At 50.3% G+C, this 105,979-nt stretch carries 87 protein-coding genes and 9 tRNA genes; 61 read left to right on the top strand and 35 right to left on the bottom strand.

Features of this window, described 5'->3' with window-relative positions; genetic code table 11:
• Positions 1–68: 68 nt before the first annotated feature.
• Positions 69–145, bottom strand: a tRNA-Arg gene (locus tag COV06_04080).
• A gap of 107 nt (positions 146–252) precedes the next feature.
• On the opposite strand from COV06_04080, the gene COV06_04085 reads away from it, so the two are divergent.
• The gene (locus COV06_04085) at positions 253–1,824 is read left to right on the top strand and encodes a hypothetical protein (protein PIR47241.1); all 1,572 of its coding nucleotides are present in this window, start codon (positions 253–255) and stop codon (positions 1,822–1,824) included.
• A gap of 41 nt (positions 1,825–1,865) precedes the next feature.
• Here the strand turns inward: COV06_04085 and COV06_04090 are convergent, their stop codons facing one another.
• Positions 1,866–3,488 carry a CTP synthetase gene (locus tag COV06_04090; GenBank protein ID PIR47242.1) on the bottom strand — a complete coding sequence of 541 codons (1,623 nt, stop codon included), beginning with the start codon at positions 3,486–3,488 and terminating at the stop codon, positions 1,866–1,868.
• A 107-nt stretch (positions 3,489–3,595) separates the two neighbouring features.
• Between COV06_04090 and COV06_04095 the strand changes: the two genes are divergently transcribed.
• Positions 3,596–5,161: a hypothetical protein gene (locus COV06_04095; GenBank protein PIR47243.1), complete on the top strand. Its 1,566-nt coding sequence runs from the start codon at positions 3,596–3,598 to the stop codon at positions 5,159–5,161.
• A 102-nt stretch (positions 5,162–5,263) separates the two neighbouring features.
• A complete protein-coding gene (locus COV06_04100; GenBank protein ID PIR47244.1) occupies positions 5,264–5,845 on the top strand; it encodes a superoxide dismutase [Fe] in 582 nt (193 codons plus the stop codon).
• 97 nt (positions 5,846–5,942) lie between these two features.
• Here COV06_04100 and COV06_04105 read toward each other — a convergent pair whose 3' ends face one another.
• From COV06_04105 to COV06_04145, 9 genes are all read right to left on the bottom strand, one after another.
• Positions 5,943–7,043, bottom strand: coding sequence for a hypothetical protein (locus tag COV06_04105; GenBank protein ID PIR47245.1), 1,101 nt, complete (start codon positions 7,041–7,043; stop codon positions 5,943–5,945).
• Position 7,044: 1 nt separating this feature from the next.
• Positions 7,045–7,920 (bottom strand): hypothetical protein, encoded by an 876-nt coding sequence (locus COV06_04110; GenBank protein ID PIR47246.1) that lies wholly within the window; start codon positions 7,918–7,920, stop codon positions 7,045–7,047.
• The gene (locus tag COV06_04115) at positions 7,856–8,605 is read right to left on the bottom strand and encodes an ABC transporter ATP-binding protein (GenBank protein ID PIR47247.1); all 750 of its coding nucleotides are present in this window, start codon (positions 8,603–8,605) and stop codon (positions 7,856–7,858) included. The genes COV06_04110 and COV06_04115 overlap by 65 nt, the downstream gene beginning before the upstream one ends.
• Positions 8,577–9,518, bottom strand: coding sequence for a hypothetical protein (locus tag COV06_04120; GenBank protein ID PIR47248.1), 942 nt, complete (start codon positions 9,516–9,518; stop codon positions 8,577–8,579). Before COV06_04120 ends, COV06_04115 begins: the two co-directional genes overlap by 29 nt.
• Before the next feature lie 204 nt (positions 9,519–9,722).
• Entirely contained in the window at positions 9,723–11,642 is a 1,920-nt protein-coding gene (locus tag COV06_04125; protein ID PIR47249.1) for a ribonuclease J, read from the bottom strand.
• A gap of 162 nt (positions 11,643–11,804) precedes the next feature.
• Positions 11,805–11,890: transfer RNA gene (locus tag COV06_04130), tRNA-Leu, on the bottom strand.
• A 15-nt stretch (positions 11,891–11,905) separates the two neighbouring features.
• Entirely contained in the window at positions 11,906–13,690 is a 1,785-nt protein-coding gene (locus COV06_04135) for a hypothetical protein (protein PIR47250.1), read from the bottom strand.
• Positions 13,691–13,694: 4 nt separating this feature from the next.
• A complete protein-coding gene (secG, locus tag COV06_04140; protein PIR47325.1) occupies positions 13,695–13,913 on the bottom strand; it encodes a preprotein translocase subunit SecG in 219 nt (72 codons plus the stop codon).
• A 59-nt stretch (positions 13,914–13,972) separates the two neighbouring features.
• Positions 13,973–14,776, bottom strand: a complete 804-nt coding sequence (locus COV06_04145) for a hypothetical protein (GenBank protein ID PIR47251.1) — start codon at positions 14,774–14,776, stop codon at positions 13,973–13,975.
• A 169-nt stretch (positions 14,777–14,945) separates the two neighbouring features.
• Between COV06_04145 and COV06_04150 the strand changes: the two genes are divergently transcribed.
• From COV06_04150 to COV06_04160, 3 genes are all read left to right on the top strand, one after another.
• Positions 14,946–15,434 (top strand): hypothetical protein, encoded by a 489-nt coding sequence (locus COV06_04150; protein ID PIR47252.1) that lies wholly within the window; start codon positions 14,946–14,948, stop codon positions 15,432–15,434.
• A 209-nt stretch (positions 15,435–15,643) separates the two neighbouring features.
• Entirely contained in the window at positions 15,644–18,577 is a 2,934-nt protein-coding gene (locus tag COV06_04155; protein ID PIR47326.1) for an excinuclease ABC subunit A, read from the top strand.
• Positions 18,578–18,669: 92 nt separating this feature from the next.
• On the top strand, positions 18,670–20,469 hold the full coding sequence (locus tag COV06_04160) for a hypothetical protein (GenBank protein ID PIR47253.1): 1,800 nt from the start codon (positions 18,670–18,672) through the stop codon (positions 20,467–20,469).
• 473 nt (positions 20,470–20,942) lie between these two features.
• Here the strand turns inward: COV06_04160 and COV06_04165 are convergent, their stop codons facing one another.
• The 4 genes from COV06_04165 to COV06_04180 form a co-directional block, all read right to left on the bottom strand.
• Complete coding sequence (locus tag COV06_04165; GenBank protein ID PIR47327.1) at positions 20,943–21,257, bottom strand: 50S ribosomal protein L19; 315 nt, start codon at positions 21,255–21,257, stop codon at positions 20,943–20,945.
• 175 nt (positions 21,258–21,432) lie between these two features.
• Complete coding sequence (locus tag COV06_04170) at positions 21,433–21,984, bottom strand: hypothetical protein (protein PIR47254.1); 552 nt, start codon at positions 21,982–21,984, stop codon at positions 21,433–21,435.
• Between the two features lie 6 nt (positions 21,985–21,990).
• Positions 21,991–22,956 carry a hypothetical protein gene (locus tag COV06_04175; protein ID PIR47255.1) on the bottom strand — a complete coding sequence of 322 codons (966 nt, stop codon included), beginning with the start codon at positions 22,954–22,956 and terminating at the stop codon, positions 21,991–21,993.
• A gap of 69 nt (positions 22,957–23,025) precedes the next feature.
• Positions 23,026–23,101 (bottom strand) — tRNA-Ile (locus COV06_04180).
• 93 nt (positions 23,102–23,194) lie between these two features.
• Between COV06_04180 and COV06_04185 the strand changes: the two genes are divergently transcribed.
• Together COV06_04185 and COV06_04190 are read left to right on the top strand one after the other, a co-directional pair.
• On the top strand, positions 23,195–23,596 hold the full coding sequence (locus COV06_04185) for a hypothetical protein (protein PIR47256.1): 402 nt from the start codon (positions 23,195–23,197) through the stop codon (positions 23,594–23,596).
• A gap of 73 nt (positions 23,597–23,669) precedes the next feature.
• A tRNA-Val gene (locus COV06_04190) sits at positions 23,670–23,746 on the top strand.
• Positions 23,747–23,879: 133 nt separating this feature from the next.
• On the opposite strand, the gene COV06_04195 is transcribed toward COV06_04190, so the two are convergent.
• On the bottom strand, positions 23,880–24,170 hold the full coding sequence (locus COV06_04195; GenBank protein ID PIR47257.1) for a hypothetical protein: 291 nt from the start codon (positions 24,168–24,170) through the stop codon (positions 23,880–23,882).
• A gap of 67 nt (positions 24,171–24,237) precedes the next feature.
• On the opposite strand from COV06_04195, the gene COV06_04200 reads away from it, so the two are divergent.
• The 7 genes from COV06_04200 (at position 24,238) to COV06_04230 (ending at position 32,805) form a co-directional block, all read left to right on the top strand.
• Positions 24,238–25,383, top strand: coding sequence for a hypothetical protein (locus tag COV06_04200; protein PIR47258.1), 1,146 nt, complete (start codon positions 24,238–24,240; stop codon positions 25,381–25,383).
• Between the two features lies 1 nt (position 25,384).
• On the top strand, positions 25,385–25,972 hold the full coding sequence (locus COV06_04205; GenBank protein ID PIR47259.1) for a hypothetical protein: 588 nt from the start codon (positions 25,385–25,387) through the stop codon (positions 25,970–25,972).
• Positions 25,973–26,047: 75 nt separating this feature from the next.
• Positions 26,048–28,723, top strand: a complete 2,676-nt coding sequence (locus tag COV06_04210; protein PIR47260.1) for a valine--tRNA ligase — start codon at positions 26,048–26,050, stop codon at positions 28,721–28,723.
• A gap of 16 nt (positions 28,724–28,739) precedes the next feature.
• Positions 28,740–29,936 (top strand): tyrosine--tRNA ligase, encoded by a 1,197-nt coding sequence (locus COV06_04215; protein PIR47261.1) that lies wholly within the window; start codon positions 28,740–28,742, stop codon positions 29,934–29,936.
• The gene (argS, locus tag COV06_04220) at positions 29,851–31,656 is read left to right on the top strand and encodes an arginine--tRNA ligase (GenBank protein PIR47262.1); all 1,806 of its coding nucleotides are present in this window, start codon (positions 29,851–29,853) and stop codon (positions 31,654–31,656) included. Before COV06_04215 ends, argS begins: the two co-directional genes overlap by 86 nt.
• A 28-nt stretch (positions 31,657–31,684) precedes the next feature.
• Positions 31,685–32,056: a hypothetical protein gene (locus COV06_04225; GenBank protein ID PIR47263.1), complete on the top strand. Its 372-nt coding sequence runs from the start codon at positions 31,685–31,687 to the stop codon at positions 32,054–32,056.
• Between the two features lie 5 nt (positions 32,057–32,061).
• A complete protein-coding gene (locus tag COV06_04230) occupies positions 32,062–32,805 on the top strand; it encodes a hypothetical protein (GenBank protein PIR47264.1) in 744 nt (247 codons plus the stop codon).
• Positions 32,806–33,363: 558 nt separating this feature from the next.
• Here the strand turns inward: COV06_04230 and COV06_04235 are convergent.
• A tRNA-Val gene (locus COV06_04235) sits at positions 33,364–33,440 on the bottom strand.
• A gap of 90 nt (positions 33,441–33,530) precedes the next feature.
• Here COV06_04235 and COV06_04240 point away from each other — a divergent pair.
• From COV06_04240 to COV06_04265, 6 genes are all read left to right on the top strand, one after another.
• Positions 33,531–33,617 (top strand) — tRNA-Leu (locus tag COV06_04240).
• 296 nt (positions 33,618–33,913) lie between these two features.
• Entirely contained in the window at positions 33,914–34,180 is a 267-nt protein-coding gene (locus COV06_04245; GenBank protein ID PIR47265.1) for a hypothetical protein, read from the top strand.
• A gap of 1 nt (position 34,181) precedes the next feature.
• Positions 34,182–34,736 carry a hypothetical protein gene (locus COV06_04250; GenBank protein ID PIR47266.1) on the top strand — a complete coding sequence of 185 codons (555 nt, stop codon included), beginning with the start codon at positions 34,182–34,184 and terminating at the stop codon, positions 34,734–34,736.
• A 6-nt stretch (positions 34,737–34,742) separates the two neighbouring features.
• Positions 34,743–35,147, top strand: coding sequence for a hypothetical protein (locus tag COV06_04255; GenBank protein ID PIR47267.1), 405 nt, complete (start codon positions 34,743–34,745; stop codon positions 35,145–35,147).
• On the top strand, positions 35,144–35,482 hold the full coding sequence (locus COV06_04260; GenBank protein ID PIR47268.1) for a YraN family protein: 339 nt from the start codon (positions 35,144–35,146) through the stop codon (positions 35,480–35,482). The genes COV06_04255 and COV06_04260 overlap by 4 nt, the downstream gene beginning before the upstream one ends.
• A 251-nt stretch (positions 35,483–35,733) precedes the next feature.
• The gene (locus tag COV06_04265; GenBank protein ID PIR47269.1) at positions 35,734–36,417 is read left to right on the top strand and encodes a hypothetical protein; all 684 of its coding nucleotides are present in this window, start codon (positions 35,734–35,736) and stop codon (positions 36,415–36,417) included.
• A gap of 156 nt (positions 36,418–36,573) precedes the next feature.
• Here COV06_04265 and COV06_04270 read toward each other — a convergent pair whose 3' ends face one another.
• Positions 36,574–37,284 (bottom strand): hypothetical protein, encoded by a 711-nt coding sequence (locus tag COV06_04270; protein ID PIR47270.1) that lies wholly within the window; start codon positions 37,282–37,284, stop codon positions 36,574–36,576.
• A gap of 425 nt (positions 37,285–37,709) precedes the next feature.
• Between COV06_04270 and nusA the strand changes: the two genes are divergently transcribed.
• From nusA to COV06_04330, 12 genes are all read left to right on the top strand, one after another.
• Positions 37,710–39,152, top strand: a complete 1,443-nt coding sequence (nusA, locus tag COV06_04275; protein PIR47271.1) for a transcription termination/antitermination protein NusA — start codon at positions 37,710–37,712, stop codon at positions 39,150–39,152.
• Between the two features lies 1 nt (position 39,153).
• On the top strand, positions 39,154–39,897 hold the full coding sequence (locus COV06_04280) for a hypothetical protein (protein ID PIR47272.1): 744 nt from the start codon (positions 39,154–39,156) through the stop codon (positions 39,895–39,897).
• Between the two features lies 1 nt (position 39,898).
• A complete protein-coding gene (locus COV06_04285) occupies positions 39,899–40,855 on the top strand; it encodes a hypothetical protein (GenBank protein ID PIR47273.1) in 957 nt (318 codons plus the stop codon).
• A complete protein-coding gene (locus COV06_04290) occupies positions 40,839–42,155 on the top strand; it encodes a hypothetical protein (GenBank protein ID PIR47274.1) in 1,317 nt (438 codons plus the stop codon). Before COV06_04285 ends, COV06_04290 begins: the two co-directional genes overlap by 17 nt.
• Before the next feature lie 50 nt (positions 42,156–42,205).
• Complete coding sequence (locus tag COV06_04295) at positions 42,206–42,499, top strand: co-chaperone GroES (protein PIR47275.1); 294 nt, start codon at positions 42,206–42,208, stop codon at positions 42,497–42,499.
• Between the two features lies 1 nt (position 42,500).
• A complete protein-coding gene (gene groL / locus COV06_04300; GenBank protein ID PIR47276.1) occupies positions 42,501–44,114 on the top strand; it encodes a chaperonin GroEL in 1,614 nt (537 codons plus the stop codon).
• 342 nt (positions 44,115–44,456) lie between these two features.
• Complete coding sequence (locus COV06_04305; protein ID PIR47277.1) at positions 44,457–45,464, top strand: peptide chain release factor 2; 1,008 nt, start codon at positions 44,457–44,459, stop codon at positions 45,462–45,464.
• 3 nt (positions 45,465–45,467) lie between these two features.
• Positions 45,468–46,388, top strand: coding sequence for a UDP-glucose 4-epimerase (locus COV06_04310; GenBank protein PIR47278.1), 921 nt, complete (start codon positions 45,468–45,470; stop codon positions 46,386–46,388).
• The gene (locus COV06_04315; protein PIR47279.1) at positions 46,370–46,981 is read left to right on the top strand and encodes a threonylcarbamoyl-AMP synthase; all 612 of its coding nucleotides are present in this window, start codon (positions 46,370–46,372) and stop codon (positions 46,979–46,981) included. The genes COV06_04310 and COV06_04315 overlap by 19 nt, the downstream gene beginning before the upstream one ends.
• 1 nt (position 46,982) lies before the next feature.
• On the top strand, positions 46,983–47,780 hold the full coding sequence (rsmA, locus tag COV06_04320) for a ribosomal RNA small subunit methyltransferase A (protein PIR47280.1): 798 nt from the start codon (positions 46,983–46,985) through the stop codon (positions 47,778–47,780).
• 77 nt (positions 47,781–47,857) lie between these two features.
• The gene (locus tag COV06_04325) at positions 47,858–48,532 is read left to right on the top strand and encodes a hypothetical protein (GenBank protein ID PIR47281.1); all 675 of its coding nucleotides are present in this window, start codon (positions 47,858–47,860) and stop codon (positions 48,530–48,532) included.
• Positions 48,529–58,005, top strand: a complete 9,477-nt coding sequence (locus tag COV06_04330) for a hypothetical protein (GenBank protein ID PIR47282.1) — start codon at positions 48,529–48,531, stop codon at positions 58,003–58,005. The genes COV06_04325 and COV06_04330 overlap by 4 nt, the downstream gene beginning before the upstream one ends.
• Before the next feature lie 127 nt (positions 58,006–58,132).
• Here COV06_04330 and COV06_04335 read toward each other — a convergent pair whose 3' ends face one another.
• Positions 58,133–58,852: a hypothetical protein gene (locus COV06_04335; GenBank protein ID PIR47283.1), complete on the bottom strand. Its 720-nt coding sequence runs from the start codon at positions 58,850–58,852 to the stop codon at positions 58,133–58,135.
• Positions 58,853–58,987: 135 nt separating this feature from the next.
• Here COV06_04335 and COV06_04340 point away from each other — a divergent pair, with 135 nt between their 5' ends.
• From COV06_04340 to COV06_04385, 10 genes are all read left to right on the top strand, one after another.
• A complete protein-coding gene (locus COV06_04340; GenBank protein PIR47284.1) occupies positions 58,988–59,302 on the top strand; it encodes a hypothetical protein in 315 nt (104 codons plus the stop codon).
• A gap of 183 nt (positions 59,303–59,485) precedes the next feature.
• The gene (locus COV06_04345) at positions 59,486–59,947 is read left to right on the top strand and encodes a hypothetical protein (protein PIR47285.1); all 462 of its coding nucleotides are present in this window, start codon (positions 59,486–59,488) and stop codon (positions 59,945–59,947) included.
• The gene (locus COV06_04350; protein PIR47286.1) at positions 59,844–61,085 is read left to right on the top strand and encodes a hypothetical protein; all 1,242 of its coding nucleotides are present in this window, start codon (positions 59,844–59,846) and stop codon (positions 61,083–61,085) included. The genes COV06_04345 and COV06_04350 overlap by 104 nt, the downstream gene beginning before the upstream one ends.
• 111 nt (positions 61,086–61,196) lie before the next feature.
• Complete coding sequence (locus tag COV06_04355; GenBank protein PIR47287.1) at positions 61,197–63,971, top strand: hypothetical protein; 2,775 nt, start codon at positions 61,197–61,199, stop codon at positions 63,969–63,971.
• Positions 63,972–63,973: 2 nt separating this feature from the next.
• Positions 63,974–65,923, top strand: a complete 1,950-nt coding sequence (locus COV06_04360; protein PIR47288.1) for a hypothetical protein — start codon at positions 63,974–63,976, stop codon at positions 65,921–65,923.
• A 65-nt stretch (positions 65,924–65,988) separates the two neighbouring features.
• Complete coding sequence (locus COV06_04365; protein PIR47289.1) at positions 65,989–66,441, top strand: hypothetical protein; 453 nt, start codon at positions 65,989–65,991, stop codon at positions 66,439–66,441.
• A gap of 2 nt (positions 66,442–66,443) precedes the next feature.
• On the top strand, positions 66,444–67,139 hold the full coding sequence (locus tag COV06_04370; protein PIR47290.1) for a hypothetical protein: 696 nt from the start codon (positions 66,444–66,446) through the stop codon (positions 67,137–67,139).
• Positions 67,129–69,186, top strand: a complete 2,058-nt coding sequence (locus COV06_04375) for a conjugal transfer protein TraC (GenBank protein ID PIR47291.1) — start codon at positions 67,129–67,131, stop codon at positions 69,184–69,186. Before COV06_04370 ends, COV06_04375 begins: the two co-directional genes overlap by 11 nt.
• Positions 69,187–69,204: 18 nt before the next feature.
• Positions 69,205–69,771 carry a hypothetical protein gene (locus COV06_04380; protein ID PIR47292.1) on the top strand — a complete coding sequence of 189 codons (567 nt, stop codon included), beginning with the start codon at positions 69,205–69,207 and terminating at the stop codon, positions 69,769–69,771.
• A complete protein-coding gene (locus COV06_04385; protein ID PIR47293.1) occupies positions 69,762–70,457 on the top strand; it encodes a hypothetical protein in 696 nt (231 codons plus the stop codon). Before COV06_04380 ends, COV06_04385 begins: the two co-directional genes overlap by 10 nt.
• Positions 70,458–70,824: 367 nt before the next feature.
• Here COV06_04385 and COV06_04390 read toward each other — a convergent pair.
• Together COV06_04390 and COV06_04395 are read right to left on the bottom strand one after the other, a co-directional pair.
• Positions 70,825–70,912: transfer RNA gene (locus COV06_04390), tRNA-Ser, on the bottom strand.
• Positions 70,913–71,158: 246 nt separating this feature from the next.
• Positions 71,159–71,249: transfer RNA gene (locus tag COV06_04395), tRNA-Ser, on the bottom strand.
• Positions 71,250–71,347: 98 nt separating this feature from the next.
• Between COV06_04395 and COV06_04400 the strand changes: the two genes are divergently transcribed.
• The 5 genes from COV06_04400 (at position 71,348) to COV06_04420 (ending at position 75,224) form a co-directional block, all read left to right on the top strand.
• Positions 71,348–71,869, top strand: a complete 522-nt coding sequence (locus COV06_04400) for a hypothetical protein (GenBank protein ID PIR47294.1) — start codon at positions 71,348–71,350, stop codon at positions 71,867–71,869.
• 9 nt (positions 71,870–71,878) lie between these two features.
• Positions 71,879–71,955 (top strand) — tRNA-Arg (locus tag COV06_04405).
• Positions 71,956–72,169: 214 nt separating this feature from the next.
• Positions 72,170–72,658 carry a hypothetical protein gene (locus COV06_04410; GenBank protein PIR47295.1) on the top strand — a complete coding sequence of 163 codons (489 nt, stop codon included), beginning with the start codon at positions 72,170–72,172 and terminating at the stop codon, positions 72,656–72,658.
• A gap of 175 nt (positions 72,659–72,833) precedes the next feature.
• The gene (locus COV06_04415; protein PIR47296.1) at positions 72,834–74,888 is read left to right on the top strand and encodes an ATP-dependent DNA helicase RecG; all 2,055 of its coding nucleotides are present in this window, start codon (positions 72,834–72,836) and stop codon (positions 74,886–74,888) included.
• 99 nt (positions 74,889–74,987) lie between these two features.
• Positions 74,988–75,224 (top strand): hypothetical protein, encoded by a 237-nt coding sequence (locus COV06_04420; protein PIR47297.1) that lies wholly within the window; start codon positions 74,988–74,990, stop codon positions 75,222–75,224.
• A gap of 68 nt (positions 75,225–75,292) precedes the next feature.
• On the opposite strand, the gene COV06_04425 is transcribed toward COV06_04420, so the two are convergent.
• The 9 genes from COV06_04425 to COV06_04465 all read right to left on the bottom strand — a co-directional run bounded on the left by COV06_04425 (position 75,293) and on the right by COV06_04465 (position 86,255).
• Positions 75,293–76,801, bottom strand: coding sequence for a hypothetical protein (locus COV06_04425; GenBank protein PIR47298.1), 1,509 nt, complete (start codon positions 76,799–76,801; stop codon positions 75,293–75,295).
• Between the two features lies 1 nt (position 76,802).
• Positions 76,803–78,089: a DNA repair protein RadA gene (locus COV06_04430; GenBank protein ID PIR47299.1), complete on the bottom strand. Its 1,287-nt coding sequence runs from the start codon at positions 78,087–78,089 to the stop codon at positions 76,803–76,805.
• Position 78,090: 1 nt separating this feature from the next.
• Positions 78,091–79,461 (bottom strand): hypothetical protein, encoded by a 1,371-nt coding sequence (locus tag COV06_04435; GenBank protein PIR47300.1) that lies wholly within the window; start codon positions 79,459–79,461, stop codon positions 78,091–78,093.
• Between the two features lie 3 nt (positions 79,462–79,464).
• Positions 79,465–80,106 (bottom strand): hypothetical protein, encoded by a 642-nt coding sequence (locus COV06_04440; GenBank protein PIR47301.1) that lies wholly within the window; start codon positions 80,104–80,106, stop codon positions 79,465–79,467.
• Between the two features lies 1 nt (position 80,107).
• Positions 80,108–81,346, bottom strand: a complete 1,239-nt coding sequence (locus COV06_04445) for a hypothetical protein (protein ID PIR47302.1) — start codon at positions 81,344–81,346, stop codon at positions 80,108–80,110.
• A 1-nt stretch (position 81,347) separates the two neighbouring features.
• A complete protein-coding gene (locus tag COV06_04450) occupies positions 81,348–81,845 on the bottom strand; it encodes a hypothetical protein (GenBank protein PIR47303.1) in 498 nt (165 codons plus the stop codon).
• A 26-nt stretch (positions 81,846–81,871) separates the two neighbouring features.
• The gene (locus tag COV06_04455) at positions 81,872–84,337 is read right to left on the bottom strand and encodes a hypothetical protein (protein ID PIR47304.1); all 2,466 of its coding nucleotides are present in this window, start codon (positions 84,335–84,337) and stop codon (positions 81,872–81,874) included.
• Between the two features lie 23 nt (positions 84,338–84,360).
• Positions 84,361–85,230, bottom strand: coding sequence for a zinc metalloprotease HtpX (locus COV06_04460; protein ID PIR47305.1), 870 nt, complete (start codon positions 85,228–85,230; stop codon positions 84,361–84,363).
• A gap of 464 nt (positions 85,231–85,694) precedes the next feature.
• Entirely contained in the window at positions 85,695–86,255 is a 561-nt protein-coding gene (locus tag COV06_04465; GenBank protein PIR47306.1) for a hypothetical protein, read from the bottom strand.
• A gap of 70 nt (positions 86,256–86,325) precedes the next feature.
• Here COV06_04465 and COV06_04470 point away from each other — a divergent pair, with 70 nt between their 5' ends.
• The 5 genes from COV06_04470 to COV06_04490 all read left to right on the top strand — a co-directional run bounded on the left by COV06_04470 (position 86,326) and on the right by COV06_04490 (position 92,239).
• A complete protein-coding gene (locus tag COV06_04470) occupies positions 86,326–87,105 on the top strand; it encodes an HAD family hydrolase (protein PIR47307.1) in 780 nt (259 codons plus the stop codon).
• Between the two features lie 192 nt (positions 87,106–87,297).
• Positions 87,298–88,377 (top strand): RIP metalloprotease RseP, encoded by a 1,080-nt coding sequence (gene rseP / locus COV06_04475; GenBank protein PIR47308.1) that lies wholly within the window; start codon positions 87,298–87,300, stop codon positions 88,375–88,377.
• 20 nt (positions 88,378–88,397) lie between these two features.
• The gene (locus tag COV06_04480) at positions 88,398–89,447 is read left to right on the top strand and encodes a phenylalanine--tRNA ligase subunit alpha (GenBank protein ID PIR47309.1); all 1,050 of its coding nucleotides are present in this window, start codon (positions 88,398–88,400) and stop codon (positions 89,445–89,447) included.
• A complete protein-coding gene (locus tag COV06_04485; GenBank protein PIR47310.1) occupies positions 89,422–91,860 on the top strand; it encodes a phenylalanine--tRNA ligase subunit beta in 2,439 nt (812 codons plus the stop codon). The genes COV06_04480 and COV06_04485 overlap by 26 nt, the downstream gene beginning before the upstream one ends.
• Position 91,861: 1 nt before the next feature.
• A complete protein-coding gene (locus COV06_04490) occupies positions 91,862–92,239 on the top strand; it encodes a hypothetical protein (GenBank protein ID PIR47311.1) in 378 nt (125 codons plus the stop codon).
• A gap of 99 nt (positions 92,240–92,338) precedes the next feature.
• Here the strand turns inward: COV06_04490 and COV06_04495 are convergent, their stop codons facing one another.
• Positions 92,339–92,770, bottom strand: coding sequence for a hypothetical protein (locus tag COV06_04495; GenBank protein PIR47312.1), 432 nt, complete (start codon positions 92,768–92,770; stop codon positions 92,339–92,341).
• 159 nt (positions 92,771–92,929) lie between these two features.
• Positions 92,930–93,700 carry a hypothetical protein gene (locus tag COV06_04500; protein PIR47313.1) on the bottom strand — a complete coding sequence of 257 codons (771 nt, stop codon included), beginning with the start codon at positions 93,698–93,700 and terminating at the stop codon, positions 92,930–92,932.
• A 248-nt stretch (positions 93,701–93,948) separates the two neighbouring features.
• On the opposite strand from COV06_04500, the gene COV06_04505 reads away from it, so the two are divergent.
• From COV06_04505 to COV06_04535, 7 genes are all read left to right on the top strand, one after another.
• The gene (locus tag COV06_04505; GenBank protein ID PIR47314.1) at positions 93,949–94,365 is read left to right on the top strand and encodes a hypothetical protein; all 417 of its coding nucleotides are present in this window, start codon (positions 93,949–93,951) and stop codon (positions 94,363–94,365) included.
• A gap of 119 nt (positions 94,366–94,484) precedes the next feature.
• On the top strand, positions 94,485–94,751 hold the full coding sequence (locus COV06_04510; GenBank protein ID PIR47315.1) for a hypothetical protein: 267 nt from the start codon (positions 94,485–94,487) through the stop codon (positions 94,749–94,751).
• Between the two features lies 1 nt (position 94,752).
• Positions 94,753–95,199, top strand: a complete 447-nt coding sequence (locus tag COV06_04515; GenBank protein ID PIR47316.1) for a hypothetical protein — start codon at positions 94,753–94,755, stop codon at positions 95,197–95,199.
• 124 nt (positions 95,200–95,323) lie between these two features.
• Entirely contained in the window at positions 95,324–98,863 is a 3,540-nt protein-coding gene (locus COV06_04520) for a DNA polymerase III subunit alpha (GenBank protein PIR47317.1), read from the top strand.
• Positions 98,864–99,075: 212 nt separating this feature from the next.
• On the top strand, positions 99,076–100,245 hold the full coding sequence (locus tag COV06_04525) for a hypothetical protein (GenBank protein PIR47318.1): 1,170 nt from the start codon (positions 99,076–99,078) through the stop codon (positions 100,243–100,245).
• 1 nt (position 100,246) lies between these two features.
• Positions 100,247–100,660: a hypothetical protein gene (locus COV06_04530; protein ID PIR47319.1), complete on the top strand. Its 414-nt coding sequence runs from the start codon at positions 100,247–100,249 to the stop codon at positions 100,658–100,660.
• A gap of 67 nt (positions 100,661–100,727) precedes the next feature.
• Positions 100,728–100,964 carry a hypothetical protein gene (locus COV06_04535; protein ID PIR47320.1) on the top strand — a complete coding sequence of 79 codons (237 nt, stop codon included), beginning with the start codon at positions 100,728–100,730 and terminating at the stop codon, positions 100,962–100,964.
• A gap of 240 nt (positions 100,965–101,204) precedes the next feature.
• Here COV06_04535 and COV06_04540 read toward each other — a convergent pair whose 3' ends face one another.
• Positions 101,205–102,197 (bottom strand): hypothetical protein, encoded by a 993-nt coding sequence (locus COV06_04540; protein ID PIR47321.1) that lies wholly within the window; start codon positions 102,195–102,197, stop codon positions 101,205–101,207.
• A gap of 578 nt (positions 102,198–102,775) precedes the next feature.
• Between COV06_04540 and COV06_04545 the strand changes: the two genes are divergently transcribed.
• A complete protein-coding gene (locus COV06_04545) occupies positions 102,776–104,527 on the top strand; it encodes a threonine--tRNA ligase (GenBank protein PIR47322.1) in 1,752 nt (583 codons plus the stop codon).
• A 106-nt stretch (positions 104,528–104,633) separates the two neighbouring features.
• On the opposite strand, the gene COV06_04550 is transcribed toward COV06_04545, so the two are convergent.
• Together COV06_04550 and COV06_04555 are read right to left on the bottom strand one after the other, a co-directional pair.
• Entirely contained in the window at positions 104,634–105,230 is a 597-nt protein-coding gene (locus COV06_04550) for a hypothetical protein (protein ID PIR47323.1), read from the bottom strand.
• Positions 105,231–105,443: 213 nt separating this feature from the next.
• On the bottom strand, positions 105,444–105,979 hold a 536-nt coding region (locus tag COV06_04555; GenBank protein PIR47324.1), incomplete at its 5' end, for a hypothetical protein.

The raw sequence follows: 105,979 nt of genomic DNA on the forward strand, positions 1-105,979 counted from the left end.
CTCCGGCCGTTCTCATCTGTCACAAACGCCTCAATGGCATTTGTTCGCTTCCTAGGACAAAATCATTCTGGTGCAGGATGAGGGATTCGAACCCCCGGCCTTCTGGTCCGAAGCCAGACGCTCTATCCAGCTGAGCTAATCCTGCATTTTTGGAGCGCCGCCACTATAGCAGGCACAGGGGGCTAGGTCAAGGTTATGCACATGAACCGTCTATTGGTCTTTGCTATACTCGCTCTATAAGATCAAAAGACTATGAAACATCAACACTCACTTACGCTCTTACCACTTGCGGCCCTTACCGTGCTTGCCTGGTTTGCCTTGTCCGTTTCTACGGCTCAGGCAGCGGCGATTGCGGGTGACAATATTAAATGTGAAGCATTTCCATCGGTGTATTTTTTGGGAGAAGACGGTGCACGACACGCGTACCCAAATGAGAAGATCTACTTTTCGCACTATGCGGATTTTGAAGGAGTAAAAACTGTTTCTTGTGCGACATTGGCTACGTTACCATTGGGGTCCAGCGTGCAATACGATGCAGGTAAACGACTTATTAAGGCACCGAGTGTTCCTGTCGTCTATGCGGTGACACCGGCTGGCGTTTTGCGCCCGCTCAAAAATGAGGAGCAGGCACGGGAAATTTATGGAGACGACTGGGCAAAGAAAGTCGATGATATTAGCGAAGTCTTTTTGTCACAGTACACGGTGGGGGCGGAACATCCAGAACACGAGCTTGTTGAGGGAACTGTTCTTGTGGGTGCGGATGGGAAGTTGCTACGTGCTGACGCGAGTGGATTCGCGGTGGAAGTTGAGGATTTAGTGGATGTGGTTGAGAAGGAAATGATGAAGAAGGATGCGCTGGATGTAACAGCGCTCGAGGCACGTCTTGGCAAAACAATTCTCAAAATTTCCGTGAGTGCACGATCGGCGGATCAGGTTGTCGAGTACCGACTCAAGTACAAGGTTGTACCCGTCGGCGATGAAGACAAGGAGACTGTAGAGGTTGATGAAGCAACGGAAGCAGAGAAGGAAGCGGATCATGCAGAGTTGGATCAAACCAGTACATCGGATAACGTGGCGGGTTCTGAACAAAAGAAAGAAGATTCTGCAGGCACAAAAGATGAAGGTACACAGGGGCACGCAGATGACACAACGGTAAATTCTAAAGATGACACCACAACAAAGGAAGACGGTGGCGTACATGAGGACGCGGCGGGAACAGGTGGTGCGGTTGGAGATACGGCTGGTGACGATTCCTCACAGGGAATGGAGGAACGTTCTGTAACACCGCTCACGCTTACTGCAAGCCTTCTGTCTACGAGTCCGTCGGGTCCTGCAGGTGGTCCACCGGGACCTATGGAAGTATTAGATTTCTCTTTATTGGCAAACGGTACCGGCGCTGGCATGAAACAGATCTCTTTTACGGTTATTACGACCGACACGGCGTCAACAAAATGGAATTACTGCGGCGACGGCGCTTCTGCTCTTTTTGCAGATCCTGCAAGGTTTGCTCTCTATAGTGGACTTACCGGTTATCAATACGACACGGCAATTTCCTGGACGTTCTATGACGTGACGGGCGCACCGTGTGGAGTAAATCCGGTACAACTCGGATTTGCTGTGGCTCAGGTATCGGGCTTATTTGCAATGAACGGAGACACATACGCACTTGGCGTAGACACAAGTGGTATCAGTGCCGTACAGGACGACACGATCCGTGTTGACATAGCGGTTCAACCCGATTTTATCTGGTTTGACGGCGTACAAGATCAAAATGGAACAAGTGTTTTGGGATTACCTCTTACGGGGGGCACAATCATCTATTAATAAAAAAGGCCCTTCGGGGTCTTTTTTATTAAAGGAGATGTTTATTTTTCTATCGCTGCCTGCACAAACGCTTTAAACAATGGATGCGGACGCAACGGGCGAGATTGAAATTCGGGATGAAACTGGACGCCTACAAAGAATGGATGATCCGTAAGCTCGATGATCTCCACTAGCTGACCGTCGGGAGACTCACCAGAGACAATCAGCCCAGCTCCCTCAAGTTGTTCGCGGTAGTCATTGTTATATTCGTAGCGATGTCGGTGACGTTCCTGAATCTGCTTTGCCCCGTAAGCTTTAGCGGTGATTGTTTTTGGCGTGAGATTACATGGGTAGGTTCCAAGACGCAGTGTTCCGCCAAGTGTTCCTTGATTCACGTTTTTGTGTTGATTCTCCATGAGGTGGATCACGGGATTGCTCGCATGTGGGTTCATCTCAACCGTGTTCGCCTCCGCAATTCCCAAAACATTGCGCGCGTATTCAATCACCGCGCATTGCATCCCATAGCAAATACCAAAGTAGGGGATCTTATGTTCACGTGCGTATTGAATTGCCAAAATCTTTCCTTCAATCCCACGTGTGCCAAATCCACCAGGGATAAGGATTCCATCGAGTTCCTTGAGTTCGTTAAGCTTTGATGGGTCGGTTTCGTAATCCTCCGAGTTAAGCCAAGAGATGACCGGTTTGCGGCCGAGCGCCCAAGATGCGTGCTTGATTGCCTCGAGCACGGACAAATACACATCAGGCAATACAAAATCACCCGTTGCAAAATATTTGCCAATCACTCCAATAGAGACGGTTTCCGTGGCGTGTTCGATGGTCTCGGCGAGTTCCCTCCACTCCTTGAGGTGTGACTTTGACACCTTCATCCCAAAGGATTTGAGTACGCTGTCTCCAAACCCTTGCTCGTCAAAGAGTTGAGGAATTTTATAGATTGACGAGACGTTGGCGGCGGCAATGATGTGATTGGCAGGTACACCACAGAATTGTGCAAGTTTTTCGCGACGCGGTAAATCGATCGTTTCCTCAGACCGACACACAAGAAAGTCTGGTGTGACGCCCGTACGACCGGCCTCGCGCACGGCGTGCTGTGTAGGTTTTGTCTTCATCTCACCGATGGATGGGGGGACGGGGAGGTAACTGACAAGAATCGTGCGAACAGAATTGAAATCGCGAGATTTCATCATGCGCAGCGCCTCCAAAAACAAAATATTTTCATACTCGCCAACCGTGCCACCGATTTCGATTAATACAAAATCTACGTTTTTTGTTTTTGCAACGTAATCAATACGTCGAATAACTTCCTCGGGAACATGCGGCACTACCTGCACACACTTACCCCCGTATTCCATGTTTCGCTCACGATTAATCACAGACTGATACACACGCCCTGTTGTCATGTAGTTTTCGCGCGTAATATCCTCATCCAAAAAACGCTCGTAATTCCCCATGTCCTGGTCTGTTTCATCGCCATCGATGGTGACGAACACCTCGCCGTGCTCTATTGGGTTCATGGTACCCGCATCTACGTTTACGTAGGGATCGATTTTCATCGCCGTGACGCTAAATCCTTTTGACTTTAAAACACGTCCTAGACTCGCTGTTGAGGCGCCTTTTCCTACTCCGGACATCACACCTCCAATAACAAAGATGAATTTTGTTGGCATAAATAAGTTTTAGATAGTATAGCAAAGATACATGTGGATATCTTCTGGGGTTTTATTGGAAAATAAGGGTATAATGATGACTATAAATTTGTCTCTTTATTTTATCTATGTCTCTACACAAATTAAGTCTTTATTTAGGGCTCCCCGTGTTCGCGCTTGTCGCGGTCATGTCGTTTGGCGTTCAATCGGCTGCGGCTGTGCCTGCTACTTATTACTTCGTTGGAACGGGTGATACATTTTCTACAGCCGGAAGCTGGCACTCAGCAGACAAAGCTTGTGACGACCTCGGCGACGGTTCCGTTCCGGGTGTAGAGGATACTGTAATTTTTAAAACGTGTGCGACGAGTGTTACAATCCCGGGCGCAACAGCTCTTACTACACTAACACTGGATACTGGTTATACTGGTACCGTTACGGCGGGTGCGGCTCTTGATTTGAGCGCAGACTTAAACATCGCAAGCGGCGCGACATTCGATCTTAATGGCGTCTCAATGACAATTGGGGGTGACTTTACCAATGCGGGTGGAACCTTCACCCATAACAATGGAACAGTCACACTAGATGGAACAACACAGGCGGTGGCTGGTGGTACGTTCTACAATCTCACCAAAAGTGTATCCTCTGCTGACACCCTTTCATTTAAGCAGGGTGGCACGAATACGATTACGAATGCCCTTACGCTCACGGGAGCAAGTGGTGCTCTTTTGACGGTGAACTCACAAGTATCTGGAACGGCAACAACTCTTGATGCTTCTTCGGCAACAAAAACGGTGAGCTTCTTGAGTGTAAAAGATGTTACATCCTCTGGTGGAACCATTAACTGTACAACAGGATGTATTAACATCGGTAATAATGCTGGTTGGATTTTTAACGCGAGCGATACGGGAACAACGGGACCTACGTCTGTTTCAACGGCTTCCGTGTCTTATCCTGGTGCAGGCGCACACCTCATGGGTGGATCTGTTGTAACGATTAGCTACAGCGCAGGAGCTCAGGATCTGGATTCCATCTTGCTCTCTATTTCTATAGATGGTGGAAAGAGCTTTACCGTGATTGAAAGCGGATTGGAGAACACCGGATCGTATGAATGGACCGTGCCAAATACAGATGCGTTGCGAACGATCGTTCGTGTATCAGGTATCGACGCAAATGGATATGAATTGATTAGCAACGATTCTCCCGTGTTTGTTCTCGAGGCGACGACGGCTGTCGTTGAGGAGCCTGTAGATCAGCCTGTCGATGAAACTCCATCTTCCTTTGATGGTGTGGATATGGTTAAGACCGATGGTCAGTCTGTTCGCTTGGTTGCGGGCGGTCTTTTCCGAGGACAGACTCTCTCTGGTGTCTATATGGTAAACGCAGATGGAACACGATCCGTGTTTCCTACAGAGAAGGTGTTTGCATCCTACGGATACAGCTTTGATGACGTTGTTACGGTGAACGACGACCAGTTGAGTGCATTGGCACTTGGTGCACGCGTTACAATGGCATCTGGCGAGCTTGTGAAGATTCAGTCCGATAACCGTGTTTTCCAGGTTGGTGAGGGTGGTGTGCTTCATCATGTTGCAAGCGAAGCTGCTGCCTTGAGCGCCTTCGGAGCAAACTGGGCTTCATTGATAACAGACATCAATGTCGTTTTCTGGGGTGATTACACCGTTGGAAGCGACCTGTAAAATTCGAAAAAAGAGACAAGCAAAACGGTCCGGATTTCCGGATCGTTTTGTTTTTGAAAATGCGGTAAACTAGAACCATCATTGATCAAACCCTAATAGATTATGGCCTTCCAACTACTAGAACTTCCCTTTGACTCCAGCGCCTTTGCCGACTTTACCTCTGCAAATACGTTCTCGTTTCATCATGGAAAACATCACGCAGGGTACGTTAACAAGCTCAACGCGGCTATTGAGGGGTCGGCGTATGAAGGGATGCCACTTAATGAGGTGATTCGTACGTCACGTGAATCATCTGACCTTGCTGTATTTAATAATGCTGCGCAGCATGCAAACCACTGCTTCTTTTGGAACTGTCTGTCCGCGGAGGTGCAAGTGTTGTCTGGTGAAATCAAGGAGATGATCGATCGCGATTTTGAATCTGTTGAGATATTTACAAAGCAATTTTCGGACGCTGCAATGAAGCTCTTTGGTTCAGGTTGGGTGTGGCTCGTAAAGACAGAGGATGAGACACTTGAAATTCGTTCCTATAAGGATGCAGAAACACCTATCGCATCAGACGCAACGCCATTGTTGACGCTTGATGTTTGGGAGCATGCGTATTACCTCGATTATCAAAACAATCGTGCAGGATTTATTGAAGGGTTCTGGAATCATGTGAATTGGGAGTTTGTTGCAAGGCAGTAATGTGGTAATCCTGTGCTAAGAGGACGTTGAGTTTGATGACGGTTTAATAAGTTGTTTGATGGATCGGCTTTTTGATTAAAATGTTTGTTTGCAATGGCTACTGGGGTAAGAGACTTCCTGTACGCTCAATTTTTGTTGCAAGTTTGTGCCAATGTTTTGCTGATCGCTGTGGATCTTCACATAGATCCTGTTTTGCACAATCACTCTGTAACGTGAGCTGGCGAACGACATCTGAGATAAGGGCTTGATCAATTTCTGACAGTGCGTGCTGTGCGATGCTGGAGTCGGGTAAGAAAGGGCGCAAGCGATTGTATTGCGTATACACATGCAGTAGGTGATCCTTGAGTTGATCAATATGTGAGGGGATCCCGAGGAGTTTGTCTGATTGATGCGCGGCATGACCTTTAAACGAAGTTGATGAGGTGAGAGAGGTGTGCAATTGGAAATGCGTTTTTCTCAGATCATAAAGTGCTTCTAGAAACAACATGAACGGTTGATTGCTCATCTGGTGGGGCTCTGTACGATCTAACATATGTTGGTGAAGTACGAGATGACTCCAAGCACAGACCTCGTTGTACAGCTGTTGTGACCAAAGACGCTGTTCTAGGTTTGAGTGATTGTTATGATCGAATGCGCCTGTGCGTTGCACGCTGTCAGAACGGATAAATGAAAAAATGCTGCGAATCGAATCGGACGGAAGAGGAGAAAGGATAGACAGAACCGAGGTAAGGTGGCTTTGACGCAGGGAGAGTTGGTCGCCAAAAAGGTGTATCGCCATTTGTGCATTAATGCTGGTCTGCGATTCGGACCGATATCCGCAATAATTCACGATCTGGTTTATGAGCGCCGGTGCGTGTAATTGAAGTGTTTGTGTGAAGGTATCGTCTGTCCAGATGCGCACGAGAGATCGATTGGCGGTAAATTGTCTATCAGATTGGATCGGCAACGTGAGAGGCTCCTGCTCCCATTCCTGAATAAATGCTGTAAGACAGGGTGGGAGAGAGTAGATGAAGTTATTTGGCTGATCCTGAGTAGACAGACGGCGAATGGGTGTCTGTGGAGAATCTGATGCAAAAGAGGGCGAACCGAGCGTCTCTGTAAGGTCTGGGAGCGTTGTGAGATGGATATACGACGCCTCTAAAACTGGACGAGGTGCTCGCCAGGTACTTGGTTGCACAGAATACCCGTTCACACGCATATTAGGTTTTGTGTAAAAGTCGTGTACCTATTGCGACGAGGAAGAAAACGCCGGCAGCTACGAGAATAATAGTCGCACCAGAGGGCGCGTTGATAAAGAAGGACAAAAGCAGACCGAGAACAACCACGATTGAGCTCATGATTGCGGATGAAAAAAAGAAGGATTTAAATGTTCCTGCAATGAGACTACCTGTGGCTGCGGGGATAATTAACAATGCCGAGATGAGTACGATGCCCAGGATTTTAACACCAAGAACCACGCTCACTGCAAGTGCGATGTATAGGAGAATCGTGTGCAGTTGTGTGTTGATTCCGGCGATCGTAGCACTATCGGGATCGAGTGTTGCATAGGTGAGATGTCGATGCCATCCAAGGAGCCACACCAAGATAATTGTGGCAAAAGAGCCGATCAGAACAATATCGGTAAGAGTAATGGTGAGGATGTTCCCAAAGAGAAAACTTACGAGTTCCGGTTGAAATCCTGGTGTTGCGGCAAGAAGCACGACCCCCAATGCCATGGAAGCCGTAAAAAGGATACCAATGATGGTGTCCGAGGAAAGTCGCGTGGACCTCTCCAATCCGTAGATAATTAACGCAACAATCACTGCATACGCCAGTGCAACAGGGAGGGGAGCGACGCCGGTCAAGACTCCGAGGGCAATTCCTGCAAGACTTGCGTGTGCGATCCCATCACCAAAAAACGCCATGTTGCGCATGAGAACAAAAATTCCCAGGGTGGCCAAGAGAATTGCGATCAAGACGCCCGCAATGAGGGCTCGTTGCATGAATGGAAAACTGAGAATCTCTAACATATTAAACGTGTTTGTGTGTATGCGACGCAGCGTAATCCTTCCCGTAGAGACGTGTGAGCGATTCATCGGTCAGTGCAACATGTGGCGGTCCGGAGCAGACGAGGGAAGTATTGAGACAAAGGACATGATTTACCGTAGTGGCAACCATATTTATTTCATGAGAAATCATAATGACCGTCATTCCGTGCTCTCTATTAAGCGTTGTAATCAATTCAAAAAGCGTTTGCTCGCCGGCGATGTCGATGCCCGTTGAAGGTTCATCCAGAAAGAGAAGATCTGGATGATGCATGATCGCGCGTGCAATAAGGACACGTTGCAATTGACCGCCAGAGAGCGTGGAGAGTTGTTTGCACGCGGATGTCACCGGATGAAGTCCAACTTCCTCAAGTGATTCTTTTATGCGATGGATAGGCGTACGCTTGTTCCGTGAGATCTCCAAAAACTCGCCAACCGTCATGGGTACACTTTTGTCCGGTTTGAATTGCTGCGGCACATATCCAATATTGCCGTAATGCGCCTGAACGGGTTGGTCAAATAGTTTAATAACTCCTTCCTGGTAGGGTTGTAATCCAAGAAGTGCACGCATAAGTGTCGTTTTTCCGGAGCCGTTTGGTCCGACAATTGCCACGAGGTCTCCTGGTTGAATCGTAAAACTAACATCCTTCAACACAGGCTGTTGATTGAAGGAAATGGTGAGATGCTCCACCGTTATGGCGTTTATCTCATGGGGTTTGTGTGAGTGTGTTGGCATTGTAGAGCATGAGTTTTGAGTATCCTTGGCGTCCTTCTACTCCACCAAGTGGATCGAGTGTTTGTATGCGGACGTTGAGGTCTTTAATGAATGACTGTAGAACGTTGTCGGACAATTGTGGCTCCTTGTAAAGCGTATCTATATTGTACACGTTTATGGCCTGCTGTAGAGCAGCTAGTTGCTGTGGTGAAGGTTCGCGGCCAGGCGAGGGCTCCACGGTCGCGCGAATAATAAATCCATATTCCTGGGCAAAATACGTAAAACTTTCGTGAAACGTTACCATGTCGTGCTGCGTGGCAGTGTCGGTCCGTGTACGGATATCTGCATCGAGTTGCGAGAGTTCTGCAAGGTAGAGATCTGCGTTTGATCGGTAAATCGCGCTGTTTAGAGGGTCTAGTGCGGAAAATTCCTCCACGAGCTGATTAACCATCGCACTCGCGTTTGGAACGCTCAACCAGTAATGCGGATCACAAGGTTGATCAGACTCGTCAGGTGCGTCGGAAGCGCGAATGGAAGGTGGCTCTTGACCGCATAAGAGCGAAACTTGCTTGTCGAGCGCAATAAAAGGGGCTCCAGAAATTGAGGCAACGCCGTCCGCCCACGAATCAAGCCCATGACCAATGCCAAAGATCGCCGAAATATTGGTGAGTTGAATCGCCTTTGCAGGCGTAAGGTCAAACGTGTGAGGGGAAGCACCGGGTGTGAGAATGAGCTGTACATCCACGAGATCCCCTCCGACGTACTGCGCAAAATCTGCTACGGGAGCAATCGTTGCGGCAACATGCAAACGACCTGTATCTGTTGGAGCTATACGCGCCGATAAAAACCCTGTCAAAATTAAGAAGAGGAGGGAGGAGAGGATGATAAGTAATAACGTGATGTTCTTCATATTCTTTCTGCGAATCATTTGCATTATAGCACATGAGGTTATTTCATGGGCTCTGCCTTTCAAAACACACGTGTTCTCGGGTTGCGAAAGATTAGATCAGATCAAGAGCAATGACGACGGGATGCTCAAAAACATCCTCAAAGGATTTATGTTTAACTATCTATGGTCGTGAGAAAATAACCCTAAACCAAAAACCCACGTGTGCGGGTTTTTGCAGAGGTACGTGTCTTACACGCGAATGACCACGGGTAAAATCATTGGACGTCGCTCTGTTTTCTTGAGAACAAATTGTCCAATCTGATTCCGAATACTTTCGCGAATGTAATCGTCATCGGCACCACCTGTAGTTGCCTTTTTCTGCAACGCGAGCTCGACGCCTTTCTTGATTCCCGTAATGAGCTCCTGATTATCCTTCATATGAACAAATCCACGTGAGATGACATCTGGTGATCCAACAAGGTTTCCCGTTTTTCCATCGACCTGCGTAACAATCACGATCATTCCGTCTGCGGCTAACTCGTTTCGGTCGCGCAGTACGACGTCGCTCACATCACCCACGCCAATACCATCCACAAACACATAGTCCGTTGGAGCTTTCTCTTTGCGTAAAAATCCTTGGTTTCCCTTAAACTCCATGATTTGTCCGTTGTCGCCAACGAACACATGCTCTTTGTCCCATCCAAGTGAATAGGCAATCTTGGCGTTTTCCTTGAGAAGGAAGTGGTTTCCCTCAATTGGAACGTAGTAGGCAGGCTTAAAGAGGGAGATCATGAGTTTGATGTCCTCCTGATGCCCATGTCCGCTTGCGTGCACATCCATCATTTTATAGCTGATGACGTCCGCACCTTGTCGATAAAGCGTGTCTGTAAGACGTTGAACGGATCCTTCGTTACCAGGCACAACGGAGGAGGAGAAGATAACAAGGTCACCCTCATGTAAACTCACAAATCGGTGTTCGCGATTGGCAATACGCATAAGCGCCGCGTTGGACTCACCTTGCGCGCCCGTACACATAATAATTACCTTGTTGTCCGGGTAACGATTAACCTGGTCTACTTTAATGATCGTGCTTGATTTACATTTGATGTACCCAAGCTCTCGTGCAATTTCCACGTTTGATTTCATGGAGAATCCGTCCACGGCTACGACGCGTCCGGTACGCTCGGCGATTTCGATCACCTGTCGTACGCGTGAGAGAAGGGAAGCAAACGTTCCAACGACAATGCGTCCTGGAGCCTTCTCGATGATATGCTCCAATTCTTCACCAACGACTTTTTCGGAAATGGTGTGACCGGGGGATTTTGCATTTGTAGAATCTCCCATCAACACATCAACGCCCTGGCTTCCAATGAGCGCCATACGTTGAAAGTCTGCAGGAGGTGTTCCCACGGGGTGAAAGTCAAACTTCCAGTCGCCCGTATGAATAAGACGCGTTGTTGGCGTCTCAACGAGGATACCAGCCGAATCAGGAATGTTGTGATTGATATGAAACAGAGAAACCTTGAACTTTCCAAGGGTCACGGAATCGTTCATCTTAAGATCCTGCATCTTGAGCGGAGCGGTTTTAAAATCCTCTTGTCGCTTGCGAATAATCGCGTTTGTAATTGGAAGGCCGTAGATAGGGGGGTTTCCAATTTTTGGAACGATATGAGGGATGCCACCGATGTGGTCGTAATGACCATGGGTAACAATCACGCCCTTTACGTGCTTTTCCTTTCCGCGAAGGTAGGAAATATTTGGAATGATGTAATCGATTCCAGGCATGTCTTCCTCGGGAAATTGTAAACCAAGGTCAATGAGAATAATGTCATTGCCGTATTCGAGAAGCGTACAGTTACGTCCTACTTCTTCAAGTCCTCCCAAAACCATCACACGCAATACGCCTTCGGCGGGTGGTTTGATGTCTTTTGGGTGCACAACAAATGTCTCGTTGGTACTTGAATGCATTTTTTTTGGCGCGCCTCGTTGTCCGCCTGAGCGAGCTGGAGGTCGTGCACTCTGTCCTCCGTGCCGAGCTGGAGGGCGATTTCCATGGTGTGGTCGATGTGCACTTTGAGGTGCTGACCGACGCACAGCAGGTGTTTGTCCCACGTCTGCCGTTTTAGGAACGGCAGGAGATGGACGGCGTGTTTGCCGCTTTTGTATCATAGGTATAACAGTTGTCTACACCAAAACGCATGTCTTGGTGTGAATTAGTAAGTGAATGTCGTGACGTCGTCACGGATCATTCCTCGTAGTTCGAGAGACTCGAACAACAGGGAATAATCCATCTGTAAATTTTGTGGTTTACCACGTCATTCGCGAACGACGTGGTGGGCAAGGGGAGATTCGAACTCCCACAAACTTGCGTTTACTACGCCCTGAACGTAGCGCGTCTACCATTCCGCCACTTGCCCGTACCGATCAATCAACTAAAATGCAAGAAAGGTAAACCGTTTCTTGGTCTTAATATACCAGGACTGCACACGACCAAAGCGATCCGATGGGACCACGATGGTTTCCAATTCAATACCATGAATCTTGTTGGCTGTCACGTAGGTATAGGTTGGCTGATAGAGGAAGATCGCTGGGATGACATCGTTCACCTGATCGGCGAAAGAGGCATAGGCCGTTCGTCGTTCGTCGATATCTGTCGTTGTTCGTGCGGCTTCAATAAATCCATCTGCGTCTCGATTTGCAAACTGAGACAAATTCAACCCTGGTGCTGCGATCTGTGAGCTATGCCAAAACGGATACGGATCGGGATCCCCGCCCATAAGAATTCCGGACAGAAGAATAGAGTAATCGCGGTTCTTTAAGGTGTTATCTCTAAAATCCGTTGGACTTTTTACCTCTACGTTTACCTCGACTTCAACCTCGCGCCACATGTCGGCTATTCGATTTGCAACACTCACGGTCTCTGGTTGATCAACTGTCGTGATAGTGAACGTAAGATTTTCTCCGTTCTTATCTGTACGAATAGTGTCACCTTCCTTTACGCTCCAGCCAAGATTATCGAGACTCGTACGTGCTACGGATTGGTCAAAAGGCGTTGGATTTCCATAAACGGTTGAATCGTTGTGATAGGAACTTAGAACAGGGGAGTGTGTGACTGCTGCTTGATTTTGTAAGATCTCTTTTACTAGAACATCCTTATTCACTGCAGATCCAAGAGCGAGACGCATATTCTTGTTGCTCACGTCGTCGTTCTTGAGGTTAAAGAAGAGCGCAGTAATTTGCGGCAAACTAGGTGTGACGACCTGGCCATTAAGCTTTGAAAGTTGGTCCTTGGGAGCAAAGGCGATTCCTTCCACGCGTTTGCTGTTGAGCGCCTCAATCGCGGCTGCAGTATCTGGGTAAAATTTAAAAGCGATTGTATCGATGTTTGGAACGCCCGCGTAATAACCGGTAAAGCGTTGCAATTGATAGCTCTTAATGACACCCAATTTATCTTTTTCCAGTTTGTCGAATTTATAGGGCCCACTTCCAATAGGAATGAGGTTACGTTCTGCAAGACGCATTGTGCCAGGGTCTAGCTCACCCCAATAATCGGCCGGTAAAATACCAACACCAAGCGTCGACAAAAAAGGCGCAAATGGTTCATCGAGTGTAAAGGAGACGGTGCGCTCATTCACTTGTTCAATAGAAACACCACGATACGTTCCGCTTAACGGGCTACCGTAGTTTGGGTTTTGGATGGTGTGAAATGTAAAGATAATGTCTCGTGGCGTAACGGACGTTCCGTCGTGCCACAGGGCGTCACTGCGCAGGGAAAACGTATAGACAAGTTCATCATCACTCACCGTATAGGACTCTGCGAGATCGGGGATGAGTCCTGCTTGCGGATCCCATTTCATGAGACCTGAGTACACAAAGCGCGCGATATCGGCATCGACATCGTTTGCGGGAGCGTAAATTGGGTTGATGAATTGCGGGGAACCAATAAGACCTTCCGTGTAACTTCCGCCATGTGCGGGAACAACTACGAGGTGTGTGTTATAACCCCACACAAAGAGAAATACAAAAGATAATACGGCGACAGCTACTGCGGTCCAAAATGTTGGACGTTCACGTTTGCTGATGAGTCGTGGAAGGTGGGCCAACTGGGCGAGAGTTGGGAAACGCGATCCCTTCTTGAGTGAGCGAAAGAATTGCTTTTGCTTTTCAGAATGACCAGAAGAAACCGGACCCGATTTTGGTGACCGGAACAGATTCATGTGTTTAGAAAACAATCACGCGAAGGAGTGAAAGACCAAAAAACAAGATTCCAAGGACAATTGTTGCATTATAGAGCACTTTTTCTGCACCGCGTTTTGTGGTGAAAACCGTGCTATCCCCTCCAAAACCTGCGCCTAATCCTGCTCCACGCTGCTGTAAGAGAACTGAGAGCATCAGGAGAACGGCGAGAACGATCTGTAGAACGTTTAAGGCTGTAGTCATATTCATACGTAGGGCAAGTCTGCCTTATTTGGGGTTTTTTGTCAACTTTTCTTCGTGCGTTATGACTGATTTACCGTGTGTGCCTCAATGAACCGATTGAGGAGCTGTAAAAAGACCGATTCAGGGATGGCTCCCTCAATGGGGGCGCCGTTAAGGAAAAACGTTGGCGTTCCACGGACACCAGCTTTGATTCCTGCCTGACGGTCTTCTTCGACCTCTGGGGAATAGCGGTGACTCTCGAGACACGTGTTAAAGAGGGTTGTATCGAGTCCAAGTTCCTGCGCATAGCGTTCAAGACTGTCCTGCGAGAGATCTGACTGGTTGATATAGACCTTGTCGTGATAATCAAAGAAGCGATTTTGTTCTTGTGCGCATTCTCCGGCCTCGGCAGCAAGATCCGCACCCGGGTGGAGGCTCACGATTGGAAAATCACGGTACACATAGCGCACAAGATTCGTGTGATTTGCAATCGCTCGTACAATATAACTTGCCTCTCGTGAGTAGGGGCACCCAAAATCGGCGAATTCTACTATGGTTAAGAGTGCTTTGTTTGCGGGTGCGCCAAGGTTGGGATCGTCTAAGGTGGCGAGGGTAAGTGCATCAACGGAGTCAATCCCAATCGGTGCCCCAAGTGAGGAATCCACGGTGAGTGATTGAACAAAACTCGTGGGAATATCAGCCGTGCCGCGCACGATGCCAACGTAAAAAAAGACGATGCGCCAGACAAAGATCAAAAAAACCACAAGCAACAGTCCACCTCCCACAAGTGCCGCCACGCTTCTTGGGCGTTGAGTGGGTTGTTGTACGACGGGTTCTTGAGCGTCGTTTAGAATGTTGTTTGGAACACCTCCTTCTAATCGCATAGTTCTTAGAGTATAGCAGATTTTGTATGAGTATGAAGGAGAATGTGCGTATTGAGCGCATAGAGGTAGTTTGATCTGATTTTTTCACTGCACATGATCGAGTATTGACAGAAAGGCACTTTTATGATTGAATGCGTACACTCACGCGGAGTGAGAGAAGGAGGCGAGGATGACTCGGAGAACAGCTGAGCAACTGGCGTTTCACGTCAAGTTGCTGCAGGATCACGGCTACACCGTGATCCCGCCGCGGGCCCAGGGTGAAGGTGAGTTCAGCCAGGAGGAACTAGAGGCGATGGCCATTGCGCTTCTCGTGGCGCGTCAGCCGGGTGAGGGGCTCATGCAGGACCTGCTTGGCTGGCAGAAGATGAACGGTTACCGCACGCGGATTCTCAAGCATCTGCCGGGACTGTTCTACCGAACTCAGGCAGAGAGGTATCGAACTCCAGGGCAGAGGGACAACTACGAGTACTTCTGGGAGGTGTTGGTGCATCGCACGCGAGAGGACGTGCTTGGACTGAAACAGGTGGGCATTGGATCGGCGAACGAGTTCTTCAGTACGCTCGCCAAGCTGGGCATGTCCATGCGCATGCCCGAGAACCATCCGCTTATCCGCGAGGCAAGAGCGAGACTGGCGGAGAGGGCGTGCGAGCGCTCCTGAGCCGCGATCTGGGCCCGAAGAACAACGCTTCGGTCTCCAGATCGCGGCGTTGTGTTTTTAAAACGTCTCCCAAAACCCTCATAACTTGACAACCGTCTTTTTTTCTGATTTTGACCTGAGAGCGAGACACTTGACCGTTGTCAAAATGCATGGTAGCCTCGCAGCACTTTCTGTCTGAACCATTTTTGTTGGGACATAACCGTATCGCTATGCAAGATGTTATCCGCGTTCGCGGCGCACGCGTACACAACCTTAAAAACGTGAATGTCGAGATTCCAAAGGGAAAATTCACGGTCATCACAGGACTTTCTGGTTCCGGTAAATCCTCGCTCGCATTTGACACGATTTATGCAGAGGGACAGCGCCGTTACATGGAAAGTCTTTCTTCGTACGCACGCCAGTTTTTGGAAATGCAGGATAAACCCGATGTGGATGAGATGAGCGGTTTGTCGCCGACGATTGCGATTGATCAAAAAACCGCCTCTACTAATCCACGTTCAACCGTTGGAACCGTGACGGAAATTTATGATTCCCTGCGTGTCTTGTACGCGCGTGCAGGCCAGGCGCATTGTCCTGAGACGGGAGAACCTGTCACGGAGCAGACGCCAGATCAAATGCTTGCAACAATCGTGGCAGCCGTTGCAGAGACGGATGCGTTTGTGTTGGCACCTGTGGTCAAGCAGCAACGGGGAGAGCATAAGCAGGCCATTGTCGCGGCGGAGGCAGCAGGTTATAAGAGTGCACGTTATGATGGGCTCCTGATGGATATCGAGGAGCTGACGGACATGCGCAAGGATAAAAAGAAGGTGCACGACATAGATGTGGTGGTAGAACGTTACTCGCAAGGCCAAGAGTTGGATCGCGCGACGGTTTTGGAAACAATTAAAAAGACCCTGGACCTTGGAAACGGTGTCATGCTCCTGATGCGAGACGATACCGGGGAAGATGTGACGTTGAGTGAAGGAATGTTCTGTGCGGCGTCCGGGATCTCTATCCCAACGTTGGAGCCAAATATGTTTAGCTTTAACTCACCCCACGGAGCCTGTCCTGAATGTATGGGTCTTGGGGTAAAACTTGTTTTGGAGTCAGATTTGGTGATTCCAAATAAGCGTTTAACGCTTGCAGAAGGTGCGGTAAAACCTTGGAGCCGTATTGCAGGAAACTCCACATCCTACTTAGCCCTGTTAGAAGCGGTTGGTGCCAAGTATAAGTTTGATGTACATACGCCCCTCAACAAATTGTCTGAATCAAAATTACGGTTGATTCTTAAGGGATCGGCTGGAGAAACCTACACGGTGCAAGGGAAAACCATGATATTCCCTGGTGTGCTGGGTATGTTGGAATCCAAATATCGCGAGACAGATTCTGAATACGTGCGCAAGGAATTGGAAACCTATATGCGTTCCATGATTTGCCCAGAGTGTGATGGAAAGCGATTGAATGCTATTAGTCTTGCGGTCACCGTTGCCGGAAAAACGATTGACGCGTTGGTGCGTATTCCTTTGGATGAGTTGTTGGAATGGTTTGTGCAGGTGGATGTGCAAACACGCGAGGGTGGCAGTGCGTTGACCGAGTTGGAGCAAAAAGTGATTACTAATGTTAAACGCGAGGTGCTTAAGCGCTTGGAGGATTTGATTAACGTGGGATTGTCGTACCTGACGCTTGATCGATCTGCAGTTACATTGTCTGGCGGAGAGAGCCAGCGCGTGCGATTAGCTACACAGCTTGGAACCGACCTCACCGGCGTAATTTATATTTTGGATGAGCCTTCCATTGGGCTCCATCAACGTGACAATGATAAGTTGATCGATACCATGAAGCGCTTGCGTGATGCCGGCAACACCGTGATTGTGGTGGAGCACGACGAGGCTATGATGCGCGCGGCGGATCATGTGATTGACATTGGACCAGGCGCGGGCGTCTATGGAGGAGAAGTAATTGCGGTGGGAACGGTGGGTGATTTAGAAAAATGTCCGGAGTCGTTAACGGGCCAGTACATGAGTGGCGCGCGTTGCATCACTATGCCCGCAAAACGTCGAGCTCTGAGTAAAAAGAATATTCGCATTCAAGGTGCAACGGCAAACAACCTGCAAGATGTGGATGTGTCCATTCCGCTTGGTGCGTTGGTGTGTGTGACGGGTGTGTCGGGATCGGGAAAATCCACGTTGATTTTGGATATCTTGGGACGTGCGTTGTCCAAACATTTTTATCGTGCCAAGGCGTATCCCGCTGAGCATAAATCGATTAAGGGTGTGGAAAATATTGACAAGGTGGTAACGGTAGATCAATCACCAATTGGTCGTACGCCACGCTCTAACCCTGCTACATATACGGGCGTATTTACCACGATTCGTGATGTCTATGCGAGCGTACCAGAGGCAAAGATGCGCGGATACGATGCCGGAAAATTTAGCTTTAACGTTAAGGGAGGTGGACGATGTGAGACGTGTGGCGGAGATGGTGTGAAACGCATTGAGATGCAGTTTATGCCAGACGTGTACATGGATTGTCCGGAGTGTCATGGAAAGCGTTATAATGCCGAGGCGCTGGAGATTCATTACAAAGGTGAGACGATCTCTGACGTGCTCAACATGACCGTGGAGGAGGCGCGTCGATTCTTTACGGCGATCCCTGCGATTTACGACAAGCTCACAGTCCTGCATGAGGTGGGTCTTGGATACGTCAAGCTCGGGCAAAGTGCCACAACACTCTCGGGAGGTGAGGCACAGCGCGTCAAGCTAGCCACGGAATTATCTCGTCGGGCGACCGGGAAGACGCTGTACATCTTGGATGAGCCAACGACGGGATTACACTTTGATGATATTAATCGACTGCTTGGTGTGTTGAATCAACTTGTTGATAAAGGAAACACGGTATTGATTATTGAGCATGACTTGGATGTGGTGCGTGCGGCCGATTATGTGATTGATATGGGACCGGAGGGCGGGACGCGTGGAGGTTTACTTGTGGCCGAGGGAACGCCGGAAGACATTATGAAGGTCAAAGAAAGTCTTACGGGAAAGTACCTTAAGGAACTCATTAAGACGCGAGGAGATCAAAAACCAATTGGTGTTGCAAAACCCAAGAGGGCCAAAGCGGCCGTTAAAAAATCTGTAGCGGCCAAGAAAAAGAAGGAGCTCTAAAGCTTCTTTTTTCTTGACAGACTTGGGTTTTGGTGACACTGTTTTATACACAAGGAGGCAATAAGTGGATACGAATTGTGAACATAACGAATATGACAAAGTGTCTCAAGGTTTTTACAGGTGTCGCCTTTATGAGTTTGTGTGCGTTATTACTCGTACCGTCTGTCATGCAGGGACGCGTTGCGGATGTCGTGTGGCAACCGTTTACCACAACGGTGGAGCAAAGCTCGCAAGCGTTGTCTGTAGCGCGCGTACAGTTGCCGCAGTCTCTGGACCGACTTCAGCGGATTCAGGGGGTTTTGGTTGCGATTATGTACCCAACAGGCTGTGCGAATATCGACTGCCCAACACGCGATGTCGCTGTAATGCGCGATGGCCAACTCAAAGTGGTGTCGGAGATTCCCGTGTCCGCATTGGAGTCGGAACGTGTATTGGATAGTCATGGACGCGTACTCTGGACCCAGAGGGGTAAGAGCAGTGCACGATTTAATGTGCAGGAGTTGAATCTGGAAACGGCATCGGTCTCTACGTTGGCGCGTGATGTGTTTTTGGGTGATACGTCTGAGGCGCGCGTGCGCGCAGCAAATGGGAAGCTGTATTTTGAAGTGTACGGATTGCAGGAGCTCGCACCCGGGATTGTGCCGGTGATGATTCGAGAAAGCCAATCGAACGAGAACTTTAGTGAGACGTTGGTGATGAATCAGCAGTGGCGTAAGTCGCTTGAGGAGATTCAGGATGTGGATGCGCAAGGCCGTATTTTAACGCGACTGACGTTTCCAAGCGGAGATCAGGAGCTTTGGTATCATCAACGTACGGTTGAACGAGGAACATTTCCGAAACCACAGAGTGTTGCCGTTGAGGGAAGCTACACGATCGATGGACACCTGGTGGGAGTCCATTTTGTGGATGCCGATACAATTGAATTTTTCCGCTATCAAACATTGATGCGCTATACCATTTCTACGGGTACACTTACAGATTTGGGAGAACGCCTCCATTGGGTAGAGGGGACGGGCTCGCAGGAGGCATTGGTGATTACGGCGGGGGAGATGCTGTATTTTGTGGGAGAAGATGCAACAGGTGGAACACAGATCAAGGTGCGACACGGAGGTGTTACGACAATCTTAGGTGCTGCAGATTCAACAGGACTGTGGATTGATGATGGATTGGTTACGGCGGCGACAACAACCACATACATGTCTCCTACAAGCGGATCAACCGTTTCTCGTTTCGTGAACGAGCTCGAGGCACAAACGGGTGCGTCCAAACATGCTTTTGCGGGTGCGATGGATTTGGAGGTCCTAGGTGCTTCATTCATCTATATCGATGGTGCTGGGACGATTCATTGGAACACGACCAACGCGCGTGATGAGACCGTGTCTGCCGTGGTAGGAACAGGATCGCGTGCGTATCTCGTTAGTGAAACAGAGGTGATGTGGGTAGGATTTGATGGTGTATTGCGACGTGCAATTGTGCGACCGGCGGCGATTGGATCTATCGCACAACCCACGTTTTATAAGACAGCGACAAGCTCCACTGTCTACCTGGTGCAGGACGGGAAGCGCTGGATTGTTCCAAATGAACAAACCTACTTTACTTGGGCGTCTACGTTTGACGGAGTCCAGACCATCGGTGCCGCGGTGTTGAATAGCAATACCAATGCCGGATACCTGCAGATGAAGCCAGGGACATTGATCAAGACGGCCACGAGCAAACATGTGATGGTGCTGTGGGATGATTGGCACAAACAACGGATTGCCAATGAAGCCGTGGCGTTAGCGATTTTTGGCGAGCGTTGGTGGCAGCAGATCGTGGTAGTGGATCCAACGGTTATGAATCAATATGTTGAGCGTCCGAGTGCCATTGAATCAGTGGAGCAGTACGTTCGATAGATCGTTACAAAAACACCCGCGCACGTGGGTGTTTTTTGATTCATTGACAACACACCGGGATCACGATAGAAAGAAGCGGAAGGAGGTGCACATGCACAAGCAACCACAGGGTGAGATGACCGCAGAAGAACGCCAGTCCTGGGAGAGCTTCCGTGAGTTGATGGAGGCCGCCGCATGGATGGTGGGCGGGCCAATTGTGGTGTTTCTGCTCGCGAGCGCGACTCTGATGACGATCGCTCGGCTGCTGGCGTGAGTGCTGCCATGTCGCACGATCGGCGATCCTGTGAACGCCCGACCGAGGCACTCCAGAGACAAGACGACGAGAGTACAACCGCCTGGGGGAGTATGGCGGTGCGACTAGGTCTTGTTGCCGTCTTGCTGCTCTTTGCCATCATCTTTGGCGCGTTGATCGTCCCCTTGATCTCGTAGTCGCCAACAAAAAACCCGCACCATCTCTGGCGCGGGCTCCATTTTTATTTGACTTCCTTCATGCGACGCTTGGTCTTGCCCTTGCGCAAGAACCAGAGCTTTGCACGGCGAACGCGAAGTGTTTTGACAATCTCGACTTTCTCCACGTGTGGGGAGGAAAGCGGGTAGATCTTCTCCACGCCGATCTCGCCTGTCACCTTACGCACGGTCATCGTACGAGTGATTCCGGATCCGTTTAATCCAAGGAGTGTTCCTTCAAACACCTGTACGCGCTGTCGCTCCTCTCCCTTTGCGTTGGTGTCCTTAATGATCTCGTGAACACGGATCACCATTCCTGGCTTAAGATCACGATGTGGCATGGTGACCACCTCTACCTCGGGTTCTACCGCTTCCTCAACGGGTGCCTTTGCAACTTCCTCTGCAGGTGTTGCTGCTTCCTCTGTTGGAGTTTCCTCTACCGCCTCCTCTGGGGCTACTTGATCCTCTGTCTTGTTTGATTCGTCGCTCATATAGATATTTCGATGTGGCGTTAATCTACGCTATCGTGCCCATTTTGTCAATAATCTGCTGTGCTACCTCCTCTGGCGCCGTGTGCGTAGTGTCGATAATCAGGTCAAAATTGGCCGGATTATCGTAGGTTACGTCATAATACTCTTTAAAACGCTTGTTTTCCGACGCTACCCGTAGGCGAGCAAGTTCCTGGGCTTCTTCTACGTTTTTGTAGGGAACCTCGTTTGGTCTGGCTCCCGTACTGGCGTGGGCAAAGATGCGTTTTGCTCCCTCAGCTGGGTCTACACCGAGGAACACTTTGAATGATTGTGGGATGGCATACCAGGAAAGTCGTCCGTCAACAATAAAGTTATCTTCCGTTTTTCCGAGGTTGGTTTGATACCCCTCTACCATGCGATCGTGCGCGTCCTCCTGCTCTTCCTCGGCGTTCCATTCGTTGAGTGTCATGCCATTCTGTTCCGCGAGTGTTCGTTGAAAATCTCCCATTGAGTAGCGCTTGTAGCCAAGCTTACCGCTCAAGAGTTTTCCGACGGTGGATTTTCCGGACCCTGGGTATCCGGAGAGAGTGATGATCATAGCGCGTTAGATTTTGTGAAGTCGATCCGTGAGTTCGGTAAGCTCGGGCGGGATGGGTGCGTCGAACGTGCGTGCCTCGGTCTCTCCGGGGAGTGCGAGCGTGAGTTGATATGCGTGGAGCCACAAACGTGGGAAGGGAATTTGTTTGACGCTCTTAATCACATAGAGCGGATCGCCGACCACAGGGTTTCCAAGCGCATGAAAGTGCGCGCGGATTTGGTGGGTACGCCCGGTGTGTAAATCGACATCGACCTCCGTTGCATTGGCGTAACGTTGAATTACCTCGTAGTCGGTGCTGGCATCTTTACCTTCTTGTGACTCAGGTCGTGCCACCATACGTCCGGCGGATTTGGAGCGTATGATTTTAAACAGCACGGTGTCGTAATCCTTTTGAAGTGATCCGGCAACAAGCGCACGATATTTTTTGTAAACAAACCGTTTTTGAAACTTGTGTTTGAGATCTAAGAACGCCTCTTGATTTTTTGCAGCGATCATAACGCCAGAGGTCATACGGTCCAATCGATGCACGATTCCTGCACGCTCCTCGGGTTTATCTCCCACTGTGGCCATTGCTGGCACATAGTCCACAAGCGCGTCCATAAGTGAGTACTCGTTGGAGGAAGGTGTAGGGTGAACCAGTACGCCGGCGGCCTTGTTGAGCACAATGACGTCGTCGTTTTCAAAGAGAATGTTAAGCGTTGGCAGGGTACCCTTTTTTTCCATTGGGTCCGCATCGGTAACGGTCTCATCTTTTTCGTATGGAAAGCGCATGTCGGCAACCTCCACCACATCGCCCACCTGTAAAAACTCGTGGGGAACGTAGGTGGTATCCTCATTGATTTCTACACCAGACTGTTTAATGTATTTTTGTACCTTTGCACGAGAGGTTTCGCCGACGCGTGCCAAAAAAACGTCCAAGCGGGCATCTTTGTCGATGGCGTCGATGGTAAATTGTCCAACATGTGATTCCATACCAGCGACAGATTATTGGGATTCTAAGTGGGTACTTGCCCCAAACAAGGCATAACGTGCCAAGTGGGGTGGTAGGCCCGGCAGGAATCGAACCTGCAACCACAGAGGTATAAGCTCTGTGCTCTAACCGTTGAGCTACGGGCCCATGGGCTTGAATCTAGCGCATATTGGACAATTTTTCAAGGTGTGGAGTAATTTTTGTCTTGTTTGATGGATTATCTGCTATACTTGTCTCCACATGACCGCCGAACTTGGAACATTCTTAGTGTCACTAACTGTCCTCTGGTTTTTGGTGTATTGGATTTTTGGGGGCGTGGTGTTTGCCATTATCAGTCTTGTGCGGCCGGGTAAAATGAAGCGCGTGCGGTTTAGTTGTCTCTATTCTATCTTCTCGGCGTTCATTGCCTACCAGGCAGCAAAATTGGGAATTTTGTGGGCATCGGCGGCAACAGGGAATATCCCACAATCGTCATCATTAAGTGAAGCGATTGTGGTTATGGGAGGGCTCGGCTTTGTTGGGATCTTGCTGGGGCTTATGGCCGGGTTTGTGGTGTTGTTTATCGGGGGTTGGATTATTATGTTGTTTTCCCGCAGTCAAGAAAAAACCTGGTACGACCGTGTAACAGATAAGGGAGAGTAATAAAGAGATTGACCGGAATAATTTTGCGTGATACCTTGCGGTCGATCCACGCGGATACAAGAGCAGAATACAGGGGCGTATAGCTCAGTTGGTTAGAGCGCCACATTGACATTGTGGAGGTCTCCGGTTCGAGTCCGGGTACGCCCACCACGTCGTTCGCGAACGATGTGGCCCACCATTTAGAAATACCGAGCAAGGCTCGTTATTTTTTTTGTTTAAAAAATGTACCTCCACGCCGGCAGATGGCCAGCGCAGGGAGAAGGGGACGGGAACTCGTTGTTAGTCAGGCCTGGTCGGAGTCGGACGTCTTGAGCTTGTTGAGCAGCAGTACGGCCTGCATCTGCAGGAACTCCGGAGTCACGTCCAACAGCGCGGCGCAGATCGCGAGGTCTTCTATCCGCATCCTATAGGTCATGTAGGTGAGCTCGCGCTCTCGGACTATGATCTGCGCCGCGCTGTTTGCCCCACTCTCACCATTGACGCTCGTCGGCGGGCAGGGTATAGTGCTCTCTTCGTCAAAAACGATCGATACAAAGGCATTTATGCCTGTAGAGAACGGATAGGCGTACCGCACGACGGCGAAGAATCCCAGAGTGCGATCTGGCGGGGAGAGAGATGGAAGCTAGTATCTATAGTGAAACATGGCACTTCCACGAAACGAACAAACCTTAGAACTCATGAAACGGGCTCAGCGGCCGGTGATTGTGTTAGCACAAGGATCGGGCGTGGATGGGTATGTCACGGGGTTTGCGTGTCAGCAGATTCTCAATCAACTCGGAAAGGTCTCGGACATTGTGGCGGCAGACGGTCCGGCGCCCAAAACGCTTGATTTTCTCCACATACTAGAACGCGTGCGTCCAACGTTTGGGCAGTTGCGCAAGTTTGTGGTGTCGGTGGATTTGTCCAAGGCTCCACTCGATGAATTATCCTACAACGTAGAAGATCACGAATTACAAATCTTCCTTACACCAAAAGACGGCATCTGGTCTGAGGCAGACATCAAGACGCACACAAGCACCTTCCGATACGATTTGATTTTAGTTGTCGGCGCTGCCTCGTTGGACGGACTAGGCGAGCTCTATACCAAACACAGTGAATTTTTTTATGAGACACCGATGATTAACATCGACCATGTCGCGGCGAATGAACATTTTGGTCAGGTGAACGTGGTAGATTTAACGGCAACCAGTTCGGCCGAGGTGCTGCTTACCCAAATTGACGAGTGGCCAAGTATCGCCATGACAGAGGATTTGGCGACGATGTTGCTCACGGGAATGATTGCCAAAACGCAGAGTTTTAAAACAGCCACGGTCACGCCAAAGACGCTCAAACGTGCAAGCGCCCTGTTGCGACAAGGAGCAAGACGCGAGGAGATTGTCGACAATCTTTACAGAACGCGATCAGTGGAGACCTTACGATTGTGGGGACGCGCGTTGGCGAGACTCAAAAACGACGAGCCGACGCGGCTTGTGTGGAGCGTGTTGTCGCAGCAAGATTTTATCCATGCCGGTGCGCGTGAAGAGGACTTGCCGGACGTGATTGAGGAGCTTATTAAGAATGCGCCTATGGCAGAAGTCGTTGTCTTGCTGTACGAGGATTATCAAAAACACATTTGTGGTCTTATCTCCACCCACCGTGGCATGGATAGCGTGGAGTTAGCGCTTCCGTTTAAGCCTACCGGTACCAGAGAACTCGCGCGTATTTGTTTTATGAACAAAACGATTGTTGAGGCGGAGAAGGTAGTGATAGAATCCATGAAGGAACGGATAAAAAAATTCCGCGTGTAATATGAAGATGGTGATTCGCTTTTTTTCAAAACCGGTGCTGCGTACATGGGCGTGGGTCTTTGGCCTTTTGGCTATTGTTTTGTCACACGCAAAGATTGCTTATTTTATTACGGAGGATAAGCGTGGACTCTTTATTTTGTCTACGATACTGGCGACGATTGGTGCGATCGTATGGTATGTCTATGTTCTCCGTTTTGTTTCAACGCGAACATGGAAATGGCTGCAATCAACGTTTTATACAAACGGGCACGTGTTTGCGCTCGTCGGATTGCTCTTGTTGTGGCTCAAAATTGGAAGTGATCTTCTATTTTTCTTTGGTGGAAGCACTCGCGGTTTTTTTGACGTTGTTTGGACGGTGATGTTCGTTGTTTTTTTGTGGCCGCTGGTTCCATTCGTGTGGTCGGCCGGCTATCTTGCTAATACGACGGAGATTGAATACAGCTGGCATGTTTTGGGTCACGATGAATGGTCTCTATTTATTGTTGTTGGTGCCTTTTTGGCGATCACCATTGTGCCGATCGTGTGGGGAATCATTTTTTCCTTTACCGGATATTCGATCAAAAAGATTCGTGCGCGGGAAAAAGAATGATTGTGTATCTCGGTCCTTGCGATTTTTGCCTGAGAAAGGTACATTTGGGAGGCTAAACCTAGAGAAATAGTGGATATGCCAGAGCTCCCAAAGGCCTACGAGCCATCAAAACAGGAAGATGAGATCGCCTTAAAAGAACGCGAAAGCGGTTTATATTCCCCAGAAAACCTCCCAGGTAATAGAACGGAGGTTTTTTCTATGGTCTTGCCACCGCCCAACGCCACAGGAACGCTCCACATGGGGCACGCCGTGATGTTGGCGATTCAAGATATTTTGGTGCGGTTTGCACGTATGCAGGGAAAGAAAACCTTGTGGGTGCCAGGGACAGATCACGCGGCGATCGCCACACAGGTAAAGGTGGAAAAATTGTTAATGAAGGAAGAAGGGAAGACACGTTTTGATTTGGGTCGCGAAGTATTTTTAGGTCGCGTGGATGCGTTTGTGGAGGAGAGTCGCGCAACCATCCAACACCAGGTTCGCAGCATGGGTTGCAGCATCGATTGGACGCGTGAGGCGTTTACGTTGGACGAGCCGCGGAACCTAGCCGTGCGAACCATGTTTAAAAAAATGTACGACGATGGGCTCATTTATCGCGGGTACCGTGTGATCAACTGGGACCCGGTGGGGCAGACGGTGATCTCAGACGACGAGTTGGTGTCCAAGGAACGTGCAGGAAAACTCTACACATTCAAGTACAGCAAAGATTTTCCGATTACGATTGCAACCACACGGCCCGAGACAAAAGTGGGAGACACGGCGGTGGCGGTGCATCCAAGTGATGAACGATACAAAACGTTTGTTGGAAAAACGTTCAATGTTTTGTTCGCCGGCGCGGAATTGAAGATCAAAATTATTGCAGACGAAGAAGTAGATCCAACATTTGGAACGGGAGCGCTTGGTGTGACGCCGGCACATAGTGTGATCGACGAGGGCATGGCAAAACGTCACAATCTGGAAATGATTCAGGTGATTGATGAGCAGGCGAACATGACCGAGGTGGCTGGCACGTTGGTTGCAGGTCTTCCTGTGTTAGAGGCGCGTGAGAATATTGTGGCGTGGTTAAAGGATGAAGGATTGTTGGAGGCTGAGGAGGAGACGACGCAGATGATTGCCACGGCAGAACGCACTGGTGCCGTTATTGAGCCTCTTCCAAAACTTCAATGGTTTGTGGATGTGGAGAAAGAGTTTGCGTTTAAACAGTCTAAACATCACCCAATCTCGGCGTTAAATGATGGGGAAAAGGTGACGCTTAAATCGCTCATGCAGCACGTGGTGGAGACGAAGGAGGTAAAGATTGTCCCAGAATCGTTTGAGAAAACGTATTTTCATTGGATTAACAATCTGCGCCCTTGGTGTATTTCACGCCAGCTTTGGTACGGACATCGTGTGCCGGCTTGGTATAGGGGAGAAGATGTTTTTGTGGGAGTTGACGCGCCAGAAGGCGAAGGTTGGATACAGGATGAGGACACGCTCGACACCTGGTTTTCCGCGGGCATGTGGACGTTCTCCACACTCGGCTGGCCCAATGCGGACGCGCCTGATGTACAGATGTATCACCCAACAACCCTGTTGGAGACGGGCCGAGATATTTTGTTCTTCTGGGTGGCGCGCATGATTCTTATGTCCACGTATGCGCTCGGCGAGGTTCCGTTTAGATATGCGTATCTACACGGGATGGTGCGAGACGATCAAGGCCGCAAGATGAGTAAGTCATTGGACAACATCATTGATCCGCTGACCATGAAGGAAACGTATGGTGCCGATGCCACACGGTTGAGTCTTGTGGTGGGGTCGACTCCGGGGAATGACGTAAAACTTTCCGAGGAGAAGATTGCCGGCTTCCGCAACTTTGTGAATAAGCTATGGAACATTGCACGTTTTGTGTTCATGTCGGTGAGCGATGTGCACAAAATTGATTCAGCGCCCGCGCCTGTTACAGATGCAGATGCGTGGATTCTTTGGGAACTCAATCGGTTGATCGCAGGTATCCCATTTATGATTGGTGAGCCAAACTTTCAATTGTCGCTTGCTGCGGAACGATTACGAGATGTTACCTGGAGCGATTTTGCCGACTGGTATGTGGAGGTGGCCAAGGTTCAACTGCAAGACCCGGCGCTTAAAGAGAGTACGGAGGATATGCTGCTCTATGTGTTGCAATGCCTCTTAAAAATGTGGCATCCCTACATGCCGTTTGTCACCACACGATTGTGGGAGGAATTTGGATCGGACAAGATGCTTCTTATTGAAGACTGGCCAGAGATTGTCTCGACAGATACCAAATCACCTGCCGTGGTGAATTTTGAGAATGCAAAAGAGATCGTGACGGCGATTCGTGCAACGCGTGCGAGTTACAAGATTGATCCTGTAAAGACCGTGGACGCGATTGTAACAGGTGAGACGGTGGACGCAATGACAGCGACGGTGGAGATCATTAAGCGACTGGGTCGCGTGGGTACGCTAACGTTGCGTGCAGGCGTGGAGCGGCCTGAGGGGTCTGTTTCTCTTGTCGCAGGCGGCCACACAATCTACATCCCACTCGCGGGCGTGATTGATCTTGCTGCCGAGAAAACGCGATTACAAGCGGAATTAGCCTCGGTTGAAGCCTATACCAAGAGCGTCGGTGCCAAACTCAACAATCAAGGATTCGTTGATAATGCACCCGCGGAAGCCGTGCAAAAAGAGCAAGAAAAACTTGCTGAGGCAACCGCGCGACGAGACGCTCTACAGCAGCAATTGGAAGCGTTCTCTTGATTATCACTCTCTTTTTATGTTTAAAAAACACAAAATAATAACAGACCCCGACAAGATTCACGAAGTGCTTTCGCGCGGCGTGGATTCTGTTTACCCAGACGCCGATTGGCTTAAGAAGCAACTTATGAGCGGTAAGCGTTTGCGTTTGTATTTGGGGTGGGATCCAACGACGACGGACGTGCATATTGGTCACACGGTGCAACTGTGGAAGATGCGCGAGTTTCAACGATTGGGGCACGAGGTGATTTTGCTCATGGGAACGTTTACGGCAACGCTTGGCGATCCAACAGGTAAGGCAGACGCGCGCAAGGCACTTACGCTCGAGGAGACAAAACGTAACGCAAAAGGCTTTGCCCAAAAGACAAAAGCCATTTTTGATTTCCCGGAGAATCCCATCACCATCAAATACAACCACGAGTGGCTGGCCAAGATGGATCTCTCCGATGTGATCAAATTATCATCCAACTTCACCGTTCAACAGATGTTGGAGCGGGATATGTTTGAGAAGCGGATGAAGGAAGGACTGCCAATCGGACTCCATGAATTTTTGTATCCACTGATGCAAGGGTATGACTCGGTGGCAATGGATGTGGATTTGGAGGTAGGCGGAACGGATCAAACATTCAATATGTTGGCAGGACGTACCTTGCAAAAACGCCTCAACGCCAAAGAGAAAGGTGTGCTCACACGTCCGTTGTTGGCAGATGCATCTGGTCGCAAGATCGGAAAATCAGAAGGTAACGCAATCAATATTGATCTGGCTCCCGAGGATTTGTTTGGTAAGGTGATGACGTTACCGGACGATGTCATCTGGCCAACGTTTACCATGTGCACGGATGTGGAACTCGCACGTATCAATGAAATCAAACGCGAGTTAGCAGACGATCCGCGTGCAGCCAAGGCACAGCTTGCGTGGGAGTTGGTGCGGATTTACAACGATGCGGAGGCGGCAGACAGAGCGCGCGCGCATTTTACAAGTGTGTTTACCAACAAAGCGATTCCAGAGGAGATGCCATCGTTTACATTGCGTGAGGGGATGACGTATGTGGATGTGTTGGAGGAGGCAAAGATCTGTCCATCTAAGTCTGACGCACGACGTCAGATTACGCAACGTGCAGTTAAGTTAGATGGTCAACTCGTGTTTGATGCGGACGCCATCGCACGCGTGGGAGTGTTACAAAAAGGGAAGCGTCATTTTGTTCGTCTCGTCTAATATGTCTGATCAATCGTACACATATATTGCCGCGCGTTTGGAGGTGCTTAAGGCTCTCAAGGGCGCCATCGGCAAAACGTACACACCAACGTTTGAAGAATTAGAACTCCCACCTCAGCGCACGCTGGGTGATGTTGCGTTTCCGTGTTTTAGCCTTGCGCAAGGGCTAAAGCGTAACCCATCGGAGATTGCCACGGAGCTTGCCGCAAAGATTGGATCCAAGGGCGTGATTCAAAAGGTGGAGGCGCGCGGGCCCTACGTCAACTTTACGTTCGACATGGCCAAGTACGGCGACCAGGTTGTGCAACAAGTTTTGAGGATGAAGGAAAACTACGGCACATGGACCATTGGGCACGGACGTCGCGTGATGATTGAGTATGCTAACTTTAACACGCATAAGGAGGTGCACATTGGGCATATTCGTAACATGGTCGTGGGACATGTGGCGATTAATCTCCTGCGCGCAACGGGCCATGACGTGGTTGCCTGCAGCTATATCAACGACCTTGGTAACAACGTGGCTAAGTGTTTGTGGGCGATGCAAAAATTTCATGAGCATGAGGTTCCAGCCAAGGGCGATGAGATCAACTTTTTAGGACGTGTGTATACGGAGGCTACGTATGCGGCGGAGGAAAACGAGGAGGCACGCGCAGAAATTTCCGAGATTCAACGTGAGTTGGAGGAGAAACGCGGAGACTGGACCAAGCTTTGGAAGACTACACGTCAGTGGTCGATCGATGCCATTTATGCGATTTTCAAGGAAATGGGGATTCCGATCGATGTGCAATATTACGAGAGTGATTTGTTAGAGGACACCAAACGTATTGTAAAACGGTTGCAGGCTGAGGGGATTGCGGTGGAGAGTCAGGGGGCAATTATTGTAGATTTGGAAGAGGAGGGGTTAGGCGCGAGTCTGCTTGTGAAGACCGATGGAACGCATTTGTACAACGCAAAAGATTTGGCGCTCGCCGAGCGAAAGTCTTCGGATTATGATTTGGACCGTAGCGCCATTGTGGTCGACAAACGTCAGTCGCTTGCTATGCAACAGTTGTTTGCCACGCTGAAGTTGATGGGACGTGATATCCCGTACGAGCACCTCTCGTATGATTTTGTGACGCTGCCAGAGGGTGCGATGTCCTCACGTAAGGGAAACATTATTCGTTTTGAGGAGTTGCGTGATTTATTGCGCGACGCGGCGCTCAAAGAAACTCGTGAGAGACACAATGAGTGGTCTGAGAAGCAGGTGCGCAACACGGCATCGGCTATTGGTTATGCCGCGATGATCTATGCAATGGCTAAGCAGGACCCAAACAAGGAGATTGTCTTTTCTATCGACGAGGCGGTCGCATTTGAAGGCGTGTCTGGTCCATACTTGCTCTACACGGCCTCACGTATTCAAAGTCTGATGAAAAAAGCGGGCGTGAAACCCGCGTTTGATGCGGCCGTGATTGATTCTCCTGAGGCTGAGGACGTGGTGGATCATTTGGCGCGTTTCCCGATTGTTTTGCGCGAAAGTGCAACGTATTTGGCGCTGGCGGATGTTCCGCAGTTTGCGTTTGATTTGGCTCAAAGCTTTTCTCGTTACTACGCATCGACGCGCATTTTGGATCCAGAGAATAATGTATCCACAGCCGGTAGGCTTGCTCTTTGTGAGGCGGTCTTGATAACGTTGACCAATACGTTGGCGATTATGCACATAACGCCTGTAGATCACATGTAGGTTGGAGGGGTATTTACACAAAACAATCATGAATATGAAAGGAAAAAGCGTCGGAGGGGAAACGATTATTGCAGAAGGTGTAAAAGTAGAGGGAGATTTTACCAGTAATGGAGACGTGACAATCGAGGGAATGGTACACGGAAACGTTTCGGCATCTGGGAACGTGATTGTGGGCGTGACGGCGGTGATTGACGCAGATCTCACAGCCAATAATTTGATGTTGTCAGGGAGAATTAAGGGAAATGTGCACGTGCAAGAAAAGGCAGAGCTAGCATCCTCTTCTGTGTTGGAAGGTGATTTAACAACGCATGTTCTAAGCGTGGCAGCGGGCGCAACGATCAACGGGAAAATCCTGATGCCAAACGGCGCGTCCGTGGCCGTTGAGGAAGACGGTGAATAAAGGGAATGTATTGCTACATTTACGATGCAGAAGTGCAGGATCGAAAATACGAACGCGAATTGATCGCCATTGAACATCGTATTACGGACCTGGGGTTGCAAGGAAAGATTGTTCGCCTTGCCTTGTTTAGAGACCCTGATGAGCAAATTCGCAAAGAGGTAGCGGCAGGTGCTAAAACTGTTGTGGTGATTGGAAACGATCAAACGGTGCATCGCGTGCTAACGACGATTGTAGATGCAGGGGCGACGCTCGCCATTATTCCGGTAGGAGAACCAAATGTGCTCGCCAGAATTTTAGGAGTTCCAAAAGGTGTTCAAGCCTGTGATACGCTCTCTCAACGTATTATTGAGTCACTCGATGTCGGTAATATCAACGGTCAACGGTTTTTAACAGGTGTGCGATTTCCAAAAGCTATTACGCGAGTTCGATACGGAAAGGCCTATGATCTTGTGTCTAATAAGACAGGCCAATTAGAGATTTTAAATCTGTCTGTGGAGGCACCGTCTGGTGAGGCCGACATTGCCAATCCGATAGATGGAAAATTACAGGTGACGATTACAACACAAAAACGCAAAGGGTTTCGGTCTATTCCGGCGGTTACGACCATCCCGTTTGAGGCATTTGAAGTGCTGTACGATACGTCTGTAAAAGCGGTGGCCGATGGGGTTGAGATAGAAGGGGATCGATTTAACGTCACTACGGAGCAAGGGGCATTGAACGTGGTTGTTTCTCGCGAGCGGATGTTTTAAAAGATCTTGGCGGTCCAGGGTCTTTTTTTTGTTTCACCTTCAAACACATGTATTTTGAGAATTGTGCTCGGTGCATTGCTTTAAATGATCCGCAAGGAGTCGTCGACATACTGGTACATTGCCTAAACATGCGAGAGATTGGGTCGACGCCCAACACGGATTATTTATAAGCAACACATCTCGCTCCTGTATTGTCTGAATCCTTCGCTGACACGGTCTCTAACGTGGTATTCCATGCGAAGTGGGAATTTATCTACTCCTGTGGATAAAAGGGACAGGCACCTTTATCCGCAGGTCCTGTTCTCTCCAACGCGCACACCAACAAAAACCTCCCAGACAAGCTGAGAGTTTTTTGCTGGTGCGCGCTGGGGGATTCGCCTTCACCTCTCATGTTCTTCCGAAAATTCGGGTTCAGGTCCGGGCCTCGCCGTTGCGCTTCTCACCATTGTCAGCGCAACATGGCTCCGGCCGTTCGAATCCGTCGAACAGGACGCAGGTCCTGTTCTCTCCAACGCGCACACCAACAAAAACCTCCCAGACAAGCTGAGAGTTTTTTGCTGGTGCGCGCTGGGGGATTCGAACCCTCGACCCCCTCGGTGTAAACGAGGTGCTCTAACCAACTGAGCTAAGCGCGCAAGTGAATTGCGGAGCAAACGTACCATACTCGGTTTGGCTGGTCAAGATCGTTGACAGGCAAGACAAGACCTGGCATACTCTCATCGCCTGCGGACGTGGCGGAATCGGTAGACGCGCCAGCTTGAGGGGCTGGTCTCTTTCGGGAGATGGAGGTTCAAGTCCTCTCGTCCGCACCAAAAAAAAATCTCAGCTTGCTGGGATTTTTTTTATAAGGACGATGAGGACTTGGACCCAGGGGATGGTAAGGGGAAACCCTTCCCCTTACTTGGTGGGGGTGACTGAGCATAGCGAAGACAAGAGGGGCGGAAGCCCCTATTGAGAGGAGCAAGGCGACGACGTGAAATGTCCTCTCGTCCGCACCATCTTGTGTGATTCCTGACCGGATTCACAGGGGTTCAATGAAAACCGAGTCGTGTACTCGGTTTTTGTGTTCACGGATTTAAAGAGGAAATCGTGCTATACTCTCCGTACTATGGCTTGGATATTACGCATTCTTTTGGGCGGCGCTGTGTCTGCATTGGGGTATTTTGCTATTTGGAAAGCGGAGGATGTTGTGGGATGGATTGGTGGTGAATCGTATTGGGCCGAGCAAAATTTTGGCGTGTGGGGTGGAACAAAGGGGCTGATTAAAATCGTCGGCATTGTGATTATGTTTGTAGGATTTGGGATTATGGTGCAGCTCCATACGGAAATCCTCTCATTTATTACGGGTCTTGTGATTCCGGCAACACGAAAATAATATGCAGGGTGCAATGCAACAACGTTTCTATTCGCCAATGACCGTTGCGCGTGCCGGGAATATTCGATCCGGACACACGGTTGTTGATTTTCTGGCAGGGCATCAGGGAACCATGACCTTTCCGGCGGCCTCCCTTGCGGGGTCTCGGGGAATTGTTTATGCGGTTGATTTACGTCCAACAGCCCTGCAGGCTATTAAAGGACGCTGTGAATTGGGTCATGCGGGCAACATTGAGGTCGTGCATGGTCACCTGGAACGTGTGGGTGGCGTGCCTCTTACGGATCAGATTGCTGATACTGTTTTTTTGGTAGATGCCCTTTCTTTATTGGAAAATCGACTAGAAGTTGTACGAGAAGCCATTCGTCTGCTAAAATCCGGTGGCATTTTAATGGTGGTCGATTGGCACCCCTTTGGTGACGCACGTCAGGGGCCCGATGTAGGCCGCCGATTAAGTGAGCAGGAGGCACGATCACTATGCTTGGTAAACGCTCTCCAGTACGAAGGGACGTTTGACGCGGGCGATTATCATTATGGATTTACCTGTCGAAGAATCTAGAGAACTATGGATGTCTACTCATTTGCTTGGTGGTTTGGAACAATACCTCTCTATAACGCAACAACGCTGCGTATCTACTTTATTGTTTTTCTTTCGTTAATTATTGTTGGATCGCTTGTGCGGATGGTGAGTAGGCGACAACTGCAAGATCGTTTTCAGGTGGAGATTGCTAAGAAGTTTGCATCGATGCTCGTGGTAATGGGAATCGTTGGTCTTTGGTATTGGTTTGTGGCAGGTCAGCAAATTCCTTTTCTTTCGGCACGGTTTTGGCTTCCGTTGATCGTGGTTGCAATACTCGTGTGGATTCTGGCGATTGTTCGCTATGTACGCAAAGACGTTCCGGCGGCACGCGCGCAGGTCCACAGTACAAAAGATGACAAAAAGTATTTTGAACCGAAGCATAAAAAATGAGACGGGAGGTTGGACAACGAGGTGAATTAATGGCGGCACGGTATCTCAAAAAAATGGGGTACCGTGTTTTGCAAACCAACGTTCGTTTAGCGGGCTGTGAGATTGATATTGTGGCAAAACAGGGCAAGGAGATTGTGTTTGTAGAGGTAAAAACGCGGCAATCCAATGTGGCAGGGTACCCGGAGGATTCGGTGACGCCGCAAAAGGTGCATCATATTGAGAGGGCGGCGCTGGCGTGGTTGTTGGAGAATGGCGAGCAACCCTGGCGCGTGGATGTGATTGCAGTGACTATGGGGGGAGAAAGCGAGGAAATTAAGCATTTTGTAGGTATTTAGCAAATGCCGCAATGAGGGTTTTGCAATCAAGAGATTCCGCGCTCTAACAAGCATTTATCATCTAGTAATGTAGGAGCGAAGGGTTGTGTTTAGAAAAAGTGACAATCGGATAGAGACGTACAAGACTTACTCCTGACCAGCTGTCTTCTGAGTGCGAAGGCACGAAGACGTGTCTCTACCTCCGAGTCACTTTTTTAAACATAACCCGAGCAACCCTTGACATAAAAGCCTTATTCTGCTATATTTTGGCGTTGTTCTTTACAAGAGATGACACGGGCGGGTGGTTCTTAGAGAGAACTGTTGCCCGGAGGAGAGAGATCATGAAGGTGTTTTTGTTGGCGTTCCTACTGCTGCCCTCGATGGCGACGGCCGCCGAGGATTCTTCCACCTCGTCGACGGTCGAGATCACCACCCCGGGAAACCCCCGGGGCGTTCTGGCGGACGCCTCCGGGCCCGCCAAGCCTAGCCTGCCCGGCTCCACCGAGCCGACCCCCACGGCTCATTCCGCCCCTCCGGTGGTGATCGAGTTTCGCCAGGTCGACGATGGGTCGACCATCCAGGTCGTCGACGACGCGAGCGGAATGCTTGCGGCGGCCTACGACCGGATCGAACTTTTGGAGGGCGCCCTTGAGGCGCGTGACCAGCAGGTCGAGAGCCTGCGCGAGGAGCTCACCGCCGCTCGACTCTCCGACAAGGAGACCGGGAACACGGCGGTTCTGGGTCGCGAGATGCTCCTGGACAAGATCCGGGAGCTCACGGCAGCCCTCGCCGAGGCCCTCAAGACTTCGGAGGCCAAGGTCGCCGCCGCCCCCTCCACCGGGCTGACCCCCACGGTCGCCCCGGAGCCGGCTCCCACCCCCAACACGAGCGCAGCGGAGGACATCCTCCGCCGCCTTGAGGAAGGAGATAGGAAGCTCAAGGCCGCAGGCCACTGAGCACGAGGGATGGGGAACTTATTCTCACACGTCTAAGGACCACATCCCGCCTGTGTCATCTCTGTAAAACAACACAATCAACTCCTACGGGAGTTTTTTGTTTTAAAAAAAGAGACCGCTCACAGAGAGTGAACGGCGTATGGGAAGGGTGTGGAGTCAGCTGAGTTGTGGCACAAACCCCGTGGGAACGCCCAGGTAGGCGTGATGGACACTGCCATGCATCACCTGGATTTCCGGCGCTTGATTCCTTCCTAGAATCATGAGCGTGGCCGGTTGCGACTTCAGAAGAGAGTTGTCGTTCCCTCCACAGATCATTCCCAGATCACCAAGCCTTGGCAACTGCGTTGGATGCGCAAGGAGCATGGCACCCACGCAAATGATGTCCAGAGGAAACTCGTCGGGTGCGCAGACCATCTTTGCACGCTGCGCAGAAGCGCCGGCAAACCGCTTTCCAAATTGGGCGGGGATGACCCAAATGCCACCGGCCTGTTGCTCTGCGATGTGCGCGAGACACTCCGCCGTGCGGTAGCTAATGGCAACGTCCAGCAGGACCCGGTTCGTACGCTTGTACCCAAAGGCGCAGAGAGCGCCAACCACGCGTCGCATACCGCGTAGGTAGCGTTCGGGTGCGTTGCCACGCGGACCTCCTGTGAGTCCGGCCAGACTGGGCACTGCAAACCATCCTTCGGCGCCTTCCGGCAGGGGTGCGCGACAGGTGCGTTCTACGTTGCTCATGGCAGGCTCCGGGCTTATGCCCAGACGTTCTGACAGGAGTGTGATCTGCACTCGAATTGGCTGAGGACCCGTGTAGAGACGGGGGTACCCTGCTTGTGACTGCACTGTCTCAAACGCGTACTGACTATCCATTGGGCGACAGGTATTTGCCCACGACATACTGCCTCCTATTCTCCTACATGTGTAAGGGAACAGCTTTAGCTTTTCACAATGGGGTACAGCCGTCAATGGTGTTTTGAAATACGAGTTTACGAGTATTCTCAAAACGACTGTGTTTAAAGATGAGTGTATTCGACGAAGGAGTCCAGGCAATGTAGGAAGCGAGGGATTGTGTTTACAGAAAGGGACAATCGGATAGAGACGTACAAGGCTTACTCCTGGCTAGCTGTCTTCTGAGTGCGAATGCACGCAGAGTGGCGTGGCCTGCCGAGTCACTTATTTTTGCACCACTCCGAGCGACCTCTTGACAACACGAATGAATTCCCTTAGTATAGCGATGTAGATGACTCGGCCGCGGCCGGGCTCATTTTTTAGACAATCTTAACCAAAACAATTTTATGGCTTCACCTATTGAACAAGCCATTCGACAAATCGTCGAAGAAAAAGGACTCTCCTATGAGAGTGTGATGGAAACAATCGAGGCAGCCCTTTCGGCGGCTTTCAGAAAAGACTTTGGTCACAAATTACAAAACATCGAAGCGCAATTTAACACGGAAGATGGAAGCGTGAAGGTTTGGGATGTCAAAACAGTTGTGGAAGATCAGGAGGTCCCAGAGCTCGTGGAGGAACCCGAGGTACCAGAGGGACGCCGCGAACCACGCGAGGTGGTAGAGGAAGTGGACGCAGATGCTGAGCCAAAGTTCAATCCAAAAACGGAGGTCATGATAACGGTTGCGCAGCAAAAAAATCCCGATGCACAAATTGGAGATGTGATTCGAGAACCGTTGGAGGTCCCTGGTGAATTTGGTCGCATGGCCGCCATGACCGCCAAGCAGGTGATTACGCAGAAGCTCCGAGAAGCCGAGCGCGAGGTACTCTACAACGAGTATAAAGATCAAGAAGGTGAGGTGTTGATTGGGACCGTACAGCGTCGTGAAGGACGTGTGATTTTGGTCGACATTGGTCGTGGGACCGCGGTGATGCGCCCAGACGATCAAATCCCCGGAGAGCGATACAACTCGGGTGAGCGCATCAAAGTCTTCTTGCGATCCGTAGATCTTGGAGTGCGTGGACCAGAAATTTTGGTATCGCGTACGGCGCCAGAACTTGTGTTGGAATTATTTAAAGTGGAAATCCCCGAGATTGCCGATGGAACCGTGAAGATTGAATCTATTGCTCGTGAGGCCGGGTCTCGTTCCAAGGTAGCTGTGTCATGTGAGGATGAAGGTGTGGATCCAATTGGTGCCTGCATTGGACAACGTGGCGCACGTATCCAGACCATTATCGCGGAACTTGGAAACGAGAAAGTAGACATTATTGAATTTGATACCGATCCCGGTGTGTTTGTCATGAATGCGCTCGCACCCGCAAAAGTTTCTGGTGTGACCTTGGATGAGTCCGAGAAAATGGCAACGGTGACGGTTGCAGCGGATCAATTGTCCTTGGCGATTGGTCGTGGAGGTCAAAACGTTCGCCTTGCTGCACGACTAACGGATTGGCGCATTAACGTTGCCGAGGAAGGTGGAGAGGTAAAGGGATCGAGTGAGGGAGCGGTGCGTACGCCGATCGCGGTTGTCAAACCTGCCGTTGTGGAAGCCGACGCGGAGGGAGCCTCCGAGGAAGTTGTGGATGCAGAAGCTGTTGAGGAAATAGAACAAGCAACCCTAACGGAAAGCCTGGATGAGCTTGCAGAAGCTGCGGATGATAACGACGATACAGCGGACCTAGAGGATGAATCAGACGACGAGGCCGAGGAGGCACAGGCGGGACTTGAGGCGGACGAGCTTCCAACGGTAGAGATGGAAGAGTCAGACGAAGCGCACGAGGAGATTACCGAGTAGTATGGGAAATCTTTTCTTTCTCATTCTTACACAACCGATATATAACGCACTCGTCTTTTTGTACGAGATGATTCCGGGGCAGGATCTTGGTGTCGCTATTGTTGTTCTTACTGTGTTGATTAAGTTGATTTTGTGGCCGTTTACAGGCAAATCACTTTCGTCGCAAAAGGCGATGCAGGAGTTACAGCCCAAAGTGGAAGAGGTAAAAGAGCAGTACAAGGACGACAAAGAGGGCCAGGCAAAGGCACTTATGGAGCTCTATAAAGAGGAAAAGGTGAACCCGTTTTCTTCTTGCTTGCCCATGGTGATTCAGCTGCCGGTGTTGCTAGCACTCTACAGTGTGTTGCGACAGTCTATTACAAATCCAGAATTTATTTCTAATTTGTATGCGTTTGTTCCTGCACCTGAGGTGATTAACAGTACGTTGTTTGGTTTTATGGATCTGCATGCACGTAGCATCCCACTCGCGATTTTGGCGGGTGCGGTGCAGTATGTGCAAGCACGTCAGTTGCAGGTTAATCGACCACCAAAAGAGCTGGCAAAGAAGCCAGGCGCAAAGGATGAGTCTATGACGGCTGCCATGAGCAAATCAATGCTCTACACCATGCCACTGGTGACGATTGTCTTTGGTGCATCATTGCCGGGTGGTGTGACGCTGTACTGGTTAACATCAAGTGTTGTAAGTGTGATTCAACAGTTCTACGTGTTTCGTGGAATGGAAAAATCAAAGGCCAAAAACAACTAGTATGTCTTTGACTGTGGGACAACCACAGGAGGCAATCTTGCGCGACATATTGCGCACGGTTGCCTTTTTTACATTGCGTGGACAGGCCGTGACACCCACGGATTGTTGGCGCTGGTTGTATTGTCCAACGCTGTCATGGACGCTTGGAGAGGTGATTGTGGCTGTGCGGTATGCGTGCGAACGGTCACTGCTTTCTCTAGAGAATGGTCGTGTTGTTTTGGTGGGCGAGGAAGCCGTATTTGCAACACAGCAAACGCAATTTTCTGATGCAAACATCAAGTGGCGGATTGCACGTCGTGTGGCGTGGTGGGCGGCACTCATTCCAGGTGTGCGTTTAGTGGCGGTTGGCAATACCCTTGCGTGGGAGGCGACGCGTTCAGAAAGTGATATTGATTTGTTTGTGATTACGCGCTCAGGGTGCGTTTGGTTTGTACGTTTTTTGTGCGTGGTTCCTCTGATGATACGACGAGCACGACCCGGTGTGCGTAGACAGCATCCAATTGATTTTACGTTTTTTGTGGACCAAACACGGTTGGATCTTTCACGACTGCGCATTCATCCAGACGATCCTTATTTGGCGTATTGGTTGACGTCACTCGTTCCGCTTGTGGACGACGGGGTGTTTGCGGAGTTTTGGGAGGCAAACGCTTGGGCACGTGAGACGCTTCCAAACGCGACGCCGGTGCGTGTTGCCTGGTATCGTCGAGTTAAGAATGGTCAAGCAATGGGTCAGTGGGTGTATTGGATCGTTCAGATAACGGGTCTGATGTCCATCATGAACGGACTGGCAAAACGTCTGTCAGAACGCAGATTCCCCGAAGCGATCCGCACCAAAATGAATCACTCAACAGACGTTGTGGTAAACGACACAATGCTCAAGTTTCATGTCGCGGATCAACGTCGACAAATTGTAAACGCGTGGAATCAACGATGCCAATCCTATGAACTATTACCGTAACGTTCTCTTGTTTTTATTCCTTCTTGTACTGCCGTGGCAAACGCGATGGATTGTGCAGGATGTGTTGATGCAAAGTGAGGTGACGCAGTATGGTCGGCTCAGTGTGTACGTGTTTGATGTGCTGCTTGTGGGATATCTTGCCGTCGTTCTTCCTGTGGTTGTACAGCAGACCCGCCGGTGGATGGATCTTTCGTTTGTGCGACGTGCTGCGTTGGGATGTTTTGGGGCGTTGGTTGTATGGAGTGTTGGTTCTATTTTTTGGAGTTTGGAGCCGCGTGTTGCAATCGTGGCCGCAGGACACTTGTTGCTTGCGGTGGGATTGTTTACGGCGATTGTGCTGGATCGGGATGCTTCTCCGGATGTTATTTTGGCGGGGATTGCGTTGGGTATGATGGTGCCGTCACTATTTGGATGGATACAATCTGCCACACAGTCGATAGGTGCCTCAACACTTCTTGGAATCGCGGCGCAGGATCCTGCTGTTTTGGGCACGGCGGTTATTGAACAGACGCAGGGGCGGTGGTTGCGAGCCTATGGAAGTTTCCCGCACCCGAATATATTTGGAGGATTTTTGGCCGTGGGACTTGTGGCGGTTTTGGGGGTGATTGGCCGCGCACGGATGCAGATGTCGGAAACGTTGCTTTGGTGCGCCACAGTGGTGATAGCGGGAGCATTGATACTTACGGCCTCGCGTGGTGCCTGGTTGGCGGCGTTGCTGGGAGTAGTTGTATTGCTCATTGGATCGCGCATAAATAACGATCGGTTATTTTTACAACGTCTCAAAAAACCGGTCACGATCGCTCTTGTCGTGATGACGATTATGGTTGTATCGCTTGGGTCAATTCTTCTAACGCGGTTTGATGTGACGAATCGATTAGAAACACAGTCCGTGATAGAACGCGTGGATCAATGGGGAGATGTAGGAACGCTTGCGACACAAAATATCTCGTCATTTGTAGGGGGAGCCGGCATTGGGAATATGGTTTTCGCATTGGAAGAACGACAACCGCTACTTCATGCATGGACGTATCAACCTGCGCACAATGTGTTTGGGCTTGTGTTGGTTGAGCTTGGAGCTCTCGGCCTCTTGTTGTTGATCGGATTGATTGCAATGACAAACTGGTATCTGCCAAGATATTGGCGCCACACGAGTGTTCTCTTGGCCTGCTCGCTTGGAATCACCGTACTTGCACTGGCGTGCGTCGATCATTATCTTTGGACACAGCCGTCTGGTTTGTATTTACTCGCGATCTGTTTGGCCGTTATTCTGCGTTTGGGCGAGGAGGCACGCTCACATTGACGATCACGTAAGGGAACAGTAAGATAGCCACGAATTTATTCATAAAAGAAATGACTATGAATATACACCCAACAGGGGATCATATTGTGATCTTACCGATACAAGAACAGGAGACAACCGCAGCCGGGATTTTTGTGCCCGACGCCGCAAAGGATCAACCGGAACGAGGAACCGTTCTCGCCGTGGGGCCTGGCCGTATTCTTTCGTCTGGGAATCGTGCGCTGATGGATGTACAGGTAGGGAACACGGTGCTTTTTAAGAAGTACGCACCGGATGAATTTACGATCGATGGAGACAAGGTGTTTGTGGTGCGCGCAGAAGACGTGATTGCGATTATTGAATAATATGGCAAAAGAACTACAGTTTGGAGAAGATGCGCGTATTAGGTTGAAGGCAGGCGTGGACATGCTCGCGAATGCCGTGAAGGTTACCTTGGGTCCCAAGGGGCGCAATGTGATTATCGACAAACAATACGGTGGACCGGCGGTCACGAAAGATGGTGTTACGGTGGCGCGCGAGATTGAGCTGCAGGATGCGTTTGAGAATATGGGGGCTTCTCTCATGAAGCAAGGGGCAAGTAAGACAAACGATGTTGCAGGAGATGGAACCACGACTGCGACCGTGTTGGCGCAAGCTATGATTCACGACGGATTACGTAATGTGGCGGCAGGCGCGGATCCTCAATCACTGCGCCGAGGCATTGAAAAAGGTGTTGAGATGGTGGTAGAAGCGATTCGACATCAGATTGCAAAACCCGTTGCGGGAGAAATTGAACGCGTAGCTTCGATCTCCGCAAACGATGCGGACATTGGAAAGAAAATCGCCGAGGCGATGGAAATTGTGGGACAAGACGGCGTGATTACCGTAGAGGAAGGACAAAGCTTTGGCGTGGAGGTGGACGCGGTACAGGGAATGCAGTTTGAGAAGGGTTACGTGTCCCCCTATATGATTACCGATACGGAGAAGATGGAGGCGGTGTATGAGGACGCGTTGATCTTGTTGACGGATAAAAAGATTAGTTCTATCCAAGACATCCTTCCGCTGCTTGAACAACTCGCGCAGTCCGGTAAAAAAGAATTAGTGATTATTGCAGAGGATATTGACGGAGATGCTTTGTCAACACTGACGTTAAATCGTCTCCGTGGATCCTTTAGCGCGTTAGCGGTCCGAGCGCCTGGATTTGGGGATCGACGCAAATTAATGTTAGAAGACATTGCGATCCTCACAGGCGGCCGTGTGATCTCGGAAGACGTTGGTTTGAGTCTAGAAAAAGTCACGATTGAGGATTTAGGTCGCGCGGCTAAAGTCTTTGCGACAAAAGATGCAACCACGGTTGTCGATGGTGCAGGAGAAAAGGTAAAGATCGATGAACGTGTGGCACTGTTGCGTAAGCAGATTGAGAATACCGATTCTGAATTTGAGCGCGAAGCATTGCAAAAACGTATCGCAAAACTTGCGGGCGGTATTGGTGTGATTCGTGTCGGTGCGGCAACAGAGGTTGAGATGCGAGAGAAGAAAGATCGAATTGTCGATGCCGTGGCAGCGACAAAGGCGGCCGTAGAGGAAGGGGTGGTTCCAGGTGGCGGTGTGGCATTGGTGCGTGCGGCCGCTGTATTGGATGAGATGGTTTTAGAAGACGACGAGATGCTTGGAGTGCAGATCTTGCGTCGTGCATTAGAGGCACCGTTGCGACAAATCGCGCAGAATGCAGGTGCGGATGGGTCAGTGGTTTTGCAGCGCGTGCGTGAGGGGTCCGGTGGGTTTGGTTATAACGCAGCGACGGGCGCCTACGAAGATTTGTCTGTTGTGGGTGTGCTGGATCCGGCAAAGGTCACGCGGTCTGCGTTGCAAAACGCGGCGTCTGTGGCGGTGATGATCCTCACAACAGAGGTGGCGATTGCGAGCTTGCCAGAAAAGGAGCCTCAATCGATGCCGTCGGGCATGCCAGGAATGATGTAAGACAACGAGCCCACCATGGGCTCGTTTTTTTTGTGGCGAAGACCTTGATTGCTTCGCCGAACTCGCTCATCTTCAAACACATGCGTTTTGAGAAGACTCCGTATCAACTCCATCTTTCAAAACACACGTGTTCTTGGGGGTGAAGTCTAAATCAGATCAGGCCGAGAGCCATGACGGCCGAGATGATCAACAACATCATATAAGGAGTTACGTTCAAATCGCTACGATCGTAACAAATCGCTTTTATCTGCTATACTCTATTGACTATGACCATTGCCGAGCTTAAATCATGTAGCGCCCAACTTGCCAAATCTATAGCGCAAGCATGGGACTCTCTTTGACCTGGATTCGCAGATACAGGAGCGAGATGCCTTGGAGGTCCAAATGTCCGAGCCTGGATTTTGGACAAATCCAGAACAGGCGCAAACGGTGGCGCGAGCATTTGGCGATAAAAAAAATGAGATTGAAACCTGGACCACGTTAAAAGACGATGTGGAATTTGTGCAGCTTATGCTCGAGGAGGGGAGCGACGCGGGCGCAATCGAACAGAAATTACAAGAGATTCAAGCGCACTACGACGCGATTGAGCTGCAGCTCCTTTTTACAGGGGCCTACGATGCAGCGAACGCGATCGTTTCGATTCACGCAGGTGCGGGAGGGGTTGATGCACAGGATTGGTCCGAGATGTTGTTACGCATGTATCTGCGGTTCTGTGAGCAACAGGGTTGGAAGACCACATTGATTGATGAGAGCCGTGGGAGTGAGGCAGGAATTAAATCAGCCACATTCCGTGTAGGGGGGACGCGCGTGTATGGACATCTCAAAACAGAGGCCGGTGTGCATCGCTTGGTGCGACAATCACCGTTTAATGCGGACGGGCTGCGGCAAACGAGTTTTGCGCTCGTGGACGTGTTACCGGAGATTGAACGCGACGAAGAAGTAGATCTAGACATGAAAGACGTACGTATTGATACGTTTCTCTCGAGCGGCAAGGGCGGGCAAAGCGTTAACACCACCTATTCTGCGGTACGACTGGTACATGAACCGACGGGAATTACGGTGAGTTGCCAAAATGAGCGCTCACAAACGCAAAATAAGGAGACGGCGCTTAAAATCTTGCGTGGAAAGCTGTTACAACGTAAACTCGAGGCGCACGCACAGGAAATGGAATCCATTCGCGGTGAAGTGAGCTCGGCCGAATGGGGCAGTCAGATTCGTTCCTATGTGCTCCATCCATATCAACTCGTTAAGGATCATCGCACGCAGTTTGAAACATCAGATACGGAGGCGGTGTTAAATGGAGAGGTGTTACCTTTTATCAATGCACGACTACGACAGTCACATAACTAACGTATGGCAGCAGAAAAAGAACGTATTATTGTTACCGGTGGGTGTGGATTTATTGGTTCGCACTTGGTAAGTCGACTCCTACAGGACGGTCACGAAGTTCTTGTGATCGATAATATGAGTACAGGAAAGGTGGAATATATTCAGGGGACCTGTGCCATTCAGAAGCTGGATGTGTGGGCCGATGGAAAAAAGATGACAAAAGCGTTTCAAAAATTCCGGCCAGATGTTGTGTTCCATCTTGCCGCGCAAAAAGTGGTCCAATCGAGCATGGAGAATCCTATTTTAGATGCACAGGAGAACATTCTGGGTTCAATTAACGTGTTAGAGGCAATGCGTGCTGTGGGTGGTGGCCGTGTGGTTTTTGCGTCAACCGCCGCCGTGTATGATCCTGCTGCGCGCGTGCCGATTCAAGAAACCTCGCTCGTGCGACCGATCTCTCCCTATGGCGTGAGCAAACGATCTGCGGAGATGTACATGTGGGACTACTCAGAACACTATCCAATTGCCGCTATCTCACTTCGTTTTTCTAATGCGTATGGCCCTCGCGGAGTAAATGCGGTCAATACGTTTATTGAGTTGATGTTAAAAGGAGAGGCTCCAACAATCTTTGGAACAGGAGAAAAGACACGAGATTTTATTTACGTCGACGATATTGTGGAAGCGTACTTGCGTGCCATGAAGACATCGTGGTGTGGAGAGTTAAATATTGCAACCGATACGGAGACATCGATCAAAGAACTGACGTCCCTTGTTGCAACAGCGGTTGGGAAGGAGATTAATCCAATTTTTGCGGATGATCGAGAAGGAGAGATTTTCCGCAGCCGGTTAGATGCGACGCAGGCAAAGGAAGTATTAGGCTGGAGTGCAAAAGTGCGTGTCGCAGAAGGAATTGCAAAAACGGTTGAATGGTACAAGCAATCCTAATGGCTATGTCTGTTACAAAGGCGCAACTCGAGGAGGCAATTAGGCAACTCAAGCAAGGTGGCGTCGTTATTTTTCCGACAGAAACGTCTTATGGGATTGCCTGTGATGCAACAAATCACCAGGCGGTGGAGCGTGTGATGCGCATTAAACAGCGATCCGATACAATGCCGATGGCGTTGATTATTGCCGATATGTCCATGGCGCAGTGGTGCGGTCAACTAGATCCTGCATTAGAGGAACTGGCAAAACGTCATTGGCCAGGTCCGTTGACAGTTGTTGTTCCAAACGCAAATAGGGACCTCTCACCGCTGTGTTTACGTGACGGAACCGTAGGTTTGCGTATCTCGAGTCATCCGATCGCACATGCTCTTACAGAAGGCCTCGGAAAACCTATTGTTGCCACATCGGCCAATCGGTCTGGCTGCCCGTCTGCATACTCGGTTGCAGAAATACAGGAACAGTTTGCCAATCAACAAGATCAACCAGATCTTTACCTAGACGGAGGAACGCTAGAACCGTCACCGCCGTCTATGATTATCGAGTTAGTGAACGGGGAGATTGTGGTACATCGCCAAGGATCCTTTAAGCTCTAGTATGGAGGCAAAGAAATTTTTTGGACAACATTTTTTGCGTGATGACGCCGTGATCGCGGCGATTGTTGAGGCCGCAGACGTTGCAGGCCTGCCTGTGTTGGAGGTGGGACCAGGCGAGGGTGTATTGACGGAGGTCCTTGTACAACAAGCTGCCCGTGTGGTGGCGGTGGATGTGGATACGGAGGCCATTGAGGCAACACGGGCGCGCATTGCAAGCACTAACCTTGAGCTGATTGAGCGCGATGTATTGGATGCACGTTTGGAAGATGTTCGAACCTTGTTCACAGAAGCGTTTGTTCTTGTTGGAAATCTTCCTTATAACATTACTTCTGATTTGTTACGTTGGATGCTGTCAGTGGGTCATAAACCATTACGTGCCGTGATCATGGTACAAAAGGAGGTTGCCGACAGGCTGACGGCAGAGGCGGGCGATATGAGTCTCTTGGGACTTATGGTGCAGCTTTATGCGTCTGTTCAGCCGGTTGTGCAGGTTCCACGGACGGCGTTTGCGCCACCGCCAAAGGTGGATTCAGCCGTTGTACGATTAGACGTGTATACGCAAGAGGATCTAGACGCACATGGCGTGCGTAATCCAGAAAAATTGCTCAGTTTTGCCGGTGTCGCCTTCGCGCAAAAGCGGAAACAGCTCAAATCAACGCTTGGAACGCTGCCATCTATAACAATCAGCGCGCTCGAGGAGGCACTTCGTACACTCAGCCATCCGGCTACCGCGCGTCCACAAGAACTCTCGACCGACGAATGGATCCGGCTCTACAATCTTTTGCATGAATATTGCTAACGCTCCTCAATGCGAGGGGCGTATTATTTTCCACAGGGCAATGTGCGGTGTGCGTGCTATACTTATGTGTGAAATCTATGGCAACTCCCTCCTCACAACAACCCAAGAAGGGTTGGGCGGCCTATGCTCTTGAGCAGAAGGTCGGTCTTGTTATTTTTGGTGTGACGGGTGTGGTTGGACTTATTTTGAGCATGGTGTTTATTGTGCAGGGAATCCGAGCACCGTTTATTGTGAGTTATTCCGGGGATCGATTTACGACTACGAGCGAGCGCAACGCGGAGGAAATTCAAAAACAGAAGACCACAGATACAGATGGTGATGGCATTAACGATTACGATGAGTTGAACGTGTTTCGAACAAGCCCGTACTTGGCGGACTCCGACTCGGATGGCTTTGACGATAATCAAGAGATTAAAAGTGGTAACGACCCTAACTGTCCCGTGGATCAAAACTGCGGTCGCGCGTCCGATGCGGGTGTCAATAATCCGTTGATCGCCTCCGACCTGACCGATAAGCTTCCGTTTGAAGAATCTGGGTTGAATACGCAGATCAACGACGCGGGTGATGTAGAGAACCTGCTGGGTCAACTGACAAATGACGATATTCGTGCGGCACTTTTGCAACAGGGAATCGATCAAACAACCATCGATGCGTTGAGTGACGCTGAGATTCGCGACCTGTTTAACTCGGCCCTACAAGAATTAGCAGCGAGTGGTGCAATCAATGACATCCTCAAACAAGCAAAACAATGAAACGCGCACGTCACATCTTTGAAAAGCTTTTCCTCGGATGGATGATCGGAGTTATGCTTGTAGCCTCTTCGTTTGCGGTTCCTCGCGCTGCGTTGGCGCAAGGATTGCCTGTTATCGACTCCTCGTTGCTTGGATTTAAGACGAAGGAAGAAATTGAGAAAGCGATTCTTAAACCACTGGGCGTGGCGTTGATTCAAATTCTTATTAACCTGGTTTCGTTCGTGGCAAACCGATTAGCCTACGACGCAGCGTTGGCGATTGCCTCGGGTGGTAAGGGACAAACGGCAAACTTTGAATATCGGAGTATTGAAGAATACGGACAAGATTTGTGGCAGTCTGTGTTAGGAGAATCTATTGGTCAGCTTTCCGAAGGGTTAGATATGGCGGGGGTGAATTTTGATGTTTGTGCGCCAACAAGCCCAATAAAGACATTGAATTTACAACTAGGGATAGCCGGTGGTGCACGACCAGAGCCGACCTGTGACTTTAGGGATATTCAATCCAACTGGGAAGGATTCGTGGCGACGTTGCAGGAGGATGCCGATCCAAACAGGATTTTTGATGAATTTGCGGCTTCTTTCGGTCAGGGTCAAACGGAATTGTCGGCGACAATTAGTATTTTGTCTCAAACATACGCACAGGCGGCTCAGACGCAAGATATAAAAACCAGTGAACTCCTCGCAAACGATCGCTTTAAAGACGTGGAGGATTTTATTACGGGGAATGTCAAAACACCTTCCACTGTGTTGGAGGATCAGTTTAAGGGGAAGTTAGATGAGGCTCAGAACAATCAGACAGAGGCACTTAAGAGCGCCTTATTTGGAAACGAGGGAGCTTTGTTGCAAATTGGTGTGTCAGCGGGATCGGTATTCTTAAATACCTTGTTGAGCCAATTGACCAACAAGATTTACACAGGATTGTTTGAACCGCCAACTACGGGAGGCGTGTTTAATCCAGACTTTATTAATATTCGTGGACGCGATCGGGCACGAGAGACGTTTAAGGGATTGCTCACGACGCCTATCCAAACGTTGGATCAGTACAACGTAGTAAACCAATTTGTCACGTGTCCCGGTGCTACAAATCGCGGTCCAAATAACTGTGTCATGGACACAAGTTTTGCGGCGATTATCTCGCGTTCGGAGGCGGGTGAGGGAATGACGATTCAGCAAGCGATTGACGCGGATTTGTTGCACGGTGGATGGCCGTTGGTCTCTTCTGCGCGAGCGGATTTAGATCAAGACGCATTTTGTTACACACAGGCATACTGTTATTCCAACCTCGTTAAGATGCGTGTCGCCCGTGTTATTCCGGTGGGTCTTGAGATCGCGGCCGACAAATCAGGGCAAGGAAACTTACCCGTGATTACGCTGCAACAGGCCGTGAACGCCTTTAACGATTGTAATTTTGAAAATCCCGACGCCTTGTTAGATGCGAATAATCCTTACTGTCACTTGGTGGATCCAAATTGGGTGATTAAGTATCCAGAAACGCAATGTCGCGCGCAAGTGTTTGGTCAAACATTAGTTGCGGAGAGCGCAAATGTTCGTGCCGAGACCTGTGTAGACACACCAAGTTGTATCTCTGAAGATGAGAATGGAAACTGTGTGGGTGGATATGGATACTGTACACGTGAGCGAAACGTGTGGCAGTTTGATGGAGATGTGTGTCCATCGCAATATGCAAGTTGTACAACGCTTACGAGTCGTACGGGTGAGAGAGATAGTTTGCTTACCAACACGGTTGATTTTGCCGGATGTAATGCCGACAATGCTGGTTGTGCATGGTATCGAACAGAACAACAGCGTAACGACAACGACACACCCGCAGATCCAACGGATGATATATTTACATGGGGAACAGAAGTGCCAAACGACAATGGAACACCGGGCGATCCAACGGATGATTTTGTGGACATTACGGACACTAACCCTGCTGCCGCACCGAATGTATCTACAGTTCGAACCTATTTTAACGCGCAGACGCAGGCGTGTCGCGCAGCAGATGCAGGATGTACCGATCTCGTACGCGCGTCGTCGTCCACATTAAACCCAGTGCTTAATGCGAGTTTTGAAGATGATGCAGATCAAAACAACGCTCCGGATCATTGGGATTTGGGATCAGGATCGCAATATCGTACGTCTGGCTTGGATGCCGCTTTTGGGGGAGACGCTGTGTGGATTCCCGAAGGGGATGCGATTCTTACGCATGAATCTGTTCATCTATCCGCAAATCAATTTGTAACCGTATCGTTTCATACACGCGGAGAGGCTTTGTTAAACACGAGTGTAGAATCTTTGTTGACGTTTGTGAACGCAAGTGGAGTTGGCGTTACACCAACAATCTTGTTGAATTCCCCAAACTGTACGTCGGGCGGAGGATCAGTCTTTTTTGAAGGAACGGCGGGAGATACGTATGAACGATTCTCGTGTACGTTTACGACACCTTCTCTTGCGGACACGTGGATGACTATTCGACTCGAGGCAGTAGCAGGGGACGCCTATATTGATGGGGTGCAGGTGGACGAACAGGAGGTCACAACAAACTTCCATGTCGGGTACGGTTCCTCTTCAGAACGCGTAGATATTCGCGTAGCTCCAGACTATTTGGAATGTACGGGTAATGCGACAGACGCAGAGATTTGTAATAATTATGCACCCGTGTGTCGCGCGTCGGAGGTGGGATGTACCGCCTACACACCAACAAACGGAGACCCAACGGTGCCTGGAATCGTTAATTCTACTAATACGTGTCCGTCTGAGTGTGTAGGGTATGAGACCTATCGTCAGTTAGCATCTAACTTCTCTACAGCAGTTTTCCCAACCACCTTTATTGCCGATTCTGCACGGAGCTGTACCGCGGAGGCGGCGGGATGTTCTGAATTTACCAATCTTGACGCACTCGCAGAGGGTGGAGAGAGCCGTGAGTATTTTGTTGACGTGCGAGCGTGTCAGGAAGAGGCAGAGGCGGCAAATACGGGCGCGGTATATTACACATGGGAAGGATCCGATGTATCAGGATTTCAACTCCGTACATGGTCACTTAAACAATCCAATGCAGGAGATGCTCCTTGTACAGACTTTAATGCGGCCTCGGGCACGTGTGTTGATGCGTCAACGGCGGCCCCTGCGGGATGTAGCCAGCATGCGGATATCTTCCTTGACCCAGATTGTCGCGAGTTTTACGATGCGAGCGGCGACATTCATTATCGCTACTATTCGGATACCGTCACGGTGGACAACGCGTGTAGCCCTTATCGTAAGACCAACTCAACGCTTAACGATTGTCAGACAACGGGTGGCGTATGGAACGTCTCGGCGGGAAACTGTACGTATAACATCATGCCATCGGAAAGTACACAGTGTTCTGCAGCGGCAAACGGCTGTCGTGGATACACCGGAAACACCGGAAACAATACACGCATCGTGTTACAAGAATATTTTGAGACAGGGAACTTGGGCAATTGGCCAGATGTTTCCGGTACGTCGTTATACAGTAATGAGTCCGTCGCGGCCGGTGGTCATTCGATGCTCGTTGGCAATGTGGTTGCGGCACAGCAAAGCGAAGGACAGATCTTTGCCGAGCGTGGTTACATCTTGTCTTTCTGGGCAAAAGGAAGTGGTACATTGCTTGCCAATTTTGTGGGGGCGACTGGTCCAAGCGTAAGTATGGTGCCAGGATTAACGTTGACCAACGGATGGCAGGAATACACGTTTGGTCCTGTGACTCCAACGGGTGCCGGATTTGACGAGGCAACTGCGCGTTTAACGTTTGATCTCAACGGAACAGCAGCGTACGTGGATAATATTACATTGCGAGAAGTACAAGACACGGCGTACCTCATTGAGAATAGCTGGGTTACTCCGTCCACGTGTGACCAGACGCCACAGGGCGTTGCGGCGCCACAGTTCTACCTTGGTTGTCAGGAATACCGCACACATCGCGGAGAGACGGTAGACCTTACCTCATTTGCCTCAATTTGCCGTCAGGAGGCAATTGGTTGTGAAGGATTCTTTGATACGCAAAACTCTAATAGCCCGTATCCTCAGGCCTTTAATCTTACCTGTAGCGTGGGCGGATCGGTAACGGAGCCAACGCCTTGTTCGTTTGATGGTAAGGACGTCTGTACTGTTTTCCCAGGTCAGGCAACGTGTAAGTTTCAGGCAAATGGAGTAGACGCGCCGTTTACGCTCGCGCCGTACTTGGCAGAAGACACCGAGGTGGTCCCTCGCGACGAGAAGGTATTCCTCGTTGATCTACCACAGTATCGTTGTAGCGCACAGGCGGCAGGGTGTACGTTGTACGGCAGCCCAGACTTTAATATCGACAATACAGAAGTAACGGCCTACGCGAGCGTGGCATTGTTGAACGATCCAGACACCTATGGAGACACGTTGTGTGAGCAGGAAGATTTATTCTGCGATGCGTATAGCTCGGACGGTGGCGCGCTGTTCTACTTTAAGAATCCTGGAAGTCAGAAATGTGAGTACAAGGAGTTGGTGACGATCGAGGGAACGGTGTATTCCGGTTGGTTCCGTGTAGGTGGAAGTGAGCCATGTTATTACGACGACCTCAACAATAATGGAGAATTTGATGCAGCAAGTGAGTTATCAGACAGCTACTTGATTGGCGGAACAGCGTTTGGCATTTGGCACAATGGGGATGCAGCAAACTACGATGGTTGGGCGGGAACTTGTCCTGCTGAGCAGAGTTCGTGTTCTGAGTTTGTGGATGTTGTGGACGTGGCCGATGGTCTCCATCCAAACGGTCGACCGTATTACTATTTGAACAATGACCGCATTAATCCTGCGGCAGATTCGGCGTCAGAATCGTGTAATGGCCTTATTTCGCAAGAGCAAGGTTGTGTTGGATTCAATAATAATGCAACACCGTTTGTGACGTTTAATGCGTCGGCAAGTTACATTAAGAGTTGGCACTCGGATACATTAGTGAATGCCGACAAGCGGTTTACGCCTGTGGATCCGGTGGATTGTAGCTCGGGAACGGGAGGCATCTACACACTGCCAGACGGATCGACCATCGATTTGTGTCAAAGCTTCTGTGTGTATCCAACGCAAACAGGGTTTAGTGGCGATCTTCCGCAGTACAACGTGAGTGTAGAGGGATCGTGCGTGGTGGATCAGGATTGCGGAACGCGGACCGATACATTCGGGGCGGATCAACAAGGTTCTTGTTACAAGGCGTATGAGCCAAACCCAGATGCGTACCTCTGTTTGGGGGGTGGAGAGCATGGCGAGTTACACCAGAACAGTGGTTCTTGTGTAACAAGTCAGGCATTCTTTGTGCCGGGTCGTGTGCAGAGTATTTACGGAACTTCGCAACGACAGCCAAATGATGCGAATACTATTTTAAATGTGCGACGTGATCGACAATGTTCGGAATGGTTGGCCTGCGATAGTCAGACATCTGCGTGGGACGATGAGCAAGGAAAATTTGTGAATGTGTGTAACTCGGTCAGCTTGTGTAACGAGTATTCAGCCGTTGGAAGCCAGTCATTCTGCTCCAACTGGATTGAGGAGCCAATACGTGTGTTGGACGACGTAGAATACGCAAACCGTGATGTTACCTGGTATGGATCCGAATATTCTGGGTACTCAATTCCGGATCAGTATGCGGTTCAGGATTACAGTCAGATCAACATTAATCCGGAGAAGCTGTGTCAGAATTCTGTCAGCGGAAAAATCTATAATGTCTCGGGTGGTGTGACGGTTTATAATTCAGTGAGTGGTCAATGGGATAATGGTGTGCCTGCCTCCTGTGCGTCTACAAATAACTGTCTCGGATTTAGTGCGGATGCAATTTGTACGAGTGCGGACGAGGATTATCGGCTTGCCGTTACGCTGGGGCCATGTGTTACCGGAACGGCTAATGGAGCAAGTTGTTCTGTTGGTCAGTGTACCGATACGCTGCTTGCCTGTGCTTCTAATGCGGATTGCGGTACCGGTCCTGGAGTCTTCTGTAATCTTGCACCAACGGTAGCAGAATCCGGTCAGTGTTTTAATGGTCTTTGTGCAAGTTCTGTTGATGGAACGGATTTGGTAAACGCCACCAGACAAGAGTGTCGTGGATACCCGGAAAGTAACGCTCCATTCCCAAATGACATCGTAACAAACTGGACGGCACAGCGGGCGCTTGTTTTGCCAAACGATGGTCCATTAGAAGAACGTCCAACGGCGTTTAGGCCCGGTTTTGCCAATGCGACCTATTGTGCCAGCGGTGAGGCGTGTGATTGTTCCTATGTCACGGCCGAATACGGTGGAGGGGTGAAGAGTTTAAATTTGGCGAGAGGAAATGGTGAAGGTGCGCTTCCGGGGGTCTGTGTTGGGGGAGAATTTGAGGGAAGCTCTTGTACGGGAGATAATCAATGTAGCAACACTTCCGGTGGAGGCGGAGGTATCTGTGAGTTTATTACCGCAAAGAACACCTTTATTGGGTGGCCGGGATTCTGTATCCAGAGTGATTTGAGCATCAACATTAACGCGAGCCAGGATAAAAACGCGTGTTTGCTCTGGTTGCCGGTAGACCAGTTGCGTGGCGGAACAGATATCTATAATAAGTTTACCGAGGCGGGATTCTCTATTGCTAACACTACGTACTGCACACAAAACAGCGTGTTTATTGACTTGGGCGTAACGGGTGCGCAGGATACAATTAGCAACGATGACATTAATGACACCATTGCGCCTGCGTGTGCCGCTTCCTTCCCACCAGATGCCACGGGCGTGCCAACACCTCCTATCGGATTTACGGATCCATTGGGTGCTTGGTTTGTGCAAATGGTGAATGCAACCGCAAACGGTGTTACAAGAAATGTTCCGGAAAACGCAAGCGGATCCGAGGCTGCGACCGGTGGATGTGACGCAGATGAATATAACTCGTGTTGGGCGAGTGTGGCGTGTCCAAAAAATTACTTTGCTGTGATTGGAGCCTGCGAGGCAGACGCCAACGTGTGTGGAAACTCGGCAGGGCCAGAAGGTGATGTGTTTGAGGATTGTCCGTACTTCTGTGTGCCATATGGCTCAAAGTACGAGCTTCCGGTTGATGCAATCGGTGCGGTACCCGGAGACGTGTGTGCTCCGCCTGCCAACATGGTTGCCAATGGAATGACGGTGCCCATTAACTCAACGGCATTGGATCTTGGGTTGACGGACGAGGAAGAAATCTTTAGTAGAGCCACCTGGTCCGGAACTTCTGGCCCTGCATCTGAACAGGGCACAGACACGGCGTTTGGATACTTGGTAAACGACGAGGACTTCCAAGCTCTTGAGGACCGTTATGCAAGCTGCAGAGTACGAGGATATGAGTGGAATGCGGACAGTCTTCTAGATAATTATTACGTCCCTTTGTGGCCTGTAGAAAGTTTAATGATCTCTGATCTGGAGCATAACTGGGAATATTATCTTGGATGCTCGGAGCTCGCCTTTACAAGCGTAGAGGCAGGGTACGGTAATCAGTCAGATACCGTTGGTAACGCGGCCTATACAAACCGTGCGTTGACGCCAAACCAGAATGTTGCTTGGCAATACACACTCAATGAAGCCGGAATGCCAAGTGCGTTGAGTTACAACAGCGCAACACAGCCGGATGATGTGGGACGTATTGTGCCAAGTTATGAGTTTACGGATGCGTCGCACATAACAATCAACGATCCAACACAGGCAGACTTTGCCGGTGCCACCGTGTTGGCATGTAACAACTCAAACCTCTCCCTGGAACCGCTCGCGGAGGGAAGTGCCTGCACCACGCTTACAGGAAACATTACAACGTCTGCCAGAAGTTACGATGATACAAGTTTCTCTTTGCCGTCTGCCTTAAATGGAGGTGAGTTTGATTGTGATATTGCGACGGATTGTCCAAACTACACAGCGCCAAGCGGAGGGCAGTGTTTAACAGGTGTAAATAACTTTGCTTGTTTTGTTGGGTGTGATGAGGGGTCTATGCAAGCAAATGACATTGCAAATGCGTATATTGCAAGTGGATGGAACATAGCAGGTGCCAACAGTTGGTGTGCTTCGATGGAACTTGGATCCTGTGTGGCAGATATAAATAATTTATCTAATCAATTGGACTATACATGTCAGCGATATTATGGACATCCATTAAGCTCGATCGTTGGAGAGGCAAACCAAGCAGCTGCTCTTGGAACCTCACAAAATGTCTGTAACTCAGCCTCGGCAAACGGCACCTTCTTTGATTCGTCGACCTGGATGGCAGCAAACCCAACAGGTGATTGGGAGTCGTTCGTTTTCGCCACAGAACATCAGTGCGATATAAGTGGTGGAGATGCGATGTGTGATACGGATTCGCAGTGTGGAGGGTCGCCTGGAACGCTGTGTCTTAACAACACCTGTTCAATAGACCTCACATCGATTCCAAACGCGGATATTATTCCAATTAAAAATCCGGGTTCTACGCCGGCGCAGGTGTTAGGTCGTCTGAAGCAATTCTTTGCACGCGTGTATTCCTTCTGGGAGTATGACGATGAAACAGCAACGATTGCCCGTTCAACCAATAATGCCGATGCGCCAGTTACGGTTGGAGGAACAGGTGTGTATGAAAAAATTGGACTCGGACCTTTCTCTGCCGCCGATCTTGATGATCGGCAAGACGGAGATGCAAACGGCACGGGACCAAACAATGGAACGCCAACATCTCCACAAGTGGCGAGCGTGACGGATAATTGCGTAGGGACGAATTGTGTGGAAGGTGAAACGGGAACATTTAGTGTCAACGGTAGCGCGGGACGTATTTGGAACGCGCAACGGAGCTTCTTGGCAAACATTGAGTTCTATGCCTTTACTGATCCAAACCAATATCCATTAAAGAATGTGATTGTGGATTGGGGAGATGGGCAGGAGACAGGTTGGGGAGCATCGCTGAGTATTCCAAATTCGCTCGCCAATGTTTGGGGGCGTGGTGATGAGGTGGGGTCTACAACGGATGACAATTATTACAAAGCCCACCGTGGGTTGAACGCGAGCCAACAGCAAATTTGTGTGCCTCCATCCGGGGAGGAAGAATGGGGCAAGACGTCCGATAGTTGTCAAAGCGGACCGTTCCAATTCCAACATAATTACCGTTGTACACCGGGGATGTTTAACTGGCTCCAGGTCGCTGGGCGTGAGTGTCATTATGTAACGGGCACAAACATCTTAGAAAACTCGCCGTGTTATGAGCCGGGTGGGGATGTGTGTATCTTCCAACCGCGGGTGTACGTAAAAGATAACTGGGATTACTGTACGGGTGTGTGTACGATTGGGCCGAATGGCAATTCTACGTGTCAGGGGTCTGTATTGTTACCTTTTTCGCCGGTTGATTTAATAGCAGAGTGTAATCAAAATATTTGGCCTCGCACAGAATTAGATGACCCAGGGTATCCAAATGGCAGTTATAATAATCCTTGGATCAACTGGGATGGCAACATCCGTATAACACCTACCAATAACTTGTAACATAAAAGAGCCGTAAGGCTCTTTTATCTTTAAGGTAAGATTAGAAAAAGGTCTATTTTGCCTAGAAAAAAGGACACCCGCCACGTACAGGAGGTACGGGCGGGGTCGTGAGGGTTGAACGGAGCGATCAGAGGCGATCGCAGTGGATGTTGAGTTGATCACCGAGATCGTAGGTGATGGCACCTTCGATCTCGGTGTAGCTCTCGTCGAACGTGGCATCGAGGCGTCCCTGCCCATCCACGATGGCCACCAATTCGCGGTTGAAGAGCACTCCACCCACCTGGCCGGTGATCTCTTGACCATCTTCGGTCTGAAGAAAGACGGTGCTGTGGGACGGCCCGAAGGCGCAGTCCCACGCCCATCCGGCGTAGGGGGTGTCGATCGTGGGGACGTTGAGCATCCCTCCGTCCCGAACGCTGAACTCGATGGTCTCCGGCTGGTTGAACATCTCCGCCCAGCGAGGGTTGTTGTAGGTCACAACCTCCGCCTTGCCGTGGGCTACGGTCACCTCACACGGCGGGCGGGCCCAGGGGGCGTCGCGGGGATCGATCCCGGGGGGGATGACCTCGATCTCGTACGGACCTCCCTCCTGGAGGGTGACCGTGTGATCCACGGCATGGCCGTCGATCTCGAGGTCGAACGCGTCCGGACGGCCGATGTCGACCGTGACCGTGACGTCGCCGCTGATGACCGTGTCGTCGTCGTCCCCGGGGAGCAGGGACGGGTCGCAACCGGTGAACAGGACGCTGCCGAGCAGCGCCGCGATGAGCATGGAACGCATGGCGTTCTCCTTTGCCCCGAAGGGCGGCATTTGCCGCGCTGTAGGGCGCTGCTGTGAGGGCTGCATCTAACGGATTTATTCCCGCCAGACACTGCTTCCTACCTATAAGCTAGCATATATTTTGAAAATTGTCAATAAAGACCCTCAACAAGGGCTTTCTCTCTTTAAAATAGCATTGCCGGTTTTACGCCAACGTTAGCCGTGTTTTTGAAAGGGTTCTACACAGGTTATCCACAGGTCAGTGTCGATGGGTGTCGACAAAAAAGAGTAGAGAACCCGCCTTACTGGGTTGATCGTAAAAAAGGACGCGTGCAAAACCTGTCGACGTGGATCGACAAAAACACGTCCAATTACCCCCAGAATCCCCGATTGACGGAACAAAACGACTCTGTTGATATGGACGTGTTGACGCAAACAAACGACAACCCGGTGAAGCAAATCAACCGTTTGAATCACTTGCTTGTAGGTGTGTTTGCGCGCGACGTGTACGGATCGGGGGGCGTCTTAAGCGCTTGAGGCGCGCAATGTGATCTTTGCCTCTGGGTGGCTCTGGGTTTGGGGAGGCCTGTAACCGCTCAGGGCGACGGTCACATACCGTTGGAGGGTTTTATCATGATGCAGAGAACAATTTTGTGTGCGGTTTTGGTGCTGTGTTGCCAGTGTACGGAGACGAATGAGCCTGGGTATGCCTATACGCCCATGTTCACAATTCCATTTAGTCGAGAGGAAACACTCTCCGTGAGTTCGTCTACACCTTGGCAGATGGAGCTGGAGGCAGATGTAGCCACGGATGTCGTGGCACCGCAACACGGCAAGGTGATTGAGGTTCGGGTGGGTTCTATTACCATTCGTCATTGGGACGCGAGTGCAGTTCTGGTGGTGGATGACGTGTGGGAGCCTCTGGTGTTGGTGGGTGATCGCCTGTGTGCAGGAGATGTGATCGGTCATTCCCGACGTGCGCGGGTTCGTGCATTTTGGGATGAGAAGGAGATGACGGATCAGCAAGACATTTCCATGGTTCGTTTGGTGCGAGATCACGTGGTGATCAACGGTTCCGATGTGTCTGCAGGGGACAGAGTCTATAGTGCTCTTTCCTTGGCGCAGGACGAACGAGATTCAGATGTCGATCGGGCACGGTGTCCGTATCGAGATGGAGAGTAAGATGAGAAATCGAGCAATGATGTGTGTAGTGATGGTTCTGACGGCATGCAACTTTGGACCCAGCGACTCGGAGACGGGTGACATGGGTGGTGGTGCGCCGGTAGTGGATGGTCGTCCCACGTTGCATATGCCGTTTCCAGTTGGGACGGCCTGGCGCTGCACACAGGGCGCCAACGGGTCGTGGTCGCATCGGTACAACTCCACACGGTACGACGTGGACTTTGACACGCCCAACCCGCCGAGTCCGGTGACCAAGATCTACGCGCCGGTGGACGGTGTGGCGTACGTGCACAACGACCAGACCGGATTCGGTCTGCACGTGAACGTGGATCATGGCGATGGCACCTACAGCGTTCTGGGGCACATGTCGCAGACGTTGGTGGAAGATGACAGTTGGGTGAGTGCCGGACAGCCCTTGGGTCTGGACGGCTGCACGGGCAACTGCACCGGAGATCATGTCCACCTGGGCGTGCACACGGGTGATGCCTCGCGTCCGGCGGGCGAAGGATCGTCCATCCCGTTCAACGTGTTTGCGGTGGACAGTAACGTGAGCATTACGCCCACGGCGCACAACACGAGTAACATGGTGTGCGGTCTCACGCAGGGACACTTCTACGAGAGCCAGTTGCCCGCGTGGTCGGACAACCAGACCGACGACTCGGATGTACCTACACCGCCGGACGAGGAAGACCCGACGCCATCGGATGCAGGTGACTCCGCGGACGACGATTCGGACGCAGCTGATGACGATTCGGACGCCGTAGACGACCCTGGTTCGCCGGACCCCAACCCGTCTACGGGGCTTATTGAGCTCTGCTGGCTGCCCACCGGTCTTGTGAATCCGCACGACGGTGAGCTCTGGGTTTGGGACGGTGGATGGCAGACGGTCAACATGGTCGCGGGCGGCTTTGTGCAGCTCTGCGGCACGGTGACGGCGGACCCTGGTGACGTGTTGTTGATCAACGGGGAATTTGAGGCGGCCAACGTGCTGTCCAACCCCTGGTGGATCTGCAGCAACTGGGGTGCTGCCGGTGGCATGGTGGTGCATGGGACGTTCTTCGTGAACGGCATCGCACTCCCGGCCACGGGTGTGGATAACGGTGTCAACGGTTGCAATACGCGACTGATGGTGCCCTAACGTAGCACTTGGTACGATCGATTTTGTTCGGTCGTGCCAAGCTTCAATTTGTGGATAGCCGGCTCACATCTCTTAGCGGTGCGTGCTATACTGGAGCTAATTACAAGGCACATGCTTAATTGGTTTCAACGTTCTAAACAAGTAATTCTGCGCGTTACAACATCCCTCTCTGTTGTTGCGTTGTTTCTGTTTGTAGCACCGTCTGTTCACGCGGGTAGTTTATCCGATGCGTGGAATGATCCAGGATTATTTCTGGCACGCATGATTGCCTATCTCATTGATAATTTGGGAGAGGTTATTGCGAGTCTCGCGACGTTGGAGCTCAAGATTCTGCAACCGATTTTGCAGTACAGCGATTTTATTAGCCACCCTGTTGTAGTAATGGGATGGGAGATTGTGCGGAACCTTACAAATACGGCGCTCATTGTCTTTATGTTGATCATTGCTTTTGGCACCATGTTTGGGGTCAAAAAGGTTAACTGGCAACAACAGATTCCAAAGTTACTAATTGCCGCCATTGCCATAAACTACAGCCGCATCATTACAGGTTTGTTCATTGATATTGGTCAGGTAGTGATGAATGCATTCGTCAACGCACTCCAACAGGTAGGATTTGCCAACTTTTTTGAGATGCTCAAAATTCGAGAGGCCTACCAGCTTTCAGACCATCCTACGGGATTGGCAGAAGCGGGTACAGCGTTGACGTTATTGGGAACATCAATTTTTGCGCTCGTTCAAATTATTATTGTTGTGATTGTGTTGGGTGTAATGATTGCTGTTTTGTTGTACCGCGTTGTGGTTCTGTGGGTACTGATTGTGTTGTCGCCGGCCGCCTTTGGGGCGCGTGCAGCCGATGGGATGCTTTCCAAGGCGGGAAATTATTACAGTGAATGGTGGGGTAAACTCACGGCGGCGGTGATGATTGGGCCGATTTTGGCGTTTTTTTTGTGGTTGTCTTTGGCGGCAACGGGAGCGAGCGATAAAGGATTGGCGGCAAACTTCGACACGTCTCTTGCAGAAGAAAACCAAGGAATTATCCAAAATAAGTCTTCTAATACATCGCATTTACTCGCGTATGTGATTGGTATTGCGCTTTTGCTTGCTGGATTGGAGATGGCAAGTGGTACGGCGGGGCAGTTGGGAGGGTTCGCGGCCAAGGCGGTGAGCACCGGGTCCGGGTGGTCCAAAAAATTCGCCGCGGCACCTGTGTCGCTTGCGGGTGCGGCAACGGCCAAGACCGCACGTTTTGGTGGGCGGCAAGTCAAAAAAGTCGGTCGTTCCGGGGTTGAGTTGGCAACAGATCAAGTAAAGGGTCGAACGGCCGATTTTCGTCAATACACGCGTAAACGACTGGATCGTTTTGCCGATCGCTCTATTTTGGGTGGTGGTCTTGTAGGGGGAGCTATCGGACGACGCGCACGGGGAGTTTCTAGAAAAATGGGTAGTATGGACGATGCAGATCGTAAACGCTTTCAGCAAGAAGAAGCCGGGTTTGGAGCAGACCTTTCCTTGGAGGAAAGTATGCGTTATCTGGAGGAAAACAGAGATTCAGGAAGTGCGCGCACACAAGCGCGAGTGGCACAACTACGTGGTTCTGTTGCATCTAACAAGGATCACATGAACACATTGCTTCAGGGTACGCCGGCACAGGCTGGACAGGCACGCCAAATGGTCAAAGATTCCATGCAACACTTTAAGGACACGGGTGATGATGCTTCTGTAAAGAAACTTGAGGATCGCATGAAGCAAGATTTGCGTCTTGGCAATGTAGATGCAAGTGGTATGAGTAGCGCCATGGAGAAGATGACAGACCGAGAGCTAAAAGGTCTATCAGAAGACAACTTTTCCGATGCAAACTTCCGTCAGGCAATGGCAAGTTCCGGTATGTTAAATCGATTCTTTGGTGGTACAGCGGACGAAAATGCGCGCAATCAGCAAGGATACTCTCGTTCCTTTATTCAGGGAGCGACGCGCGCAAATGCAAACCGGGCCCTGGACGGAGCGGAGACAACGCGTAATCAGGATGAACAAGACAGAATTGCCGCATTGGCACCGGCCGCTGCACGTGAGATTCCGCAACAGAGCAACAATACAGCGCATCGTCTTATGAATGCCCATTCTGCAGGAACGATGGGCAATACATTGTCTGCCGGTCTTAATTTGCAGGATATTGATCTTGCAGAAATGCGTGCTGCGGGCGGAGGAACACTAGACCCTGTATTTGAAAATAGACTTATCGATGCAATACATGAGGCAATGACATCCAGTAAGTCCGTTCCAATGGTTCAAGGATTGATGGAGGCAAGCCGCAACGCGGGTGCACCGCAGGAGCAGGCGCGTGCTCGGGAAATGATTAACTTTATGAGTGGAGCAAACGTTGCAGGATTGGACATTGGAACAGAAATTGATGCCGATGTTGCTAGCGGTGCTATTACCGGTGGTTCAGCGAGTGCTGTTCGTGCCCATCGAGCATTGCGAAACGGAGCTGTAGGATTTGGAGACATGGATCAATACGGTTTTGATGCTGCACGTCCACCCGCTAACCAGTTTGGTAATGAAACAAATCGTCGCGAGTTTAGAACTGCGATTGCAACCAATCCATCCATCATTACAAACATTAACAACCGTATAACGGCAAACGGTGGGAATAATGACGTAGCTCGATCTGTAGCGCAGACCTTTGACAAACAAGCGCTTAATGGATTGCTAGAGAGTTTTGAAAAGGCGCGTGGAGGTCCACAAGAGGAAATGTATCGAGGAATTATTCAACAGGTTGGACAGGTGTTACAAAACCAGAGCCAGCTCATTGCCGAGGGCGATGAGATTTACGATCAAGTACAGCAAGCACAGCAACACTTTAGAACGCGTATTCGTACGCAACTATAACTATGCCGCAATTGTCAGAGAGAACGTTCCTCTATCGGTTTTTGCCCGATGAGATTCGAGCATTCTTTTTGGCATCTGGGTTTGAGGATATTGAAGCGATTGCAAAGGTCTACGGACTGTCTCAAGACGCAATAGACACCTTGGACACCATTCAACAGGAGGTTTTATTTGGGTATGAGCCGGTCGACAAGGTGCGTAACCTCATTCAAGATCGACTTAAGTTCGATGAAAAACTTGCTACACGCGTGGCGTTAGATTTGATCGAGAAGCGCTTTTTGCCGATTGATTCGTATCTCGGCTCCACGGCATACAGGGTTTTTTCTAGTCTTGGGGGTAATGTAACGGTGGTCAATATTAAACGCATCGACGCATCTGGCGGTACAGTCGTGGATGTTCGTCGAAGCATGACGGAATATCTCGCAGAGCAAGCGGTTAAAGCCGCCAATCCACCTGCGGCTGCGCCTGTTATTGAGGCGCCGGCAGCTATTCAACCTACACCGGTTCTTCAAACTCCCAAGCCCGTTGTTGAGCCTGTTGTGCAGAAGGCAGATCAGCCCACGGTAAAACCGACTGTTCAGAAAATGACGGAGCCTGTTAAAGAACAAAAGATCGGATCAAAATCTGTCGCTGCACCGATCGTAAAACCATTCGTCGAACAACAATCTTCGCCAAAACCTGTCGAGAAGGTGTCCGTTGTTTTGCCACCTGTAGAATCGGATGAGGTAAAAACGGTAAAAGCATTTGATAAAAAATTAGATCGCCTAGACCCTGTTCGTAAGGGAGAAAAAGGGAAGGAGACGGGCGTGGTGAATGCGCCACTGGATCCGTCGCATGAGTTAGCTCCACCGCCCCCGGTGCTTGTAACAACGTTGGATCAACCTAAAACGCGTAAAATTGCTGCGTTCTTTTCGCGTAAACCCAAAACGGGAATTAAACCTGAGCCGATTGTTTCATCGAAGCCAGAGCCAGTTGTCCCAAAGAAACAGGCGCCCATCTCCTCTGCTCCCGTAAAAGCGACGGAGTCCATTATGCGTGCTCCTGCCAAGGAGATTGTGGCAAAGGTAACCCCGGTCAAGCGTTCCCATGCGTTTCCCGAGGTGGAGGAAGAGGCAGAAGTCGCCAAGATGATGAAAAGTCTCGGCAGAGGGTCGCAGGTGCCGCCAAGCTTGGAGAACAGTAAAATTGATGAGGTACAACGTAAACTTTCTTTGTCGTTTCCGTCGGCGGAACTCGACAAGCGATTTCGTGTGCTTGTGGGGTCACGATTGTCTGGGGTACGAACAGGTACGGCGTTCGCATCTGCGCTAGCGCGACCAATTGTCCAAGGGGGACTTGGATTTGATACACACACCGTGGAGCGTGTGTTGGATACCGTGGAAGGACATTTGGAATCGTCTCATTCCTCTGCAACCACAAAACTTGCGGAGGAAAAAGCTGCCTATGTTGCCACGAGGACCGAGCAATACAAAACAGACACGCAAACACCTCCAGTACCGGAGACTGCGCCTGTAAAGACCTCTTTTACATCGACCGCGCCAAAAACACGCGCCGTGTTGTCGCAATCAACGGTTAAAGCAGGAAGGACGGCCTCTGGCAAGCAGCCGGTTGTGGACGTGCAATACAAGCGTCGTCTTGTGGGTCCTGTGGAGGAGCTTCAGAGGATGAATCTGGAGGATTTTAGGCGGTTACCAGGGGACGCAACGGAGGTGTTGGAAAATATTCGCGAGGATATTCATGCGATGTCTCGGCGAGATCCTGCCTTGTATATTCAAGGCGTGGAGGCGTGGCGGTCTAGCCCGCTTGTTGGGTTGTATCGCAAGCTAATGAGTACGGCGCTGCAACAAGGTGTTGCGATTGAATCCATTTTGTCTGACAAGCACCTTAATCCCGGTGTTATTACACTTGAGGAACTCAACGCAATTCGTTCGTTCAATGCTTCTCTGCGTTATTAACTGTTGACAAAAATACGTGCACCGTTTCTGTCACGCGTCTTACACTAATCTGTTATACTGTACCCATGGCTGGAGAGTCAGAACAATTCGTGATCCCGCAGTTTATAGATGTGGAAAGCAAGATTATCGGTCCGATTACGGTCCGACAGTTTACGCTTATCATGGCATCAGGGCTTGTGGGAGCGATTATCTACAAGCTGTTTGATTTTAGCTTGTTTTTACTGATTGTTATTCCACAAGCTATCGTAACGCTCCTGTTTGCCTTCGTAAAAATTAACGGTCAAGGATTGCATTATGTGGCGCTGAATTGGATTCAAACACTGCGTCGCCCCTCGTTGCGTGTATGGAATAAAAATAGAACAGACGCGGATCTCAAGGCGAAGATTTTTAAAAAGGAACCTCCCCCTCCACCACCGTCATTCACAAAACCCTCGTTGCATGGATCGCGATTGCGAGACCTATCGCTCGTGGTCAATACGGGTGGCGTATATATTCCTGATGATGAGAAAACAACCTAGGTATGGCCTCAAAACAGAAACAAACAAGCGATCCAAAGCGACCCACCACGCAACGATACCTGGATATTCAGGAAATTCGTGACGATATTGTTGCATTAAAAGACGGAACTGTTCGCGCGGTTATTTTGGTGTCGAGTATCAACTTTGCCCTCAAGTCGACCGACGAGCAGCAGGCGGTGATTCAGGCGTATATGCAGTTTTTGAATGGGCTTGATTATCCACTGCAAGTAGTGATTCAATCACGAAAAATGCGCATCGACGATTATGTGGCTCGTATGCGGGAGGCAAGTGCCGATCTCAAGAATGAGCTCCTTAGAACACAAACGGACGATTATATTTCCTTTATCCAGGAGCTTGTGGCGGGGAACGACATTATGAGTAAACGGTTCTATATTATTGTGCCTTACGATCCGTTTACTAACAAGAAGCGGAATTTTTGGACGCGAGCCGGAGAGGCATTGGCGCCAGGGTCGCGTATCCGGTTGAGTGAGAAACAGTTTGTGGAACGACAACATGAATTGGAACAACGTGTAGCGCAGGCGTTGGGAAGTCTCAATAGTATGGGCTTGTCTGGTGCGCGGTTGGATACACAGAGTTTGATTGAGATGTATTACAATTCGTATAACCCGGTTACCTCACAAGCACAACCGCTCGCGGATGTAAGTAAGTTAGATATCGACACGTCGTATGGCTTTTGAACAACAAATTGAATCGTTCGAGCAGTCGAGTCGGAAGAAGGCAAAAACGGAAAAGGGACCTGCGCACCCACAGGCACCAAAAAAGCTCAATCCAAAACAGGAGCAGCAGCAACAGCAACGCCGCGAACAAGACAGTGTACGGCAGCTCCTTGAGGAAGAACGCGTGTACCAGCGTGGCGTCATCTCTATTCGTGACCTCATCGCACCGTCTTCCTTTGACGTCAACTCGAGCTATCTAAAAATCGCGGACGTGTACATGCGCACGCTCTTTATTGTTGCTTATCCTCGGTATGTGGGTGTTGGTTGGGCAGCCCCTGTGATTAACCTTAACTGGACGTTGGACATCTCGATGTTCTTTTACCCAATCGAGGCCAAGGTTATTTTAAAACAGTTGCAAAAGAAGGCCGGAGAGGTGGAAGCACAGCTTTCTACGGATCAACAAAAAGGAAAGCCTCGGGACCCGTTGCGAGAGACGGCATTGCGAGATATAGAAGGTTTGCGCGATTCGCTCACCCAGGGGGTAGAGCACTTCTTCCAATTTGCGTTTTACGTGACAATCTATGCAAAAGACAAAGAGGAACTTGATCGCGTGAGTGACGATATCGATTCACTCTTTGGATCAAAACTCATCCATACAAAACGTGGATACTACCAGTCGGAGCAGGGATTCAACTCGACGATTCCTTTAGGCAACGACGAACTTCAGATTACGTTTAACATGAGCACAAGCCCGATTGCGTCGAGTTTCCCCTTTATCTCTTCTGAGTTGACGAGCGACAATGGAATTTTATACGGCATTAATCGTCATAATAACAGTTTAATCTTGTTTGATCGGTTTAGTTTGCAAAATGCTAACGGTGTAGTGTTTGCAACCTCTGGAGCCGGAAAAAGTTACGCCGTGAAGTTGGAAATTATCCGTTCCATGATGTTGGGTGTGGAGGTGATTGTTATTGACCCGGAAATGGAATACAAAACACTGTCGGATGCAGTTGGAGGAACTTACGTCAACGTATCGCTCTCGTCGGAAAGTAAGATCAACCCATTCGATTTGCCGCGTGCGATTACCGTGGATCAAGCGGTGGATGATATTATTCGATCAGCGGTTATTACGGCAAAGGGTTTGCTGCGGATTATGATGGGAACGCCGCAAGGACAGGCGGGAAAGGTTGGCTTTACACCAGAGGAAGATGCTTTGCTGGATCGGGGCATCTTGGAGGCGTATGCAAAGAAGGATATTACCGCGCACAGTGATTTGGCGACGGTGGATCCACCAACCATGAAGGATCTGCAAGAGGTCTTGGAGGGTATGACGGGTGCCGAACAATTGGTAGAGCGGCTCAAGAAGTACACACTTGGAACCTTCGCTGGATTGTTTAACTCGCCAACAACGGTAGAAACGGATAATCAACTGGTCATTTTTTCTGTGCGAGATTTGGAGGACGAGTTGCGGCCAATGGCGATTTACAACATTATTACTTACATTTGGAACGTTGTACGATCCACACGCAAAAAACGTTTGCTCGTGATTGATGAGGCCTGGTGGTTGATGCAGCACGAGGACTCCGCGCGATTCATTTTTGCACTCGTTAAACGTGGCCGTAAGTACTACTTGGGCGTGCAGACCATTACGCAGGATGTAAACGACTTTTTACGATCGCCCTACGGACAGGCTATTGTGACTAACTCCAGTATGCAGTTGCTCATGAAGCAATCACCGGCGTCTGCCGACTTGGTGCAGAGCACGTTTAATCTGACGGATGCAGAAAAATACTTGCTTTTAGAGGCAGGAATTGGACAAGGGATCTTCTTTGCAGGTAACAAACACGCGGCAATTCAGGTGGTAGCAAGTTATGCCGAAGACAAACTGGTGACCACAAACCCACAACAGCTTTTGGAGCTGGAGGCACAGCGACGACAGTTTGAGCAGGAACTCGCATCGGAGCAGGCATCACAGCAGGGCATTGTAGATGAAGAAGTAGCAAAAAAAGAACTAGAAGAAACAATTGCAGATGAGGGGGAGGGGCTCGTGGATAGTCTCGCAAGCTAATCGACGCACATAATTTGTATGATGATCACACCAGAACAACGACGAAACGGCATTATCGGTATTATTATTTTGTGTTTATTGGCAATCCTACTTGTTTGGTTCTTCTTGTTCCGATCGCCTGCGGAGACACCGGTGGAGCTGGATCCTGGAGCTGTTCCAACGGCAAACGTAAAGGACAATACAACGACCCCCTCTGTTGCACCGCTTATAAGTCCGGACACGGCAAATGCAAAAACGGTTACGCGGAATTTTGCGGAGCGATTTGGGACTTATTCAACAGACGTGCCGTTTACCAACATCGAAGAAGTAAGAGAGCTTGCAACACCCGAGTATTTTGCGCAATTGCAGAGTCAGGTATTTACGTTGCCTGAGGGAACGGAATATCAGGGTCGTACCACACGCGCGATTTCTACAGAGCAGACGAGTGGGAGTGAGACGAGTGGAGTTATGACGTTTTCTGTGACGGTACAACATGAAATCACCACCGGGAATCGCTTAAATGCAGAATTACAGTATCAAACTGCACAGGTCGCAGTGGAAAAACGAGGATCTGTGTGGCTTGTTAGTAGCTTCACATGGCAGTAGGATTGTTTAAAACATTGAAAGACACAATCTTCCCCCTGAGCTGTGTTGGTTGCCAGCGCGACGGTGAGCTGTTATGCACTGTATGTCGTGCTGGTTTTGTTTTTAGAAACACACAGCATTGCCCCGTTTGTGAAGCGCCAACTGTGTATGGCTCTACATGTGCGGAACATGTGGGAGGTGATTTGGATGGTGTGGTTGCGCTTGGGTGGTATGCAAACCCGCAATTACAAACGCTGATTCGTCAGTGGAAGTATGGGTATGTGCGCGAGGCAGAGCCGGTGATTGAGAGATTGGTTTCCGTCTGGATGAATCAAACCCAGCAACTACCCACGGGGGAGTGGGTAGTTGTGCCGGTGCCGTTACACCCGATTCGAGAGCGTCAGCGGGGATTTAATCAGGCGAGTATTTTAAGCCGTATGGTATCCGATGAGCTCGGGATTCCGATGGATACTTTGATTCTTATACGAACACGACATGTCCTTAAGGCTCAAGCGAAGATGGAAGACAAAACCAAACGTGCAGCTAATCATTTGGACCATTTCCGTGTAGACGGGCAGGCGCCGCGCCAGGTTATCTTGGTCGACGACGTCTATACAACGGGCAAGACCATGCAGGCCTGTGCGCGTGTCCTTAAACGCGCAGGCGCTCAGACTGTTTGGGGGTGTGTTCTTGCGCGTGGGGATTGACGAAGAGAAGATTGTCTGCTGGCGTGCGCGTAGAGGTGTCATGAAGATACTCATGTTGATTGGTTTGTTGGTTGTGTGCGTGCCGTGAAAGGTGCAGAGCCGCCCACGCCTGATACTGCCATCATTCGCACTATAAGCGTTAAGGTGCTCCCTCAAGAGGTCCGTCTGGACCTTCTTATTTTTTACGAGAGAGTGGGATTCGCCCTCGTGTCAATTTTCTGCAGAAAATTATATTCGAGTCCAGGCCTCGCGATGCGTCGTGCTCGTCGCATATCGCTCCGGCCGTTCGAATCCGTCGCACATGCCCTGTGGCATGTGCTCCACCTCGCCAAAGAAAAAAGCCCGCCTTACGACGAGCATTTTTCTTTGGCGGAGAGAGTGGGATTCGAACCCACGAGAGCTTGCGCCCTACTGGTTTTCAAGACCAGCGCCATCGACCACTCGGCCATCTCTCCAAATTGTGGCAACACGTCCGGAACCGTTGTTGCAAATCATCTCTTCGGCTCAGGTCCTCGTGATCTGGCAAGCTCTCTCAGCTGGGCAAACTCACGATCCTCGTTTATCGGAGGATCAGGCTCGGGATCAGGTGCCTGCTGAGGCTTGACCACTTGAGCCGGGAATCGACACACCGAAGGAACCTCACCTTGCTCTACGGTCATGTTGCCTCCAGCAGCTGACGTCCAAGCGTGAACGTCATGTGCTGGCGGAGAGAGAGGGATTCGAACCCTCGCGCCGGCGAACCGACCTAACGGATTAGCAATCCGTCCCCTTCAGCCTCTTGGGTACCTCTCCAAGGCAGGAGTACTCTACTATATTGGCACAATAGAATCAAGGGCGTCGCCCAATATCATCCACACGACGCTTTTTGCGTTTTCCGCTATACTGGGCGCATGGACGAAGCACAATGGGAAAAAATCCAAGATGAGATTGATCCTCGCTACGGGGAGGTGGTTATGTATTGGACGATGGACGAGTTTCATCAACATGAACGTTCCAACGCCTGGTACGTGATTTTTCTTATTCTGGGTCTGGGACTCATTTTGTCTGCGATCCTCACGTCTAATTACGTATTTGCCGTGTTGCTGGTGCTTATTGGGACCTTTATGATTCTGCAGCATTTCCGGGACCCAGAGAACGTACCGATTTTGGTGTTGACGGCTGGGTTGAGTGTTGGCGAACATTACTATCCTTGGGACGAGATCAAGGATTTCTGGGTGGCGTTTGACCCACCTCATGTGAGTAAGCTCTATGTGGACTTTAACAAGTCGAGTGAACCGTTTATCAGTATCGATTTGCCCGAGGACATGGACCCCAACGAGATTCGAGAGACAATGCTTGAATTTACGCAGGAAAGCGTGACCCGCAAGGAAGAGTCCTTGACAGACTATATCCGAAGGCTGTATAAGTTATAGCGCTTCCATGTACCCGTAGCTCAGCTGGATAGAGCGTTGGCTTGCGGAGCCAAAGGTCGCACGTTCAAGTCGTGCCGGGTACACCACAAAAGGGATCAACGATAGTTGGTCTTTTTTGTTTGGTTACCCGTGCGCGACTTGAACCAGGGGATGGTAAGGAGATAAACAATCCCTTGACATAAATCAACAATGCGAACCTTTATATCACGTACCAAGAATTTCACGCATGATAAAATATCAAAACACCGACGATCGTCGCGTGTTTGAAACCTCCCCATTTACTCATTAACGGGGAGATTTATGTTATCTGGAACAGAGCAATGGCTCATGGCGATAGAGGATGTAATATTACTATCACGTGATTTTACCCACGAAGTTGGAATGACAACGGGTGACGCACGGATTCTTCGACATGCATACAGCACGCATGATGCGAGACAAAATATAAAACGGTTAGCAAACAGAGAATTTATTAAGATTAGGAAGATTGAAGATGGGATTGTTATTCAATTAACAAATAATGCTCAGTTATCGTTAATGAAAGCGCGCATTAAGTCCGTTGAGCGAGATCTTCCATCGCGAGAATACTGTATGGTTGCGTTTGATATCCCTGAAAGTTCAAGAACCGTACGGAATGCTTTTCGTCACTTTTTACAACAATCAAACTTTACTCAATCTCAGAAAAGTTTATGGTTAACCAAGAAGGATGTGGGCTCGGATATGATTAAGTTGGTTTATCGATTAAAGCTTGAGGAATGGGTAAATGTTTATGTTGGGCGACGTATTTAGATGTTTCAAAACACCGACGATCGTCGCATATTTGAAACATTGATTAATTCACCTATGTCGGGGGCGATTCAAACGACCATAGGAATTTTCATAAATGACAAGAAAAGAGACAAAGAGTCGAATCTAGAAATAGTACGTTCTTAGAGATCTCTTGAGAGTCTGCTAAAATAGGCGCATGCTCAACGATCTCGTTACCAATCTCCCCGGGATTGGACCAAAACTCAATAAGGCCTACGCCTATCTTGGAATACAGACCATTCGGGATTTGTTGTTTGCGTTTCCTTTGCGTTATGAGGACTACAGGGAGGTCAAAGGGATTGCAGACGTGGAGCCCGGTGCAGCGACGACCATTAAGGGAACGGTGACGTCGGTCAGGTCTCGTAGGTCTCCGCGGAAAAAGATGGTTCTCACGGAGGCGACGATCGAGGACGGTACGGGTACCATCTTGGCTGTGTGGTTCCATCAGCCCTACATTGCCAAGATGCTCAAAACGGGAGACTATCTCTCGCTTTCCGGGAAGATCGACGATGGATACGGTCTTTCCATTGTTAACCCACAATTTGAAAAATGTTCTCCAATGAGCCAGACGATGCACACGGGTCGGCTAGTGCCGATTTACTCCACGGCAGGACAAATGGCACAGAAAGGGCGCCGCGGGGTGGTTCAGCAGGCGCTGGCAGCCTCTGGGGAGCTGGAGGAGTGGCTCCCATCGTGGGTGATGAGCCGCTATGATCTCCATGCATTAAAGGACGCAGTCCCTGTTTTGCATTTTCCGGAGGCACAAGACGCGTGGCAGAAGGCAGTGCGACGAATGAAGATGGGGGAGTTGGTATTACATCAATTAGGACACGTGCAGGCAAAGAAGCTGATTGAGCTATCTGTGGCGCGGGTAATTCCGTTTCAAGAATCTCGGATACAATCATTGGTTGCCTCTTTGCCGTTTGCTCTTACGGGCGCACAGAAAAAAGCCGTGTTTGCGGCATTAAAGGACTTGGAGTCGGGCAGACCCATGCATCGACTTTTGGAGGGAGACGTGGGGGCCGGCAAGACCGTGGTTGCGGCAGCCGTGATTGATCACGTGGTTGCCTCTGGCCTACAAACAGCGTACCTGGCGCCTACAGAAATTTTGGCGGTTCAACAGGCGATGAGCCTGTTAGAGACGTTGGGGGATCGTGCTTCGGTGGCGTTGTTGACGAGTGGATATCAGGAGTTGAATGGGGTGACATCTACACGCAAGCAGGTGCTAGATGCGATTGTAGATGGACGAGTGAATGTGATTGTGGGTACGCACGCGCTTTTGTCGGGCGACGTGCAGATACCGGATTTGTCCCTCGTGATTATAGACGAGCAACATCGTTTTGGCGTGGATCAACGCAAAAAACTATTGTTGCCCGATGCACACGGGAGCACACCGCATCTGTTCTCTATGACAGCCACACCAATACCTCGTACGCTTGCCATGGCTCTGTACGGAGACATGAGTATCTCTATTCTCGATGAGTTGCCACCCGGGCGCGGAGCGGTGGAGACGGTGTTGTTGCGTCCAGAACAAGATGCGCAAGCGTACTCACTCATTGGAGAGAAAATTCGTCAGGGCGAGCAGGCATTTGTGGTCTGTCCATTTATTGAGGAGTCCGAGAGCTCTGATGCGGAGTCGGTTACAAATCTTGTTCAGAAGCTTCGAGAGGGGATACTCAATGTGTTCACCATTGAGGCGTTGCACGGAAAAATGAAGTCCAAGGAAAAAGAGGAAGTGATGCGTCGATTCCGATCTGGCGAGATTCACATTTTGGTGGCAACGACGGTTATTGAAGTTGGCGTGAATATTCCCAATGCAACAACGATCTTTATTGAGGGTGCCGAGCGGTTTGGTTTGGCGCAGTTACATCAGTTACGCGGTCGTGTGCGGAGATCCAGCGCCACGGCGACGTGTTTTTTGCACCCAACGTCCATGAGCGGCACAACCAAGGAACGTCTGAGGGCAATGGTGGATTTTGATAACGGGTTCCAGCTTGCGGAGATCGATTTAAGATTGCGAGGGCCGGGAGACAAATACGGAACACGACAATCGGGATTGCCGGAGTTTGAATTTGCAAGCTTGGCAGATCATGCCCTGATTGCACAAGCACGTGAGATCGCTGAGCAGATACTAGACGAGGATCCAACGTTGGAGCACTACACGCAATTGGCCATAGAATTTGAGCGATTTACCGAGCGTCTACGTGGGTAGGGTGACATTACTGTACAAGGGGATCTGTAGAAAATGTTGTAAACACTATTGACAAAATAGTGTTTTTTAGGTAAACAGTGCGAGCTACATTCCGTGGCGATGAGAGGAGAGAAGATGACGCAGCCGATTTACCTGATGGGCCTGCAGAACATGGCCGAACGTGATGTGCAGGAGGGGGATCAAGGGATCCGTGTGGTGTCCATGGCGCCGCGCGACGGGGTCCCTCGGGGTATCCTGGTCCTCCGTCACGCCGGAACGCTCTACCGTGCGATCTTCCATGGTCGGTGTCCGTTACACGTACCCGATCGGCTCCCCGAAGGCCTCAAGCTGATCTGACGACCCCTGTAAACAACAAGGACCCCTGCGGCCTTGTCGGTTTGCGGGGTCCTTGTTTTTTATAAACCTTACGAATGTAAAATGAGAGGATGATCTTGCGTGTAGGGAACGTTGAGCTTTATGGCGTGTTCGGCTTTTTGTAACTCATGACCTAGATCAAGTGCATGACCCACCTGGGAGATAAGGCTCATTTGTGCGATTTTGAGAGAGAGCTCGCGCGCGGTGGAGGATTGGTACTCTCCAAGTACGGCACCGTCAGGTCCTTGATGCTCCGCAATAATCTTTCCGTCTGTAATGCGAATGAGGAATGCCCCACGCGGATCGGCCATGGACGCGTCCCAGACTTTTGCAGGTGGTCGCTCTACAATGGCGCAGTCGATGAGTTTCTTTGCATGATCAAAATCACCTTCATAAATATGCGCACTCACAGATTGAATACAGAGTGCGCCTCGTTCAAATCCGGTCTCCTCGGCAATCTGTTGATGCATGGCAATCAGTCCAAACGCATTCGGAATCGCCGCTTTAAAAATATCGTGACTGCGGAAGGTGGCAAACAGATTGACCTTGCCCTCCGACTGTAGCGCTTGTACAGACACAAGACACGGTGTGTCGACGGTGGCAAAGGTATCAATAGGTGGGACAAAGGTGATTCCAACGCCGCGTCTAGAATCAGGACTACGCTTTAAGTTTCCAATAATACAATGAGCAATCTGATCGATCGGTTCCATTCCGCTCTCGTCGGCCCACGCCCGCAAGCGACTCCCGTACGTATAGGAAACTCCTTCTTTTACGGACGACTCCATGAACACTTTATGGTACTGCTCAACGGCCTCACGTGTTACACCGATAGTCTCTTTCAATTCATTTGGCCAGTCGTCGGGAACATTGGTAGGGAAGAGGCCAGGCTCGTTCTCGATGACCCATTGCATACCGGGTAATTCACGTTGCTCCATACCGTACTGAGTGCCCTTAACCGTTCCGTAGCGCATAATATGGAAGATCACCTGTAACCAAACGTCGAGGACGGTTTTGCCGCGTAGTGTAAATCCAACATCTTCGCGTGGGAAGGTTTCCACAACGCGGGGAGCGGGAGGGTCAAATGCCACGGGTTCCATGTACGGCACGCCAGCCTCTATTGGTAGGTGATCCACGGCTTCTCGGAGTTGATATTGGGAGAGATCGAGGAGGGTCACGTTTTGACGGATTGTTTCGATCACTGCGGGTGTAATCTCAGGTTCAATTTGAAATTCTGTCCCTTTTATCACTCCGTCTTCACTCACACCACTTTTCCAAAGCGCCTGAATCAAATTCGATCCACTTTTGCCAAACGGAGATTGCGAGAGAGGGCCAAATCCCCAGAGGGCGAGCGTGCGAATGTGCGGATTGAGCGCAAGATTTCGCAACAGGGGATTGACGCCTTGTCGCGAATAAAGCGTGCCAATGAGTGCGGCTTTATTGAGAAGATCCGGTACAGCCGTTGTAGCAACATCCATTTTATTCCACACGGTACAAAATCCAACGCTGGCAGTGAGTGAGCCTTGGAGCACGGGGTATTTGTCCGGTAAAAAAAGTTCCATATTAAGCAGGAGATTTAATCTGTTTTACAAGGTCTCGCACAGTTTTGATGCGTGTGTGATCTACGATGTTCTTGATTCCAAGTCGTGTAGCCTCCTTGGTACGCCTGTCTTTTTGATGCGCGGGCCGTACCTCACCTCCCAATCCAACCTCACCAAACACAACACTCGACGGCATGCCGATGTCTAATCGTGATCCAATAAGTGCTGCACACACCGCTAAATCGGCGGCAGGCTCCTTGGTTTGCATGCCTCCCACCACATTAACATAGACGTCCTGTCCTGCAAACGAGACGCCTCCATGCTTCTCCAGAATAGCGAGGAGCATCTGCATTCGGTTGGTGTTAAATCCAGACGATCGGCGCACCGGAGTGCCGTAGCTAGACGTGTTGACGAGCGCTTGAATCTCCAACAAAAAAACGCGTGATCCCTCTAATGTACATGTAAGAATGGTTCCAGGTGTACCCGCGCTATCTTGTACAAAAAGCTCAGATGGGTTTTCTACACCTTGGAGTCCCTTGGAGGTCATCTCAAAAACACCTACCTCATCTGTGGCGCCAAAACGATGTTTGGTGGCACGTAACAGGCGATAGCTATGCTCCGTGTCTCCCTCAAAACTTAGCACGGTGTCTACCATGTGCTCCAACATTTTAGGACCCGCAATGGATCCATCTTTGGTAATTTGACCTACGAGGATCACCGGGATGTTGGTCTCCTTGGCAAGTGCGACAAGTTGCGCAGTGGCGGCGCGCAAATGTGTGGGTGTGCCGGCAGTCGCGTCGTGTTCTTGAGTGGTGATGGTCTGAATGGAGTCCACGATCACAAGGGAAGGCGTGTGCTTTTTGATCGCACTCAAAATAGGTTCAACCTGGGTCGATGTGACAATTTTGAGTTCATCTACGTTGAGATGAAGACGATCAAAACGTAATTTAAGTTGAGAAGGGGATTCCTCGCCTGCCACATAGAGAACGCCTTTCATAGACCCGGCCAGTTGACTCAACAAGGTTGATTTTCCAATCCCTGGTTCGCCGGCAATAAGGATCGCCTGACCAGGTACAATGCCGCCCGATAACACACGATCAAGTTCTGAGATCTTGGTAGGCGTGCGCTCTACGGAGGACTCGGTGATTTGATCAAAACCAACAACCGCTGCAGGGGCGGCCGCGGTTTTTGAAGATGTGGCCGCAGGGGACGCTCCTCCTTCGTCGGTAATTGACCCCCACTTACCACACTCGGTACAGCGTCCGGCCCACTTCATAAATTGTGTGTCGCAATGGGTGCAACAAAACATACTAGTGGGCAGAATTTGCCGCTCTGTTTAATTCTTGCTGACGTGTCCAAAGACATGTACCCGTCTTAAGATCAAATCGAAGGCAGGAAACAATTTGCTCCTCGTAGTTAACGGCACAGGCGCTGCTTTCACCTGTAATGGTGTACTCCACTTCGTCGCCCGTTGGATTATGACAAATACTGTTTGGCTTAAGCATGGCTCCAACGGTCCAGTCACAATTTTTAACGGAGGATTGTTTGCCGTTGTACTCGTAATACCAAGGCTGGAAGTAGGATCTGCAGAATCCAAGGTTCTTCATGGCCCACTCAAGCTTGACCTGACAATCCAGGTCGGTGATGTTACGTTCGTCTTGATCGTTGCAAATGACGCCAACGCTGTATCCGGTTTCATACGGACAACGACGTTCGGTACTCCCGGCTGCGAGGCCTGCCATGAGGTCTACGAATTGATTCTCATCAAGTTTTAGCCTTTTCATTTCCTGCTCTGCATGACTTGTAAACTTAAAGCCGGAGTCATAGTCACCCTCAATATAATTGTAGGAATCGGGTAGGGGGTTACAGGTGATCTCTCTACAAACACCGTTCTTAGCCAAACAATTGTCATAAAACCGCTTCATGGTTTTCTTGGGGTCAGCAAAAGCGGCAATAACCTGAATGTGATTTTTTCCTTGTGTATTTTTTTTGAGTTCAATTGCAGCGTTTTGAATCCACTGCACCATATCCTCGTAAACAAGCGAGCTCCCGGTTCCAAGACGCGTGTCGATGTTCGGATTTCTGACGGATTCTCCTGTATCCGGATCCACAATAAATTGAATATCTGCCGCATGCACCAGTTCACCTTCTGAATTCTGAATATCTGTGTGAACGACGGATGCACCTTCGACCAGCGCTCTATCAAGAGGTGGAACTTTCTTGACGGTGTCGATACTCAGCGAATTCATTGCGGTAATAAATGGATTTATAAAGGTAAGAAAGACCGTTGCCGTGAGCAAGAGAAGAAGGCCGATGGAGGCGTTTTTGATGCGGGCCTGTGCGCGAGTAATACCACCTACCGTAGACCCGATCATCCACTCCACACCGCCAATCATAATAAGAACGATGGTAAAGATGATTCCGGCTCCCAGGCCATATCGGAACACGGCGTTGATGTAGCGGCCAATGGTGGTTACACAGACGTGATGAGGATCACAGTCGTCTTGAGCAGCGTCACCCGTAATGAGAACACTTCCCTTAAAATCAAATCCCGGAATCGGCACCTGAAAAACTGGCTCGTATACAGGCACGGGCTCATCATATTGCGCAAAGACAACGAGCGGACCACTGAGAATGCCGAGGTTAAGCGCGAGAAGGGCAATGAGAAGAAAACGTTTCATAGGCTAGAGCGCTTGAATTGCGGCGCGGATGCCGGTAACGGTAAGAGGGCCTGTGTAGAGGGTTCCATTAATGAACAGGGTAGGCGTAGAGGTAATTCCAAGCGCGATCGCTTCATCTAGCGTGTGTTGCACAATCGGTCGCGTGACGTCGGAAGCCATACAACCTGCAAAGGTGCTGCCATTGAGGTTTAGCTGTTCTGCAGCAGATTGCAATTGATCTGCGTTGAGTGTTACAAGCGCAGAAAAGAGATAATCATGAAATTCCCAAAAACTCCCCTGGTCTTGTGCACAGCGTGCGGCCATAGCAAGTGTGAAGGCGTCTGGGTGAGCTTGGACGTTGGGTGCATCTTTCCAGATGAGTCTTCGCTCATTTGGCGCTTCGGCAATGAGTGTCTCTAGGTCTGCTTCCAATGTTTTACAAAGCGGGCAGGAATAATCGCCGAATTCAACAAGTGTCACGTCGGCATTTTCGTAACCGCGAATAGGGTCAAGAAACGTCAAAATAGGTTCTTCCAATGTTTCCGGGACCTCTACAACGGGCGTGACCTTCAGGGCAGAATCTGGCAAGAGCACTAAAACGAACACCGTGAGAATGGTGAGGGCGAGGATACTTGTGACACCGAGAAAGAGGAGTTTGCGTCCCATATTAGCGTAGTCTTAGTCGTTGGAGTGTTCCGGACTTATCATCTTGGTAGAAGAGGATCGATCCGTCGTCACTCACCTGTAGATTAGACATGCTTGGACCGTCTTCTGGCTCTGCAATAGGCAGGGCAACGCCTGTGCGTGTGTCGACTCTATAGACGACGTCTGGGAGGCCAAAGGCGAGTGATCGTTGCAAACCAGATCCAGGAGGGAGATTCTTGGGAACCGCGCAATAAGCGGTGGTGGCGTCGGAATACGTGCATTTATCGGCCCATGTGTTGATGGCGAGGCTGCGTCGATTGTCTCCAAGTGTTTGACTGGTTCCATCGACCAACCAGAGTTGTGGCTGGTAATTGCTGGTTGGACCGTTAGTGCTGTAGAGAATTTGTGATCCGTCGTTGCTCCAAAGAGGTTCAAAAGAAAACCCTTCAATCACAAGACCTGGAAAGTTCTCTTGATTTTTTCCAATTGGCAGAATCTGTTTGCGACCAAATCCGCTCACGAGCGCCCCTGTGTCGGAGAAGGCAACCACTTGATCGTTTGGCGACCAGCTGACATCTACTTTGCTTGCGTTGTTTCCAAGTGCTGCAATGGTCTGCGCCTGGGAACCATCGCTTTGTGCAATTACAAGCCAGCGGTTACCCGGGTCTGCTCCGACACTTTTTGCAATAATTTGATCCGAGCTGTTGGGCGCAAATTGGAAATCCTCCCAGTGCGTCGGAAGTGTACTTGTTTTGCCTGTTTGAAGATCGACGGTTACATTGGCGCCGTCAGGAAACTCTAAAATTGCTTTGTTAGTGTCTGGATTCCATAGGACGTTGTCGGCATTCGGGAATGCCGTCGGGAGGATAGAAAGAATGTTCCCGTCTGCATCGACGCGATAAAATTTGCCATCATGCGGATCGTAATAACTTAATGTGGATCCGTCACCGCTTAATTTTGGGTCAATCACGCTCGTAAGAGTGAGTTTTGTTACTTGTGTGAGCCCGCCTGCAGCAACCGTTGTGGCACCAGGGAGAATGCCTCCCGTTGTACCGGTTGTAGGAGGAACTTCCACCGGCCGATCTCCTGCAGCGCCGGATCCTGGAAGTGTGGAGCCTGGTTGTTGATCAGAAATGGCTGGTGAGGTGGAGGGCGGCGCAACAGGCCCGCGAAAAAAAGTGATATAAAGAAGGTAACCGATACCGGTCACAACGATTAGGAAGCCGAGAACGACCAGGATTTTTTTGAGACGAAAGGACATACTAATTGAGCGGGTTTAAGAGATCTGCAGTGGTTGCTATGACCATGAGAAAGAATGCGAACGGCGCGATCTGTATGATGAGGATAATGACGGCGATAAATAGCATACTCCACGCCGCGATGATCCCGAGACGTTTTGTAAACGTAAACGGCCGCATTTTTTTTGAGTCAGGGAGCATTTTAAACGGATTCGTCTCGGTAAATCGGATATGCCGTAGTGGGAGACTCTGTAACGCGTTCATGGAGGCCATTCCGCGGATAAAGAGGAGTCCAAGCGAGATAGGAACCGTGGCCAACGAAGCAACATCGCCAGCAATGGAGCTGGAAAAAAGACGATCCAAAGAGATACGCAACTGCTCCATTTTATCGGCAGGAGGTGCGTCTTCTTGCTTCCTTGGGGGAGTAGGTGGTGCGTTGCGCCGAGAGGCCACGCGATTTGCATGAAATCGTCCAGCTGCTTCCGCCTGATTTGCGGTTGGTTGTGACTCCGTTGATGCCATAAAAAACACGGTAAACTGCTTTCAGTCTACCGTGTTTTTGTCTGAAGGTCGATCTGTCCGTTGTTGATAGAAAGCATAAAATCTTGTGTGTCCGGTTCATTGAGCAAATGATCGGCAATGAGTGTTGCGACGAGGTCCTCAACACGCTGTCGAATGTTGCGCGCGCCGGCGAGATCTCCTTGGCTCTGTTCCACAATGTGCTGCTTTACGGCCTGGTCCCATGTAAGATGCCGTGCGTCTTGGGCCATATGCGTTTGCAGCTGTTTGAGCTCGCGTTCGGCAACGGAGACCAGGTGTCGCTGCGTAAGCGGATGAAACACGCCGATGCTGTCTATACGGTTGATGAGCTCTGGTCGCATACTTGTTTGTAAGATGCGCCGTACGTCTGACTCCGTAAGATCTGCCGCGTTGAATCCAATCGCTCCGTTGAGGAACTGTGTCGACCCAATGTTGGATGTTAGGACGACGAGCGTGTGCTTAAACGAGATAACGCGTCCGGTGGCGTCTGTCAACTCGCCGTTTTCCAGAATCTGCAGCAAGAGATTGTGAATATCTGGGTGTGCCTTCTCAATCTCATCGAACAAGACCACGCTGTGCGGTTTCTTCTTTACCTGGTCCGTTAAGAGTGCTTCGTCGCGATACCCAACGTAGCCAGGAGGGGACCCAATGAGTTTTGAGATGGAATGACGCTCTACATATTCGCTCATGTCAATGCGAATTAATGCATCTTTGGTGAGGTACACCTGTTCGGCTAATTGCTTGGCAAGTTCACTTTTACCTGTGCCACTCGGTCCTACAAAGAGGAAGCTGGCGAGCGGTCGCTGATGTGTATGAAGACCCGTTTTTGCGCGTCGCACATGGCGAGCTACTTGCTCGACGACCTCGTGTTGACCGTAGATGACACGTTTTAGTTTTTGTTCAATACGTTTAAGATGTGTGCGATCTCCCTGCAAGAGCCCCGTTACACGTATCCCGGTTTTCTTTTCTAACACGCGGGCGATGGTGGCGACGTCCACAACTCCAAGTTGTTGTTGCTTGGCTTCGGCCTCCGCCGTTCCGATTTTCGATTCGAGATCCGCTTCTTGCTCCTTATGGAGACTTGCGTCCAAATAACGCTCCTCCATAATGGCGTCACGTTTTTTTGTGCGCACGGTTTGCAAAGATTTCTCCAGCTGCTTCCATGCGGTTAATTTTGGTGATCGATCCGCAACGGTGAGTGTGGCAGCTGCCTCGTCAATAAGATCAATAGCTTTGTCTGGTAGTTGGAGCCCGGGGAGATAGCGTTCGCTCGCCTCAACCGCATACACGAGCGCCTCATCCGTAATGGACACCTGGTGGTACGTCTCATAGACAGGACTAATGCCTCGGAGGATCTTAATGGCCTGCGCGCGTGTTGGCTCGTTAACGGTAATGGATTGAAAGCGTCGCTCGAGCGCCCCGTCTTGCTCAATATGTTTTTTGTATTCAGCAGGCGTTGTTGCACCAATGCAATGAATCCATCCGCGAGCCAGTGCTGGTTTTAAGAGATTGGCGGCATCTAAAGAACCGGACGCCGACCCTGCACCGACGATCATGTGCACTTCGTCAATAAAAAGGATGATGTCGTTACTATCCCGCACTTCCTCGATGATTTGTTTGAGACGGCCTTCAAACTCGCCCCGATACATGGTGCCGGCAATAAGAGACCCAAGATCCAAAGAGAAGAGACGCTTGTTGAGGAGCACGGGTGGCACGTCGCCCATGACGATTTTACGAGCGAGTCCTTCTACGATTGCCGTTTTGCCCACACCCGGCTCTCCTACAAGAATGGGATTATTTTTTGTGCGACGTGAGAGAATTTCCATGACGCGTTGAATCTCGGAATCGCGTCCGATGACTGGGTCAAGTTGTTGTGATTCTGCGGTGAGCTCGGTAGCGAAAAATTCGAGGGCGGATCCATCTGGCTGATCGTCGAGGCCGAGTTCCGAAATGTCCACATCCTCTGAGAGGGAGGGCTTGGCTTCATGCGCATGAATTTGCACATGTGGAAATTGTTGGGTACCACGCAGAAGAACCGCAAGTTGACTGCGTAGCTCTTCGATGTTGACGTTAGACGTTTGCAAAAACTGGACGAGCTCCTTGCTGCTCACCTGCAAGATACCGGCAATGAGATGTTCGGTTCCAATGTGGTGATGCTCATACATCGAGGCAGAGAGGACCGCCTTCTCCAGGACACGTTTAGATGTCTCGGAAAGCTGTGGAAGTCGTGTGGATGGCAGACGTTTTGACTCAGAAATGTCCTCTGGCGCGCCAACAAATGCCCCAAGTGAGGCGGAATCGAGTTGCGCCTTTCTAAGCAGTTCTGCTCCCACGGACCCTTTCTCTGTCGCGGCACTCCACAATAAGTGTTCAGGTGCGATGGTGTTGCTTCCAACCTCAATACTTAACAAAAGCGCACGTGTGAGGACATTGCGTAGGTGAGAGGTAAATTTGTCTACAAGGTCGTTGTTCATGGGTGGGCGTTAGAAGTCTGATCTTACAGCATTTCTCGTAAACGTCGAATGCGCTCCTCGGCTGGAGGATGGGTGGAGAGCAGGTTGCTGAATGCTTCCGACTTGAACGGATTACTGATAAACAAGTGTGCCGTTGCATGATTCACGCGTTTAAGCGGCTGAGGATCGGTGCTAATTTTCTCAAGGGCTGAGGCGAGGCCCTCTGGATAGCGTGTGAGAAGAGCACCGGACGCATCAGCTAAAAACTCACGTTTGCGGCTCACGGCAAGCTTGATAAGTTGACCAATGAGTGGCGCGACAATGAGTAATACGAGCGCGATAATAAATCCGAAGTTATTGTCTTCTCGTTGATTGGATCGTCGACCCATACTGCCCCAGTGGAACATGTCGGCTAAGAGCGCCATGGTTCCAATAAGGACGACCACGACGGTCATGAGGAGGATGTCGTAGTTACGCACGTGAGAAAGTTCGTGGGCAATGACGCCTTCCAGTTCGTTTTTGTTGAGCCGTTCCAAGAGACCAGTGGTGACGGCGACGACCGCGTGCTCTGGGTTGCGTCCGGTGGCAAACGCGTTCATGGCGGAGTCGTTAATGATGGCCACACGTGGCATGGGCACGCCTGCGGTAATGGCAAGGTTTTCGACGATGCGGTAGAGCTCGGGATTGTCTGTCTTTTCAATTTGCTTAGCACCAGAAGATGCGAGCGCAATTTTATCGCTGGCAAAATAACTCACCACGTTCCCTCCAATGGAGAAGATGGCGGCAAGGGCAAGACCTCCGGCAACATCTCCCGTGTACTGACCATACGCCCAGCCAAATGCCAATAGTACCAGCACAGCAATGGTCATGAGGAGAACGGTTTTACGTTTGTTGGAAGCAATTTCGTTGTACATATCTTGTAAAAACTCTGTTGGTCATCCCGAGCTAGGCCGCATTATTCATCACACTTGAATCCTTCGCCGAACGCGCTCATCTTCGGACATGCGTGTTTTGAGAATTGCGCTCGGCACATGGCTCTAAATAATCCACAAGGAGTCGTCGCCGTACCAGTGTATTGCCTGCGTCTGCTAAAGACTGGGTCGACGTCCAACACGGATTGTTTAGAAGCAACGTACCTCGCTCCTACATTGCCAGAATCCTTCGCCGAGGATCCTTATCTTCAAACACATGCGTTTTAAGAGTACTCGCAGGCTCATACTTTAAAACACACGTGTTCTCGGGGGCGAAGACCTTGATTCCTTCGCCGAGGATCCTTATCTTCAAACACATGCGTTTTAAGAGTACTCGCAGGCTCATACTTTAAAACACATGTGTTCTTGGGGGCGAAGGGCTAGATGAGATCACCTGTAATGAATCCCTAGAACTTCACCTGCACATTCTCACGTTCCTCTTCTGTGGCTCCAAAGAATTCGTACTTCTTAAAGCTAAGGGCGCCTGCGATCAACACGCCAGGAAACTTTTGAATCGCCGTGTTAAAGTCGCGAACTTGCCCGTTGTAGAAACGTCGAGATGCTTGCAATTTGTTCTCGGTGTCGGACAACTCACGTTGCAACTCCAAAAAGTTTTCATTGGCGCGTAAGGCGGGGTAGTTTTCTGACAGGGCGAAGATGGACTTGAGTGTGCCGGAGAGCGTATTCTCTGATTCGGCGATCGCCTTAGGATCTTTGGATGCCTGTGCCGTCATGGCAGCAGCACGGGCTTTGACCACAGCCTCGAGGGTCTCTCGCTCGTGAGAGGCGGCACCCTTTACGGTTTCTATGAGGTTTGGGATGAGGTCGTGTCGACGCTTTAACTGTACATCTATGTCAGACCACGCCTCATCCACACGGTTACGTTTGGTAATGAGAAGGTTGTAAAACACGAGTGTTGCGAGCCCGAGAACAATGATTAGGCCAAAAAGGAAGATGATGGCGTACATAGACTTGACTTGATTAGTAGGGGCTAAACTTATAAACTTATTTTACTGATTTTAGCAAAATAATGCACCTATGACAATACCTGAAGGTTTGGCGGATAAACGTGTGTTCGTTTTTGATCTCGATGGAACCCTTGCGCGAAGTAAGACGCCAATGGATGAGGAGATGAATCAAATTCTTTCCCAATTGTTAAAAAAACGAGAAGTGGCAATTATTGGAGGTGGTTGGTTTCCTGTATTTAAGTGGCAATTGCTTGATCAACTCACTTGTGGACCCGAGGAGTTGAAGCATATGCACCTTATGCCCACGTCTGGCTCGCGATACATCAACTACGCTCATGGAGAATGGACATCCGTGTATGCGCTAGAGCTCGATAAGGAAGAACGATCTCGGATTATGGATGCATTTGATAAAGCGTTTAAAGAGATCAACTATCAACAACCAGATAAAGTTTACGGCGAAGTGATAGAGGATCGGGGGACACAAATTACGTATTCAGCTTTAGGACAGCAGGCGCCTGTAGATGAAAAGGAGGCGTGGTCTGGATCAGAGCAGGATCGTCGTCGTGAGATTGTTGCTGTCATGAAACCGTTACTGCCTGAGTTTGAAATCAAAATCCCTGGAACCACGTCGATTGATATTACACGAGAAGGTGTTGATAAAGGCTACGGTGTGGAGCAGTTGAGTAAACAGTTGGGGATCCCTGTGGGGGACATGGTCTTTTTGGGCGACGCGCTGTATGAAGGAGGAAACGATGAGCCGGTAAAGAGGACGGGGATTCAAACCATTGCGGTTGCCAACCAAGAGGAGACAAAACAAATTCTCCGCGCGGCGCTTGCAGAAATGGAATAACACAAAAACACTCACGCTGGTCGTGGGTGTTTTTTATAGGTGATTGCAATAGGAAGTTTCAAAACACCGACGATCGTCGTATGTTTGAAACCTATCGTTTCTATTTACAATTCACCAGCTACCATTCCCTATTTCCCATAACTCCTCTCCCATCTACCAACCATCCCCCTCTTTTGCTATACTGCCCTCACTATGATAACTGCCCTGATCTTTATTGCGGTCCTTGCTGTTTTGGTGCTTGCCCATGAATTTGGGCATTTTGCGGTTGCTAAGTGGTCTGGCATGCGCGTGGATGAATTTGGATTCGGCTTTCCGCCAAAACTCTTTGGGATTAAACGAGGAGAGACGGAGTACACCATCAACCTCATTCCTCTTGGTGGGTTTGTAAAAATTCACGGCGAGAGTGGAGAAGAACGAGACGACCCGCGCAGCTTTGCATCAAAGTCTATTTGGAAGCGATTTTTGGTACTGGTGGCAGGTGTGACGATGAACGTCTTGTTGGCTTGGGTTCTCTTATCCGCAGGATTTATGGCAGGGCTCCCAACAGCGATAGACGGTGGAGACTTTGCAGGTGGAAATGTGAAAGACGAGCAGGTGCAGATTACGTACGTGCTGCCAGGATCACCCGCAGAAGAGGTGGGTCTCGTGTTGGGAGACCGAGTGTTATCCGTAAACGGTCAGTCGGTTATCGACGCTGCACAGACACGCGAGTTGATTGGACTTGCGCAGGCGGGTGAGGAATTAGAACTTGTGATTGCGCGTACCGGTGAAGATCAATCACGCACTATTATGGTGGCGCCCGTGCAGATCGAGGAAGGACTGATTGCCATTGGAACACAACTCACCACGGTGGGGTATGTGAGTTTTCCTCCACACCTTGCCTTGTTGAATGGCGCAACGAGTACCGCAAACATGGTGGCAATGACGGCCGTGGGATTCTGGGATTTACTTGGACGCCTCGTGACGGGTAAAGGGTTGGGTGGGGACGTGTCAGGTCCTGTGGGCATTGCTGTACTCACGGGTCAAGTGGCGGATCTCGGGTTTGTTTACTTGCTCAACTTTGCAGCTGTGTTGTCTGTGAACCTGGCGATCCTTAACATCTTGCCGTTCCCTGCACTGGACGGTGGTCGTGTCTTTTTCTTGCTCATTGAGTTGATTCGTCGCAAACCGGTTACGCCTAAGTTTGAGGCAACGGTGCACGCAGCTGGGTTTGCGATGTTGATGATTCTGGTTGTTCTGGTAACCTACAAAGACTTGTTACGGTTTTTCTAAGCATTTGATGACTGTCTGTTATGGAAGACTTCTCCTCCCAACTTTCCAACCTCACTGCGCAATTTCAACAAGATCTTGCAGCGGTTCTTACAAGTGATAACGTGGAAACATTACGTATTCAGTACTTGGGTCGCAAGAGTCCGTTTCAGGATGTCATGCGATCTCTTAAAGATGCGTCTGTCGATCAGCGTAAAGAGTTGGGGCAAGCGGCCAACAAAGCAAAACAAGACATAGAAGCGGCGATTGAGGCAAAAGAAACGGCGATTGCCAATCAGCGATTTGAGCGACTTGGCACCGACGAACGGATTGATATTACGTTGCCAGGCGAGAAGGGACCTGAGGGTCATTTGCATATGACCACGCACGCCATTCGAGATATTGCGAAAATTTTTGAGCATATTGGGTTTACACAGGTGCGACACCCAGAGATCGATTGGGAGTGGTATCCGTTTGATGTGTTGCGCATTAACGCAGATCACCCAGCTCGTGATAATTGGGAGACGTTTTTTTTGGACACGCCGGCGGATACAAAAAAAGGCAAGATGGTGTTGGTGCCGCACGTGTCTAACGGTCAGGTACGAGAGATGGAACGGGGAGAATTACCGATTCGCTCCATGAACATTGCCAAGACCTACAGGCGACAGTCAGACGTGAGTCACGTGCCGATGTTTCATCAATTTGAAGGGTGGATTATTGACAAGGGAATTCGACTCACAGACCTTAAGGGCGTGATGGAGTATTTTGTAAAGGAGTATTTTGGCGAGGATCGCGAGATTCGTTTGCGACCTCATCATTTCCGTTTTACGGAGCCGTCCATGGAGCTGGATATTTCCTGCGGTCTCTGTGCAGGTAAGGGATGCTCTATGTGTAAGGAGGGTTGGGTGGAATTAGGCGGTGCCGGCATGATGCATCCGGATGTGTTGCGCGCGGGTGGCGTGGATCCAGAAGTGTACTCTGGCTTGGCGTTTGGTTGGGGTGTGGAGCGCACGCTTTCCATGAAGGCGGGGCTCAACATTGCGGACTTGCGGACGATGTATAAGAACGATGTACGATTCCTTGAGCAATTCTAGTATGAATATTTTAGCGCCCTATAGTTGGATCAAAGCCTTCCTGCAAACGGAGTTTACTCCAGAGGATTATGCGAAGCAGATTGCGCTTGTTGGAAACGAGGTAGAACATCAAATGCGTGCGGACGTCCATATGGGACCCCACGTGGTGGTTGGAAAAATTTTAGAGGTACACCCGCATCCAAACGCCGATAAGCTGCGACTTGTGCTCACGGAAATTGCACCCGGAGAGAAGAAGCAGATTGTGTGTGGCGGGTCGAATCTTCAGGCGGGACAAATTGTGGCCGTGGCATTGCCTGGAGCCGTGGTGTCTTGGCATGGAACGGAAGAGGTGGAACTCAAAGAGACACAAATTCGTGGTCAGGAAAGTTTTGGGATGATTTGTGCTGCGGAGGAAATTGGGTTTCCAAAATTGTCTGATGGAGAGAAAATTTGGGATTTGTCAGAAATAATTCCAGATGCTCTTGTGGGGACGTCGCTTGCCAAGGCGCTTGAACTGGACGGTGAGATTATTTTTGATATCGAGCAGACCACCAATCGACCAGACGGCATGAGTATTGTGGGGCAAGCACGTGAGGCCTATGCGGCTATGCTTGGAGAGTTTGATGATCCGCTCACACAACCGCCGGTTTTGCCGTCACCTACCAGCCCGACACAAAATGTGTTGAGTGTACATGTAGATGACCACAAATTGTGTCCACGCTATATGGGTGCCGTGTTGGAGGTGACGGTTGGTCCGTCTCCTTGGTGGATTCAGCGTCGTCTACTCCTCGCGGGTGCAAAACCGATCAATAACGTAGTGGACGTCACGAACTATGTGCGTCTCGAACTAGGGCAACCTTTACACACGTTTGATTACAATAGAATTGTAGGTGGTACGATTGTTGTGCGTTCTGCCAAACAAGGAGAAGTGATTACGGCATTAGATGGAGAAGAATACACGCTCACACCTGGGATGCTGGTGATCGCCGACGCAGTAAAGTCAGTAGCGATTGCGGGTGTGATGGGAGGATTGGAAACAGGTGTTACAAAAGATACCACGAAAATTGTCTTAGAGGCGGCCACCTTTGACCCGTTGTCGATTCGTTCCACATGGCGCGTGCTCAACCTCCAGTCTGACTCACAGACTTTGTATGAGAAAGGTGTGTCTGCTGAGTTGCCGGCTTATGGATTGGCGCGTGCCATTGAATTGTTGCAGGAGGTTGCTGATGCAAAACTTGTATCCGCCGTGCAAGACGCACGTGTTTCAGAATATGTTCCAAAAACATTTATTCTACGCCCAGAACGCGTGAATCAACTTATGGGTGTCGCCTTGGATGTGGAGGTGCAAACGGGCATGCTCAAACGCCTTGGGTTTGAGGTGAGTGAGGCCACGGGCGAGGTGAACGCGTTTTCAGTGCGTGTTCCATTTTGGCGTGATATGGACATTGAGGCAGACGTGGACCTAACAGAAGAGATCGCTCGTTTGTATGGCTATGCCAATATTCCGTCTACCTTGCCAACGGGAGCAATCCCACGTCGCGAGCGGGATGTATTGCTGGACCGCGAGAATGAGATCAAGGATGTACTCGCAGGCGCTGGTTGGACGGAGGTGTATGCCAACTCGTTTATCGATCCTGCAGATCTTACCAAGGCGGGGTTTGATGCTGATACCGCACTTGCGTTGGAGAACCCACTGACGGAAGAGTCTGTTATGCGACCAACGCTGATGCCGACCATGCTCCGCACGCTCCAACAGAACGAATTACATCCAACAGCCGAACGACTCTTTGAATTGCAGCGTGTCTACCTCTCACGAAAGGGAGATTTGCCGGAAGAGCGCTCGATGCTTATGGTGAGTGTGATGGCTGACAAAGCAGGTGAACACCTTTTTAGAACGATGAAAGGAGTATTGGATACACTTTGTGATCATTACCATGTTAGCTATCGATTAACACGTGAGGACGTGGGAGAGCAATATCACCCTGGGCGGTCGGCTTCCGTGTGGGTGGGCGGTGTACGTGTGGGAACCATTGGAGAAGTTCATCCTCTTATCCATCGGGCATTTGGCATTGATCGACACGTGGCTTTATTGGAGATGGACTTACCGGCATTGGAGGCGCATCTTAAGCTCACACCTACTTATGTAGAGCCGTCGGCGTTTCCATTTGTCTATCGCGACTTGGCGATTTTGGTGGACGAAGCGGTGGAGTACGGTGACGTGCAGGAGACTATGCGATTGGCGTCGAGCTTACTGCAAGATGTGGAGCTGTTTGATCTCTATCGTGGGACGCAGGTGCCAAGCGGCAAAAAATCCCTCGCCGTACATTTGGAATTCTCTGCAGATAAGACGCTTACGTCTGAGGAAGTAGATGTGGAAATGAAGCGGCTTGTTGAGACACTTACCAATCAATTCTCCGCTTTTGTTAGGGAATAGTATGAAAATCTACGTCGCACATTCTCGCGCATTTGATTTTGTTGCGGATCTCTATAAACCAATACGAGAAAGCGCTTTGAATTCGCAGTATGAATTTGTGCTTCCACATGAATCATCAGATGAGCCGTTTGCATCAAAGGGTTTCTTGAAAGACGAAGCCTATGCGATGGTTGTCGAAGGGTCTTTTCCTTCTACGGGGCTGGGTATTGAACTTGGTTGGGCGGATGTCTACAACGTTCCTATTATCTGCTTCTATAAACAGGGTACAAAGCCTTCCGGATCACTCTTTGCCGTAACGGATCGAGTGATTGAATATAGAGATCAAACGGAATTAATACAGGAGATGGAAAAACAACTTGCAATTATAAAACGAGCCTAGGGCTCGTTTTTGGATGGGGTGATTTTAAACAGATCGTCTATAAAAAGGTGTCGACCCAACCGCGAGTGCGGAAGGGCCGAGAAGGTGTAGGAATCGGCGTCAGGTGCGGGACAGCCTGAGCGGACGACGCATGCGCATCACGTGGATGTAGGCCCACCAGCCGATCTGCGGCAGATCCCATCCTGCAGAGGCTGCGCTGTTGTGGACCATGACCGCCGCCTCTTGCGGCGCTGTGCCTCTCTCCAGCTCCCATCGCATCTCCTCCAGATACAGAACGGCCACCATCTTCTGGATCGCCCAGGGTGGCAGGTGTTCCTTCTTGTGCTGGAAGAAGCGACGTCCGGCCGCCTCTCCAAAGAAGGCTACGAGCGCCGTGCGTACCGCCTCGGCTGCCGAATCCAGACCGTGCGACTGGCGTTGGATGAGCTGTTGCTCCACTCCCGCGGGGGTGAAGGTGTAGAAGTTGTGAACGTAGGCGCTAATCGTCGTGGGCCCGTACGGAGCTCTGTGAATCTGTTCGAGCAGGCTCATGGGTACTCCTTACGGCTTGAGCCGCGTTGGTGGTTGTTTCAAAAACACCCTACACAAATCGTTGCGATAGGTCAAGGGTTTCTGACCCAAGAGGTGAGTCTATAGGAAGTATTTTTTAGAAAAATTTCACCCCCAGCGCCGAGCGGCGTGGGGGTATCGTCAGTTGGTGGAAGCCTCGATCTCCCGGACTCGACAATCGAGCTCGGCGAAGATCGTGTGATCGTCTGGTACGCGTTGATCTCGGAGCATGGTCCGGGCCATCTCCAGGAGATCGAGCGTTACCTCTGGTTCTTCTTGTGTGTGGCCAGTGAGCTGGTTCAAGAAGACCAGTATGGCGCGCTGCTTGAGGCTTTCGCTGACCTCGGTCAGAAGCACGCAGGCAAGCAGTTGCACCATCCCAAACACAGTGCTCCCGATCAGGACTTCGTAGCTCTCCAGTGGATTCTCGTGGAACGGTTCCGCAGCGATGTCGAACACCCGGTTCCAGGTAGACGCTCCGGTGTCGACCGAGCGCCCGAACTCCATGTAGCTCCCGTTTTCCACGAACAGCGGTTGCCCGTAATGGACGCGAGTATGCCAGTTGGTCTCTCGGAGACGCTTACCCCCCTTGGGGCCCACGACTTCCATGATGCGAACAAACCCGTCGAACCCTCGCTCAAAGTGTGCAACCAGCGTCGCTTTGTTCTTGCTTTCCTCCAGGGTCTCGTTGTCGGAGAGCGGTTCGGGCGACCCGTGCTCGTGCGCGCTGTTCACCATGTCCGTCCAGACCGTCATGTGCGCCACCGCACGCTTGGCATCGAGGTACTTCTTGAACGCCGGCTTGAGCCAGAACCAGACAACAGAAGACGCAAGAGTGGCGACCAGGAAACAGACGATCCGAGCATCCGGGTAGGTCACCATGCCCCAGGAACTCACAATGAGCATAATCATGCTCGCCACTTCGCCCGCAAAGATCCAATAGAGGGTACTAAGCGAGGACCTCTTGAGGTTCTCACGTGTTTCCAAACATTTGTCGCAGTTGCGGTTCACAACGCCTCCAATGCGGGAAGATTCCCACTTCTGTTTATCATGTAACGTGTGGATTGTCGATAAGACATCAGGAAGGATTGGGTTGCAATAAACAGGGAAGTGCCGTAAAAAGATAAGGGTAGTTGATCTTTGCAATTAGGAGGTGCCTCATGACCAAGAAGAAGCCACGGAAGGTCCTGCCACTTACCGAGCAGGAACAGAGAAGGAAGAACCTGCTGGAGACGATCCGCTGGTTTGCGGATCAGCCCAGGCAATCATGGCAGGATCCGTTTGTCGTGGAGGAAGTCCGTGAGTTTGCGGATGGAGTCATGATTGTCCAAACATCCGACGGCAGGTTTACGATCTTCCTGAGCCTGGAGCGAATTCGTTTTGTGGAAGGTTTGTTCTTTCACCGAGCGAGTAGGAGAGTGGATCTGCCTGAAAATACCGGGTTGATCATGGCCAAGCCAACTCACAAAGCCTGGCAGGATGTTCTTGTCTACGCCAAGGAATCGCTGACCACATCTCAAGGGCCTGTTCCTTGGCATCCGTACGGGCTCTCAAGGCCAAGTGTTTTCACATGTTGATCTCTAGAGAGGGCACGCGCCTTTTCTCCCACACAAGGGCGGCCCACTCCGGGGTCGCCTTCCTATTTTATTGAAGCCTGTTGATAAGGCTGCGCCCGTGCGTGTTATACTGTCTTTATATGATTTCTACGCTCGAAATTCTTTGGATCGTGCTGGCGTTCTGTGCGCTGTGGATGACGGCCTTTGTGTGCTGGGCTATTTACCACATTGCTATGGTCGCTCGCAATATTCACCTGGTGTTGGACGAGGCTAAACAGGCGCTTCATCAAATCGAAAACGCCATTACCGGCGTTAAGGAAAAGATGGAACATCATGCGACGCTTCTGGATCCGCTTATTGCACTTGCGGGGCAGGCAATTAAAAACCTAAAACATAAAGATGACTAATATGCATAAAACAATCGGAATCGCAGCAACCCTCGGGATGCTTGTTCTCATGGGTGCAGGTTGCACAACCGGAAACACGGTGTCGGCAGACATTACTGTACCTCCTACTGTGGAGGAAGGCGCAGACTTTCCAATCCTGGTACGTGTTACAAACAACTATGCAGAGGCAAAAAACCTTAAGAGCATCAAGTTTGATTCAGACATCTTTAAGGGACTGTACATGAACGACTCCGTGCCGGAGGAAGATGATTGGAATTCTGCTGCGGATGGATCCTACACATCGTTCTACGACCAGTTAGTTGTGTCGCCAGGTTCCTCGCGCGACGTGACCCTGAATATGAATGCCTTGTGGGAGGGGGATTATTTGGGAAACATGGAGATCTGTTTTGAAGGAGTGGAGCCATGTCTTTTGGAGACCACATCCGTCCGTGTGACCGCTGCACAATAAACGTGTTCAATAAAATGAGAGACGAGCAGACTATGGTTTGCTCGTTTTTGTTTTAAAAAGGATCAACACAGAAGGTAGATTCACGCCCGTTGATTCAAGCGGTTGAATGAGGTAAAATCCTCCCATGCAACCCTCAGATTTTGTTCATCTTCACACGCATTCCTATTACTCATTACTTGGCGCTCTTCCAGGACCAGACGCTCTGGTGAAGCGTATTAAGGCGCAGGGTGGGAATGCTCTTGCTATTACCGATAACGACGCACTTTATGGCGCCGTCGATTTTTATCAAAATGCACAGGCAAACGATGTTCAGCCAATTATTGGAGTGGATGTACACGTGGCACCAAACGGGCGTCATCAAAAACGTGCGCGCGTGGATAAACATTCCTGGCGATTTGTGTTGCTCGCGGAGACACTCGAGGGGTATGAACATCTATTAAAATTGACGAGTCAAAGTTACTTGGAGGGGTTCTACTACACCCCGCGTGTGGATGATGAGCTGCTACAAGAGATGCACGGTGGTCTTATCGGATTGTCCGGTGGTATGGGAGGGGAGATCCCAACGCTTCTAAAACAAGGGGACCGAGACAAGGCATATGCAGCGGCAAAACGGTATGCGGATTTGTTTGGGCCGGATGGCTTTTATATTGAGGTGGTCTATCGGCCGGACGATGGCGATCAAGAAAAGGTTAACGGATTGTTGATTGAGTTGGCGCAAGATCTGGGGCTCCCGCTCGTGGCAACATCCAACAGTTTTTATTTGAATGCAGATGATCACGAGGGATGGGAGGCGATGTTGTGTATTCAAAAAGGTCAGACGTTGGAGGAATACAGACGCATGTCGGGAGTGGATATTAACCTACAGCTTGCGGATCCAGAAAAGATCATCGAGGCGTTTAAACACGTTCCGGAGGCCATTGTTAATACGCGCAAGATCGCGGACCGTTGTAAGGTGACGATCGATTTAGGAAATAACTACTTGCCACATTTTGAAGTGCCTGGTGGAAAGAACGATAGTGATTATTTGCGGGAGCTCTGTGAAATTGGACTTGGGGAGCGCTATGGAGAACGAACGGAGGAGATTAACGAGCGTTTTGAATTTGAACTTACGACCATTAATAAAATGGGATTCGCATCGTACTTTTTGATTGTGCATGATTTTGTTTCCTACGCAAAAAAGAAGGGTATTTTAGTGGGGCCGGGGCGTGGATCTGCGGCGGGATCAATCATTGCCTATGTGCTACAAATCACGGATGTAGATCCGATTAAATACGATTTGCTGTTTGAGCGATTTTTGAACCCGGATCGTATTTCGATGCCGGATATCGACTTGGACTTTGCCGATTCCAGGCGGGGAGAGGTGTTGGAGTATGTGCGAGATAAATATGGTGCAGACCACGTGGCGGGTATTGTAACGTTTGGAAAAATGATGCCAAAGGCGGCTGTGCGAGACGCGGCGCGCGTGCTGGGACTCACGTTCCCCGAGGCGGATCGGATTTCTAAACTCATGCCAAACCCGGTGCAGGGCCGCTACATGCCAATTGCCGATGCCGTTAAGAATCACATTGAATTGCGCAACGACTATCAAGTGGATCACATGACCAAACGTGTGGTGGATTTGGCGGCAAAGATTGAGGGGGCGCCGCGACACACGTCACAACATGCGTGTGGCATTGTGATTAGTCGTAAGCCTCTTGTAGAGTATGTGCCGATTCAGGCGTCGCAACACGAGGATTTGGATTATGTGAGTATGTATTCTCTGGGGCCTGTGGAGGCCGCCGGTTTGGTAAAGATGGACTTTTTGGGGCTGTCCAACCTTACGATTATTGAGCAGGCATTGGAGATTATTGAGGGTGTCCACGGAGTAATTGTGGATATTGAGCACCTGCCGTTAGATGATGCAAAAACGTATGAGTTGCTAGCCCGCGGAGAAACGACGGGTGTGTTTCAATTGGAGTCGGAGGGGATGAGGCGGTACTTGATTGAGCTTGTTCCAACACAGTTTGAAGACATTATGGCGATGTGCGCGCTCTATCGACCGGGGCCGTTATCTGCCGGGATGGTGCCGCAATATATCAATCGAAAGCATGGGCGTGAGAAGGTAGTATATGACCACCCACTCATGGAAAAGATCCTCAAGGAGACATACGGGGTGACTATCTATCAGGAGCAGATCATGAGAATCTCGCGCGCGCTTGCCGGGTTTACGGGAGGTGAGGCAGACACGCTGCGTAAAGCCATGGGAAAAAAGAAACGCGATGTGCTGGAGAAGATGAAGGCGTTGTTTGTGGAGGGGTGTCGCAAAAATGGTGTCGCCATTAAAACAGCTAACAAGATTTGGCACGACTGGGAGGGATTTGCCGACTACGCGTTCAATAAATCGCACACCGCCTGTTATGGCATGATCGCCTACAGAACGGCGTATTTAAAGGCGCATTACCCGTCGGAGTTTATGGCGGCGGTCATGAACTCGGATGCCGGGAACGTGGACCGTATGAATATTGAGGTACAGGAATGTCAGCGTATGGGGATTAAGGTTTTGCCACCAGACGTTAACGAATCGTATAAGGGATTTGGTGTGGTGGGTGAGGATCGGAAAATTCGATGGGGATTGGTGGCGATTAAAAATGTGGGAGAGGATATCGCGGCGGTGATTGTGCAGGAGCGTAAGGAGCACGGAGACTACAAAGATTTAAGTGATTTTATTACGCGCTTGCATTCACGAAATTTTAATCGCAAGTCGCTGGAGGCATTGATCATGGCGGGTGCGCTGGATCGCTACGGAGACCGTGGCGTGTTATTGGCCAATCTTGATCGCATGCTGCGGTTTAATAAAAAAGTTCAGCAAGACAGGGAACGTTCGCAGGGAACGTTGTTTGATGTGGCGCCAGATATGGAAGTGAATCAATTGCTATTGTCGCCCGCCCCCGAGGTAGCCCGGTCCACGCGGTTGGAATGGGAACGTGAGTTGTTGGGTATTTATGTAAGTGAGCATCCCTACACGGCTTACGCAGAAGCATTGAAATCCTATGTTGTTCAACTATGTGACATTGAACACAAAAATGATAAGGACCCCGTAAAGGTAGCAGGGGTTGTGTCGGTGATAAGAGAGATTCTCACAAAGAAGGGAGATGCTATGGCGTTTGTTCGGGTTGCCAATGGCGAGAGCGATATAGAAATTGTCGTGTTTCCTAGAACATTTGCACAACATAAGGAACATATTGTAGAAGGAAGACTCGTGGTGGTTTTGGGAAAAGTTTCGGAACGGGAGGGACAGTCCAAATCTGTGATCGCAGACAGTGTGGCGTGTTTTGCCGAGGACGATGTGCAGGGAGTCGTGAATATGATGCACGACGGCATGTGGGTGGCGGAGGACGTGCATGAGAGCGTTATGAAACAGCGGAAGGAAAGCCGGCCAAAGGAAGCGAGCGTGATAATTGATCTTGTGCAGGCCCCGACGGAGGATCAAATTAATGGGTTACGATCGCTGTTTCAGCAAAAGCCAGGGCCTGTTCCGGTACACTTTTCTGTGGAGGCGGGCGGCCAGAAACAGCGTATCCAAACCGAGTACAGTATCTCCCCTACAAACGCGATTGTGGATGCGATTGGTGTGATTGTGGGAAAGGGGAATGTGCGTGTGGTAGAACCGGAGAAAATGGGATAAACTGTAGGTGATGCAATGGTTTACTCTTATTGATCCTCTCTCAGGTTCCCTCCGCGTGTCCTCACGAGTACGCCAGTAAGACCCCGGCAAAAACGTAGCCTTCCTGATGGCGCACGCAGTACAGACACAATGTTTTTTGCCTACTTTTTGGCGAAACAAAAAGTAGGGGGAGAATAAAATAATGATATGTTGTTTTTATCTCGATAAATTCTATGTCCTTCAAATCAAAACCGCTCAAAAAAACTCCAAAAAAAAACGTACCTGTATTGCCGTCCGTACGATTGTATCGCAGAATCGCGGCAGGATTTTTAAGCGTCACGGCTATTTTGCTTATTGTGGTTCTCTATCTTGCAACCGTGCAGGCAACCATCCACGTTAAGACACAAGAAGAAGCCGTGTCGCGTGAGTTTGTGGTACGAGTTGCCACGGAGCCTCAGGCAAGTGAGGATGTTCCAGGTGCCGTGTTTGTGGTTACCAAGGAAGAGTCGCGTACATTTGAGACGGAGGGTGAGGGCGAGGAGATGCCTGCAAAAGCAAATGGGATTGTAACGATCTTTAACGACTCATCTATCTCGCAGCCGCTCATTGCAACCACGCGATTGCTGAGTGAGACGGGTGTGTTGTTCCGCATTGTTGAGGGTGTAACGGTGCCGGCCAATGGATCTGTACAGGTGGAGGCGCGTGCAGATTTGGAAGGAAAAGATGGCGAGATTGGACCATCCCGATTTACCATCCCAGGATTGAACGCGGCAAAGCAGGAGGTGATCTACGCCACGAGTGAACAGGCTATGACCGGTGGATCGGTTTTACGTAAAGAAATTACGTTAGAAGATTTAGACAAAGCACAGACGACCCTTGCCGATGAACTAGAGACCGAGTTGGACACACAGTGGCGGGAGCAGATTTCCGGTCAATTGGATGGTGTCACCATCCTGCGTGAGGTACTGGACAAGCGATCAGACACGGAGCCGGGCAATGAGGTGGGGACGTTTACCATCTCAACGATCATTCGTTTTACGGGAATCTATTATGACTCACTGCGATTGCAACAGATTGCCGAACTTAAACTTCAAGAGCATGTCCCAAGCGGGCAGGTGTTGACGCATGTGAATACGGAAGAGATGGTGGTGGCCCACAATCGACACGATGCAGATAACGGTACCGCACATTTTGATGTAACGGTGCCGGGCGTTGCGGTGCTTAAGGCAACGGCGGATATTTTGAATAAAGAGAATCTCATTGGACTGACGGCCGCTGAGGCAGAGTCATTTTTGGAGAAGAACGAGACGATTCGTGATGCGCAAGTAGAACTAAAGCCATTTTGGGTGCACAAAATTCCAAAACTCAAAGATCATATTACGATCGATATTTTGCAGGAGTAGTATGTCTTGTGCGTTGTGTGATACTCGGATGCAGAAAGGATCACAAATTGTTTGTGAGACGGATTTGGTTTTTGTGATGGTTAATTTTGAACCGGTAAAAGATCCACACGTTATGGTGCTTCCAAAACGATGCCTTTCTGATATGCGGCTACTCAGTTTGGAAGAATCGTTTGCTTTGTTTCAGATGTGTGATCGAATCATGGACGGGATGGAGCGTGAGTTGGACGAATCGCCCATGATGATGGTAAACGGTGTCGGATTTAGGACGCAACCGCAGCACCTCCATATTCATATTTTACCGAGTAAATATCCGCTGCGAGGTTTATTGGTGGCAAGCGAAAATAGACCTGAGCGAAGACGTGCCACAAATGAGGAGCTTGTAAACATGGCTGATCGTGTAAAACGATTTATCTAATGCATATGCCGGGTGAGTACGCATCGTTTTTTGTTGGGGTGAACACGTTTGTTGTACGAGATAATCGATTACTTTTGGAAAACGAAAAAACGTATATGGGAGTGGAACATGGGCATTGCCGGGTGGTCATTTGGAGCCGGGAGAGCGATTAGAAGATGCGGCCGCGCGTGAGTTATTGGAGGAAACGGGTCTTGCTGCTGTTGATTGTCATTTTGTTAATTTGGTGAACGATAGGCGATCAAATCAACATTATATTCAGATTGGGTTTGTAACGGAGAAAACGCTCGGCGAGCCTGTTGTGTGAGCCGGATAGATGTGAGGTATGGAAATGGTTTGCGCTCGATGCTCTGCCATCCGAAATCTTTCCACCGCATATTGTGCAGATTCAATTGTTTAGAGAGAAGAAAACGTTAGGTGATGATTAAAGCGACAACAAGTAAATAAAAACACGCAGCCCCGAACCAGTTGGTCGGGGCTGACGTCGTTTTGGATTTCTGCACTTGAAACGTGTGCAGAGACGTGCGCCCTCTACCATGGGGGAGAGCTATTTCGTCCCGTCGTTGCGGGGGTCCCATCCGGGGATATCCTCGGGCTGGACTCGGTCCAGCCTCACCAAGGGCTCCCCCTTGAGCGCACGCGTCATCATGACCACGCACGCCAGGACTCGCGGGACGTACACCCGTGGCTTCATACCGCCGGTGTAGGCGAGCCACGGACGCAGGTCCGTGACGCTGGGGAGGCGCTTTCCGCGCTTCCACCCGGCCTCACGAGCGTCCCGGCGGACGCCTCCCACCCCCTCGTTGTAGGCGAGGAGGCCATGGGCGCGACTGCCGAGCCTGCGCTCATAGTCGTCCAGCACCATGATCCCCACGAGCATGTTGTGCTCGGGGTTGGTCTTGTGTTCCATCGCCGTCATTGGCAGATGGAGCATGATGGCGGCCGGCCGCACGTGCCGGCTCACGCTGATGTTGGTGAGCTGCATCCAGCCGCGACCGCCCATGCGGTCCTTGGCGGCCATGTTGCAGCCCTCACTCTCATGCAGGGCGATGCCTGCAATGAGAGCGGCCGGGTAGAGCGTCATGCTCTCGGCCCGGCGGAACATCTCCATCTGCTGGAGGCAGCGCTCCGCGCCGGTCCTCCACGCCCCGTTTCCCACGTACGTGTTGTATTCCTCCAGTACGTGGGGGAGGATGTCTTTGCTAAATCCGCGGAGCTTGCTACGCTCCGCCCGCACCACCGCCACGTGACGCGGCTCGGTCGGGTTGACCACGGGGACGCGGATGTCCTCCATGGTGTCGCCCGACCAGTTGATGATCCTGGGTGTGGCCAGGATCGTGCCGCCGGCCACCATCGCCCATGCGGCGCCGGCGATCATACCGCGACGGAAGTCCGGAGACCTCCGCGCGGCGCTCCGTGTGGCGACCACGGTGTGGGACCAGGTCCACGACACCGCGATCACCAATCCGTATACGCCCAACTTGCTCATCCGCCAGGCGAACGAGCCGAAGCGCTGCACCAGACCCAGGAATCGCTCCATGGTGTCTCCTCCTTCTCAGTGGTGAATTGGCCCCGTTAAGCAAGCAATTTGCCTATTGGGAACGTCCCTTTATACCACAAAAACAGCCTTTTGTCAACCCTGCCATCTAGCCCTTATTTGTCGTCGCGGGCTTACAAGGATGTGATGCTGCAGTGAGCTTGATTCGTCGTCATTGCGAGTTTCACAAAGTCACAATAAGGCCAGATCCGGCTCCGCCGGACAATCATCCTTATTAAACAAGATTCTGCAAACGATCTATTTATGCTTTCTCCCTCCTTTTTACACAAAACCCGAGGAATAATTGCTCATAATCGTATCCTCTGTTATGCTTATTCCATCAGCGACGAGGAAAGACACGTTCCCTCAACCCAGCGTCACAGAGAGAAGAGCCCTGGCTGCAAGCTTTTTACGCATGGTGAGTGTGGATACTCCTTTCTGAGTTGATATCAAGTAAGCGGCTGCCTCCAAGTAATGGATGTGGCAATTCGGGTGGAACCGCCTCAAACGATGCTTTGGCAACGTGGGGTCCCGATCCTTCACAGTAATGTGGAGTTTTATTTTTCACACACGGACTCTCTATGAGTGATCAAAATCACTTGGACGCTCTGCGCCATTCTGCGGCCCACTTACTTGCCGCCGCCGTCTTGGAACTCTACCCAGACGCTAAGCGCACCATCGGTCCGTCTATCGAAAACGGGTTTTATTATGATTTTGAATTCTCGTCGCCCATTACGGACATGGATCTTAAGCGGATCGAGAAGCAGATGAAGAAAATCATCAACACGTGGGGTGAAGGATTCTCACATCGGAGCGTGACACCAGACGAGGCACGGGCTGAATACAAAAATAATCCCTACAAGTTGGAGTTGGTCGATCAGTTTACGGGCGAGGGTCAGAACCTCACGTTTTACAAAGTAGGGAATTATGAGGATTTGTGTCGTGGTGGGCATTGTGAGCATCCAAAGGAAGAACTCAAGCACTTTAAACTTATGTCGCTGGCGGGTGCCTATTGGCGAGGAGACGAAAAAAATGCCATGCTGACACGCATTTATGGCACCGCGTTTGCCACGCAGGAAGCATTGGACGCGTACCTACACATGTTGGAGGAGGCAAAAAAACGAGATCACAGAAAGCTTGGAAAAGAGTTGGGGCTGTTTGCCTTTTCTGATCTCGTGGGGCCCGGTCTCCCCTTATTTACGCCAAAAGGAGCAACGATTCGCCGTTTGTTGGAGGATTACGTGTGGGACCTCATGCGACCATTTGGGTACGAGCGCGTGGATATTCCTCACATGGCCAAGGCGGACTTGTATAAAACAAGCGGTCATTGGGACAAGTTTACGGACGATATTTTCCATGTGAGCAGTAAAAAATCGGACGAGCAGTTTGTCATGAAGCCGATGAACTGCCCGCATCACACGCAGATTTACGCAAGCGAACAGAGATCCTACAGAGACCTTCCTCTCCGATTTTCCGAGGTTACCAAAGTGTACAGGGACGAGAACACGGGGCAGTTGCAAGGGTTGTCTCGCGTGCGATCCATTACACAGGATGATGCACACGTGTTTTGCCGCATAGATCAAGTCAAAGATGAGGCGCGAGCCATTTATCAGATCGTTCAAGCGTTCTATAAGACATTCAACATGCCATTGGACGCGCGATTGTCCTTGTCCGATCCAAGCCAGCCGGATAAGTACCTCGGTGAGCGATCCGTTTGGGAGACATCGGAGGGGATGTTGCGAGAGCTATTACAGGAGTTTGGTGTGGCATTTGAAGAGGTACAAGGTGAGGCGGCGTTTTATGGTCCTAAGATCGACTTTGTGGCTAAGGATGCGATCGGCCGTCCGTGGCAGCTAGCAACGATTCAACTCGACTTTAATTTGCCAGAGCGATTCCAGTTGGAATACGTAGATGAACACGGCGAGAAGGTGCGGCCAGTAATGGTGCATCGCGCCATCTCGGGATCACTTGAGCGGTTCATGGGCGTGTTGATTGAACATTATGCGGGAGCGTTTCCGTTGTGGATTGCGCCTGTACAAGTGCGCGTGGCAAGCGTCAGTGAGGTGCATAAAGATGCGGTGAGCCAGCTTGTGCGTGATCTTAAAGCCGCGGGTGTGCGAGCCGAGGCAGATGTGTCCGATGCTACGGTGGGCGCCAAGATTCGTAACGCTTCCAAGATGAAGATTCCCTATACCATTATTTTTGGAGATAAGGAGTTAGGTGGGGAGGCGTTCCACGTGCGCGTGTTTGGAGAAGAGGAGGAACAGGTGATAGATCAAACCTCTTTGGCGGAACAGATTCTCAAAACGTCCAAAGAACAGCGGGGCGTGTAAAGGAACAAAAGTTGAATACAAAAAAATATAGGAGAAACGAAGACCCCGGAGCCAGCTGGCCCGGGGTCGACGTGTGTTTGGGTTGGTGCGGGATCTGGTCGCAGCTCTAGCTGTTTGCGATCCCGATCATGTTGACGAGGGCGCGCAGGTCCGGTCCGAGGAGCTCCCGAATCGGATCGGACAGCGCATGACCCGGGGTGCGCTCGATGTAGCGCAGACCGCACTGCATCCTCATGAGCATCGCCATCTCCTCCTTCGTGATCTCGCTTACGCGGATCTGGTATCGACCCACAATCAGGTAGACGTAGAGGAATTGAACCTCTAGCTCGATCCGCGCCGCGCCGATGGACCCAGAGTGGATGAACTCATTATTCGTGTAGTTGATGACCTTGTCGATCATCCCAATCGCTACGGAGTACGCCTCGTCCCTCAGAGGGACGAGGATTCGCAAGAGGTCCCACAGCGGTTCCGCGTGGGTCTTGATCGCGGAGCGGTGGGCGGGATTGCGGAAGTCGGCGGTTCGCAGGCCGCTGATCACAATCTCCAGCTGCGACAGGGCAAGGATGACGGCCTGGCGCTTGATGCGCATCATCTCTTGGCGCAGGTTGAGAGCGCGGTCGGCGACCGAGGTGGGGCCGTTGGCCTTCTGACGTCCCGGCCACAGCTTGAAGGTGTAGTAGCCCCCCATGGACATGATGATCATGGGGATCCAGTGCTTGTTTAACCATTCGAAGATATCGGACCAGCTCATCACAGACTCCTTCGGGACGCACCCGATGGTGGGGACGCACCCCTAGTGTCTTCTCACGCGCAGACGATTTTCTGCCGCAAGTTGCGTTATAGATACATGTTCGAGCATCTTTTGTCAATGGGGGTCCTCAAACCAAAAACCCGCGTGTGCGGGTTTTTAAAATGCTTACTCTACATTGTTCTTGAGGAAGTTGGCAAATCCCATGGTGAGATTTTTTCCATCTTCACGTTGCAAGTACACTGTTGGTTTTCCGGAACTGTTCTTGCGAATCGCTTTAATGGTCATTGTCCCTTCCATCTCCTTACCACGACCATCTTTTACGCCGTCGAGCACTTGACCTGCAAGACCACTTATCCAATCCACAAAACCTTCCTGCTCCTCTAGCATGTCAAAGGCCACTTCTGGTGAGACGGACTCCGCTGCAATCGTTCCGATAATTGAGTTGATCTCTTGCGGCCATGTATTAATCAACTCTTGTACGGTATTGACCTCTTGGAGGTCCTCAATAGATAATTCGGCTTCCTCTGGCGCAATCGCAGGCATCTCCTGTGTTTCTGCGAGCTCTTCTGGATTTAACTCTGTGGCTTCCTCCACGCGTTTTGCACGTCCAGCCACGCGACCTGGGGTAACCTCATAGGAGGCACCACGGACTTGTGTTGTTTCTGGTGATGTTGCGGCTGATCGTTGCGCGAGCTTTTCTC

It is taken from the genome of Candidatus Uhrbacteria bacterium CG10_big_fil_rev_8_21_14_0_10_50_16, assembly GCA_002774875.1.
Lineage (GTDB): Bacteria > Patescibacteriota > Patescibacteriia > UBA9934 > UBA11717 > UBA11717.

Bases quoted from the DNA above. Each gene is read 5' to 3' on its own strand.
- COV06_04085 (PIR47241.1), top strand. From the start codon at position 253: ATGAAACATCAACACTCACTTACGCTCTTACCACTTGCGGCCCTTACC.
- COV06_04090 (PIR47242.1), bottom strand. From the start codon at position 3,488: ATGCCAACAAAATTCATCTTTGTTATTGGAGGTGTGATGTCCGGAGTA.
- COV06_04095 (PIR47243.1), top strand. From the start codon at position 3,596: ATGTCTCTACACAAATTAAGTCTTTATTTAGGGCTCCCCGTGTTCGCG.
- COV06_04100 (PIR47244.1), top strand. From the start codon at position 5,264: ATGGCCTTCCAACTACTAGAACTTCCCTTTGACTCCAGCGCCTTTGCC.
- COV06_04105 (PIR47245.1), bottom strand. From the start codon at position 7,043: ATGCGTGTGAACGGGTATTCTGTGCAACCAAGTACCTGGCGAGCACCT.
- COV06_04110 (PIR47246.1), bottom strand. From the start codon at position 7,920: ATGAATCGCTCACACGTCTCTACGGGAAGGATTACGCTGCGTCGCATA.
- COV06_04115 (PIR47247.1), bottom strand. From the start codon at position 8,605: ATGCCAACACACTCACACAAACCCCATGAGATAAACGCCATAACGGTG.
- COV06_04120 (PIR47248.1), bottom strand. From the start codon at position 9,518: ATGCAAATGATTCGCAGAAAGAATATGAAGAACATCACGTTATTACTT.
- COV06_04125 (PIR47249.1), bottom strand. From the start codon at position 11,642: ATGATACAAAAGCGGCAAACACGCCGTCCATCTCCTGCCGTTCCTAAA.
- COV06_04135 (PIR47250.1), bottom strand. From the start codon at position 13,690: ATGAATCTGTTCCGGTCACCAAAATCGGGTCCGGTTTCTTCTGGTCAT.
- secG (PIR47325.1), bottom strand. From the start codon at position 13,913: ATGACTACAGCCTTAAACGTTCTACAGATCGTTCTCGCCGTTCTCCTG.
- COV06_04145 (PIR47251.1), bottom strand. From the start codon at position 14,776: ATGCGATTAGAAGGAGGTGTTCCAAACAACATTCTAAACGACGCTCAA.
- COV06_04150 (PIR47252.1), top strand. From the start codon at position 14,946: ATGACTCGGAGAACAGCTGAGCAACTGGCGTTTCACGTCAAGTTGCTG.
- COV06_04155 (PIR47326.1), top strand. From the start codon at position 15,644: ATGCAAGATGTTATCCGCGTTCGCGGCGCACGCGTACACAACCTTAAA.
- COV06_04160 (PIR47253.1), top strand. From the start codon at position 18,670: ATGACAAAGTGTCTCAAGGTTTTTACAGGTGTCGCCTTTATGAGTTTG.
- COV06_04165 (PIR47327.1), bottom strand. From the start codon at position 21,257: ATGCCACATCGTGATCTTAAGCCAGGAATGGTGATCCGTGTTCACGAG.
- COV06_04170 (PIR47254.1), bottom strand. From the start codon at position 21,984: ATGATCATCACTCTCTCCGGATACCCAGGGTCCGGAAAATCCACCGTC.
- COV06_04175 (PIR47255.1), bottom strand. From the start codon at position 22,956: ATGGAATCACATGTTGGACAATTTACCATCGACGCCATCGACAAAGAT.
- COV06_04185 (PIR47256.1), top strand. From the start codon at position 23,195: ATGACCGCCGAACTTGGAACATTCTTAGTGTCACTAACTGTCCTCTGG.
- COV06_04200 (PIR47258.1), top strand. From the start codon at position 24,238: ATGGCACTTCCACGAAACGAACAAACCTTAGAACTCATGAAACGGGCT.
- COV06_04205 (PIR47259.1), top strand. From the start codon at position 25,385: ATGAAGATGGTGATTCGCTTTTTTTCAAAACCGGTGCTGCGTACATGG.
- COV06_04210 (PIR47260.1), top strand. From the start codon at position 26,048: ATGCCAGAGCTCCCAAAGGCCTACGAGCCATCAAAACAGGAAGATGAG.
- COV06_04215 (PIR47261.1), top strand. From the start codon at position 28,740: ATGTTTAAAAAACACAAAATAATAACAGACCCCGACAAGATTCACGAA.
- argS (PIR47262.1), top strand. From the start codon at position 29,851: ATGGTCAACTCGTGTTTGATGCGGACGCCATCGCACGCGTGGGAGTGT.
- COV06_04225 (PIR47263.1), top strand. From the start codon at position 31,685: ATGAATATGAAAGGAAAAAGCGTCGGAGGGGAAACGATTATTGCAGAA.
- COV06_04230 (PIR47264.1), top strand. From the start codon at position 32,062: ATGTATTGCTACATTTACGATGCAGAAGTGCAGGATCGAAAATACGAA.
- COV06_04245 (PIR47265.1), top strand. From the start codon at position 33,914: ATGGCTTGGATATTACGCATTCTTTTGGGCGGCGCTGTGTCTGCATTG.
- COV06_04250 (PIR47266.1), top strand. From the start codon at position 34,182: ATGCAGGGTGCAATGCAACAACGTTTCTATTCGCCAATGACCGTTGCG.
- COV06_04255 (PIR47267.1), top strand. From the start codon at position 34,743: ATGGATGTCTACTCATTTGCTTGGTGGTTTGGAACAATACCTCTCTAT.
- COV06_04260 (PIR47268.1), top strand. From the start codon at position 35,144: ATGAGACGGGAGGTTGGACAACGAGGTGAATTAATGGCGGCACGGTAT.
- COV06_04270 (PIR47270.1), bottom strand. From the start codon at position 37,284: ATGGATAGTCAGTACGCGTTTGAGACAGTGCAGTCACAAGCAGGGTAC.
- nusA (PIR47271.1), top strand. From the start codon at position 37,710: ATGGCTTCACCTATTGAACAAGCCATTCGACAAATCGTCGAAGAAAAA.
- COV06_04280 (PIR47272.1), top strand. From the start codon at position 39,154: ATGGGAAATCTTTTCTTTCTCATTCTTACACAACCGATATATAACGCA.
- COV06_04285 (PIR47273.1), top strand. From the start codon at position 39,899: ATGTCTTTGACTGTGGGACAACCACAGGAGGCAATCTTGCGCGACATA.
- COV06_04290 (PIR47274.1), top strand. From the start codon at position 40,839: ATGAACTATTACCGTAACGTTCTCTTGTTTTTATTCCTTCTTGTACTG.
- COV06_04295 (PIR47275.1), top strand. From the start codon at position 42,206: ATGACTATGAATATACACCCAACAGGGGATCATATTGTGATCTTACCG.
- groL (PIR47276.1), top strand. From the start codon at position 42,501: ATGGCAAAAGAACTACAGTTTGGAGAAGATGCGCGTATTAGGTTGAAG.
- COV06_04310 (PIR47278.1), top strand. From the start codon at position 45,468: ATGGCAGCAGAAAAAGAACGTATTATTGTTACCGGTGGGTGTGGATTT.
- COV06_04315 (PIR47279.1), top strand. From the start codon at position 46,370: ATGGTACAAGCAATCCTAATGGCTATGTCTGTTACAAAGGCGCAACTC.
- rsmA (PIR47280.1), top strand. From the start codon at position 46,983: ATGGAGGCAAAGAAATTTTTTGGACAACATTTTTTGCGTGATGACGCC.
- COV06_04325 (PIR47281.1), top strand. From the start codon at position 47,858: ATGGCAACTCCCTCCTCACAACAACCCAAGAAGGGTTGGGCGGCCTAT.
- COV06_04330 (PIR47282.1), top strand. From the start codon at position 48,529: ATGAAACGCGCACGTCACATCTTTGAAAAGCTTTTCCTCGGATGGATG.
- COV06_04335 (PIR47283.1), bottom strand. From the start codon at position 58,852: ATGCAGCCCTCACAGCAGCGCCCTACAGCGCGGCAAATGCCGCCCTTC.
- COV06_04345 (PIR47285.1), top strand. From the start codon at position 59,486: ATGTTCACAATTCCATTTAGTCGAGAGGAAACACTCTCCGTGAGTTCG.
- COV06_04350 (PIR47286.1), top strand. From the start codon at position 59,844: ATGTGTCTGCAGGGGACAGAGTCTATAGTGCTCTTTCCTTGGCGCAGG.
- COV06_04355 (PIR47287.1), top strand. From the start codon at position 61,197: ATGCTTAATTGGTTTCAACGTTCTAAACAAGTAATTCTGCGCGTTACA.
- COV06_04360 (PIR47288.1), top strand. From the start codon at position 63,974: ATGCCGCAATTGTCAGAGAGAACGTTCCTCTATCGGTTTTTGCCCGAT.
- COV06_04365 (PIR47289.1), top strand. From the start codon at position 65,989: ATGGCTGGAGAGTCAGAACAATTCGTGATCCCGCAGTTTATAGATGTG.
- COV06_04370 (PIR47290.1), top strand. From the start codon at position 66,444: ATGGCCTCAAAACAGAAACAAACAAGCGATCCAAAGCGACCCACCACG.
- COV06_04375 (PIR47291.1), top strand. From the start codon at position 67,129: ATGGCTTTTGAACAACAAATTGAATCGTTCGAGCAGTCGAGTCGGAAG.
- COV06_04380 (PIR47292.1), top strand. From the start codon at position 69,205: ATGATGATCACACCAGAACAACGACGAAACGGCATTATCGGTATTATT.
- COV06_04385 (PIR47293.1), top strand. From the start codon at position 69,762: ATGGCAGTAGGATTGTTTAAAACATTGAAAGACACAATCTTCCCCCTG.
- COV06_04400 (PIR47294.1), top strand. From the start codon at position 71,348: ATGGACGAAGCACAATGGGAAAAAATCCAAGATGAGATTGATCCTCGC.
- COV06_04410 (PIR47295.1), top strand. From the start codon at position 72,170: ATGTTATCTGGAACAGAGCAATGGCTCATGGCGATAGAGGATGTAATA.
- COV06_04415 (PIR47296.1), top strand. From the start codon at position 72,834: ATGCTCAACGATCTCGTTACCAATCTCCCCGGGATTGGACCAAAACTC.
- COV06_04420 (PIR47297.1), top strand. From the start codon at position 74,988: ATGAGAGGAGAGAAGATGACGCAGCCGATTTACCTGATGGGCCTGCAG.
- COV06_04425 (PIR47298.1), bottom strand. From the start codon at position 76,801: ATGGAACTTTTTTTACCGGACAAATACCCCGTGCTCCAAGGCTCACTC.
- COV06_04430 (PIR47299.1), bottom strand. From the start codon at position 78,089: ATGTTTTGTTGCACCCATTGCGACACACAATTTATGAAGTGGGCCGGA.
- COV06_04435 (PIR47300.1), bottom strand. From the start codon at position 79,461: ATGAAACGTTTTCTTCTCATTGCCCTTCTCGCGCTTAACCTCGGCATT.
- COV06_04440 (PIR47301.1), bottom strand. From the start codon at position 80,106: ATGGGACGCAAACTCCTCTTTCTCGGTGTCACAAGTATCCTCGCCCTC.
- COV06_04445 (PIR47302.1), bottom strand. From the start codon at position 81,346: ATGTCCTTTCGTCTCAAAAAAATCCTGGTCGTTCTCGGCTTCCTAATC.
- COV06_04450 (PIR47303.1), bottom strand. From the start codon at position 81,845: ATGGCATCAACGGAGTCACAACCAACCGCAAATCAGGCGGAAGCAGCT.
- COV06_04455 (PIR47304.1), bottom strand. From the start codon at position 84,337: ATGAACAACGACCTTGTAGACAAATTTACCTCTCACCTACGCAATGTC.
- COV06_04460 (PIR47305.1), bottom strand. From the start codon at position 85,230: ATGTACAACGAAATTGCTTCCAACAAACGTAAAACCGTTCTCCTCATG.
- COV06_04465 (PIR47306.1), bottom strand. From the start codon at position 86,255: ATGTACGCCATCATCTTCCTTTTTGGCCTAATCATTGTTCTCGGGCTC.
- COV06_04470 (PIR47307.1), top strand. From the start codon at position 86,326: ATGACAATACCTGAAGGTTTGGCGGATAAACGTGTGTTCGTTTTTGAT.
- rseP (PIR47308.1), top strand. From the start codon at position 87,298: ATGATAACTGCCCTGATCTTTATTGCGGTCCTTGCTGTTTTGGTGCTT.
- COV06_04480 (PIR47309.1), top strand. From the start codon at position 88,398: ATGGAAGACTTCTCCTCCCAACTTTCCAACCTCACTGCGCAATTTCAA.
- COV06_04485 (PIR47310.1), top strand. From the start codon at position 89,422: ATGTACGATTCCTTGAGCAATTCTAGTATGAATATTTTAGCGCCCTAT.
- COV06_04490 (PIR47311.1), top strand. From the start codon at position 91,862: ATGAAAATCTACGTCGCACATTCTCGCGCATTTGATTTTGTTGCGGAT.
- COV06_04495 (PIR47312.1), bottom strand. From the start codon at position 92,770: ATGAGCCTGCTCGAACAGATTCACAGAGCTCCGTACGGGCCCACGACG.
- COV06_04500 (PIR47313.1), bottom strand. From the start codon at position 93,700: ATGATTATGCTCATTGTGAGTTCCTGGGGCATGGTGACCTACCCGGAT.
- COV06_04505 (PIR47314.1), top strand. From the start codon at position 93,949: ATGACCAAGAAGAAGCCACGGAAGGTCCTGCCACTTACCGAGCAGGAA.
- COV06_04510 (PIR47315.1), top strand. From the start codon at position 94,485: ATGATTTCTACGCTCGAAATTCTTTGGATCGTGCTGGCGTTCTGTGCG.
- COV06_04515 (PIR47316.1), top strand. From the start codon at position 94,753: ATGCATAAAACAATCGGAATCGCAGCAACCCTCGGGATGCTTGTTCTC.
- COV06_04520 (PIR47317.1), top strand. From the start codon at position 95,324: ATGCAACCCTCAGATTTTGTTCATCTTCACACGCATTCCTATTACTCA.
- COV06_04525 (PIR47318.1), top strand. From the start codon at position 99,076: ATGTCCTTCAAATCAAAACCGCTCAAAAAAACTCCAAAAAAAAACGTA.
- COV06_04530 (PIR47319.1), top strand. From the start codon at position 100,247: ATGTCTTGTGCGTTGTGTGATACTCGGATGCAGAAAGGATCACAAATT.
- COV06_04540 (PIR47321.1), bottom strand. From the start codon at position 102,197: ATGGAGCGATTCCTGGGTCTGGTGCAGCGCTTCGGCTCGTTCGCCTGG.
- COV06_04545 (PIR47322.1), top strand. From the start codon at position 102,776: ATGAGTGATCAAAATCACTTGGACGCTCTGCGCCATTCTGCGGCCCAC.
- COV06_04550 (PIR47323.1), bottom strand. From the start codon at position 105,230: ATGATCATCATGTCCATGGGGGGCTACTACACCTTCAAGCTGTGGCCG.